The sequence below is a fragment of the Streptomyces sp. NPDC002619 genome (assembly GCF_042889305.1).
Taxonomy (GTDB): Bacteria; Actinomycetota; Actinomycetes; order Streptomycetales; family Streptomycetaceae; genus Streptomyces.
In genome coordinates this window covers 1-109,439 of the sequence record NZ_JBIAQV010000001.1, presented here as the reverse complement: position 1 = coordinate 109,439, position 109,439 = coordinate 1, and the positions used below count along the sequence as shown (strand labels likewise).

The following is a 109,439-nucleotide window of genomic DNA, read 5'->3' as shown; positions in this document are numbered from 1 at the left end:
TGCTGGGACTGCGGCTGCTGCTGAGCCTGGGGTGCGTGATGCGTCTGCTGGTGGGCCTGCTGCGCCTGTGCGGATACGGCCCAGGAGGCGCCGTACTGTTGGTAGAGGTCCGCGGTGACCTTGCGGGCCGAGCGGATGAGGAGCGACTTCTCCAGGCGCCCGCGCTTGCGCCCTGCCAACTGGTCGGCGCCGCTGGGGTCTTCGGCGATCGTGCCGACGACGCGGGCGCCGGTCTGGGCATGCACCAGCATGTCGTTGACCTGGCCCGCGAGCTTGCCCGCGCTGCTCGGGTCGGCGATCAGGACGACGCCGATGAGCGGGGTGGCGAGCGCGGCGGCGCCGCGCGGGCCGCCGTGCAGCTTGGCGGAGAGGGCGGCGGCGCGGTCCCGGACGCGGGCGATGGCCTCGGGTTCGGTGCGCGAGACGAGCAGCACGAGCGCGGCGTGCGGGAACAGTTCGACGGCCGGGGTGTCCCCGCTGATGCGTCCGCAGTCGGCGATGACGTCGGCGGGCGCGTTCGGGGAGTCGGCGAGGGAGGCGAAGGCGTGTCCGAGGGTGGGCCAGAGGCCGGCGAGCCCGGTAGCCTGCTCGGCGATCCCGAGCCCCACGAGAACTTCCAGCCCACCGCTCAACGGCTGGACGTGGTCCCAGAGTTGATCGGGAACCAGCCCGCGCCGGGCGGTGGAGGCGATGGACAGCATGCCGGTGTTGGGGTTGAGCGGCCCGCCGTGCGCGGCGGCACTGCGGTAGACCAGGTCACCGCCGGCGGGATCGGCCTCGGCGAGCAGCACACGCCGCGGCCAGACCGCCGCGAGGGCGACGGCCGCGGTGGTCACGCCGGGGGATCCCTTGTCGGCGGCGAGAGCGATGAGGGCCATGGGGTGGGGGCCGCCTTCTAGTTGCCGTTGCCGGGAACGTGCACGATGGCGACCGCACCGGCGGACGCGGCACGCGTCACGGCGGCGGCGTCGGCCTCGTCGACGAGCAGCGTGAGCGAGAGATTGCCGGTGCTGATGGTGGCGTCGCTGCTGTCGGACTTGGTGTTCACGCGCGCGTTGGCGACGATGAGCCCGTCGGAGGAGCTGGAGCCGGTCGAGCCGGTCTTTTCCGAACTCGAGCTGCTCGTATCGACGTTGTAGACGGCGACGGTGTCGCCGACCTTGATGTCGGCGGGGTACTGCCCCTCCTTGAGGGCGACGCCCACGGACGCCTTGCCGGCCGGGAGCGAGCTGCCCTCGGCGAACATCTGCCCCACGACCACCGTGCCCTCATAGATGGTGGATTTGGCCTTGAGGGACTTGAGGGTGGCGAGCTGGTCCCACTTGACGTAGTCGATGCTGTCGTCGGCGGCGACCATCACGGACGTCACGTTGCTGTCCTTGACGGACTCCCCGGCGTCGATCTGCGCCGTCACCTTGACGACCTCGATCCGGTCCCCGGCGCGCAGCACGAGCGTCGTGGCGCCGAGCGCGCCCACGAGGATCAACAGCACGGCCAGCGCGGCCAGTGCCGGTTTGCGCTCGCGAGGCGCGGTGGGAAGCCGGTCACCGACCCCCGGCTGAGCCGGAGCGGCGGAACGACCCGCGCCCGCCCCCGTACGCTCTTGGATCTTCACGCAACCGCTCCCCGTACGCCCCAGAAAATGTCTGCCAAGTTCTCTGCAAAAGCGGACACTTCACCCCCGGACGCCCGCGCGCGAGACGCGGAACGCGCTGGACGCACCGCCCGACCTGGTCAGTTACCCAGCGCCGAAGTGAGTGTCAAGCGATCGCACCGTATCAGCCGGGCATAGGGCCCTCAAGGCGCGTCCGCCCCTGCGATCCTCGCACGCACGGCCATTAAGCTCTGCAACTACCTTCGTGCGCAGTCCAGTTGAACACCGAGGGCCCACCACACCCGGAACCTGTGCGCCAGCGAACCCCTCACCATCGCACACCTCGGGTCACCACGAACGCACCCTCACGGACCACCCATGAAGCCTGCACGATTCACTCACCACATCGTTTCCCACTCACGAACGAGCAGGGATCAGGCGGAATTTCCATCGAACCAAGTCCAGGCAAAGACACTTCCAGGCGCCGCCCAAGCAACACCCATCCCTTCGTCACGCCCCTTCGATGCGCACTGGGGGCCACCGTACGATCTGCGAGCCGCCCCCTCGCCGAACTCTTCACTCGCGTGAAGTGAGCCACCACACCCGCTGACCAGCTGGAACGGAACGCACAGTGAGTGATCTACGGATCGAGGACACGATCTTCGAGGACCTGAAAAGGACGTTCTCGACGATCTCCGACCGCATGGACACCGCCCGCCGCACGCTGCGTCACACGGACGGTTCGGTCGTCGGCGCGCCCAAACTCGTCGACGAGGTCCACGACTTCGCCGACGACTGGGGCTACGGCATCAAGCAACTGGGCAAACACACCCAGAACGCGGTCAAGATGATCAACAAGATCGGGTCGACCTTCGACAAACTCGATCTGGAACTGGCGGAGTCCCTCAAGTCGGCCCGGGCCTCGAAGTCCGGCAAGTCGGCCAAGCGGAAGGGGCAGTGACCACACCATGGGACGCCCTTCCTTCCCCCACATAGGCTGGGACCCGACCCCTGGAGACGTCGAGCAGACGCGCGAGCTGGCGAAGCGGATCGGCGGCCTGGCGAGCGAACTGGGCACGGCCGTGCGGGAGCTGGAGCGGATCGAGTGCGGCGCCTGGAAGGGCAAGACCGCGATCGCGTTCAGCGAGCACATCTCCACGGACGTCACCCCGCTCATCAAGAAGAGCTACGAGTCCTTCGACAAGGCCTCCCGCGCCCTGCACCGCTGGGCCGGTGAACTCGCCGACTTCCAGGACGAGGCCGACCGCCTGGAGAAAGAGGCCGGGGAGAAGCTCGACGCCAAGGCGAAGGCGAAGACCAAGGCCGACGATAAGGGCGACGGCAAGGGCAGCGACGAACTGGGCAAGGCCTCCGGCGAGGTCGACGCGGTCATCAGCAAGGTCCACGACCTCGAGGACCGCTACAAGAAGGCCGCCGCCCACATAGGGAAAGACCTCGACAAGGCCGGCGACATCGCTCCCGACGAGCCAGGTTTCTGGGACAAGTTGGGGCACGGGATCGCGGACGCGTGGGACGCGACCGGCGACTGGTTCAAGGAGCACGCCGACCTCATCAAGACGATCGGCGACGTCCTGAGCCTGGCGAGCGGCGTCCTCGGCATGCTCGCCATCATCACCGCCCCCTTCGAACCGCTGGGCGCGATCTTCGCCGCCGGGGCGATGATCACGAGCGGTGCCGCGCTGCTGACGCACCTCGTCGCCAAGGCCTCTGGCGCGGATGTGAGTTGGACCGACGTCACCTTCGACGCGCTCGGCATCCTGCCGGGCGTCAAGGGCCTCACCGGCGGCGCCGAACTCGCCAAGGGCGCCAACGCGGTGGCGCGGGCCGCCGAACTCGGCGAGGGCTACCGCGGTGTCACCAGCATCAGCAAGTCCTTCGTGCTCTTCGGCCCGTTGAAGGCCGTACCCATGGTGAAACTCGGCGAGGGCGGCAGCCGGCTCACGCTCGCCGTGGAGAGCGGGCTGCAGAACTTCCGCAAGGGCCAGCTCCTCGGCACCCAGGGACTCAACTTCGCCTCCAAGCTCCCCTTCGTGAAGAGCGCCGAGATCATCGCCCCCATGAGCCGCGCGGGCCGCGCCCTCGACGCCACGATCAAGGGCGGTCTGGACGTGTTCAAGGTGCACACCATCGCTACGAACGACTTCGGAGGCTGAGGCGGGTCATGTCCGACACCGAGACGCCCGAGGGTCCGGCCGGCAAGTCGCGGGTCACGACCGGCAGTTCCACGGTCCTGACCGTGCAGAGCGCCACCCTGCCGCCCATGGCCTTCCGCCTCCCGCAGGGCATCCACGCGATCGAGGTCTCGCTCGACCCTGAGGAACGCGCCGAGGCCGCCCGCCGCCTGGTCCGGGACATCTACCCGCACGGCGAGGAGCCGCTGTGGAACACCATGGGATCCCTGTACGGCGCGATGGCCGACGAGATGCTGTCGGACGGGATCGCGTTCTTCGGGATCGGGCTGTACGCGATTGAGGACGGCGACGGAGCGACGCAAGGCGGAGTGGCACAGGGCGGAGTGGCGCACTGCTCAGTCACCATCGCGGCGTACGAGTCGGGAGACACGGACCCGGACATCGTCGCCCAGGGGATCCGGGCCGTGCTGCTGAGCGACCCCCTGTGCGAGGTGTCCTGGCTGGACCTGCCGTGCGGCCCTGCGGTCTCCGCGATCACGTTCCGGAAGCTGCTCGTGGACGGCGCATACACGGCGTCGGGCGAGGACACGGAGCTGATCATGGGCCAGATCCAGGTGCACATCCCGTTCCCGACGGGCCCCTACACCGCGGTGGTCACCCTCGACACGGCCTCCGTGGAACAGTGGGACGAGTTCTCGCAGGCAGTCGCGGGAATCGTGGGCTCGCTGGAGTTTCCGCCGCCCGGTGACGAACCGACCGACCCGACCGAGTCCCCCATGGACAAGTGACGTACTGGAAGTGAAGTACTGATGGACTGGTACCCGGACGCCGACGAAGATCTGCTGCTACGCACGGCGGCCAGGTTCGCCACCGGCATGTCGCCCGCCGTCGCCAAGTCGAGGTGGTTCCGCGACCCCGATCGCCGTGACATCCAGGACGACCTGCCAGGCTGGCCCGCGGGCCCCGTCTACACCCTCAACACCACGGGTGACCGCGCCGCACGACGCACCGGGCGCGCGTTCGTGGTCGGCATCCCCCTGATCGCGAACCTCATCGCGAACCTCGGAGGAGCCGCCGGAACCCCCTTCGGCGACGTCCCGGTCCGGGGCAACCCGGAGGACCGCGAGAACGAGGTCGACGACTTCCCGGTCCTTTGGGCGGCCCCCGGCACCCTGGCCCGCACGGTTCCCTGGCAGCTGGACCCGGCCCGTCGCCCCGAGGACTACACCACCGACCTGGCCCTGACCACCCGCCGCCTCCTCTTCCTGGGCACGCGCGCGGGCACCCTGGACAAGGCCGACGTACTCGCCGAGTTCCCGCGCGAGTCGATCGCCGGGGCGCGGCAGATGACGTACAGCGAGCTCGAGGCGGACGTACGGCTGACATTCACCGACGACTCCTGGGTCCGCCTGTTCACCGGCAATCCGGACAGCGCGAAACGCCTGTCGCAGATCCTCTCCGGCACGGTCCACCAGATCCCCGAGACCGAACTCTCCCCCGGCCAGCGCCACCGAGTGACCCGCTTCCTGGCCGACCTCCCGGCGAACGCCCAGCCGCCGACGTTCACGAAACTCCGGAGCGGGGTCGTCATGGTGGAGTCCCGAGTCCCGCTGAAGGCGGGCAAGGACCTCCACGAGACCCACGCGATCCTGATGGGGGCGAACGGAGAGGCGGCTAAGGCGCAGCCGGGAGACCTTTAGGACGTGTCTCAACCGGTGCCGACCCCGGAAGACCGAGAGCAGCAGGCCGCCGTCACCCGCTTGCTGCTGTACTACCTGAATGCGCCCATCGCCGAAGGCTGCCAACTGCGCGAAGTCCTGCCCGCCCCTGGCAGCATACGGATCCGCCACCTCGGCGTGGGAAACCCGACGCCGACTCTGCGTTTTGCTCTCCTGCGCGGCGGCGAGGTCCCGCTCGTCTTCGAGGTGCTGGAAGTAGTCGAGCAGCTCTATCTGGATGACAGCCGCTACCGGAGTCCCGTGGTCGGTGATCTCCTGTAGGTCACCTGCGTCAGGCGATCTTCGCGACCTCGGCCTACTCCCGGTCGTCACCGTCCGCGGGTGCGTCAGCCTGTGGGTACGCGACTCCGTACTCCGCACCCAGATCCCGCTCACCTGGCAGCCGCACCCCGGGCTCAGCTCGCCCGAAGTGATACGGGCAGCGATGTGGTCGGCCACCTGCATATAGACGTACGCGATCTCGAAGCGGAAGTCGCCCCCGCATGTGGGTTTCACACTTCCACACAGGCCACCAGTGCTGAAGGCAGCGTGCTGGCAGGTGGGGAAAGTAGGCTGAATCCAGCGGGATCGGGCCCGCCGCGCAGTGTCCGGGAGGTGCTTCATGACGGCCGAGATGGTGGCCCCGGCGTGGATGCATGAGCAGATCACGGCGGAGGAGTACGAGTCCTGGTCCGACGAGCAGTGCGCCGGGATCGAGATCGTGGACGGGATGGTCGTCGTGAGTCCGAGCGCGTCCAAGCGGCACAACCGGCTGGCCCGGATTCCGGCGAATGCCCTGGACGCCGCCGCAGGCCCGGACTGGAACGCGGATACGGACTTCGACGTCCGGCTTCAGGACGTCCCGCTCACCAATCGGCACCCGGACGTCGTCGTGTACCGCGCGGACACGATCGACATCACCCCCACCCGCCCTGAGCACGTGCTGCTGGTCGCGGAGGTGGTCTCACCAGGCTCCGAGACCACCGACCGGATCGTGAAGGTCGACCAGTACGCCAAGGCGGGTATCGGCTTCTACTGGCGGATCGAGCAGGCCGCGACGGGCGTTCCTCTCGTGTACACCTACGTCCTCGACCCCGCGACGAAGACCTACCGGCAGGGCGACGTGTTCACCGCTGTCCTCAAGGTCGCGGCCCCCTTCCCATTGGAGACCGACCTCGGCCAGATCTGACCCACGCGCTGCTCAGTGGCCCTCAGCGCGTGAGTGGACGGTCCGGTAGCGACGTCACATAGCGACTGTGCGCCCCGGACGCAGCAGGACGAGGCGTCCGGGGCCGCCGCGTATGAAGGCGTCACCTGGCCCCGACATGAGAACACCTGGCCCGGTCAGCGGTTCACGGCCTGGATCTCCCGCACGGCTACCGCCTGCTCGAACGTCGACAATCCGTCCGGCAGCCCGGGCTGCCGCGCCGGCCCGTCCGGGTCGGCCGAGTCGGTCCAGGTGACCTTCCAGGTGATCGACGCCTTGAACGGGTACGTGCCGTCGCCGGAGGAGCGACGGTAGGTGACGTTGCACCCCGAGTCCGTGCTGTCGACCGAGTAGCCGTCGGGTCCCTTGATCAAGTCGTACGAACAGGTCTGCGGGTCGGCATCGGCGGTTCCGGCCTCCACCTTGAGGGCGACGGGTGTCGCGACCGTGGTCGCTGCCATCTGGACGCCCTTGTAGTCGATGCTGGCGGTCGTCCCGGGGCATGGCCAACGCTTCAAAGGAGCGCCGACATGTGGACCTTACTCTCCGACTCCTGGCACGGATGCTGAGTATCTGGACGCCAAGCCCCCGCGGTCGACACCGCCTCGGCGCACCGCCGCCCCTCCGCTTCACCCGATCCCCCAGCCCCGATTCACGGAACTCCTCGACGGCAACGCCTCCTGTCTCGTACGCCCCTACGTTCTGGGCCCCGACACACGCCACAGCCAAAGCGTCGTGGACCCGAGGCGCATCCACGGTGTACGCGTACCGGCAGCGACGCGATGACGCGCCCGGCCCTGCGGATGTGTGCCCGCTGTCAGCGCACGACGAGCGAACCGGTCCTGGTCCACGAGGTCCACGCCCCGACCGGACCCGGCTTCAACGTCTACGCGTGCCCGGGGTGCGCGCCGCATTACCCGCCCCTCGGCGACGCACTCGAACTCCTAGAGCAAACGAGCCACCGCTCCCGCCTCACGCTCCGCGTCTACAAGGTCGACGCGGAAGGCACCATGACCGAGGACCAGTACCGGACCGAGATCCTGGCCGACGAGCACGCCGGCCCGGTGCCGTGCACGTCGGCATACCCGCCTGCGCATGCGCGCGATGCGGAACACCCGAATAGCGAAACGGAATCCTGAGGCGACAGCGGCCCTGGACGCATCATGACAAGGCGTCCGGGGCCGTCGCACATTTGGGTACGATCCTCGGGCAGCGCCCAGCCGGAGAAGGCCAATACGCCCGGAATCGCCTGCCTCTTGGCGGAGTTCGCTCTGGCGAAGCGGGAACCTCACCGGTACCGTCGGCGCTCTTGGATGAACTTCTGTACCTCACGGGGAGCCCACTGTGAAGCGCCGCGCTGTGCCCGTTGCTGCCGTTTTCGCCGCAACGGCGACCCTCTTGTTGACGGCTTGTGGTGGCGGAGGTGACACCTCCAAACCCAACGGCAAGATCGCGGGGGCCGATACGGGCAAGGCAACCGGATCAGCAACACCGAGCACGTCACCCGACGCCGTCCAGCGCCCCAAGGTGTCCTTGTCTGCGGACGTGAAACACGTCTACGAGGGCTGGAGTTCGAGCGACTCGGCGGAGACTGCCGCGCTGGAGGACGCCAAGCGCCGCATCGAAGCCACGGACGCGGCCATCACGAGCAACGACGTCAACTCGAAGGCGATCCCGTTCTACTACACGGGCTCCGCCCTCCTCGGTGCCGCCGACTGGATCAAGGGCTACACCGACGACCACTACACCATCACGGGTACGACGCGCTTCTACCACGCGCAGCTCACGAAGTTCGACAAGGGCTCCGTGGGCCTCACGTACTGCGCTGACGAGAGCAAGGCGTACGACAAGGACCGAAAGACGGGCAAGGTCGACAAGACACCCGTGACCAGCAAGTCCTACGTCTTCTACAACACCCGCATGGACTTGGACTCGCATGGTGTCTGGCAGACCAGCCAGCTGGCGTCCGAGCGAGGGAGCGCGAAGTGCACACCGTGAAGGCACAGGCCAAGTGGCTCCTCGTGTGCGGAACGGCCACTGCACTCGCTCTGTCTCCCGCCACAGCATTCGCGGACAGAAGGCACGGCGGTACCTCGCAGGGCAATTACGAATCAACCGGCAAGCAGTCGGGCGGGGCTCTGGAGTCGCGCATCACATACTCCGGCTCCACACGCGGCAGCGGCACAACGGCCAAAGCCGTCACGCCCGTCGGCAACTGGACCCCGCCTGCCTGCTGGTACGAACCGATCTCCGCCGAAGAGTTCGCAAAACGGACCGAAACCGGCTACGACGACGTGGTGAACGACCCGGCGCAGCCGAATTACGCCAAGACCGCCACGGCCCAGTACCGCGACATCTACAAGGACGGCGAGTACAAGAACTACAACATCGACAAGAAGGACGAGGGCAACTGGTGGGTGGCGGTCCAGGACGACAGCCGCCTCGACGAACCAGGGGCCTGGGACTGCAGCGACCTCCCCTTCTGGGTCGAAAACGGTGACACCCCGCAGGGCAAGAACGCCGTCACTCCGCAGATCCTCGCCGAACTCGCCTACAACCGCATCCAGTTGCCGACCACCGACGTGACCCTGGCCCCGGCAGGCACGACCAAGGTCAACCTCCCCACGTGGGCCTGGCTCGACAAGGCCGACTTCAAAGAGGTCTCCGTGACCGCCGCGCTCAACGTGAACGGCGTCAACATCCAGGCCACCACGACCGCCAAACCGGTCTCACTCAGACTTGAGCCCGGCACACCCGACGCTGCGACCTACCCAGCCTCGGGTACCTGCGCCATGAACAACGACGACTCCATCGGCGAGCCGTACGCCAAGGGCAAGGCGGACAGGACCCCGCCCTGCGGCCTCAGATACCTCCGCTCGTCCGGCAACAGCCCCTTCAAGCTGCAGGCCACCGTGACGTGGGAGATCCGCTGGACGGGCACAGGCAATCCCAAACCGACCCAGCTCCCCGAGGGCACTTTCGGCAATGCGCAGGACGTCACCGTGCAAGAGATCCAGTCCGTCAACAGGTAACGCCGACGGCCCGAAAGCGAGGCCTCGCTACGGGCCGCCGGCAATCGCCCGCTGGATCGCACCGCCTCGCGGGATGCCCAGGCATTGGGCCCAGGAAGTGCACACTCTGAGGTCCCCAGCCCCCTCGACGGCGACCTCTGGCGCTGTGGTACGCCAACTTCCCACCTCTACCGACAACTTCCGACTGACACGTTTGCGACACCAACGCTAACGTCAATACCCTTGGTTGAACTTTTGTCACACGGGGAGTCGATCATGAAGCATTCTTTGCCCGCCGTTGCCGCATCACGCCCAGTTCATATGCAGGAGGGCTGAGCGGCCCGATGGCAGATGACTCAGACCTCATCGTCAATGTCGATCTCCTTGTCGAATCGGAGGCACACCTAAAGAGCATCCAGAAGGAGCTCAAGGGCCTCAATCACCGGAAGGACGACATGCGCCCCTACTGGGGCAGCGGGGGAATTGCGGACAAGATGGGTGACTTCGTGGACAACTGGGACGACTACCGAACCAAGATGCTGGAGAGCATCAAAACGGTTGGAGAACTGGTCAAGTCGACCATCGACGGTTTCACTGGCCTGGATGCCCAGCTCGCGAACGAGCTGCGGAAGGCAAGGAAGAACAAGAAGTGAGCGCAACGTCGAAGCCGCGCCCCCGCGACTGGCATCCGCTCGCCGACTCCGATCCCGTTCCCGGTGATCCCGAGGAGATCCGCGATGAAGTGAAACACATGGTCTCGGTAGCAGAGAAGCTCCGAGCGCAGGCCAAGTTGCTTTGCGGCATCAAGAGCGACAACGAGCTCAAGGGGAAGTACGCCGGCAAGCTCCGCGAAGAGTCGGAAGTCCTGGAGAAGCACCTGCGCGAGGTAGCGGAACGCTACGAACACGTGCACGGCCACCTCACCAACTGGGCCAACGAACTAGAAGACTTCCAGGCCGACGCCGACAAGGTTCTCGCCAACGCCAAGAAGGAGCAGGAGGAACTGGAGGCCGACAAGGCCAAGAAGGAGTCCGGTGACAAGGGCACGGCGCAACCTTCGGAGGGCGCCGCGGAAGCCGACCCGCTGCAGAAATTCCGCACCCAATTGGATCGCATCACGGGAGATCGTGATGAGCGTGCAGCGCATTATGCTCGCAAGATCGGCGGACAACTGAACGACGTGATCAAGGACAGTTGGTGGGACAACACCAAGGGCTGGTTCCATGACCACGCGAAGGGTATCAAACAAATCCTCGACGGGCTGGGCTGGGTGGCGACCATCGCCGGCATTGTCGCCATCTGGATTCCGGGTCTGAACTTCCTCGTTCTGGGGATCGCGATCCTGACCATCCTCACGAGGTCCATGCTGGTCACCACAGGTGACGCGTCATGGACCGATCTGGCGTTTGACGTCGGCGGACTGCTCCTCATGGGAATCGGCCGAGGTGGACTTGCCGCTCTGAAAGGGGCCAACAAGGTCACGAGCGCCGCCGCGCAGACATCCCGAACCGCCGGCCTGAAAGCAGGACTGAGGGCGCACAAGGGAATGCTGGACGATCTGGGCAAGGCGATGGCGAATTCCCAGGACGATGTGTCCCGGAAGTTCTTCTCCGACCTGCGCAACTACACCCTGAAGAAGATCTCCAGAGACACTGGTCTGGTCGCCAAGGGGCCGACCGAGGTGTCCACCGTGTCCAAGTGGCTGCACTTGGGCGACGACGAGGCAGCGAGCCTGTTCGGCCAACTCCGCGCGAACAAGGGCGCCTTCCCGAACGCCGTGGCTGGCGGAGCCTCGTCACTCGGACACGCGGGGTATGCGGCATCGATGGCCGCCGCGTACGGCGGCATGGGCGTCGACGTCATGGACAAGGCGTTGAGTCAGAGCGATTCCATCGGCTGGCTGGCCGAGAAAGGTCTGCTGCCTGGAGACAAACCGTACAACGAGGATTACAACACGTGGAAGGGCAGTGGTTGGATGCCCGCTCCGGACACTCATTGGTGAACAAAGTGGGCACGCGTCGGGAATCACGAAAAACGCAAGGAAAGAACAGGAGATATGGCTGAGTCCCTCAAGATGCAGTTGGGCACCGGCGCGAATTTCAGGGTGCGCGTGACCATCATCGGAGCACTGGTGTCAGTCGTACCGTTGATCGTGATCTCGCTCCTGCTCCCGGAGTCCGGCCGTCAGATCCTCTTCTGGATCTATTGGATCCTGCTCTCCGGGTGTCTGCTCCACGTCCTGTGGATCCTGGTCAAGAACCCCACGCCCAGCAAGCGGCCACCCTTGCTCACACGCGACCTCGCCATGGGCTGGGCCATTCTGCTGCCGAGCCTCATCAGCTCCTTCTGGCCAGGCATTATCGGGGCTCCGTTGCTCACAGCACTGGTCGGCACAACTTGGGTCGCAGAAAAGATTCGGAACCGCAGTGTCACTTCCTGAGAACTCCATAGAATACACCCGTGTGCCTACGGGATTCAATGTCGTTCCGCCGCCCGGATGGGACATCATTCCCCTCAAGGACGGGACGAATGAGGCGATCCATCGAATCGTAGGGAAATCCGTTTCCCAACTCCCGGTCGGCTTCCCGAAGGACGACCTACCGAAGGCCCGCATGCGGCTCATCAAGGAGTTGAAGGAAACCATTCGGCAGGCACGCACATCCCATGGCCTGACGCTCTATCTACCGGTCGAGCGCATCCACGGAATGATCATCCCGGCCTCCTTCATCGCCTCCGAGCCGATCGGCACTTCCTCGGGGGAGGTGGATCCCAAGGCCATGCTCGCTGATCTCGCTCGCGACTCCGATGACGCCTCGACTCGAGAACTCGACGGTGTGGCGGCCGTGCGCACCGTGCAGAAACTTCCCGCCGCCCCCGACAGGGGCGTCGATGTGCCGTCCTGGCGGGTGCAGTACACCGTGCCGATTCCGAAGAGCGACCCCACACAGTACTTGACATTCACTTTCAGCACATTGATCGCTGCTGACATGGACATCGAATTCACTGAGACCCTGGTCGAACTGTTCGATGCCGTGATGACCACCTTCCGTTGGAGCTACGCATGATGATCGTTGAGACCGACTCCGATCCGGGCCTGTGGTTCCACATGCCGCTGGGCGGAAGCAAGTCGGAGTTCACCGAGTGGCTGGATCTGCAACTCGACGCGAGTGCAATGCTGCACAACCGCAAGCTCACCTGGCGTGAGAAGCGGCAGATGAAGAAGTTTCTAGAGGGCTCGGCTTCAATGCTGCGAAACCGCATCGAAGCCGATCAGGCGTTCCTCTTCGGTCCCATTCCACCTGAGGCCGCGCCATTGGTCCTGTTCACCAAGCAGTTCGCCTGCGATGAGGAGCACAGCGCCCTGCACTTGAGCATGTTGGCTGAGCCTGATCCCACGACTGCCGCTGCGAGCCAGCGCGTGGAAACTGTCCCGTTCGTCTCGCCCCACTTCGGCGAGGGCTTGCGGTGCCTGCGCAGCTGGACGGGACCCGACGGCGGCCTGATGCTCTCGGTGGCCTATGCCTGGAACGACCCGGACCGAAACATCGATCTGCTGCTCAAAGGCCACTACGACGATCCTGCCCTCCTCGAGGCTTCCTTTGACGCCATCGACGCCTTCGCGCGCAGCCTGCGTCTGAGTGACGGCAGATGAGAAGGAGTTGTCGTACGCCCATGCCTTGACGACTGATCGACACGCGTGACGCATGAAGGCGGCGCAGCGGGCCAGGAGCCCGCTGCGCCGCCCTCAAACCCCCGTCGGCCAACCCCTACTTGCTCTTGGCCGCCTTAGCCAGCTCCTCGTCGATCTGCTCGAACTTGTCGGCAGCATTGGTCAGGTAGTCGCCCATCCCGTCCAACCCGTCCAGCGTGTCCTTCGTGCCGCGGACGAACTCGTCGAAGTTCTCGTCGAAGGCCTTGGACGAGCTCTTGGTGACGTAGCCGGACTCGACCAGGTTCGCAATGTACTTGCGCAAGCCGTCGAGCTTCTCCTGGAGCTTTTCCTTCTCCTTCACGACATGCTTGGCAGCATCCCGCATGTCCTGGTATGTGACATCAAGGTCCTTGGCCATGAAGCTGCTCCCTCTTCAACACGCCGCAGGGCCAACCCCCGTGGCTCCCTGTCTGCGGACGAGACGGATGGGCCGCTTGGTTCCACCGGTGTGATCGTCCGCTCCTGACCGAGCAGCTTAAGGCCGTTGTGCGTGTCGTTGCCATCGGGAACCCTGCTGCGGTCTTCCTATTGCGCCACCGTGACATCGAGCGGATATCGTCGCTTCCGACTGTGACCTGCTGGAGGGAAGCGGCCACAGCGGCTTGGGGAGGACAAGCGTGCGCCTGACTCTGACCGTCGTCGACCCGTTCGGCGGGGGCTCTGCCGACGTCGTCCTTGATGCCGATCCCGAGTCCACCGTCGGGGATATCGCCCAGGAGCTGGCCAAACAGGTCGGGATCGGCGGGGCTCAGGTCATTCCCATCGGGCAGCACCACCAGGCTCCCGCCGGCGGTGCGCCCCTCGTGTACGTCGACGGGTACGCCGTCGATCCCTCGGCGACCGTCGTCGGGTCGCCCCTGCGCGAAGGCGCCGTCGTCAGCCTTCAGGATCCCGCCGGGTGTCTGCCCGGCGAACCCACCGGGCTCGTCGAACTGCGTGTCGTCGGCGGGCCCGTCGCCGGGTTCGTGCACCGGCTAGGGGTCGGGCGGTACGACATCGGCAGCGGGCCGGCCTCGTACATCCGTATCGACGATCCCGAACTCGACGCCCGTGCCCTCACATTGTCAGTTGCAACCGATGGCACCTGCCAAGTAGCGGTGCACCAGGACGAGGAGGGCGTCACCCTCGACGGTGAGAAGATCGACGGCAGCGACTGGCCGCTCGGCGGCCAGATCGCCGTCGGCAACACCCTTCTCGAACTCGGCCGGTACACCCCTCCCAACGCCGCCCTGAAGTGGTCGGAGGACGGTGTCGGCCTCGACTACAACCGGCCGCCCCGGCTGCGTCCCCCGGACCGGCAGACCAAGTTCCGGCTGCCGAGCCCACCGCGCGAGTTCGAGGCCCGGCCGCTGCCCTGGCTGATGGCGCTCACGCCGCTCGTCGGGTCGGTGGTGGCCGTGCTGGTCTTCCACCGCTGGTACTACCTGATCATGGCGGGGCTCAGCCCCATCATGCTGTTCGCCAACTACTTCATGGACAAGAAGCACGGGCGCAAGTCCCATGCGAAGCAGGTCAAGGAGTACAAGGAGCAGAAGGAGCGGATCGAGAAGGATGCTCAGGACGCCTTGACGGCCGAGCGGCTCGATCGGCGCAACGCCATTCCCGATCCCGCGGCCGTCCTCTCCCTCGGGACCGGGCCCCGTACTCGCCTCTGGGAGCGGCGGCGTACCGACCGCGACCACCTCCTTGTCCGCGTCGGGACCGGGCAGTTGCCGTCCGAGGTCGTCCTCGACGACCCCGAGCAGGACGATCACCGGCGTCAGGTGACGTGGAGGATCGAGGATGCGCCCGTCGCGCTCTCGCTGCGTTCCCTCGGTGTCATCGGCATGGCCGGCCCGGGTGACTCCGCCCGTGCGCTGGGGCGTTGGGCCGTCGCGCAGACCGCCGCGCTGCACAGCCCGATGGACGTGCAGTTCTACGTGCTCAGCGAGAACAGCGCCCAGGACGGCTGGGACTGGGTGCGCTGGCTGCCGCACGCCAGGCCCTTGGGCGGCCAGGACGTCAACGTTCTCATCGGCACCGACGCGGAGACCGTGGGCGCCCGTATCGGCGAGCTGACGCAGCTCCTGGACGCCCGCAAGAAGGCCGCCGAGCAGAACCGCGGCCAGGGCGTCAACTTCAGCGAGCCCGACATCGTGGTCGTCTGGGACGGTTCGCGGCGGCTGCGGTCGCTGCCGGGTGTCGTACGGCTGCTGCGCGAGGGCCCTGCCGTCGCGATGTACGCCATCTGCCTGGACGCCGAGGAGCGGTTCCTGCCGGGCGAGTGCCAGGCGTACGTCGTCGCCGAGCCCAAGGCCCAGGAGTACGACAGCCAGACGCAGCAGGCGGTCCAGCCGCAGCATGTCGCCGGGGGGTTCCCTTCCTTCCAGGCCTGGCACGCGGCAGGAGCCACCGAGCCCGAACGCGCCGCCCAGACACCGGAGTTGCGGCTGCGCGTCGAGGAGGCGGGCGCCGAGCGCATCAAGGACGTACGGCCCGACTTCGTCTCCGCCCCCTGGTGCCTGCGGCTCGCTCGCTCCCTGTCCGCCCTGCGCGACATCAGCGGTGAGACCGAGGACTCGGCGCTGCCCGGCGCGAGCCGGCTCCTTGACGTGCTTCAGCTTGAGCCGCCGACCCGTGACGCGATCGTCGCGCGCTGGCGGATGGGCGGGCAGTCGACGCTCGCGGTGATCGGTGAGTCGTACGACGGCCCGTTCGGCATCGACATGCGCAAGGACGGCCCGCACGGTCTGATCGCCGGTACGACCGGTTCGGGTAAGTCGGAGCTGCTGCAGACCATCGTCGCCTCGCTGGCCGTGGCCAACACGCCCGAGAACATGACCTTTGTGCTCGTCGACTACAAGGGCGGCTCGGCGTTCAAGGACTGTGTGAAGCTGCCGCACACCGTCGGCATGGTCACCGACCTCGATGCCCACCTCGTCGAACGCGCCCTGGAGTCGCTGGGCGCCGAGCTGAAGCGGCGCGAGCACATCCTGGCCGCCGCCGACGCCAAGGACATCGAGGACTATCAGGACCTGGTGCGCCGCGATGCCTCGCACGGGCCCGTGCCCCGACTCCTCATCGTCATCGACGAGTTCGCGTCCATGGTGCGCGACCTGCCCGACTTCGTGACGGGGCTCGTGAACATCGCCCAGCGTGGGCGGTCGCTCGGCATCCATCTGCTGCTGGCCACGCAGCGGCCGTCCGGTGTCGTGTCTCCCGAGATCCGGGCCAACACCAACCTTCGTATAGCCCTGCGCGTGACGGACAGCGGCGAGTCGTCCGACGTCATCGACGCGCCCGAGGCCGGGCACATCTCCAAGAACACGCCGGGCCGGGCCTACGTTCGCCTCGGGCACGCCTCCCTCGTCCCCTTCCAGTCGGGCCGCGTCGGCGGCCGTCGCCCCGGTGCCGCCGACCCCACCGCCCTCGCGCCCTGGGTCGGCGAGCTGACCTGGGAGGACCTGGGCCGGGCCGCACTGGTGAAGCCCAAGAGCGAGGCGCGCGAGGACGAGGAGATCACCGACCTCAAGGTGCTCGTCGACGCCGTACGGGAGGCCGACCGGGCGCTCGGCATCCCGGCCCAGCACAAGCCGTGGCTGGACGCACTCTCCGAGACGCTGCTCCTCGATGAGATCGAGACGCCGGTCCCGGCGCTCGCGCCCGGCAAGCTGCCCCCCGCGCCGTACGGCGTCGAGGACCTGCCCGCCGACCAGGCGCGCCGCCCGGTCGTGGTGGACTTCTCGACCTTCGGCCATCTGATGATCGGCGGCGCCCCGCGCAGCGGCCGCTCCCAGGTGCTGCGCACGATCGCGGGCTCCCTCGCCCGCACGCACTCGGTCGCCGACATGCACATGTACGGCATCGACTGCGGCAACGGCGCGCTGAACGCCCTGACCCGGCTGCCGCACTGCGGCGCTGTCGTGGGCCGTAACCAGACCGAGCGCGTGATCCGGCTGGTCAACCGGCTCAAGGGTGAACTCGGGCGCCGCCAGGACCTGTTGGCGGAGAAAGGGTTCGCGGACATCGGCGAGCAGCGGGCCGCGGCCGGCGAGGACGAGCGGCTGCCGCACATCGTCGTCCTGCTCGACCGCTGGGAGGGCTGGGTGCCGACCCTCGGCGAGATCGACCACGGGTCGCTGACGGACGAGTTGACGACGATGATGCGCGAGGGCGCGAGCGTCGGCATCCACCTCGTCCTGACCGGTGACCGCACGCTCCTCGTCGGCCGCATCGCCACGCTCACCGAGGACAAGTACGGTCTCAGGCTCGCCGACCGCAGCGACTTCTCCACGCTGGGCATCCCCACGCGCAAGGTGCCGGAGGAGATCCCGCCGGGCCGCGCGTTCCGCAACGAGTCCGGTACGGAGACGCAGTTCGCGCTTCTCGCCGAGGACACCACGGGTCAGGGCCAGGCCGCGGCGATCGCGGCGATCGGCGAGGCGGCGACAGCGCGGGACGCCGGAGTCCCGCGCTCCCGGCGCCCGTTCCGCGTGGACAGCCTGCCGAGCCGTATCTCCTTCCCCGAGGCGTGGGAGATGCGCGACCCGGAGGCTTCCCGCTCCCGGCTGTGGGGGCTGGTGGGCATCGGCGGCGACGAGATCGTCGGCTTCGGGCCCGATCTCGCCGAGGGCGTACCGGCGTTCGTCATCGCGGGCCCGGCGAAGTCCGGCCGCTCGACGGTCCTGATGAACTTCGCCCAGTCCTTCCTCTCCCAGGGCATACGGCTCGTGATCGCCGCCCCCCGCCAGTCGCCGCTGCGCCGACTCGACGGCACCGAGGGCGTGTTGAAGGTCTTCACCGGCGACGACATCGACGAGGACGAGTTCGAGGAGGTCATCGACTCGGCGTCCCTGGAGGAGCCGATCGCGGTCCTCGTCGACGACGGGGAGATCCTCGAAGACCTCGACGCCGCATCCCACATGAAGCGCATCGTCTCCCGCGGCGCCGAACGCGGCCTCGCGCTCGTCATCGCCGGTGACGAGGAGGACGTCTGCAGCGGCTTCTCCGGCTGGCAGGTCGACGCCAAGAAGGCCCGCCGCGGCATCCTGCTCTCCCCCCAGGAGTCGTCCAGCGGCGACCTCATCGGCGTACGGCTGTCCCGCAGCATGGTCGGCGGACAGATCGCCCCCGGAAAGGGCATGCTGCATCTGGGCGACGGGGAGCTGCGGACGGTGGTCGTACCGGGATGAGCGGAGGGTCGGCCAAGCCGAAGCGGGGGAAGGCGGCACCGGCCTCGCTGCAGTACGAGCACGGGCGGCGGGCCGAAGCTCAGCGGAAGAAGCGGGAGTTCGCCTGCCTGGGCGCCATGGTGATTATGCTCAGCGCCCTCGCTTTCATCGTGCCGATGGCCCTGGCCGACGAGACGTGGGGCGACACGGTGTGGGGCGACCTGGCCCCCGCCTGGCCGGGCGGCGCCTACGCCTTCGCCGGCACCGTGGGAGCCCTCGTACCGGTCTCCCTGGCCGCGCTGATCGCGCCGTTGTCCCGGATGAACTGGAAGAAGAACAAGGTGCGTTCGGCGGCGTGGGCGGCCGCGGGCGTACCGGGGTTCGCCCTGGGTTGGGTCGCGACCGTCACGATCTTCGCCACCTTCCGGCCCAAGCACACGCGGGACTGGGACGCCGACTGCTACAGCGAGGGCAAAGCCTGCTGGGTCCACGTGCACTACCCGTGGCTGTGGGCGGTGGGCCTGCTGGGGACGCTGGTGACGGCCGCGCGGATGATCGCCGTCGCGGCCAGGCTCGCGAACCGGACAGAAGCGCCCGCTACTTGACCTTCGACATCCGCGCCGTCGGATGGCCCTCCGCCGAGCTGTCCGACGTGTATCGGAGGTCGTCGCCGATCGGTGTGAGCCGGACCGTGTGGGGGGTCGGGTTGCAACCCTCATGGTTGGTCTTCGCGCCCACGGATGTCGCCACGAGCTGGCTCTTCGTCACCTTCTCCACTGTCAGTACGTCGGTGCACGTGCCGCCCAGCTGATCGGTCTGCACGAGGCGCCCCAACTCCTCGCCGGCGCCCACTCCGTGGACCGTGAGCCGGAAGGTGCCGATGGGCAGGGTGCCGTCGAGGGCGGTGCCCTGGCCCTCCCAGGTGCCGAGGTAGCGGGCGGGGAGCGCGGCGGGCGTGGCGCCGTCCGCGGATCTGGATGCAGCGGTGGCCGCGGGGGGCGTGACGGCGCTGCCGTCCGCCAAGTCGTGGCCGCTTCCGTCGAGCCACGGGCGGAGCAGGAAACCCATGCCCACCGTCACCGCGGCCAGCGCACCCGCAACGGCGAGCGCCACCGTGCAGCTCACCCGGCGCCGCCCTCCCTCATCGGGAGTGGACGTGGCCGCGACGCTGACCGACACCTTGCCGGGCGCGTGCTCGGCCGGTGGCGCGTCCCTGGGCTCGGGAACGACAGTCGGCGCATTCGAAGGCTTCGACCCGACCCCCGTCATGTCCGGCGCCGGCCCGAACTCCCCCATCGCCGGACTACTGAAGCCCACCGGTCCGGACGGCGCCGTATCCGTCGACTCCAGGTTGAGCAGCTGTACGGCACTCCGGCTCACCTGCTCCACCAGCGCCCCCGGCAGCCACCCACCCGTCACCAGCCGCGCCGCCCCCTCGGGAGCGAGCCGTCGGCCCACCTCGCCGGGCGCGGGCCGCGCATCCGGCGACTTCGCCAGGCAGGCCTCCGCCACCTCCCGCAACTCCCCGGTCAGGGCGCCGAGTTCCGGCTCCTCGTGCACGACCTTGTAGAGCAGGGCGGCCGACGAGTCGCCTGGGAACGGAGGTTCGCCCGTAGCCGCGTACACCAGCACCGCACCCAGTGAGAAGACGTCCGCCGCCCCCGTGGCCCCCTTGCCCAGGATCTGCTCGGGGGACATGTAGCCGGGTGAGCCGATGGACACGCCGGACGACGTCAGGGATGCCGTGCCGTCCGTGGCGCGGGCGATGCCGAAGTCGATCAGGAGGGGGCCGTCGAGGGTGAGCAGCACGTTGGAGGGCTTCACGTCCCGGTGGACGAGGCCCAGTTCGTGTACGGCCGTGAGCGCTTCGGCGAGGCCCGCGCCCAGCACCCGTACGGTGTGCGGGGGCAGCGGGCCGCCGGAGGTGACCGCGGCGGTCAGTGACGGGCCCGCCGCATACGCCGTGGCGACCCAGGGCACGGGAGCCCCGGGGTCCGCGTCCAGGACCGGTGCCGTCCAGGCGCCGCCGACCCGGCGGGCGGCCTCGACCTCGCGCCGGAAGCGGGCGCGGAACTCCTCGTCGAGCGCGTAGTGCGGGTGCACGATCTTCACCGCGACCGTGCGCCCGCCTGCGCTCCGGCCCAGGTAGACCCGTCCCATACCGCCGGAACCGAGCCGGCCGAGAAGCCGGTAGGGACCGACGGCGGTCGGTTCGTCGGCCGCGAGCGGCTGCATGGCCGCCCCCCTCTCCCCCATCACGCCATCACGCCATCACGCCATCACGCCATCACGCCATCACGCCATCACGAGCAGGGTAGTGCCGAGCGGCGGCCGTGGGATTACGGCTCCAGAAGATCCACCTTCACGTCCGCCGGGAAGCCGGTCGACGGGCCGATGCGTCGGGCGAACTCGGCGACCGCCGCGAGCTGCGGTGCTCCGAAGCGGAAGTCGAGGGTCGTGAAGTACTGCTCCAGGACCCGCTCGTCGAACGCCTCCCAGCGGGCCGCCTGCTCGGCGACCTTGCCGACCTCCTCCAGGGAGAGATTGCGGGAGGACAGGAACGCCTCATGGACCTGGCGGGTGATCATCGGCTCGCGCTCCAGGTAGTCCCGGCGGGCCGCCCAGATCGCGAAGACGAACGGCAGGCCCGTCCACTCCTTCCACAGCGTGCCCAGGTCGTGCACGGCGAGCCCGAAGCGCGGGCCGTCATGCAGGTTGGCGCGCAGGGCCGCGTCGCCGATGAGTACGGCCGCGTCCGCCTCCTGCATCATCAGGCTGAGGTCGGGCGGGCAGGTGTAGTAGTCGGGCCGCACGCCGTAGCGCTCGGCCAGCAGGAGCTGGGCGAGGCGGACCGAGGTGCGCGAGGTCGAGCCCAGGGCGACCCGGGCGCCGTCCAGCTGATCGAGGGGGACCTGCGAGACGATCACGCAGGACATCACCGGACCGTCGCAGCCGACCGCGATGTCGGGGAAGGCGACCAGGTCGTCGGCGTTCTTGAGGAACTCGACGAGGGTGATGGGCCCGATGTCGAGGTCGCCACGCACCAGCTGCTCGCTGAGCTTCTCCGGGGTGTCCTTGGTCAGCTCGAAGTCGAGGAGGGTGCCGGTTCTCGCGAGCCCCCAGTAGAGGGGCAGGCAGTTCAGGAACTGGATGTGGCCGACGCGCGGCCGGGTGCGAGAATTGTCCACATCGCGAGACTAGACCCCGTGGGGTTCGTGCTGAGACCGACCCCACCGTCAACCCGTCCGACGGAAGTTTCAAACGTCCGAGTGACGTGATCTTGACCCCTATTGCTTTCGGGTGCCTGCGTGCTAGGCTCGCCGCAAGTTGCAGTTTGGTTTCCCTTGCAGTACAGAGCCTGCGGAGCATGTGACCGCGGGCTCTCGTCGTTTTCAGACATATGCACTTGTGCGGCTGTTTCACACTTGCAGGTTCTGGAGCAGGGCAACCCTTTTGGGCCCAAGGAGGGCTTATGGCTACCGGAACCGTTAAGTGGTTCAACGCCGAAAAGGGCTTTGGCTTCATCGCCCAGGAAGGCGGCGGCCCCGACGTCTTCGTTCACTACTCCGCGATCAACGCCTCTGGCTTCCGCTCCCTCGAGGAGAACCAGCAGGTGAGCTTCGACGTCACGCAGGGCCCGAAGGGTCCGCAGGCGGAGAACGTCACCCCCGTCTGAGCCGCGGTCTGATCGCAGCCCGAGTGCATTACCCAAGGAGCCCCGCGCCTTCCGGCGACGGGGCTCCTGCCCTTTTCCCGCCCTCTTCGTTTCCCCTTAGGTAATCCCCCGGGATTGAGTTCGAAAGTCTCGCCGCGTGGGCCGACCTTCACCCTGACCGCTTTTTCGATCAGGTGTTCGACAGTTTCGGCGCCAGGCCTTTCTGATCGCCCGCAAGCGCCGCGTCAGCGAGGTGCCCGCAGCACGCTGAGGCAGTCCCGCCAGGCCGGTTCGCTCAGGAGGGGGCGGAAGCGGGTGAAGAGGACGAGCAGGTCGGGTCCGTACCGCTCCCGGAAGGCAGGGCTCTCGCAGACGAGGTCGAGTTCGTTGGCGGCGGTGAGTTCGGCGAAGTCGCGGAGCAGGTGGGGTGCGGGGGACCGGGCGGGCTCGCCCGTGAAGCGGTCGTGGAAGGGGGAGCCGGCGTCCGCGAGGGTCGGGTACGTGGCCTTGCGGTCGCAGCTCGCGTAGAAGTGCACGATCGCTTCCGCCTCCGTCCCGATCACGGCGGTGAGTTCAGGGCGGCGGTCCAGCGTGAGCAGGCCGGTCGGGAAGCCGTCGGTGCCGTGTGCGGCGTGGCAGAGGCCGGCGAGCTGGAGGGCGGGCCGAGCGCCCCAGTCGGCGAGCCGTGTGCGCACACGCAGCAGGTGCGCGAGGAGAGTGCCGCCCGGATGGGGAACCGCATCGGCACCGAACTGCCGTAGAAGCGCCTCGGCCTGGGCGATCGGGGCTGCTGACACTGCGATGCGTCCTCCTGACAGCGGGGTGCAATGTGCGGCGGGGTTGCCTGCCGACACGAAAACGCCTACTCGGTCGGCAACGCCTCCCGCAAGGCCTTCGCCGTGACCGCGGGGTCATACCCCTCGGGGACGCCCCCCACGAGGATGATGTCGCCCTCGATGTGGCGGGAGCGGAGGGGAGCGATCGCCTGGTACGCGGGTGAGTCCCACCAGGCGCGTGCCTCGGCGATCGAAGGAAACCCGATCACCACGACGTGGCCGGGCCAGCTGCCCTCCTTCACCTCGTGCTGCGTGCCGTGGACCAGGAACCGGCCGCCGTAGGGCTCGAAAGTGGCGGTGATGCGCTCGATGTACTCGGCGATCTCCGGGTGGGGGGCGGCCTCCCGGAGGTGGGCGATGGCGTAGGCGGTCATGGCGGCTTCTCCTCGTTCGACGACCGGCGCTCGGGCTCGCTACGGGACGACCCTCACGCGCGCGGGCGCCGGAAGCGATTACCCCGGAGGTAGCGCTCGCTATCCGCCGTACAGCTCCTCCACCACGTCCGCGAAGTCCCTCATGACCTCTGCCCTGCGCAGCTTCATCGACGGGGTCAGATGGCCCGCCTCCTCGGTGAAGTCCACCGGGAGGACCGCGAACTTTCTGATCGACTCCGGGCGGGAGACATGGCGGTTGGCCTCGTCCACGGCTCGTTGCAGGATGGCGGTCAGCTCCGGGTCGTCCGCGACGAGTTCCGGCGGGACCGGGTGCTTGCCGTTCATCTGGCGCCAGTGGGTGATGCCGTCGGGGTCGAGGGTGAACAGGGCCGTGACGAAGGGGCGTCCTTCGCCGACGAGCATGCACTGGGAGATCAGGGGGTGCGAGCGCAGCCAGTTCTCCATCGGGGCCGGGGCCACCGACTTGCCGCCGGAGGTGATGAACAGTTCCTTCTTACGGCCGGTGATCGTGAGGTAACCCTCGTCGTCGAGTTCGCCGATGTCACCCGTCGACAGCCAGCCGTCCCTGGTCGCGGGGACCACGCCGCCCGCCTGCGGATCCCAGTAGCCGCGCAGGACGTGTTCGCCGCCGACGAGGATCTCGCCGTCCGACGCGATGCGGACCTTCGTACCCGGCAGGGGCCAACCGACGGTTCCCAGACGGGGCTTGAGGGGTGGGGTGACCGTGGAGGCGCCGGTCGTCTCGGTGAGTCCGTAGCCCTCGAAGATCTCGATGCCGGCTCCGGCGTAGAACGCGGCCAGCCGGCGGCCGAGCGGTGAGCCGCCGCAGATCGCGTACTTGACCCGGCCGCCCATGGCATTGCGGATACGGCGGTAGACCAGGGGGTCGTAGAAGGCGCGGGCCGTCTTCAGGGCGCGGCTCGGGCCGTGGCCGGTGCCGGTCTGGCGGGCCTCCAGCGCCTCGCCGTAGCGGATGGCCGTCGACGCCGCGCGGTCGAAGGACGAGACGCGGCCGCCCCTCTCCGCCTTGGCGCGCGCGGAGTTGAAGACCTTCTCCAGCATGTAGGGGATGGTCAGCAGGCACGTCGGCTTGAAGGCGGCCAGGTCCGGGAGCAGGTCCTCGGCCTTGAGACTGGGGGCGTGGCCGAGCCGTACCCGGGCCCGGATGCAGGCGATCGCCACCATGCGGCCGAAGACATGGGACATCGGCAGGAAGAGGAGGACCGAGGGTTCCTCGTTCGACTTTGCCTTGAAGATCGGGTAGAGGAGCTCGATCGCGTTGTCGACCTCGGCGAAGAAGTTGCCGTGAGAGAGCACACAGCCCTTGGGGCGGCCGGTCGTGCCCGAGGTGTAGATGACGGTGGCGAGGGTGCCGGGGCCCAGCATGCCCCGGCGTACGGTCACTTCGGCCTCCGGCACATGGGCCGTGCCGAGTTCGGCCAGCCGCTCCACGTGCCCCTTCTCCATGACCCACATGTGCCGCAGGTCGGCGAGGTGTTCGAGTTCGGGGCCGACCGCGGCCGCCTGGCCGGCCGTCTCGGTCACCAGGGCCACCGCGCCCGAGTCCTGGAGGATCCAGCGGGTCTGGAAGACGGAGGAGGTGGGGTAGATGGGCACGGTGACCAAACCGGCCGCCCATGCCGCGAAGTCCAGCAGCGTCCACTCGTAGGTGGTGCGGGCCATGATGGCGATCCGGTCGCCCGGGACGAGCCCCTCGGCGATCAGGCCCTCGGCGACCGCCAGCACCTCGTCGGCGAACCGGCCGGCCGTCACGTCCTCCCAACGGCCGTCCACCGTACGGCGGCTGAGGACGACCGCCCCGGGATCCTTCTCCGCGTTGTCGAACGGCAGGTCGGCCAGCGACCCGTGCTTCACGGGCGGCGCGAACGGCGGTACGGACACCTCCCGCACGACGCCGCCCAGCCGCTGTATCCCGGGTTCCACGAGGATCGGAAGTCCGTCGTAGTCGACGGCCGAGACCGTGGGGGCCGAGGAGACGTGGGCGGTCGGATACGGGCTGGACACGGGCGGCTCCTCGAGCGTGCAGCGGCGAACTGCTGGCTGCATGACGTACGTGCCTCGCACACCGAGGCGTTCACCGGAAGCGGCCCGAGATACGGGTTACCGGCGGTCAGACAGGAGATCGTACGGTGCCGCCGTGGTGGGTCTGTGCGGTTTCGGGGAGGGTCCGGCGCCGGGCCTGTGCAACTACGGCGGTTACGTGAGGACCCTGCACGTTCGCTCCAGGATCGCCGTCACGCCCTGGCCGCCCGCCGGCCTGGAGGCCGGTGCCGCAGGCCTGCTGGATGTCGTACGCCGGGGTGCGCTTCCAGCTTCGAGCCGAGGGCGGTCTCGCGGGCGAGGTTGAGGTCCCGGCTGTGCTTGAGGACGGCGCCGGCCACGAACTCGCCCACGGCGCCCGGGGTTTCGAGCCCGTACCGCTCCACCAGGCCGTCCAGGACGGTGGTCGGCATCTCGGGGACTCATCTCGACCTGCTCCTCACGCCCACATAGGCTTACCTCCGGTAACATTACTCCAGAGTAAGCAAGATTCGGCAACCGTACGCAAGAACAGCCAAGCCGCCCGAGCCCCCTGGGAGTTCCCGACATGGCCGACCGCTATCTGAGCCTTACCGGCACCGCACCCGGCCGAGGTCGTACGGGTCTGCGGCCAGAGCCTGCTGGGGGCCTGATGACCGCCGTCACCCTCGCCACCTCCCCCGCGCTCGCGCCGCTTCTCGCCCGGGGTGCCCTGCGCTCCCCCTTCAAACGGCCCGGCTCGGACGCCGACTTCCCGCGCACCCGGCTGGTACTGCCCGGCGTCCGCGCCGACCTGCCCCGGCTCGCCGCCTACGAGCGCGTGTGCGGCTTCGCCTGCGGGGACGACGCGCTTCCCGTCACCTATCCGCACATCCTGGGCTTCCCGCTGGCCATGCGGCTGATGAGCGGCCGGGACTTCCCGCTGCCGCTGCTCGGCCTGGTCCACACGTCGATCGGGATCACCCGGCACACGGCCCTGCCTGCCGCCGCGGATTACGAACTCGGCGTCCACGTCGCCGGGTTGGCGCCGCACCGGCGTGGGACCGAGGCCACGGTCGTCACCGAGCTGAGGTCGGGCGAGGATGTCGTATGGCAGTCGACGAGCACGTACCTCGCGCGGCACCGCACGAACACCCCGGCCGCCGAGACGCCCCGTACGGCCCCGGAGCCGCTGCCTGTCGTCGAGGAGTGGCGGCTCGCCGGGGACGTGGGCCGGCGCTACAGTGCCGCGTCCGGAGACCGCAACCCCATCCATCTGCACCCGCTCACGGCCCGACTCTTCGGCTTCCCCCGCGCCATCGCCCACGGCATGTGGACGGTGGCCCGCTGCCTCGCCGCGCACGGGGTGCCCGAACGCGCCCGCGTGGAGGCGGAGTTCAGGGCGCCGGTGCTGCTGCCCGGCGCGGTGGCGTACGCGGCGGACGGGAACGGGCGGTTCGAGCTGCGGAGCGCGATGGGGGTCCCCCCGCTCGAGCGAAGCCGAGAGTGGGGGAGGGTGCACGTCGAGGGACAGGTGCACCCTCTCGCCGTCTGAGGCGTCAGGCCACCCAGCCGAGGAGGAGTCCGCTCAGCAGGGCGGCGGCCCCGGCGAACCACAGCGGCCGGTCGTGCTCGGATCTCCAGCGGTCTATCGCGACGGTGGCGAACACGGCGACGCACAACCTGAAGAAGGTGTCAGCCAGTCCGACGTCCCGCGCGGTGAGGATCTGGCTCACGCCGAACCCCACGGCGGTCCACACCGCCAGAGGCCTCGCGGCGGGTCTGCCGTCGGAGAGGAGCAGAGCCACGACGAACACGGCCTGCAGGATCTGAATGACCAACATGAGTGCCTCTGGTGGGTCGGGCTGGTGTCCACCGGATACTCCCAGGGGCTCACGAAAACCGCATAGATCCTTTACGAAGCAATGATCGGCGGCGCCCAGGGCCGCCCCTCCATCAGGTTGCCCAGCCCCGCCCAGGCGAAGTTCATCAGGGTCGCCGCCGCCTGTCGGGCCGTGACGCCCGGGGTGGCGTTGGCCCAGGCGGCGAGGGACTCGGCCGCTCCCACCAGGGCCTCGGCGAGCCCGGCGACCTCGCGCGCGGGAAGGTCGGGGTCGTGGTGCGCCTCGCGCGCGGCGACCAGGATCAACTCGGTCACGAACGCCACGATCTCCTCGCGCATCGCGGCCACTTCGGCGGCGAAGGGCTCGCCGTGGGTGCGAGCCTGGAGGTGCAGCACGGACCAGCCGTCGGGGTGCTCGGCGGTGTGCTCGAAGAACGCCTGGAGCCCGTCCCAGAGTTGGCGGTCGGCCGGCAGACCGGGCCCCACTCCGGCGCGGACCGCGTCCGTCAGCGCCTTGGCCTCACGGCGGATGCACGCGGTGAAGAGGTCTTCCTTCGAGTTCAGATACAGGTACACCAACGGCTTGGACACACCCGCCAGTTCGGCGATCTCGTCCATCGACGCGGCCATGTACCCGCGCCGGCCGAAGGTCCGTACGGCGGCGTCCAGCATCTGCTGTTCCCGGACCGCCCGCGGCATCCGCTTGGTCTTCACGGCACCCATGGGGCAAGACTAGTTGGGCCCCGGGGCACCCGGCCCCGCGGCAGCGGTCAGGAAGCCTGGCCCTGCGCCCGCGCCGCGTCGTCGGCCACGTCCTCCTGGCCGCGGTTGGCGTCCAGGTTGGCCTTCGCGCGGTCGACCCGCTGCACGATCTGCACGGACGCCCGGTCCCGCTCCTTGCGCAGCACGATGAAGCTGATCGGCGCGGAGATCACCATGGCGAGCAGCAGGACCCACAGGAAGTTGGAGTCGCCGAAGCCGCGCGGGAACGCGCCGGCGTAGACGAGGCCCCAGACGACGAGGAGGCAGCCCGCGAAGATCCCGAGGCGCATCAGCGTGTAGCGGAGCATCTCAATCCACTCTTCCGTATCGATCCATGCCGAAAGGTCCGAACCCCCAGTGAAGCACGGCCGGCCCGCGATCTTGGAGGGGGGTGGGGACGCTCACGCCAGCGGCAGCAGCATCGTGATGTCGTCGCGGTCGTCCCCCGGGGCGACCCGTATGGCGCCGGGCACCCGGCCGACCTCCTTGTAGCCGCAGGAGCCGTAGAAGTGCTCCAGGCCCGTCCCGCCCCGGCAGGTGAGCCGTATCGCGTCGATTCCGTCCCAGCCGGAGACGGCGTCCGCCGCCGCGGCCAGCAGGTCGCGCCCGTAGCCGCGGCCCTGGTGGCGGGGGTGCACCATCACCGTGTAGAGCCACACCCAGTGCCGCATCAGCCGGTGCGTGTTGTGCGTGATGAACGCCGTCGCCGCGACCGCCCCGGCCGCGTCCCGGCCCACCAGCAGCCGGGTGCGGCCCTCGGCCATCGCGGCGAGATGCCTCACCAGTTCGGGCCGTATGTCGTCCTCGGTCACCGGCGGCACGAACCCGACGGAGCCGCCCGCGTTCGACACGTCGGCCCACAGCGTGAGCACGCCGTCCCGCAGGGCGGGCGTGACCGCCGGGTCCAGCTCGAAGGTCAGGGACACCGCGTCACACCCGCATGGGCTGCGGCGACTCCCGACGCAGCGGGTCCGGGCCGTCGTACTCGCGGATGATCTCGTAGCGCGTGTTGCGCTCCACAGGCCGGAAGCCCGCGTCACGGATGAGGTCCAGCAGGTCCTCGCGGGTGAGCTTGTTCGGCGTGCCGTAGTTGTCGGCGTCGTGGGTGATCTTGTATTCGACGACCGAGCCGTCCATGTCGTCCGCACCGTGCTGGAGGGCGAGCTGGGCGGTCTGCACGCCGTGCATCACCCAGAAGACCTTGACGTGCGGAACGTTGTCGAACAGCAGCCGCGATACCGCGAAGGTCTTCAGGGCCTCGGCGCCGGTCGCCATCTGGGTGCGGGCCTGGAGGCGGTTCCTGACCTTGCCGTCCTTCATGTCGACGAAGTCGTGCTGGTAGCGCAGCGGGATGAAGACCTGGAAGCCGCCGGTCTCGTCCTGGAGTTCGCGCAGCCGAAGGACGTGGTCGACCCGGTGCCGCGGCTCCTCGATGTGGCCGTACAGCATGGTGGACGGGGTCTTGAGACCCTTCTCGTGCGCCAGGCGGTGGATGCGCGACCAGTCCTCCCAGTGGGTGCGGTGGTCGACGATGTGCTGGCGGACCTCCCAGTCGAAGATCTCCGCGCCGCCACCGGTGAGCGATTCGAGCCCCGCGTCGATCAACTCGTCGAGGATCTCGCTCGCACTCAGCCCCGAGATGGTCTCGAAGTGGTGGATCTCCGTCGCCGTGAAGGCCTTCAGGGAGACGTTCGGGAGAGCGGCCTTCAGCTCCCGCAGCGAGCGCGGGTAGTAGCGCCACGGCAGGTTGGGGTGCAGGCCGTTGACGATGTGCAGCTCGGTGAGGTTCTCCGACTCCATCGCCGTGGCGAGCTTCACCGCCTCCTCGATGCGCATCGTGTACGCGTCCTTCTCGCCCGGCTTGCGCTGGAACGAGCAGTACGCGCAGGACGCGGTGCACACGTTCGTCATGTTGAGGTGCCGGTTGACGTTGAAGTGGACGACGTCGCCGTTCTTCCGCGTCCGCACCTCGTGCGCGAGTCCGCCCAGCCAGGCCAGGTCGTCCGACTCGTACAGCGCGATGCCGTCCTCACGGGTCAGCCGCTCACCGGCCCTGACCTTGTCCTCCAGCTCGCGCTTGAGCCCGACATCCATGCCTACACCTTTCTCCGACGACTCCCCAACCGTACGGCTAGACCTCTTCCGGCAGTTCGCCGACCCGGTTCTCCCACTTCGTGGACAGCACGATCGTGGTACGGGTGCGGGAGACGCCCTTGGTCCCGCTGAGCCGCCGGATGATCCGCTCCAGGCCGTCGACGTCGGTGGCCCGGACCTTGAGCATGAAGGAGTCGTCGCCCGCGATGAACCAGCAGTCCTCGATCTCCCGCAGGTCCTTCAGCCTGCGCGCCACGTCCTCGTGGTCGGCGGCGTCGGAGAGCGAGATGCCGATCAGGGCGGTGACGCCGAGGCCGAGGGAGGGGGCGTTCACGGTGGCACGGTAGCCGGTGATGACGCCGGCCGCCTCGAGCCGGTTGATGCGGTCGGTGACGCTGGGTCCCGACAGGCCGACGAGGCGTCCCAGCTCCGCGTATGAGGCCCGGCCGTTCTCCCTCAGGGCCTGGATGAGCTGCCTGTCCACCGCGTCCATGCGATCGAAGCCTTCCGATGAGAGGTCTGCAGAGTTCCTGAAGTGATGAGTACTAACTGCGCCGTGTGATGCTCACTCGGTCCGCGCACCGCCGCCGAGCTCGCCCTCCCAGCGGCGGTAGAGCCCGTGCGTCACCCCCGCCGCGTCGAGGACCCGTCCCGCGACGAAGTCCACCAGGTCCTGGATGTGGGTCGCGCCCGCGTAGAAGGCCGGCGAGGCGGGCACCACGCTCGCGCCCGCGTCGTCCAGGGTCACCAGGTGCCGCAGCGTCTGACCGTTGAGCGGGGTCTCCCGTACGGCCACCACCAACGTGCGGCGCTCCTTGAGGGTCACGCTCGCCGCCCGCTGGAGCAGGTCCTTCGACAGCCCGAGGGCGACACCGGCCACGGCGGCGGTGGAGGCGGGCACGATGAGCATGCCCTTCGCCGGGTACGACCCCGAGGACGGGCCGGCGGCGAGATCCCCCGCGTTCCAGTACCGCACCCCCGTGACGTCCACCGTGAAGGTGCCGGGCTTCCCGTCGGCGCCGCGCGACAGCCATTCCCGCAGGTCGTCCTGCCAGTGGGCGTCCCGGAAGGCGATGCCGGTCTCGTCGAGCAGCGTGAGCCGCGAGGCCCGGCTGACCACCAGGTCGACGCGCTCACCGGCGGCCAGGAGCGCGCGCAGCACGGCGGCGGCGTAGGGCGTGCCGGAGGCGCCGGACACCCCTACGATCCAAGGCGTGCGCTGCATTTCTCCTGCGTTCACACCTTGAGCGTACCGGTGGGGTGGGGTGTGCTCAGGACTGGCTGGGGGCCTTGGGGCCGATGGGAAGGCGGCTGGTGTCGACAGTGAGGCGTCCGAGCTTGGTCTCCACGGTGACCTTGCCCCCGTACGGAAGCGTGTCCCGTCCGAGATAGCCGTCGGGGCCGGGATTCCACAGCGTGACGACGTGCCCCCTCTGCGGATCGAAGATCAGGTAGTTCGGAATGCCCCGGGCCGCGTACTGCTTGTTCTTGACTTCGTAGTCGTTGCGGACGCTGCTCGGGGAAACGACCTCGATGGCGAGTTCGATGAGCTCGGGCGCGTAGGCACTCAGATTCCGGTCTCTCTCGGCCGCCGGGATGAGGGCGAGATCGGGACAGAACTCGAAGTCGTCGCTGAACGGGATCGCCACATCGCTGATGAATCCCCACTCCGGGCCCAGTTGAGCCTCGAACCGTGTCCAGAGACGCATGATGGTCTCGTTGTGGAACGGCCTGAGCGGACTCATCACGATATTGCCCTCGACAACCTCCATCCGGTACCCGCGGAACATGTCCTCGTACCGGGCGAGTTGCGAGTGCAGGCGGTCGCTGTCCGAGATGGTCACGTCGGCCTTCCTCTCTCTGCACTCGATGGTAGGCCGGACCGTACTCACACGGTCAGACCACGCACGAGGAGATCGAGCAGCGCACACACGAACAGGGCAATCCCGATGAACCCGTTGACGCTGAAGAACGCCCTGTTCAGCCGGGACAGGTCGTGCGGGCGCACGATCGTGTGCTCGTAGGCGAACGCGGCCGCGACGATGACGAGGCCCAGCCAGAAGAACGCGCCCGCGTCGGTGGCCAGGCCGTACCAGACGAACAGGGCCGTCGTGATCGCGTGGCAGACCCGCGCGCCCCAGATCGCCGCCGGGATGCCGAAGCGCGCCGGGACCGACATCACGCCGATCGCTCGGTCGGTCTCGATGTCCTGGCACGCGTAGATCAGGTCGAAGCCGCCGATCCAGACGCCGACGGCCAGGCCCAGGATCCCCGCGGTCCAGGACCACTCACCGCTGATCGCCAGCCAGCCGCCGACCGGGCCCATCGCCTGGGCGAGGGCGAGGAGGGCCTGGGGGAAGTTCGTGAAGCGTTTCCCGTACGGGTACACCACCATCGGAATCACCGCGATGGGGGCGAGGGCCAGGCACAGGGGGTTCAGCGCGGCCGCCGCGCCGAGGAAGATCACCAGGGCGATCAGCGCGCCCGTCCAGGCGTGCCGCACGGACATCGCGCCGGTCACCAGCTCGCGGTGCGCGGTGCGCGGATTGCGGGCGTCGATCTCGCGGTCGATGATCCGGTTCACGGCCATCGCGAAGGTGCGCAGCCCGACCATGCAGATGGTGACCAGGAGCAGCCTGCCCCAGTGGATGTTCCTGTCCCACTCGAACATCGCGGTCAGCGAGGCGATGTACGCGAAGGGGAGCGCGAAGACCGAGTGCTCGATCATCACCAGCCGCAGGAACGCCTTGGTGCGTCCTGGCTGCGGAATCGCGGCGGAGGCGCTGCTCACAGGCCGTACTCCTTCCACCGGCGGTCGACCTTCGCCGCCGTCTGCGGGTCGGACAGCACCATCTCGGGCCAGCCCCCGTCCCGCGTGTAGCCCTCCTCGGGCCACTTCCTCGTCGCGTCGATCCCGGCCTTGCCGCCCCAGAACTGCTGGTAGGAGGCGTGGTCGAGATGGTCGACGGGACCTTCCACGACCGTGAGGTCACGGGCGTAGTCCGTGTTGCCGAGGGCCCGCCAGGCGACCTCGTGCAGATCGTGCACGTCGCAGTCGGCGTCGACGACCACGATCAGCTTGGTCAGGGACATCATGTGCGCGCCCCAGACCGCGTGCATCACCTTCTGGGCGTGCTTGGGGTACCTCTTGTCGATCGAGACGATCGCGCAGTTGTGGAAGCCGCCGGCCTCGGGCAGGTGGTAGTCCACGATGTCCGGCACGATGATCTTCAGCAGCGGGAGGAAGAACCGCTCCGTCGCACGGCCGAGGGGTCCGTCCTCCGTCGGGGGGCGGCCTACGACGATCGACTGCAGCAGCGGCCGGCGCCGCATCGTCACACAGTCGATCCGCAGCGCCGGGAAGGGCTCCTGCGGGGTGTAGAAGCCGGTGTGGTCGCCGAAGGGTCCCTCCGGCAGCATCTCGCCGGGCTCCAGCCAGCCTTCCAGCACGACCTCGGCGTTCGCCGGCACCTGCAGCGGCACGGTCTTGCAGTCGACCATCTCGATCCGCTTGCCCGCGATGAACCCGGCGAAGAGGTACTCGTCGATGTCGCCGGGCAGCGGCGCGGTCGAGGCGTACGTCACGGCGGGCGGGCATCCGAAGGCGATGGCGACCGGCAGCCGCTCACCCCTCTTCGCCGCCACCTGGTAGTGGTTGCGGCTGTCCTTGTGGATCTGCCAGTGCATGCCGATGGTGCGGTTGTCGTGGCGCTGGAGGCGGTACAGCCCGAGGTTGCGGATGCCCGTCTCCGGGTCCTTGGTGTGGGTGAGCCCGAGGTTGAAGAAGGAGCCGCCGTCCTGGGGCCAGGTGAACAGCGCCGGGAGCCGCTCCAGGTCGACCTCGTCCCCGTGCAGCACGACCTCGTGCACGGGCGCGCTGTCGGACTTCACCTTCTTCGGCGGTACGTGCGCCATCGCGCCGAGCTTCCCGAAGGCCTCGCGGACGCCGACGAATCCGTGCGGCAGCTCGGGCCGCAGCAGGCCGCCGATCTTGTCGCTGATCTCGCCGTACGACTTCAGGCCGAGGGCCTTGAGCAGGCGCCGGTCGGTGCCGAAGACATTCATCGCGAGGGGCATGGCGGAGCCCTTCACGTTCTCGAAGAGCAGCGCCGGGCCGCCGGACTTCTGCACCCGGTCGACGATCTCCCCGACCTCCAGATACGGGTCGACCTCGGCCTTGATGCGCTTGAGGTCACCCTCGCGCTCCAGCGCCCGGAGCAGGGAGCGAAGATCGTCGTAAGCCATGGGGTCCAGTATCCCCGAGCGGCTACCCTGGCCCCGTCACGGGGCCGGGTGAGGGCCCCTCAACCACATTCCAGGGGGCTTTCCGCCATGCTCAGGCTGCTCATGTACCTCGTGCCGCTGGCGCTGACGATCTTCGCACTCATCGACTGCCTGAACACACCCGAGGACGAGGCGAGGCATCTGCCCAAGATCGCCTGGGTTTTCATCATCCTGCTGTTCTGGATCGTCGGCCCGATCGTCTGGCTCGCCGCGGGCAAGGTCCGCCAGCCCCCGGTGGGCGGCCGCACGCCCTCGGAGTGGCACCGCAACCACCGCTTCGACCAGGTCGCCCCGGACGACGACCCGGCGTTCCTGAGGTCCCTCGCCGACGAGAACAAGCGGGACGAGGCGCTCCTGAAGAACTGGGAGGCCGACCTGCGCCGCCGCGAGGAGGAACTGCGCCGCAAGGAGACCGGCGAGGAGTCGAAGGACATCTGAGGGGGCTGCACGGTCCCGGAGTCGGCGGAGGCCGATGCGTGCAGGTTGTACGCCGGTCAGCCTCCCGAAGCGGACAGTGCGCCCCTGGGCCCGGACCGGCGGGAACCGGAACCAGGAGAAGTACGTCGGCTTCGTGGTGGCGGCGGGGGTGTACGGGGTGCTGCGGCGGAAGGGTCAGCCGACGTCGGCATGAGCCTGCTCCACGTGCTCGACCCGGATGTACCGGGCGTTCTGCTCTCCGTACGCCTTCTCGATGATCGGCTCTGCCGTGTCGGGGTCGTCGACCCCGACACGGACGAACCCCCGCTCGTCCACGGCGACTTCACGCATCTCGAAGGTGCCGTCCCAGCGCTTGATGTCGGTCACGATGCGGTCGGAGAGGGCGTCGAGCGTCTTCCGGTTCACATCGGTGTCGTGCAGCCGGACGGTCACACCCCGGACGGCGAGGCCGCAGATCTCGGCGTCGAAGGCGTCGGAGGGGATGCGCCACACGTCGGCGGCCCGGTCGTCCTCGTCGACGCCGAGTCCGGTGAAGACGCCCGGGTAACGCCGGGGCGCCACTTGGTCGATGCGCAGGACGACGCGCAAGGTGGCGGACTCGCCGTGGAGGTCGGGGAGGCTGCCGGCGGGACGGGTGCCGACGCATTCCGTCCCGGCGTCACCCTTGCTCCGGACACCGGCACGTTCGTCGGCGCCCAGGTTCCGCAGTCCGTGCAGGGTCAGGGCGACCGCCACGGCGACGGCGACGACCGCGAGGGCCACGCCGACCCACATGTAGGACCGTACGCGCTTGTTCATGTCCCCTCCTTCGCTCCGGGTCCGTAACTGGGACGCCGGAGCGGGCGAGGACGTTCAGACGGCCGGATCGTCCCGCAGAACCAGCTCGAGCAGCCCCGGGAAACGGGCGTCGAACTCCGCCCTGCGCAGCCGGTTGACCCGCCGGGGCCCCTCGTCGCGCTGCTCCACGAGGCCCGCGCTCCGCAGTACGGCGAAGTGGTGGCTGAGCGCCGCCTTGCCAACCGGCACGTCGAAGCTGCCGCAGCTGCGCGACCACTCCGTGGAAGACGCCAACTCCCTGACGAGGCTGAGGCGTACGGGATCGGCCAGTGCCGCGAGGGCGGTCTGGACGGAGACGTCCTCGGGATGGGTGTGCTCGGGGGCGGCCCGATGACTGGTGGTGGCCATGCCGTCCTCCTCACCCTGTCACGGTTGCCGAGTGTTCGATGAAAACCATACACTCGCGAGTGTTCGCCTCTCATCGAACACTCAGTGAAGGGTGCTGGTGTGCCATGCGCGCGGTCGAGTTCCAGGAGTACGGCGGTCCCGAGGTCCTGAAGGTCGTGGAGACCGAGGTTCCCGAACCCGGGCCCGGTCAGGTGAGCGTCGACGTGGCGTACACCGGCGTGAACTTCGCGGATCTGAAGGCGCGTTCGGAGGGCTACCGGGTGCCGGGGCTGCCGTTCGTCCCGGGTCTGGAGGTCTCCGGCCGTGTGCGAGCCGTTGGCGACGGGGTCGAGGGCCTGACCGTCGGCCAGGAGGTGGTCGCCCTGACCGAAGGCGGCGCGTACGCCGACGTGGTCGTGGCCGACGCGACGACCGCCTTCCCGGTGCCCTCCGGCGTCGACCTGCGCACAGCCGCCACCCTGCCGACGGTGCTGCCGACGGCGTACGCCCTGGTCCACTCGGTGGGCCGCCTCCAGCCCGGCGAGACGCTCCTCGTCCAGGGCGCGGCGGGCGGAGTGGGCACCGTGGTCGGGCAGTTGGCGCGGGCCGCGGGCGCGGGCGCCGTGTACGGCGTGGTGTCCTCGGCACCCAAGGCGGCGTACGCGCGTGAGCACGGCTACGACGAGGTGTTCGTCGGCGCCTTCCAGGAACCGGTGCGGGAGGCGACCGGCGGCCGGGGCGTCGACCTCGCCCTCGACCCCGTGGGCGGCGAGACCCTGCGCGCGAGCCTGGCTTCACTGGCCGTCTTCGGCCGCCTGGTCTCCTTCGGCAACGCGAGTTCGGCGGCGCCGTGGAGCGTGGGCCAGCCGGAGCTGTATCCCCTCGGCATCTCGGTCGCCGGCTTCTCCATCCTGACCCTGGCGAAGACGGCGCCGGACCGGCTCCGCGCCCTGTCCGAACGCGCCTTCGCGACGGCGGTCGACGGCACGGTGTCCCTGCCGGTGACGGCGGAGTTCACCCTGGAGGAGGCGGCGGAGGCGCACCGGCTGATGGGGGCGCGGACGAGCACCGGGAAGTTGTTGATCCGGCTCTAGGAAACGGACGCCACGAACTCCGACCAGGCCTGGCGGGAGATCAACAGGGTGGGGCCGGTGGGGGTTTTGCTGTCACGGACGGGGACTACGGCGGGGAAATCGGGGGCGACTTCTATGCAGTCGCCGCCGTTTGAACCGCTGTAGCTGCTCTTGATACCAACTCGCCGCGCTCAGCTCGTGCCTGTCCATGATGCGCGTACCCTTCCATGAAGTCGCTGATCAGAGCGGCAGATTCAGGGCCCGACAGCACATCGGTCCTGAGCACATCATAGGTCCGGTCGTGGCGCGCGAAGACGGCCGGATCGTTGCTGAAATGGCCACGGTCCAGCGACTCCGAGTACACCCACGTGATGCTGCGTCCGGTGGGCGGCGGCCGGGAATGGGAGGCAGACCCGGGCCTGATCCGCCCGGCGACACAGGAGGAACGCGTGACCGCGGGCGTGCGGGCCGCCAACGCCCGCTCTTGGACGGGCCGTCGCCTCTTCCGCTACGTCCCGTACGTCATCGCCCAGGACCCCACGGCCCACCCGGAGTACGAGGCCCGCTGCGTCTCGGGCGACGAGTCCGACTGCGGCGCCATGTCAGGCCCCCACCCCGCCCCGGACCAGGTCGAGGAATGGCAGCGCCGCCACACCCAGGAGACCCGGCACCTGCGCTACCGCCGTACGTTCGCGGACTACGCGGTGCTCGAGAGGCTCAGCGCAGGCGCGACGACGACAGGATCGACAGCAGGTGGGCCGGGACCATCACCCAGGTGATCACGGCGAGGGCGCCGAGTGCCCACCGCGTCGGCTCGATCCCGCCGGAGACCGCGTCGGCGACAGCCGCGACCAGCAGCACCAGCGACGCCTCGATGCCGTTCGTCACGCGGTGGATCTTGAAGGCCGCCGCCAGTCGCCGTACGTTCGCCACGCCCTGGAAGCGCGGGCGCGTCGACTCGTCGTCGGCGACGCCGAGGCCGCGCCGCGCGCGGGCCACGTCCACCAGGTCCGTCGAGGCCTTCAGCAGGACCACGCCGAGGGCGGTGGCGATGCCGATCGACAGCCAGCCGCCGAAGCCGTTGTCCGCCGCCCGGAAGCCGGCGCCCGCCAGCAGCGCCGCGTCGGCCAAGTAGGCGCCCAGGCGGTCCACGTAGATGCCGGTTGCGCTGTTCTGGCCCTTCCAGCGGGCGACCTCGCCGTCCACGCAGTCGAAGAGGAGGAAGAGCTGCATCAGGATCACTGCGAGTACGGCACCTGGCAGGCCCGGGAGCAGGAGCGCTGCGCCCGCCGCCACCCCGCACACCACCATCGTCCAGGTCAGCTGATCCGGCGTGACCGGCGTGCGGACCAGTTGGCGGGTGAGGCGGAGGGAGAGCCTGCGCATGTAGAGGCGGCCCGCCCAGTGTTCGCCGTTGCGGCTCGCCAGCTTGGCCTGCGGCTGGCAGACCTCCCGCAACTCCTCCAGAACCGGAGCAGCAACCATGACCGTTCCTCCCACCCAACCGTGGCCCACCCGTGGCCCAACTGCCGCCCACCTGACGACGATCGGGCCAGGGTACAGATCAGGTTTCCCCTCGCTTTACCTGGCCCAGGACCGGGTCGCCGGGGCGGTGGTCCGGCAGCGCGAGCAGGGCCAGGACGTCCCCGGGGAACGCGGCCCGCAGCAGCCCCGCCCCGCCGAGCAGCCGTACGGCGCGGTCCAGGGCGCCGGTCTCGCGCGTGCCGTGCACCGACACTCCGACTCCCCGCCGACATCAAGGCCGCTTACGAGGCCAGGGTCGGCGGGCGGGGCTGGCTCGGGCCGCACACCGACTTCGGGACGGTCACCATCCTCGACCGGCAGGCGGGCAAGGGCGGGCTCCAGGTCTTCACCGACGAGGGCGGCTGGGAGGACGCGCCCTACGATCCCGCCGCCTTCACCATCAACATCGGTGATCTCATGGCCCGTTGGACCGGTGACCGGTGGCGGTCCGGGCGGCACCGGGTGCTGCCGCCGCCCACGGACGCGCCCGCCGAGGAGCTGATGTCGCTGGTCTACTTCGGCGAGTGCACCCCGGGCACCTGCGTCGAGTCCGTGCCCGCGCCGGTGAGCCGGGGGGCGTATCCGCCCGTCGACTCCCACACGTACCTGAGGGAGAAACTCGACTCGATCACCGTCGCCTGACGGGGAAGCCACCGGGGAAGGAGTGCCTGCCGTCGGCGTAGGCGCCCGGAGCTAGTCGGCGAGCTGTTCGATCAGCCGTTCGAACCGGCTCCGCCACCGCGTCTCCGCCTCCCCCTCGCCCCGGAACTCGTGCGTGAAGCGCAGAGTGCTCGCCGTGTCGCCGTCCCGCTCCAGGTGGAAGCGGATCCGGCCGCCCTCCACCGTGTACTCGGCGACCCGGTCCACGTCCCACGCGGTGACCCGCCCCGCACCCAGGCCCCGCAGGCTGACCGCGCCACCGAGCCGGGGTTCGAGGACATCGGCGGCCGTGAACCACCCCGCGAGCCCCTCCGGGCTGGCCAGCGCCGGCCAGACCTTCTCCATGGGCCGCGGGATCCGCACGAGGAAGTGCAACAGGTGCGTGTTCCCGTCGGTCCTGCTGGTGCCCTGTTGGATGGGTCCGATGGAACCGGTCATGACACCAGCGTGACCCGCCACGGAGGGTTCCGCACGCCTTACGGCCGCCGCCCCGGCCTCTGACGGGGACGGCTCACACGCCCGCGTAGGAGTGCTTGCCGCTCACGAAGATGTTGACGCCGTAGTAGTTGAACAGCCAGCAGCCGAACGCGATCATCGCGAGGTAGGCGGCCTTGCGGCCCTTCCAGCCGGCCGTGGCGCGGGCGTGCAGATAGCAGGCGTACGCGACCCACGTGATGAAGGACCAGGTTTCCTTCGGGTCCCAGTTCCAGTAGCGGCCCCAGGCATCGCCCGCCCAGATCGCGCCCGCGATGATCGTGAACGTCCACAGCGGGAAGACGGCCGCGTTGACGCGGTAGGCGAACTTGTCGAGCGAGGCGGAGGCGGGCAGCCGCTCCAGGACCGAGGTCGCGAAGGCGCCGGGCTTGCCGCCGGTCTGCAGCTTGTTCTCGTACGAGTCCTTGAACAGGTACAGGATCGTCGCGACCGCGCCCACATAGAAGACCGCGCCGCAGAAGATCGCCGTGGAGACGTGGATGTACAGCCAGTACGAGTGCAGCGCCGGGACCAGCTGGTCGCTCGCCGTGTACAGGACCGTGACCGCGAGGCCCAGGTCGAGCAGGACCGTGGTGATGAGGAACAGGCCCATCCAGCGGACGTTCTTCTTCAGGGCCAGCAGCGCGAGGTAGACGGCGACGGCGACCGTGGAGAACGTGATGTTGAACTCGTACATGTTGCCCCACGGCGCACGCTCCACCGAGGCCGCCCGGGCGACGACGCCCGCCAGCTCCACGAGGAACGCGAGCACGGTGAGAGACACGGCGATCCGGCCGTACATGTCGCCCTGCTCGTCACCGCCGTGCGCGCCTGGTCCGTCCGGTACGTCCCGGGCGCCGGCCGCGGTCCGGACGACGATCTTGGGCCGCTCCAGTACAGCGGTGCCGCCCGCCTTCTTGACGGTGACGGCGGGCCCGGCGGCCTTTTTCGTCGCGTCCGGGGTCAGCGCGGCGGCCGTACGGCCGACCTTGCTGCGGCTGCCGAGCAGCCACTCGGCGATGTAGGCGAAGAAGGCGAGCGTGTAGACGGCCATCGCGGAGTAGATCAGCGTGTTGCTGATGCTCGCGAGGTGTTCGTTGGTCGCGACGGCGAGTTCGGTTGCGGCGGCGGAAGTCACTGCTTCTCAGCCCCTTCGGCAGGTACGACGTGAGGGTCGGGGGATGGTGAAGGGTCGTCCTCGGGGTCGGGTGCCCCGGGCGCCTGGTCGTAGAGGGTTCCGGCGAGGTCGCCCAGTTCCTCGGGCACCTTGGATGACTCGCTGCGGCCGAGTCCGGCCATCTCGACGACGGTGACGCCGTCGGCGCCGCGCACGGCCCGCACCCAGACTCGGCGGCGCTGGATGAACAGGGAGGCGGCGAGGCCGAAGATCGCGGCGACGGCACCGCCCAGCGCCCAGCCGCTGCCGGGCTCCTGGACGATCTCGAAGCCGGCCCACTCCTTGATCTCCTTGTCGAAGGTGACCGAGCCGGCGCCGTTCGGGAGCTGCATGGTCTGCCCGGGCTTGAGCTGCTGCTTGAGCAGATTGCCCTGGGCGTCCTTGAACTCCTTCATGTGCTTCTTGTTGAGCTGGTACACGCTCTGCGGGATGCCCGAGTTGACGCCCAGGTCGCCGTGGTAGGCGTTCAGCGCGAGCATCGGGTTGAACAGCGCCGGGAACTGGGAAAGCATCGTAGATCCCTTGCCGCCGTAGGTCGGCAGGAAGAACGCCTGGAAGCCGAGCTGTTCGCTGACGCCCTGCGCGTTCTTGTAGCCGTCCATGACCTTGACGACGCCGGACGAGGTGACGTTGCCGTCGAGCGGCAGCAGCGGTACGGCGTCGCGGAAGACGATGTTCCCCTTGCCGTCGCGGACGGTGACGACGGGCGCGTAGCCGTGGCTGACCAGGTAGACCTTCGCGCCGTCGATCTCCAACGGCTCGTTGACCTTGATGGTGGTCGCGGTCTCCTTGCCGTACGCGCCCTTGCTGTAGGTGAGCTTCGCCTGGTAGGTGCGCGGAGTGCCGCGGTTGGGGCCGGTGAGTTCGTACGTCCCCGTGAAGTCCTTCAGGTCGAAACTGAACGGCACGAGGTCGTCGTTGGTGAAGAGGCTGCCGGACTTGAAGTCGTCGTACTGCAGCATCGAGTTGGAGAACCCGTCGCCCTCGACGACCAGCTTGGTGCCGTCCGACTTGTACATCTGCCCCCAGCCGAAGGCGATCAGCAGCACGATCAGGGCGACATGGAAGGCCAGGTTGCCCAGTTCGCGCACGTACCCCTTCTCGGCGGCGACGGCGTCCCCGACGAGGTGGGCGCGGAAGCGGCGCTTCTTCAGCAGGGCGAGCGCGGCCTCGCGGACCTGCTCGGGGTCGGCCTCGGTGCGCCAGGTGGTGTAGGCGGGCAGCCGGGTCAGCCGCTTCGGCGCACCCGGCGGACGGCCGCGCAGCTGGCCCACGAACTGCCAGGTGCGGGGCACGATGCAGCCGATGAGGGAGACGAACAGCAGGATGTAGATCGCGGAGAACCACACCGAGCTGTAGACGTGGAAGAGGCCGAGCTTGTCGTAGATCGGCGCGAGCGTCGTGTGGGTCCTGCGGAAGTCGTCGACCTTGGTGATGTCGATGCCGGTCTGCGGGATCAGCGAGCCGGGGATCGCGCCGAGGGACAGCAGCAGGAGCAGCAGCAGCGCGACCCGCATGGAGGTGAGCTGCCGCCAGAACCAGCGGACCCAGCCGATGACGCCCAGGCCGGGCAGGCTCACCGCCTCCTCCTGAGGCGCGGTGGACAACTGCGACCCGGCGGCGCCGAGGTCCTGGTCCTGGTCCTCGGCCCCGCTCGGGGAGGTGTCGGTGGTGGTGTTGCTCATCGCGTCAGATCCCCACAGTGAAGCCGTTGGACCAGGTCTGCATCTCCTGCACCAGGCGGTCCCAGGCCCCGGTCAGCAGCAGCACACCGGTCACGATCATCATCGTGCCGCCGATGCGCATCACCCAGGCATAGTGGCGCTTGACCCAGCCGAAGGCACCGAGAGCCTTGCGGAAGGCCACGGCGGCGAGCACGAACGGCACGCCGAGGCCCACACAGTAGGCGACGGTGAGCAGGGCGCCGCGCCCGGCACTGGCCTGGTTCATGGCGAGTCCCTGCACGGACGCCAGGGTCGGACCGATGCAGGGCGTCCAGCCGATCCCGAACAGCGCGCCGAGCAGCGGCGCCCCCACCAGTCCGGTCGCCGGACGGTTGTGGAAGCGGAACTCGCGCTGGGTGAGCCAGGGCATCAGGCCCATGAAGAACACGCCCATGGCGACCATGAGCGCGCCCAGCACCTGGGACAGCACTTCCTGGTGGTCCTGCAGTGTCGCCCCGAAGAAGCCGAACAGGGCGCCGCCCGAGACGAACACGACGGTGAAGCCGAGCACGAAGAGGGCGGCACCGCCGACCATACGTCCGCGCCGGGCCTCGGCCAGATCGGTGCCGGCGACTCCCGTGACGTAGGAGAGGTATCCGGGCACGAGCGGCAGGACGCACGGGGAGAAGAAGGAGACGAGCCCGCCGAGTACGGCGATCGGCAGGGCCACCAGCAGGGCGCCGTTGAGCACGGTCGCGTTCTGGCCCGTCTCCGCGGCGAGCGTCAGCACTGCACTCACGTCACTTCTCCGCGAGGACCGGCTTGATCATCTTGACCAGGGATTCCTCGCTGAGCGCCTGCAGCGCCCGCGCCGCGATCTTCCCGTCCCGGTCGATGACGAGCGTGGAGGGGATCAGCTGCGGGTTGAGCGTGCCCTTCTTGAAGCGGAGCATCAGCTTGCCCGTCGGGTCGTACAGACTCGGGTAGGTGATGCCCTGTTCCTTCTCGAAGGCGACCGCCGGGGTGGTGCTCGTGTCGCGGGTGTTGATGCCCACGAACTGGACGCCCTGGTCTGCGTACTCCTTGGAGACCTTGGCGAAGTACTGCCCCTCCGCGCGGCACGGGCCACACCACGAGCCCCAGACGTTGACGACGACGACCTTGCCCTTGTAGTCGGCGACGTCCAGGGTCTTGCCGTCGATCGTCTTGCCCGACAGGTCGGGCGCCGCGGCCCGGGAACCCTTCGCGGCCGTGTCGATGCCGTTGTTCCCGGTCACGAAGTTGGTGTTGCCACCGCCGCCCGAGGTGCCGCCGGAGCCGCACGCGGACACGGTCAGGGCCGATGCGGCGACCACGGCGCTGAGCAGGACGGCGCGGCTACGGGTACTCATGTGAAAAGTTTCGCATGTCCGATCCGGGGATCTTGCGCACCCCCCTTGCGGGTGGAAACCCGCATTTCAGGCGGCACTTCCGGAGGGTGCGGGGCTGTCGGACAAAAACTCCTTCCAGCCGCTCGCGGGCTGCTGCCCGACGTCCAGGGTGCGCAGCTTGTCGAGCACCTCGGGCCGCTGGGCGTCCAGCCAGTCGGTGAACTGCCGGAAGGAGACGAGCCGTACGTCCGCGCCCTTCTCCTTCTCGCGCGCGATGTACTTGAAGGCCTCCTCGACGGCGTCCATGTAGATGCCGCCGTTCCACTGCTCGAAGTGGTTGCCTATGAAGACGGGTGCACGATTTGTCTCGTATGCCCGCTTGAAACCAGAAATATAGGCCTGGGCGGATTGGGTGCGCCAGCCCGGGTAGTTGTAGGCGGGCGCCTTCGTCGAGTTGACCGACTGGTTGGCGAGGATGTTGTAGTCCATGGACAGCACCTCGAAGGACCGTCCGGGGAACGGGATCTGCTGCAACGGCAGGTCCCAGACCCCCTGCCTCTTCACCGGCCACACCTGACGCCCGCCCGGCGAGGAGGCGTCGTAGCGCCAGCCGAGCTCGCGGGCGGTGGGCAGCAGGTTGTCCTGGCCGAGGAGACAGGGCGTACGGCCGCCGACGAGCTCCTTGTCGTAGTCGAACGGCAACGACGGCAGGTCGCTCCAGCCGGTGTTGGTCCGCCACTCCTTCACGAACGACTTGGCCTGCTGGATCTCGCTGCGCCATTGCTGCGGGGTCCAGTGGCCGACCGTGCCGTAGCCGGCGCAGAAGTGCCCGTTGAAGTGGGTGCCGATCTCGTGGCCCTCGAGCCAGGCGCGGCGGACGTTCGTCAGCGTGGCCCTGATGTGCTCGTCGGTGAGGTAGCCGATGTCGGAGGCGCCGCGCGGGTTGTTCGGCGGGTCATAGAGCCGTTTCTTCGACTCGGGCAGCAGATAGAGCCCGGAGAGGAAGAAGGTCATGCTCGCGCCGTGCTCCCTGGCGAGGTCGAGGAAGCGCGGGAAGAGCCCGTTGCCGACCTCGCCGGCGCCGTCCCAGGAGAAGATCACGAACTGCGGCGGGGTCCGGCCGGGCTCCAACGGCTCGGGTCGCGCGGGCTGGTGGGGCTGCTTGCCGGTGAAGGACGTGGAGCCGTCGCCGATGGGCCGGACGGGATGAGCGGAGCCTCGCCCCTTGCCGGACCCCTCGCCGCTTCCGGAACCGGCGGCGGCGGTCGAACCGTCTGAGCCCTGGGTGGCGCGATGCGTGCCGCACCCCACGAGCCCGACTGCGGCCGTGGCACCGGCCCCGAGCCCGAGGGCTCCCCTGCGAGTGAGCGTGCGCATCGCATCCCCGTTCATCACGTCCTGCTGCTGGTCACCCAGTCAGAGGGCGGGACGAACGGGGAGGTTGCTCGTGATTATCGTGATTTCGCAACAAACACGACGAACGTGTCGTACGGCGTCCTACGCCCCGAAGGCCTTGCTCTTCCCCTTCACCGGCTTGGCGCCGGCGAGGAGATGGGCCGGGACGAGATCGCGCGCGGGCTCGGTGTAGCCGACGGACACGATCTTGTCGCCCCGGTAGGTGAAGGTCGTCAGCGAGGCGAGCGTGCACTGCCGCTTGCGCGGGTCGTGCCACAGGCGCCGCTTCTCGACGTAGGACCGCACGATCCAGATCGGCAGCTGATGGCTCACCAACACGGCCTCGTGGCCCCGGGCCCGGTCCTTGGCCGCGTCCAGCGCCTGCATCATCCGCACGACCTGGTCGACGTACGGCTCGCCCCAGGACGGCTTGAACGGGTTGACGAGGTACTTCCAGTTCTCGGGCTTGCGCAGCGCGCCGTCGCCCACGCCGAAGGTCTTGCCCTGGAAGACGTTGTCGGCCTCGATGAGCCGCTCGTCGGTGTCCAGGCCGAGCCCGTGCGCCTTGGCGATCGGGGTCGCGGTCTCCTGCGCCCGCTCCAGCGGCGAGGCGACGACGTACGTCACGTCGCGCGGGGCGAGGTGCTCAGCGACCCGGTCGGCCATCTGCCGCCCCAGCTCGGACAGGTGGTAGCCGGGCAGCCGCCCGTACAGGATCCCGTCCGGGTTGGCGACCTCGCCGTGGCGCATGAGATGGACGACGGTGATATCGCTCTCGGTGCTGCTGATGTCGCTCACGCGGTGGCCTCCGCGGCTGCTCGGGCCGCCGCCGGGAGGGCGTCGGCGATCTTCTGGATGGCCCGCTCGTCGTGGGCCGTGGACACGAACCAGGACTCGAAGGACGACGGCGGCAGATAGACGCCGTTCGCCAGCAGCGACTGGAAGAAGGCGGTGAAGCGGAAGGACTCCTGACGCCTGGCGTCCTCGTAGTCGCGCACGCGCCGGTCGGTGAAGAAGACGGAAAACATGTTGGAGGCGGTCTGCAGCTGGTGTGCGACGCCTTCCTTGGTCAGCGCCTCGGTGACGAGCGACTGGATCTGCGCGGATACGGAGTTCACCTTCTCGTACGCCGCGTCGTCGAGCAGCCGCAGCTGGGCGAGCCCGGCGGCGGTGGCGACGGGATTCCCGGACAGGGTGCCGGCCTGATAAACGGGCCCGGCCGGGGCCAGATGGGCCATGACGTCGGCGCGCCCCCCGAAGGCGGCGGCCGGGAACCCACCCCCCATGACCTTCCCGAAGGTCATGAGATCGGGCTTGACCCCATCGATCCCGTACCACCCGCTCCGACTGGTCCGGAAGCCGGTCATGACTTCGTCGGAGATGAAGAGGGCGCCGTTCTTCGAGCAGGCGTCCTTGAGCCCCTGGTTGAACCCGGGGCCCGGCGGCACGACGCCCATGTTGCCGGGCGAGGCCTCCGTGATGACGCAGGCGATCTCACCGGGGTGCCGGTGGAAGGCCTCCTGCACGGCCTCCAGATCGTTGTACGGCAACACGATCGTGTCGCCCGCCTGGGCACCGGTGACGCCGGGGGTGTCGGGCAGCGCGAACGTGGCGACGCCGGAGCCGGCGGCGGCGAGCAGCGAGTCGACGTGCCCGTGGTAGCACCCGGCGAACTTGATCACCTTGGCCCGCTGGGTGAACCCGCGCGCGAGCCGGATGGCGCTCATGGTCGCCTCGGTCCCGCTGGAGACGAGCCGGACCTCCTCGACGGGCTCGACCCGGGCGACGATCTCCTCGGCGAGGGCGACCTCGCCCTCGCCGGGCGTGCCGAAGGACGTACCGCGTGCGACGGCCTCCTGTACGGCGGCGATCACGTCGGGGTGCGCGTGCCCGAGGATCATGGGTCCCCAGGAGCAGACGAGATCGACATACTCGCGCCCGTCGGCGTCGGTCAGATACGGACCGCTGCCGGAGACCATGAACCGGGGCGTGCCGCCGACGGCACGGAAGGCGCGCACCGGGGAGTTCACGCCCCCGGGCGTGACGAGGGACGCACGGTCGAACAGGGCCTGCGACACGGGCGCTTCGTAGGGGTAGGGCGGGTGGGGCGCTCCTGTGGAGGGCGATTCACTCATGACCTGCGACTTCTCCGACCTTCTCGGGACCGTTTCCGGCCATCTCGACGTACCCGTACCCGGTACCCGGACTGCGGTTGCATAGTGACCTCCTCAGGGTAGGCCGACGCCGTCACCTGTCCGGCAAACACGTGGTCGATCCGCGGCCATCTGTAAGACTGCGAAGTGAAGTGAGAGGTGATACACACAGCTCATATGGCACAGCGTGTTCAGGGGCTGCGAAGATCCTGCGGACCGGTGTTTCGGCGCACGTTTCGGCGGGCGGCCGTGGGGGAGGTCACTGACACGATGATCGGGTTGCGCGGCCGGGGCCACGCGTCCTAGAAAAGCAGTCGGGTGGAGATATGCATCGCGGTGGCGGACTGGGCGAGGGGACTGATGACCTGGGTCCTCGACGTGCCCGGCAGGGAAGGCACCGACGCGAGGCGGAGGAAGCGGCCGAAGCACGTCAGACACATGGTGGACCGGGTGAGTCGGAGCGGGACGACCGACGTATGGACCGGCGGACAGAGCGGCTGAGGGCGGGGAGCAGGAATGGTGGTCGGGTGGGGGTGACGTACAAGTACTTCGGCGCGCCCGACGGCGCGACCGCGGCCCGCGTCCCGATCTCGATGCGCCCCGAGGAACTCGGCGGCGACGAGCTCGGCATGAACGGCATGTTCACCAAGATCAAGCCGGAGACGATGGCCGCGATGGTGCTGACCGGCATCGAGGGCGTACCCCTGCACAAGGTGCCACCCCTGGAACTGGTCGTCCTGCACCCCGACTACGCGGTGGTCAAACTTCCGATGACGGTGGTCGACCCCCTCCGCGGCATAGGCGAGGAGGCGGTGGGCGCGGCGGCGTTCATCTGGTCGACGGTCCCGGACCGGGGCGGGCCGCGGGATGCGTTCAATGTGTACCAGTTGCTGCACGAGTGGCAGGACTTCAGCCATCGGTTGCATGAGGCGGGGCATCAGCCTTATTGCCTTGTTTGGCCGTGAGCGGAGTTTCTTGCGGAGTGGGCGAGGCTTTCCCGCTTCGCCTCACCTGGCCCCCGGGCCCAGGCAGCAGGGCCAATATAGACATTCATCGAATTCAGGCGCCCATCCCTCCACCGGTTCGACATGTGTCAACATAGACGTATGTCGAATACCAAGGTGCTGCCCCTGCTGGAGCCCGAGGTCGTGGCGCCGTGTTGCCCGCCGCTCACCGAGCGGCCGCTGACCGCCGAGGAGGCGGAGAAGACCGCCCGGATGTTCAAGGCGCTCGGCGATCCGGTGCGGTTGAGGCTGTTCTCGCTGGTCGCTTCGCACGAGGGCGGCGAGGCGTGCGTGTGCGACATCTCCGACGTCGGCGTCTCCCAGCCGACCGTCTCCCATCACCTGAAGAAGCTCAAGGAAGCCGGGCTGCTCACCTCCGAGCGGCGAGGCACCTGGGTGTACTACCGGGTCGAGCCGCCAGTCGTCGCCGCGATGAGGCAGATGCTCGGCATGGCGTGAGCCGGCCGGTCCGGGACCGTATGCGTCACTCGGCGGATTTCCGGCCCGGTGTGAAGATGACCGCCACCAGCGCCAAACCGGCCACCGCGCCCACGAGTTGCATCCCGATGATCCCGGTGACCGACCCGGGGGCTATACCCGCGAACATGTCGGTGAAGGCTCGGCCTATCGCCACCGCCGGGTTGGTGAAGGACGTGGAGGACGTGAACCAGTACGCGGCGCCGATGTAGGACGCGACCGCGACGGGGGCGAAGCGGAGGCGGTCGGTGCGGGCCAGGCCGAAGATCAGGAGGATCAGGCCGGCCGTCGCTAAGACCTCGCCGAGCAGCAGGTCTCCGGCGGAGCGGTCATGGGTGGACCACTTGACCAGCGGTTCGCCGAACATCGCGTCGGCCAGGATCGCGCCCGCGATCGCGCCGACGATCTGCGCCGGGACGTACACCGCCGTCTCACGCAGGGTGACGCCGGCGCCACCCGGCGGGCCGTCCACCACTCGGCCAGCGTGACCGCCGGGTGACATCGGCCATACCGGCGTCCGGCAGGGTCCCTGTACCCTGGAGGCACAGCGAAGGGGAGTAGCCCCGCGAACCGGTCGTCGACATGCTGGAGCCCTCGGGCTCCCGGTGGCCGGGCCCGTACACATCGTGGTGCGGGTGGGCGAGACCTTCGGCCAGGCAGTGCTGTGCCCGTATGCCGCGGGCGCACCGTCATGCCGGGCCGACGGTCGTCCGTAGCCCCGCCGAGGGTGACTCGCGATGGTCCGGGGGCCCGGCCCGTACAGAAAGCCCCAGGAATGCACCTCGACCCCCTGGCGATCATCACCGCCTTCGGGCTGATCTTCCTCGCCGAGCTCCCCGACAAGACGATGTTCGCGTCGCTCGCCATGGGCACCCGTATGCGCCCGCTGTACGTGTGGTTCGGCACCTCTACGGCGTTCATCGTGCACGTCGCCATCGCCATCGGAGCCGGCAGCCTCATCGGTCTGCTGCCCGACTGGATCGTCAAGCTCATCTCCGCGTCCCTGTTCGCCTTCGGCGCGTTCATGCTCCTGCGCGGCGGGGGTGACGACGACGAAGAGGACGCGAGCGGCAAGGCCGTCACCGGGTTCTGGCCGGTCTACAGCACCGCCTTTATGGCCGTGTTCATCAGCGAATGGGGTGACCTCACCCAGATCACGACCGCCAACCTGGCTGCCACGAACGGCACTTGGTCGACGGCGATCGGTTCCGCGGCCGCTCTGATGTCCGTGTCCGCGCTCGCGCTGGTCGCCGGCCGCTTCATCGCGAAGCGCGTCCCGCTCAAGACGGTTCAGCGCGTCGGCGGCGTGTGCATGCTCGGCCTCGCCGTCTGGTCGGTCGTCGAGATCTTCGTCGGCTGACAAGCCGCAGCACACCAGCCCCCGCCCACGACCCCGGCACCCCGCACTCCATCCCCCTCCGGGAAGGACTGCAGGATGCCGGGGTCGTACCAGTTGCACCGCATGGTCCCCTTCTCGCCACCCTGAACACAGACGCTCATCAATGGCGTAATTCCAGCTTGTTGCCTTACTCGGCACATACGCCCTTTGTCTCGTACGCGCTCCCGCCGCCGACCTCGAACGCTCGGTAAAAAATCGTTTCGGCTGGCCAGGTGTCCCCTAACTGTCATGGAGTGATTACGTTCCCCAGGGGCGTTTGGCGTAGGGTGGCTGTCCGATTAACTGTCTGATTCCATACTGGAGTTGACGGTTGCATCGCGCTGCGCGCCGAGTGTCCCCAGTTGCTTGATCGAGAGGACCCCGATGCCCGAAACCCCGACTTATGCAGTGCGTTCGGAGCCCGGTCGGGTGACGGCGACACTGCCTGCACGGAACAGGCATGCCAGGCCCCCTACTCAGGACTCGCCGACGGATTCGGCCATACGTTCCCGTGCCGTGCGCCTCGCCGTGCTTCCCGCGGTGCTCATGGCGCTGCTGGCCACCGCCGTGGTCGTGTTCGTCCTGCTCTCCCAGGAGGGCGCCGCCCACGCGGGCACGTGGGCCGTCCTCACCGCCGCCGCCGTCCTCGGCTGCGGAGTGCTCGTCGGCGCGGTCCGCTCCGGCCGCGGCGAGGAACGTGCGGTGTCGCAGCGGTACGAGTTGCTGCGCCACAGCGTCGCCGCGGGGCAGGCCGACCTCCAGGACGTACTGCGCCGGGTGGAGCAGGGCGAGCAGGTCGAGCAGGTTCCGTTCACCCATCACGCGCCGCCGCCCGAGGACACGCTCGGCCGACTCGGGTACGAGATCAGCGTCGGCATGTGGCAGGCCCGGACGGTCGTGGCGCAGACCGCGCAGCTCGCCCGCGCCGGCGCGCCGGACAGCGAGGAGAAGGTCGAGGTCTTCGTCAACCTCGCCCGGCGTCTGCAGTCCCTCGTGCACCGGGCGATCAACATGCTCGACCAGCTCGAGAACGAGGTCGAGGACCCAGAGCTGCTCAAAGGCCTGTTCCACGTCGACCACCTGGCCACCCGCATCCGTCGCCACGCCGAGAACGTCGCCGTCCTCGGCGGCTCGGTCTCCCGCCGGCAGTGGACGCGCCCGGTGACCCTGACCGAAGTGCTGCGTTCGTCGATCGCCGAGGTCGAGCACTACTCGCGGGTCAAGCTGGTGCCGCCGATCGAGGGCACTCTGCGCGGCCACGCCGTCGCCGACGTCATCCACCTGCTCGCCGAGCTGGTGGAGAACGCGACGATCTTCTCCGACCCGCACACCCAGGTGCTGCTGCGCGCCCAGCGCGTGACGGCGGGGCTGGCCATCGAGGTCGAGGACCGCGGTCTGGGCATGCCGGTGCACGAGCAGGCCCGGATGAACGCGCTGCTGGCCGAGCCGGACCGCATCGACCTGAGCAAGCTGCTCGCCGACGGCCGCATCGGCCTGTACGTGGTGTCCGCGCTGGCCCGCCGGCACGGCATCGCGGTACGGCTGCAGAACAACATCTACGGCGGAACCCAGGCGATCCTGGTCGTCCCCAATGGGCTCATGGGCAGCGAACCGGCCGAGGCCGACGCCCGGGCGGTGGCCGAGGCCTCCCGGCCGGCGCAGGTTCCCCCGGCCCAGGTCGCTCCCGCCCAGGTCCCCCCGGCGCAGATCCCCGCGCCGCGTCAGGCGCAGGCCCCGGCCGCCGCCGTACCGGCCCCGCACATCCAGCCCGCCGGCCACACCGCCGTACAACCGGCCGTGCAGGCATCCGTCGGACACACCGTGCAGGCCGCCCTCGCCCAGTCGTCGGCGCCGCAGCTGCGGCAGCCGCTGCCGCCCGCCCGCTCGATGGGCGCGGCTTCGGCCCCGGCCCCGCCGTACACCCGGGAGCCGGAACCGATGGCCCCGGCAGACGGCGGGTCCGCGTACGGAAGCCCTCACAGCGACCGGCCGCAGCTGCCCCAGCGGCGCGCGCAGGAGAACCTCGTGCCGGAGCTGCGCGACGGGCCCCTCCCCCGCCGGGACGACGAGCAGCAGGTCGAGCACGATCCGGGACTGATGGCCAGCTTCCAGCGTGGAGTCAGCCTCGCCGACCACGAACCCGACGAGCCGCCCGCCGACAGCTCCCGCTGACCGCAGGCTGCGTACTTCTTACAAGGAGAAGGAACCCCTCGTGAGCGACATGCACGCCGGCCAGGCGAAGAACCTGGACTGGCTCCTGGCCGGTCTCGTCCAACGGGTCCCCTACACCCGCAGCGCCCTGTTGCTGTCCTCCGACGGACTGGCCAAGGCCTACGACGGGCTCGCGACGACCGCCGAAGCGGAACACCTGGCCGCCCTGGCCTCCGGACTCCACTCGCTGGCCCGCAGCGCGGGCATCCAGTTCGCGCAGGGCGCCGACGTACGCCAGGTCGTCGTCGAACTCGACACCGCCCTGCTGTTCGTGTGCGCGGCAGGCTCCGGCGCCTGCCTGGCCGTCCTCGCCGAGCGCGACGCCGACGCGGCCGTGCTCGGCTACGAGATGGCCATGCTGGTCAAGAGCGTCCGCCCGTACCTCGCCACACCCGCTCGGCAACAGCCGGTCGGGTCGTCGATGGATCCGGGGCGCTGAGGATGTCGGAGACAGAGGACGGGTCGTGGCTCGACGACGACGCAGGGCGCTTGGTACGGCCCTACACCGTCAGTAACGGTCGCACCCGTCCCTCGTCCCACTTCGACCTCCTCACCCTCGTGATGGCCACCGGCGTCCAGCCGTCGACGTATCTCGGCCCCGACTACGACACGGTCCTCGCGCTGTGCGACGCGCCCGTGTCGGTCGCCGAGGTCGCCGCCCATCTGCGGCTGCCCGCCGTCATCACCAAAGTCCTGCTCTCCGACCTCGAGACGCACCAGGCGCTCGCCAAGAGATCGCCCCGTGCCGTCGAGGCGGCCCTCCCGACCGACCGAACCCTCCTGGAGGCGGTGCTGCATGGCCTTCGCAAGCGGCTCTGATCCGTTCCCCACCGCCCTGAAGATCCTCATCGCGGGAGGCTTCGGGGTCGGCAAGACCACGTTCGTCGGAGCGGTCAGCGAGATCGAACCCCTGAGCACCGAGGAGCTGCTCACCTCGGTCAGCGCTCGCACCGACAGCCTGGTGGGCATCGAGGACAAGTCGACCACCACCGTGGCGATGGACTTCGGCCGTATCACCCTGGACCAGAACCACGTCCTGTATCTGTTCGGCACGCCCGGACAGGAGCGGTTCTGGTTCATGTGGGACGAGCTGTCCAACGGGGCACTGGGCGCCGTGGTCCTCGCCGACACCCGCCGGCTGGACCACTGCTTCGCCGCCGTCGACTTCTTCGAGCGGCGCGGCATCGCCTTCATCGTGGCCGTCAACGAGTTCGACGGCGCCTACCGCTACGACCCCGAAGAGATTCGCGCCGCGCTCGATCTCAAGCCCGATGTACCCGTGGTGATGTGCGATGCGCGGCAGTGCAACTCCTCGACCCGCGTGTTGATCTCACTCGTCCAGCATCTGCTCGCCTCGACTCCCGGCACCTCGCCCGTGGAGCTCAACCCGTCGCACTGAGCCACACTCGGCGCGACCGAATGGAGCCTGCATGTCAGCCCCGGTTCCCTACACCCAGAGCCAGTCCCAGTACGACCCGACCAGCCATCTGCTGCTGACCCCCGAGGACCGCGACGCGCCCGCCCGGGTGGCCCGGCTGCGTGAACTCGGCTTCGGGGACACCCCCGTTCCGGAGTTCGACGACTTCGCCCGCAATCTGGCGCAGGTCACCGGCGCGCCGTTCTCGATGGTCAACTTCATCGACGAGAACCGTCAGTACTTCGCCGGGCTGTACGCGGCCGGCCAGCCGGGAGTCGCCCTCGAGGCGGCCCCGCAGCAGGCGGTCGGCCGGACGATGACGCGCGACCAGGGGTACTGCCCGCACGTGGTCGTGCGCAAGAAGGCGCTGGTGCTCGAGGACGTCTGCGACTACCCGCGGTTCGCCGGGAACCGGGTCGTGGACGAGATCGGCATCCGCTCGTACATGGGCGCCCCGCTGATCGACTGGAAGACGGGCATGGCCCTGGGCACGATCTGTGTCGTGGACACGGACACCCACACGTGGGGGCGCGAGGGCCTGGCCACCATCAAGCAGATGGCGCAGCAACTGGTCGAGAAGATCCACGACATGGAGGAGCGCCGCGGGCACTGAACGGACCCGCACGCGCGTGGATGCACGGGAGCCGCGGACACGACACTGTGTCCGCGGCTCCCAGTGGTTCAGCCCGCTCAGCCCGGGTGACCGGCTGTCTCCAGCTGGCCCAGCCTGCGGTGCGGCTGCACGGTCCGGACGAGACCGGAGAGCCGTTCGGACCACTGGGACTTGGCCGTGCCGAGCGCGAATTCGCCCAGCCTCAGCAGCTGGATGTCGGAGGTGCCGGCGGGTGCGTAGATGTGGTGGGCGTCGCGCAGATAGCGCTCCACCGGACGGTCGGTGAACAGGCCGCTCGCGGCGTGGATCTCCATGGCCTCGGTCGCCGACTCGACGGCGGCCTCGTGGTTGAGGAACTTGGCGTTCATCAGCTCCGCGTCACACGGCAGCCCCTGGTCGAGCAGGTGTACGGCGTGATAGGCGGCCAAGCGGGCCGTCATCAGCCGGGATTTCATCCTGCCGAGCCTGAGCTTGATGCTGTTGAGCGCGCCGAGGGGTGCGCCGTACCGCTCGCGCTCGATGCACAGGGCGGCCGTCTCCTCGAAGGCGGCCTGGTGGATGCCGAGGGAGACGGCGGTGAGGTTGGGACGGCCGTACAGGATGCTGGACGAGTAGGCGACGGCGAGCCCCCCGCCCTCCTGGCCGAGCCGGTTGGCTGCCGGGATCCGGACGTTGTCGAAGATGAGTTCACCGAAGCTGAAGCCGTGCAGGCCCATGGCAGGCCGGTGTGGGCCCAGCGAGAAGCCGGGGCGGTCGGCTTCGACGAGGAAGGCCGACAGTCCCTTCGATCCCTCGCCGGTACGGACGACCACGCCGTGCACGTCGCCGACGTGGCTGTTGCCGACGAAGACCTTGCGGCCGTTGAGGATGTAGTCGTCGCCGTCACGGACGGCGGTGCTGCGCATGCCCAGGACGTGGCCGCCCGACTCGGGTTCGGTGACCGCGATCGTCGGCAGGCAGTGGCCCGCGGCGATGCGTGGCAGCCAGGTCCGCTTCTGGACCTCGTCGCCGAAGTGGATGATCTTGGCGACACCGAGCTGGGAGGCCTGCACCATGGCCCCCATCGCCCCGCTGACTCGGGCGAGTTCCTCGATGATGATGGTCTTGGCCAGGTGCCCGGCCCCCATCCCGCCGTACTCCCGGCCGATGGTGACGCCGATCCAGCCCTGCCGGGCGATGAGCCCGGACAGCTCGTGCGCCACGGTGCGTGACGCCTCCATCTGCGCTACCCGCGGACGTACCTCCCGCTCGGCGAACTCCCGTACGCGGAGCCGCAGGTTCTCGTGCCATCCGCTGGTGAAATAGCGTTCCACAACCCCTCCTGCACGCTGCCTCCGAGACCGGTCGGATCCGGAGGTCGTTCATCGGGCAGTGGTTCTTCGCCCAGACCGTTGCTTGAATGATTGTCTACTTATCGCTCCATCTCGGCCAAGATCGCATCGACATGTTGACTGAAATACGGCACCTTGCATTCCGCCTCAACTGTGCGATAAAGACGGTCACTTGGCCGCAACGATCCGAGTACGGAGAGAAACCGCCCAAGCTCGAACACGGTGCAACGCGTTCCGGATGCGGACCTGCCCACCAGGCAATTGCCAGGTGGGCAGGCCACGTTGCTCAAGGACAATCAGTCACGCTCTGTCTGGCCGATAAAGGGGCCGGCCTCCGGCGCTCCGGGGAGGCCGACCGACTGGGTTCAGCCACTGTTGCAGGTGCATGGACCCGTGGGAGCCGCCACAGCGGTCCCACGGGCCCCTCCAGACGACACGTTCACCAACAAAACGGGACCGTCCGGTCAGGCGTGGTCCGCGCAGCAGGGTGTGGGATTCGGCACTTCGAAGGGCGCCAGAGCGCCGCCCGCCGCCGGAACCAGGGCGAGAGTCAGCCGGCCGCGCTGCCACTCGGGGCGCACATGGTCGCGGGTGAGGACGGGCGTGGCGGGGTCGGGCCCGTCCGGCGACGCGGGTGCGCCGATCACGGTGAGGCGCTCGACGGCGGTGCGGTCGAGCAGGTCGGCCACCGTGACCGTGCCGGTGAGGTGCTCGGCTCCCGGAAAGACCACGGCCCGGCCGCCCTCGCGCCCGGCGTGCTCCGTGGCGACCCGTGCCGCCGAACGGGCGGCGGGCGCCGGGCCGTACACGAGCGCGCCCAGGGCCGCGCCCAGCCCCGGCATCTCCAGGCCGGCGATGCGCCGCCAGACCTCCGCGGCCGGCCCGGCGTCGGGCAGGGCCAGGGAGACGGCCGTACCCCGGCGTTCGTCGGTGCGGACGAGATGGGTGCAGGCGAGGGTGCCCGGCGGGAGGCCGAGGCGGGCCATCAGGTCGTGGACCAGATGGTCGGCCTCCCGCAGGCTCGCCGTGCCGGCGTCCACCCCGATCACGGTGTGGACGCCGGACGCGTCGTGAGGTGCGGTCATGCGGGCAGGACCCACATGGGGTTGGAGTAGAACCACAGGTCCTTCCACGGGTCGGCGTCGCCGAGCACGTCGATCGCCGGACCCGCCGGGTCCACGGCGGCGCCGTGCAGACCGACCGCGGAGCGGTTGCCGTCGGTGCCGCGCAGCCGGACGTAGACCGGCCCGTCCACCGGGCCGAGGCTGTACGTCAGCCGGACCGCACCGGTGGCCTTGTTCACCTCGAAGGACTTCACGACCTTGGTGGACGGGGTGGCGAAGACGTCCTTGTCGGCGACCGGGCCGGTGACGTCGCCCTGGATGACGTCCACGCGGGCCAGCGACGGCACGAACTGCGACCAGTTGGGGCCGTTGGCCAGGCTGATCTCGATGACCAGGTCGACCTGGCTGCCGCGGCGAACGTGCAGAGCGCCGCCGAGCGTCACCTCACGGCTGCCCGAGCGCAGCCGCGCGTCGAGGCCGCTGATCAGTCCGCCGTGGTCGACCCAGACGCGGCCGGCGCGGATGCCGTCCATGACCGCCTGGTACGAGAAGGAGGAGGAGCCGACGTGGGTGCGGCTGTACTGGCCCGGCCAGAAGTCGGTGTCCGTGAGGCTGATGCCGCCGTACACCGGGTCGTTGTAGCGGCCGTTGGCGTTGAAGTCGCTGTTCGGGCCGCGGACGGCGGTGTCGGCGTAGACGTTGTGGGAGTCGGAGTTGGCGGTGATCCACCAGGGCTTGCCCTCGGCGAGCAGGCTGTCCCACAGGCCGCCGACGGTGGCGGTCATCCAGTCGAAGCCGCCCCAGGTGCGGTAGCTCTCCAGCGGGTAGCCGGCGAAGGAGTCCGCGCTCGGGCTGTTGTCGTAGATACCGCGCGCGCCGCCCGGGCCCTTCGGGGCGGGCAGACCGCCGGCCTGGTGGCCGGGGGCGCCCTCGAACCCGACGGCGATGTCGGGCTGGGCGTCGCGCCAGGCGCGGATCTCGTGCGGGGAGTCGATGCCCTTGCGGGCCGGGTGGTTGGCCAGGAACAGGGCGTCCTTGACCTTACGGCGCTGCACCTGCTCGGCGAGGAAGTTGAAACCGGCGATGGCGAGGGCCTCGTTGGCCGGGGTGCTCGCGCCGGCGCCCTTCACGGAGCCGTCGAAGGAGTTCTCGAACTCCTTGAGTACGGCGACCTCGTTGCGGCCGGGGTGCACGAAGACCGTGCCGTGCTCGGCCGCCGGGATGTTCCACTCCAGGCCCTGGAAGACCAGCGTGTCGTCGATCTGGTCGCGCGCGGCAACGATGTCGGGGTTGACCTTCTCGACACCGATCTTGGCGTGCGCCTCGCTGCCGTGGTCGGTGATGACCATCCAGTCGAGGCCGTGCGCGTTCGCCTGCCGTACGTGGTCGATGACGCGGTACTTGGCGTCGGAGCTGTACTGGGTGTGAATGTGGTGGTCGCCGGCCAGCCAGAGGTACCCGCCGTCGCGCCGGCCCCCCTGCGAGGCCGCCGCCGCGGCCGCCTGACCGGCGCCGGCGAGCACACCGCCCGCGGCGAGGCCCGCCCCGAGGAGACCGGTGCGACGCAGCATGGACCGGCGCGAGAGCTGACCGGGGGTGAGCTCCTCGTCGGGGACCGACATGTCGAGGGCGGGCGGCAGAGACGTGGCGTCGCCGTCCGCGTGGTGGTGGTGATGGTGCCCGGGGCCGTGGCTGTGACCGTGGCTCATGTTCAACTCCCGCTACCAGCAAGGACATTCAGGACGTCAAGAGTCTGCAAAGGCACGGTGAACAAGGGGAGGCGGGGTGATGGTGGGGCGGAGAAGGCCGGATGTGCAGCACGGGCGCGGGCTGTCGGGGGCTGTGCGGCACGGTAGGGGGCCAACTGCGAGCGCCGCCGCCCACCCACCCGCGCGCCGCCGCACGAGGCCGCCCGCGGGCGCCGTCCGTCACCCGCCCGCGCGCCACCGCCGCACGAACCCGACCGCGAGCGCCGCGGCTCACCCGCCCATGCGCCGCACGAGGCCGACCACCGGCCCCACCGCCAACAGCACCGCGAGCACCGCAAAGCCGTACGTCAGCGTGGCCGGCGTGGCCACCCCGGCGACCAGCAACGGGCCGGCCACGTCACCCAGTTCGGCCGTCCAGCGCGGGCGCCACCCGTCACCCGCCCGCGCGCCGCCGCACGAGGCCGACCACCGGCCCCACCGCCAACAGCACCGCGAGCACCGCAAAGCCGTACGTCAGCGTGGCCAGCGTGGCCACCCCGGCGACCAGCAACGGGCCGCCCGCGTCACCCAGTTCGCGGCCGAGTTCCGCTGCGCCCATGGTCTGGCCGAGCCGTTCCTGGGGGGTCGAGGCGGCGAGGGCGGCGAAGCCTAGCGGGGTGATCAGGCCCGTGCCGGCGCCGGTGAGGGTCGCGGCGGTCAGCACGCCGGTGAGGCCGGGCAGCGTCGCGCAGGCCAGGCCCGCGGAGGTGAGGAGCAGGCCCGCCGTGATACCGCCGCGGGTGGTGAGGCGACCCGCGTCCAGGGCGCGCCCGGCCTTCGGCTGGACGATCGCGGCGCAGGCGGCGAGCACGGACACGGCGGCACCGGTGGCGACCGTGCCGAGGCCGGCGGCCCGCCCGGAGACGGGCAGGAAGCCGACGCCGACGGAGAGGGCGGCGGTCGCCGCGGCCAGGGCGGCGGTCGGGGCGAGGAAGGCCGGGTCGGCCAGGCGGCGGGCCAGGTCGAGCACGGTCTGGCGGGCCTTGGGCAGCGGGGGTACGGCGGGTACAGCGAGCGCGGCCCAGCAGGCGACCGCTGCGCCGAGCACGGCGAGCACGGTGAACAGCAGCCGCAGACCACCGGCCCACACCAGGACACCGCCGAGCAGCGGGCCGAGGGTGTAGCCGACGGACTTGTAGAAGCCGTAACTACCGAACGCGCGGCCGTGCCCCGCCGCCGGATTGAGCCGGGCGACCAGCGCGGACGCGGACGGGGAGAAGGCGGAGGCCGCGGCGCCCTGGCCCAGGCGGGCGGCCCACAGCCAGCCGGGGCTGTCGGCGACGACGTACAGCGCGGAGGCCACGGCGAAGGCCACGAGCCCGCCGAGCAACACCGGCCGGGCCCCGATCCGGTCGGCGAGCGTGCCGAACACCGGCTTGAGCAGCACCTCGGCCCCGTCGTACAGGGCGAGCAGCCCACCGAGGACGAGCAGCGAGGTGACGGCGTCGGAGGAGAACCCACCAAGATTGGCGGCGATACCGTGCGCCCCGAAAGCGGTGGTGAACCCGGCGGCGTACAAGGGCCACATCTGCCGAGCGGACGCGGGCTGGACCACGGCGTTCCCTCCGATGTCGGGTGCGGGACGGCTCACAACGCCTCACCCTGTGCCTCGTGCAGCGCCGCGAACACCTGGTTTGCGTAGTCCTCGCAGGCCGTCGTGCACTCCTTCAGGCGGCGGGCGGCCTCTTTCGCCTCGGGGGCGCCGAAGACGTCGCGGACCGTCAGGTCGCGGTGCCAGCGGCGCAGGCGTTCCAGTGACTGCTCCTCTTCCTCCAGTTCGGCGAGGGTGAACTTGGCGATGCGGATCTCCTTCGCCAGCTCCTGCTCGAACTTGCCGCAGTCGGCGAGGAATTCGGTCCAGTCCGCCGACCGCTCGGCCGTGAACAGGGCCTGGAAGCGGGCGGCGTCCTCGGGACCGCGCCCGGCCGCGTTGAGGGTGACGGCCTGTCCGCCGGCCTGCTCGGCCAGGGCGATGGCGCGGGCGACACCGTCGGCGAAGACCGGCACGTCCGGTACGGCCCACACGCCCTGCCCGAGGGACAGCGCACCGATCTTGCGCAGCTCGCGCCAGATCGCCACGCGGTGCCGGGTCGGTTCGGCCGGCACCTTGATCACGAGGACGAGCCAGCGGCTCACCGGTTCCTTGTTCGCCACAGTGGTGAATGTATCAGGCGTTACATCCATCGCCGTACGTACATCGGCGTCAGGCGTTCAGGACCCCGGTACCCAGCAGCCCCAGCAACAGCACGCCGATGACGATCCGGTAGACCACGAACGCGTTGAAGGAGTGCTTCGCGACGAACTTCAGCAGCCAGGCGATCGACGCGTACGCCACCACGAACGACACGGCGGTCCCCACGGCCAGCGGCGCCGCCCCGACGCCGGCACCGACCGCGTCCTTGAGCTCGTAGAGCCCCGCGCCGGTCAGCGCCGGGATGCCGAGGAAGAAGGAGAGACGCGTCGCCGCCACCCGGTCCAGGTCCAGGATCAGCGCCGTGGACATGGTGGCGCCGGAGCGGGAGAAGCCGGGGAAGAGCAACGCGAGTATCTGGGAGCTGCCGACCAGCATCGCGTCCTTGAGCGTGGTGTCGTCCTCCCCGCGCTTGTGCCGGCCCATCTGGTCCGCCGCCCACATGACACCGGAGCCGATGATCAGCGAAACGGCCACCACCCACAGCGAGCCCAGCGGCCCCTCGACGAGCTTCTTGGCGGCCAGGCCGACGACGACGATCGGGATCGTGGCGTAGATCACCCACCAGGCGAACTTGTAGTCGTGGTGGTAGCGCTCCTCACGGTGCACGATGCCGCGACCCCAGGCGGAGACGATCCGCACGATGTCCTTGAAGAAGTAGAACAGGACGGCGGCGATGGCCCCGACCTGGATGACGGCGGTGAAGCCGACCACGGCGGTGTCGTCGACCGGGATGCCCATCAGCCCTTCCGTGATCTTCAGATGGCCGGTGGAGGAGACGGGCAGGAACTCGGTCACCCCCTCGACGACTCCGAGGACGACGGCCTGACCGATGCTGATAGCGCTCATGGGCATTCCAATGGCACACTCGGGGAAGGGAGAACTTTTACACGTGAGTAAAAGTTCGACACGACTGTAGAAGACGACCGGGAGAACGACAAACCCCATGGGAGCCGACGCACAGGAGCGAGGCCCGAAGCGGGCGAACGGCGTCCGCGAGAACCAGCTCCTCGAACTCCTCCAGCGGGCCGGCACCGCGCTGACCCCGGGCGAGGTCACCGAGCACCTCGCTGACGGGCTGACGTACAGCAGCGTGGTGACGATCCTCACTCGTATGCACACCAAGGGCCTGCTCACCCGCACCGCGCGCGGGCGGGCGTACGCCTACGCCCCCGTCACCGACGACGCCGGTTTCGCCGCCCGGCGTATGCGCACGGTCCTGGAGAGCCGCCCCGACCGCGAGGCCGTACTGGCCCGTTTCGCCGACGAGCTCTCCGGCGCCGACGCCGACCTGCTGCGCAACCTGCTGGGCCCCGAACAGGACCTCGGTCCCGAACAGGGCCTGGGTGCCGACCGGGGCTCCGACCGACAGACCGACGGATAGAGGGCCCCGCCGATGCGCATAGCCGTCTACGTGCCGCTGCTCCTGTCGCTACTGGCCCCGCTCGGCGCCCGCCCGCTGTCCGAGCGCTGCGAGCCCCGGCTGGCCACCTGGCTGCTCACCGCATCGTCGCTGATCCTGGGCACGGCGAGCACGATCTCGCTGGGCCTGCTGGCCATCACCGGCCTGATCCGGCTCCCGTTTCTCGCCGGTCTCGGCCACTGGTCGGCGAGCGGCGCGCGCAGCGCCGACCCCGCCGAGCTCTCCATCGCCCTCGTCGCCGGTCTGCTGCTCGGCGGCGCGCTGCTCACCGCCGCCCGGATGCTCTGGCGCCGCGCCCGCACGCTGGCCGCGGCCGCGCTGGACGCCGCCTGCATGCCCACGCGCGACGGCCTGGTCGTGGTGGCCGACGAGGCGGCCGACGCCTATGCGCTGCCCGGGCTGCCGGGCCGGATCGTGGTCTCCACCGGGATGCTCGACGCGCTGCACGAGAGCGAGCACGAGATCCTGCTCGCGCACGAGCGCGCCCATCTGACGGCCCACCACTACGCGTTCGTCGCGCTGGCCCAACTGGGCGCCGCCGCCAACCCGTTGCTGCGCCCGTTCGCCACCGCCGTCACGTACACCATCGAGCGCTGGGCGGACGAGAGCGCGGCCGCCGGCACCGGCGACCGGAAGCGGGTCGCGCGCGCCGTCGGCAGGGCGGCCCTCGCCGCGCACCACCGTCCGGCCCTCGCCCGTGTCACGGACGCCGCCCTCGGCATCCTCGGCCGACGCGGTCCGCTGGGGCTCCGCGCGCTCGGGCGCCGGGGTCCGTTGGCCACGGCGGGTCCGGTCCCGCGCCGCGTGGCCGCTCTCCTGGCTCCACCGCTGGGCCGGCACCCGGTGCTCACGGCCGTGACCGCGGCGGTCCTGGCGGCGGCGACGCTCGCCAGCGCCGAGGCCGCTCATGATCTGCACGTCCTGCTGGAGGCGGTCGGAGCCTGGTGAGGGTGGCCCACGGACACATGTCCGTACGACGTCGAGCCCCGGATCGGCAGTCCTTCGCCCTCGACCCTACGTATTGTAGGTTCCCAACCGTCCACCGCCACACGTCTGCTCTACGGGGGAATCATGCACAGCATGGATGCGCAAAGCGCGCGACAGCCCGGCGCCGACGTGCCGCTGCGGGGCTCGGGGCTCATGCCCACGGTCGCCCTGCTGGTCGTGAGCCTCGCCGTCGCCGCGTTCGGGGTGTACGAACTGTGCGGCTTCGGGCTGCACAGCCTGGACCGGCGTCCGCACCTGTTCAGCGACGGACTGGCCACCGGGGGCGTGATCGTCGCCACGGTGGCGGCGGGCGCGGCCCTGGGCAACCTCGCCTGGCATCTGGCGGCGGCCCGGCGCGGCAGGGGCCGGGCGGAGTGCCGTACCGAACGCGCGGAGTACCGGTCGGAGGGAGCCGACTAGGCTCCGGCGGACGGCCACACCCTTCTCACAGCTCACACAAATCCCCGTTACCCTACAAGTCGTAGGGTCGACGGCCAGGGCGCACGACGGACCGTGCGCCCGGCCGACCGTCCAGTCCCCTTCGCCGCTCCTCCCCGCACCTTCCCGCACCTTCCCGTCCCCTCCCCTCCAGTCCCCAAGGTGACCAGGCAGCATGTCCTCACCGCAGTCGACGCTCATCGCCCCCCGCATCCCCGATCAGCGCAGCCCCCGCCGCTTCCCCACGGCCCCCTCCCCCCGGCTCAGGGCCCGCGCCGCCACGGCCACCGTCTGGTATCTACGGCTGCTCGCGGCGGTCAACATCGTCGCCGTCCTGTCGCTGTCCTTCCGCCAGGAGGTGCACGAACACAACGCGGGCCAGTTCTTCACGCCGTACCTGTGCACCGCCGGCCTGATCTCGGCGGCGCTCGCGCTGTTCCTCGCCGTGGTCATGCGGCGCCGCAAACGGGCCGCGTGGGTCTTCAACCTGATCCTCGCCGGGTCCCTCTTCTGCCTCTACGCCCTCGCACTCACCCGCGACCCCTACCGCGAGCACCTCTTCAACTGGTTCTCCGCCCTGCTCACCGGCCTGTTCGTGGCCGCGCTGCTGCTCGGCCGCCGCGAGTTCGACGCCATCGGCGACCGCTCCAACCCGCGGCTCGCCCTGGCCGTCGGTGCGGGCGGCCTCCTGGTCAGCGGCACCCTCGGCACGCTGCTCGTCGGCGCGACCAACAAGGTGACCGGCGCGAGCCTCGCGGACAAGATTGCGTACACGCTGCTGCGCGGTGTCAGCGTCGGCCCGCTCGCCGACCGCATCGACACCGTGGACGCGCCCCGCTGGGCCGACGTGATCATCAACGTCCTGATGGCCGCGACCTTCCTGCTCGTCCTGTACGCCTGCTTCCGCGCCCCGCGCGGCCAGGCGCTGCTCGGCGAGGCGGACGAGGAAAAGTTGCGGGCGCTGCTGGAGCGGCACGGGGAGCGCGACTCCCTCGGCTACTTCGCGCTGCGCCGCGACAAGGCCGTCATCTTCTCCCCCACCGGCAAGGCCGCCATCGGCTACCGCGTGGTCAGCGGCGTCAGCCTGGCCTCCGGCGACCCCATCGGCGACCCGGAGGCGTGGCCCGGCGCCATCGACGCCTGGCTCGCCGAGGCCCGCCGGCACGCCTGGACGCCCGCCGTGATGGGCGCGAGCGAGGAGGCCGGCACGATCTACGCCCGGCACGGCCTCGACGCTCTGGAGTTGGGCGACGAGGCGATCGTGGACCTCACCGACTTCACCCTCGACGGACGCGCCATGCGGGTCGTACGGCAGGCGCACAACCGGGTCCGCCGCGCCGGGTACACCGTGCGGGTCCGGCGCCACGAGGACATCCCAGACGACGAGATGGCGCTGCTCGTGGACCGCGCGGACCACTGGCGCGACGGCGCCACCGAGCGTGGCTTCTCGATGGCCCTGGGCCGCCTCGGCGACCCGGGCGACGGGCGCTGCGTGATGCTGGAGTGCCGGGACACGGACGGCGAGCCGCGCGCGCTGCTCAGCTTCGTCCCCTGGGGCGAGCACGGCCTCTCCCTGGATCTGATGCGCCGCGACCGCGACTGCGAGAACGGCCTGATGGAGTTCATGGCCGTCGAACTGCTGCTGCGCGCGGGCGAGTTGGGCGTACGGCGGATCTCGCTCAACTTCGCCATGTTCCGCTCGGTGTTCGAGCGCGGCTCACGCCTGGGCGCCGGGCCGGTGTTGCGCCTGTGGCGGTCGATCCTCACCTTCTTCTCCCGCTGGTGGCAGATCGAGTCCCTGTACCGGGCCAACGCCAAGTACCGGCCGCTGTGGGAGCCCCGCTATCTGCTCTTCGCCAAGAGCAGCGACATCCCGCGCATCGGCCTGGCCAGCGCCCGCGCCGAGGGCTTCCTCACCTCGCCCGCGCTGCCGTCCTTCACGCGCCGCGCCCCGAAGTGACCGTCCCGGCGGTCCGCAGCACCGTGAGTACCAACGTCCGTGCCACCTCCGCCACTTCACGCACGGACACCTGCTCCCGCGCGCTGTGCGCCACCCGCACGTCGCCCGGCCCGTACTGCAGCGTGGGGATCCCCTCCCCGGCGTAGAGCCTGAGATCGCTGCCGTACGGCGCCCCGCGCTCCCGGGGCCGGGCGGCCCAGCCGTTCGCGTCGGCGCAGGCGTCGCGCACCTCGGCCCGCAGCGGGTGACCCTCGGGCAGCCGCCCGCTCGCGAACTGCCCGCCCGGCCAGGTCACCGTCGCCGGATGCTCCCGCAGCCACGGGTCGGCGGCGCACACCTCGGCCACACGGCGCTCCAACTCGGCGCGCGCGTCGGCCGGTTCCTCCCCGAGCCGGACACCGAGCCGCCCCTCGGCGACCAGCAGGTCGGGCACGCTGCTCGCCCAGTCGCCGGAGCGCAGGGTGCCGACGGAGAGGGCGTACGGGATCGGGTACTCGGCCATCAGCGGATCGGGGCCGGTGTTGCGCACGCTCTCCAGGTCGGCCAGCGCCCGGTGCAGCGGCACATAGGCGTCGATCGCGCTGACCCCGGCGTCCCGGGAACTGGCGTGCGCCGCCTTGCCGGGGACAGTGATCCGGAAGGTCAGCGCGCCCGCATTGGCGGTGATCAGCGTGCCGGAGGTCGGCTCGGTGATCACGCAGGCATCACCGCCGTACCCCCGCTTCAGCGTGCCGAAGGCGCCGATCCCGCCGTCCTCCTCGCCGACGACGAAGTGCACGGCGACCTTGCCGCGCAGCCGCACCCCGGCCGCCCGTACGGCGGCGAGCGCGGCGAGATGCGCCACCAGCCCGGCCTTCATGTCACAGGCCCCGCGTCCGTGCACGACGTCCCCGGTCACCCTCGGCACGAACGGGTCACCGTCCCACGCGGCGAGGTCCCCGGGCGGTACGACGTCCACGTGCCCCTGCAGGATGAGAGTCGGCCCGCCCCCACCGCCCATGGTGTGCCCGACCAGCCCCCACGCCTCCTCGCGCGGCACCTCCATGCCGGGGAATCCGGGGTCGGCGAGCAGCGCGGGCAGATCCATGGACCACAGATCGACGTCGAGCCCCAACCGCTCCAGCCGCCGGGCCAGTCGATGCTGAAGCTCCGACTCGGCGGCGCTCCCGGTCACGCTGGGGACCGCCATCAACTCCAGCAGTGTCCGACCGATGTCCGCCTCGTCGATGTGCGCGAGAGCGGCGGCCTCTTCGTCGGTCAGCATGCCCGGGGCTCCTTCACGGCGGAGGGCGACATCAGCGAGCCATCGTGGCCACCCCGATCATCGCCCCACCCCGCCGCCCCGAACAGCCGTCCGCGCATCCCGGCCCGTTCGTGCACCGCGATCGCGGCCGTGTTGGTCGCGTCCACCATCAACGCGGCCCGCCCGTGCCGTCGTACGAGTGCGTCGAGGACGAAGCGGGAGACGGCCGCGCCCAGACCGCGTCCGCGGGCGTGCGGATGCGTCACGACTCCGGCCATGAATCCGCAGTCGGCCGCTGACCAGGCGTCGGCCGCGACGGCGAGGGCCCCGCCGTCCGCACCGGCCCAGCGGCGCACCCCCGGCAGGCCGGGCTGGGCGTAGGAGTCGGGAAAGCACAGATCGAAGAGCGCCCGAGCCCGGCGTTCGCCGTCCCGGTCCAGCCACTCCACGCCGGTCACCGGGCCCGGCGGCTCGGCCGTCTCCATCCACAGGAAGGCACCGGGGCCGGGCACCAGCCCCGGAATCCCGCGTACGAGCGCATCGATCAGCGCCGCGTCGCCGAAGGGCCGGTACGTCGGACCGGTCTCCGCCAGCACGTCCTGGACGAGGGACAGCGCGTCCTCGGTCCGCCCGGACACCGCGATCCGGTCCCGTCCGGAGAGACCGGGGGCGGCCACGGCGACGGCCGACCCGGACCGGAAGACCCGCACACCGGGTCCTGGCCGCCCGTCGGCCCCTGTCTGCCGGGCCCACACGAGATGCCCCGCCCCACCCACGTCCACGTCACCCCTCCCCCCGGGAACCCCCCGGTATCACCCCACCGACAGTGAACCCGATCACCGACCCGCCGCCCTCCCGCCGGAGCGCGAACGGCGCCCCGCCATGGGCCATGGCGACCTCCCGCACGATGGACAGGCCGAGGCCGGAGCCGGGCTGGGAGCGGGCGTCGGCCGCGCGGTAGAAGCGGTCGAAGATACGGATCAGGTCGCCTTCGGCGATACCGGGCCCGCGGTCGAGGACCTCGACGCGCACGGTCCCGGGACGGACGGGTCCCGTGACGGCGACCTCGATCGGCGACTTGCCGCCCCGGTCGAACTTGGCGGCGTTCTCGACCAGGTTGGAGATCGCCCGCTGGAGCATCCCGGGCCGCCCGTCCGTGCTGGTGTCCCCGCTCGCCCGCAGCACGATCTCCCGCCCGGTGCGGCGCCGGGCGAGGCCCGCGACGTCCTCGGCGAGGTCGGCGAGGTCCACCTGCTGCGGGGGCTCCTGGTCCGACTGCCCGGCGGCGAGATCGACCAACTCGTTGACCAGGTCGGTCAGTTCGCGGGCCTCCTGAGTGAGGTCGGCGACGAGGTCGTCCCGGGTCTCGGGCGGCAGCTCGTCGATGCGGCGGAGCAGGGAGATGTTCGTACGCAGCGAGGTCAGCGGGGTGCGCAGTTCGTGTCCGGCGTCCTGGACGAGCCGCCGCTGGTCCTCCTCCGACTGGGCGAGACGGCCCAGCATCCGGTCGAAGGCGCGGCCCAGGCGTCCCACCTCGTCCAGGCCCGCGACGGGCACCTCGATGCCGAGGCGGCGGGTCCGGGCGACGTCCTCCGCGGCCGTGGTCAGCACGACCAGCCGCCGGGTGATGCGGCGGGCCAGCCACCAGCCGAACAGCCCGGCGGCGACCACGACCACGGCCATCAGCGCCAGCGTCCGCTGCTGGAGCGCCCGCAGCAGATCCTCCGTGTCGCTGAACTCCTGCGCAACCTGCACCGCGCCCCGCCCGTCGCCGAGTGCGACGGTGGCGATCCGGAACAGGTCATCACCGACCCGGACGTCCATGTACTGGGCGGTCTTCCCGGCCGCCGGCGCGCCGGCCACGGCCCGGTCCTCGGCGGTGACGGGCAGCACCGGGCTGCCGTGGTCGACCATCTGCCCCTGGGCACCCAGCACCTGCACGTCGGTGCGGCTGGGCCGGACGACATCGTGGCCGGGCCGGGAGGAGCTGAAGTCCTCCGGCACCATCTCGTGCGTCCGTACCTCGTCCTGCACGTCCTGCACGACCTGCGTGAACACGGACTGCTGGTCGACACGGACCAGCCGGGCGGCCGCGTTGTAGGACAGGATGCCGACGACGACGGTGACCACGGCGGTGACGGCCGCGAAGGACACCGCGAAGGTGGTCCGCAGGGAGACGAGCTTGGGCCGGCGCCGGGCGAGCGTCCGCCGCAGGCGGCCCACTCAGTCCTCCCGCAGCACGTAACCCACGCCCCGCACGGTGTGGATCAGCTGCGGCGCGCCGGGCTCGTCGAGCTTGCGGCGCAGGTAGCCGACGTAGACGGCGAGGTTCTTGGAGCCCGGGCCGAAGTCGTAGCCCCAAATGCGGTCGTAGATCGTGGAGTGGTCCAGCACGATGCCGGCGTTGCGGACGAGCAGTTCAAGGAGTTCGAACTCGGTGCGGGTCAGCTCCAGCTCGCGCCCGCCGCGCCAGGCCCGGCGCGCCTGGAGATCCATGCGCATCCCGGCCGCCTCGATCTGCCGGTCGGAGACCGTCGGGTCCTTGGCGGGCTCGGCGCCACCGCCGTTCGTGCCGGCGGTCACCGGGGTGGTGCGGCGGAGCAGGGCGCGCAGGCGGGCGAAGACCTCCTCGACGTCGAAGGGCTTGACGACGTAGTCGTCGGCGCCCGCGTCCAGGCCCGCGATCCGGTCGGCGGTCTCCACCAGAGCGGTGAGCATCAGGATCGGCGTACGGTCGCCCTCGGCGCGCAGCACCCGGCAGACCTGGAGTCCGTCGATCCCGGGCATCATCACGTCGAGGACGAGGACGTCCGGCGCCGTGCGGTGGGCGTGCGCGAGCGCTTCCACACCGTCGGCGACCGCCGTCACCTGGTAGCCCTCCAGGGTCAGGGCCCGTTCCAGGGCGTGACGGATGGCGCGGTCGTCTTCGGCGAGGAGCAGAGTCTGGGACACGAAACCCAGTCTGCCAAGGCGGCCGCCTGTTCGGCCGTGACCAGTGGGTCTACGATCACCCTTTTTACCGGGCTCTCACCGTCACGGGCGCAACCCCGGGCGCGCGCCTACCGTCTTCTCACCTTCACGCGCTCAGCCGGGCCAGCTGCTCCGCGAACGGTACGACCGTGAGGTCGTCCTTGGCCGGCCGGGCCGCCGACAGTCCCTGCATCAGGGCCGACAGCTCCCCCGCCGCCCGCTCGATCCGCTCGGGCAGCCCCTCCGCGCCCCAGTCCTCCGACGCGGCGTACACGGCGGTGGGTACGACCACGGCCCGGAGGTAGGCGAACAGCGGACGCAGCGCGTGCTCGAGCACCAGCGAGTGCCGTGCCGTACCGCCGGTCGCGGCGATCAGCACCGGCTTGCCGGCCAGCGCGTCCTTGTCCAGCACGTCGAAGAAGGACTTGAACAGCCCACTGTACGACGCGGTGAACACCGGGGTGACCACGATCAGCCCGTCGGCCCGCGTCACCGCGTCCAGCGCGTCGGCGAGCGCCTTGCCCGCGAACCCGTTGGTGAAGTTGTGCGCGATCTCCACGGCGAGCTCGCGCAGCTCGACGACCTGGATCTCGACCGGGGTCTGCCGGTCGACGGCGGCGGCGAGCCGGTCGGCGAGCAGCCGGGTCGAGGACGGCACGCTCAGTCCCGCCGAGACGACGACGAGCTTCATGCGTTCACCTCTTCCGAAGCGGCGTCGGCGGCCGCGTTGTCCTTGGCGGCCAGCAGGGACTGGTGGGTCGGCGCGTCCGGCACGTCGGCCGGGCGGCCCTTGGCGAACTCCTCGCGCAGCACCGGGACGACCTCCTCGCCGAGGATGTCGAGCTGCTCGAGCACCATCTTCAGCGGCAGGCCGGCGTGGTCCATCAGGAACAGCTGGCGCTGGTAGTCACCGGCCCACTCGCGGAAGCCGAGCGTCCGCTCGATCACCTGCTGCGGGGAGCCGACGGTCAGCGGGGTCTGCTCGGTGAATTCCTCGAGGGAGGGCCCGTGGCCGTACACCGGCGCGTTGTCGAAGTAGGGCCGGAACTCGCGCACGGCGTCCTGCGAGTTCTTCCGCATGAACACCTGACCGCCCAGGCCGACGATGGCCTGCTCCGGAGTGCCGTGCCCGTAGTGGGCGTAGCGGGTCCGGTACAGCTCGATCATGCGCTTGGTGTGCTCGGCCGGCCAGAAGATGTTGTTGTGGAAGAAGCCGTCGCCGTAGTACGCGGCCTGTTCGGCGATCTCCGGGGAGCGGATGGAGCCGTGCCAGACGAACGGCGGCACGTCGTCCATCGGGCGGGGCGTGGACGTGAAGCCCTGGAGGGGCGTACGGAACTTGCCCTCCCAGTCGACGACGTCCTCGCGCCACAGCCGGTGGAGCAGGGCGTAGTTCTCTATCGCCAGGTTGATGCCCTGACGGATGTCCTGCCCGAACCAGGGATAGACCGGTCCGGTGTTGCCGCGGCCCATCATCAGGTCCACCCGGCCGTCGGCCAGGTGCTGGAGCATCGCGTAGTCCTCCGCGATCTTCACCGGGTCGTTGGTGGTGATCAGGGTGGTGGAGGTGGAGAGGATCAGCTTCTCCGTCTTCGCGGCGATATAGCCGAGCATCGTCGTCGGGGACGACGGGACGAACGGCGGGTTGTGGTGCTCACCGGTCGCGAAGACGTCCAGGCCGACCTCCTCGGCCTTCAGCGCGATGGCGACCATGGCCTTGATGCGCTCGCGCTCCGTCGGCGTACGGCCCGTCGTCGGGTCCGGCGTGACGTCGCCGACGCTGAAGATCCCGAACTGCATGGTCGCTCAACCTCCAAGTTGTTGACGCTTCAACTATACCCCTCCAACGGCCACCCCCTCCCCTCTATTCCGCCGACTGTCAGTGGTCCGCCCTACGATCCCGACATGGCCGCCGCACGCCGTGACACCCGAGGCATAGTCGACACCGCGGAACTCTTCGCGCGGGTCGACTTCCGCCTCCACGAGCCCGTGGAGCCCCTCCGCCCTCACATCGAGCACTACTGGCTGATCGACTGGAACCTCACCGAGCCGTACGTCTCCCAGGTGGTCCCCCACCCCGCGGTCCACATCGTCTTCCAGCAGCTCCCGGACCAGGACCCCTTCGTCGAGATCGCGGGCGTCCAGCTGGGTCTGTTCACCCAGCGGCTGGAGCGCCGGGGCAGAGTGTGCGGCATCAAGTTCAGACCGGGCAGCTTCCGCCCCTACGTCCCGGGGCACCCGGTGACGACCTGGACGGGCCGCCGCATCAGACCCCCCGAGGTCTTTGCGGCCTTCCCTCGGACGGACCTCGCCGCCACCCTCACCACCGTCCTGTCCCCAGACGACGAGGAGGTCCGCATCGCCGCCCTCGACACGTTCCTCCTCACCCTCACCCCCCGCCCCGACCCCCAGGCCGACCTCGCCACGACCCTGGTCGACCGCATCCGCACCGACCGCACGATCCGCCGCGTCACGGACTTCGCCCGCGCCGAGGGCCTGTCCGTACGACTGCTGCAGCGCCTGTTCGCCGCGTACGTCGGGGTCGGCCCGAAGTGGGTCATCCTGCGCTACCGCATCCACGAGGCCCTGGAACGCGCCGAGACCGACCGAGCGGTGGACTGGGCGAGTCTGGCCGCCGACCTCGGCTACGCGGACCAGGCCCATCTGGTGCGGGACTTCACGGCGACGGTGGGTGTGCCACCGGCGGCGTACGCACAGGCGGTGCACTAGGGCCTGTTGCGAAAGTCCCGTCGTCCGCCCGGAGGGCGGGCCCGGCGGCGTCGTGGGGGTCCCCCCGCTCGAGCGAAGCCGAGAGTGGGGGAGCGTGCTCTCGGCGTGCCGGGTGCAGGCCCTCGTACTGGACGTACTTGGGTCTGTGCCCGGTGCGGCGAGTGGGGGCACCTCCCACGCCCTTCAGGCAGTGGGGGAGCGTGCATGGCGTCGCGGGGCAGGCGGGACTTTCGCAACAGGCCCTAGGGGCCGACCGCTCTCAGGGAACAAGCACCAGCCGCCCGCGCACCCCACCCTCAGCGAGACGGGCATGTGCCTTCGCCGCCTCCTCCAGGGGATACGTTTCGGCCACCCGGAGCGTCAGCACGCCCGAGTCCACCAGCCGCACCAGGTCGGCCAGCCGTGCCCCGTCCGCGGCCACGGCGACGGACGTGGTCCGCACGCCGCGCTCGGACGCCGGGTGAGCCTGCGGGATCACGCCGACGTACGCACCGCCGTCCCGCACCCACGCCAGGGCCGGCTCACCGAGGACGGCGGCGTCCAGTACGGCGTCGAAGCCCGCCGCCTCCCCTTCGGCCACGAAGCGGTCGGCGCCCAGGGACCGTACGAGCTCCTCGTCGCCCTGCCGGGCCAGCGCGGTCACCGCGATCCCCCGGTGGGCGGCGAGTTGGACGGCGTACCCGCCGACCGCACCGGCCGCACCCGTCACCAGCAGCGACTGCCCCGGCGCCAACTCCAGTAGATCCAGGGCCTGTACGGCGGTCAGCGCGTTCAGCGGCAGCGTGGCCGCGTGGGCCGCGTCCGCCGTCACCGGCGCCTTGGCCACCGCGTCCGCGTCCACGACGACGTACTCGGCGTGCGCGCCCAGCGGCTTCACCATGCCGTGGTCCAGCGCCACCACCTGGTCGCCCACGCTCCACGCGGCGGCCGGCCCCACCGCGTCGACCGTCCCCGCGACGTCCCAGCCGAGCCCGACCTGCTTGCCCGCCCCGCCGAAGACGCCCTCTCGCACCCCGGCGTCCACCGGATTCAGCGCCGACGCCGCCACCTTGATCCGCACCTGCCGCGCGCCCGGCTCGGGGACCGCGCTCTCCACGATCTCCACGGCCTCGGGCCCACCGAACTCCGTCACCACAACAGCACGCATGACCAGCAACTCCTTCGTCCGGCCGTTCGCCTCGGTCTCTCTTCAGCTGGCGACAACCCTAGGAAGAGCTACTATCCATCGGTAAGTAGTTATCTCAGAGTGCGTAGGTTCCCCGGAGGTATGCGATGCCGACCATGACCGCGTCCCAGCGCCGCGAGCAGGCGCGCGCGGAGTACGACGCGTTCATCCGCGGCTGCCCCACCAACCAGCTCCTCGACCGCCTCAGCGACAAATGGGTCAGCCTGGTCGTCGCCGCCCTCTCCCAGGGCCCCATGCGCTACAGCGACCTCAGCCGCAGGATCGCGGGCGTCAGCCCCAAGATGCTCACCCAGACCCTGCGCGCCCTGGAGCGAGACGGCATCCTGACCCGCACGGTCACCCCGTCGGTCCCGGTCCGCGTCGACTACGAACTCACCCACCTCGGCGCCGGCCTCGCCCACCTCCTCACAGCGGTGAAGGACTGGGCGGAAGCCCACATCGAGGAGGTCCACGCGGCACGGGAGCGGTACGACGCCGAGAGCTAGAGCTCCGGCACCGGCTCCAGCAGCCTCGTGCGGAGGCTCCGCGAGAGTTCCCCGGCGTCCATCCCCAACTCCCGGTCCACATAGGACTCGACCGAGCCGTACCGCGCCCTCATCGCGGCGAGGTACAGCCGCATCCCCGACTCCGGGGCGCGTCCGAAGGCCGGCCAGACCGGGGTGCGGCCGCCGTTGCGCGCCCGCCAGTCCGCCAGGAGGGCGGGGGCCGCGCGTTCCGTGAGCGTGAAGTCCTCAATGACCGTGGCCTCGGGGATGCCGAGCAACGTGAGGACCAGGGCGGCCAGTTGGCCCGTGCGGTCCTTGCCCGAGGCGCAGTGGAAGACCAGCGGGGCGTCGGTGCCGGCGACCAGTTCCAGCGCCGCCGCGATCTCCTTCCTACCGTCCTGCGCGACCTCCATATAGCGTTCGGCCAGATAGGGGCCGGGCTCGACATCGGGGGTCAGGGACGGCTGGTCGTACGGGCGGTGCTCGATGCTGAGGTTGTGGTACGTGAAGGAAGGGTGCGCCGGGACACGGCCCCTGGACTCGGCCTCCCACGGGTGCCGCAGGTCCAGCACCGTGCCGATCCCCAGGGACAGGAAGCGGTCCCAGTCCGCTGTGCCCTCGGTCAATTTGCCCAGCGAGTCCGCGCGGTAGAGGCGGCCGGGGCGGGTGCGGTGGCGGCCGTCCGGGGTCGAAAGGCCGCCCAGGTCACGGACGTTGTGCAGGGCGTCGAAGCGTATGTGTCTGTCCACGCCCCGAGTCTGGCCTGCGTGGCTCAGTGGCCGTGCCGTACCGCGTAGATCATGACGAACGCCACTATGTGGATGCCGAAGAGGAAGTACGCGAGGAAGTACCAGACCTGGCGCTCGTTCTTGGCCTCCTGGGCCAGGCGGCGCTTCTCGGCCGAGACCTCGGGGGCGAGCTCCGGGGTGGCCCCGGCAGTCCCCGCCTCTCGTTCCGTCATCACAGCTCCCTGTACACCTTCGTGTTCGACGCCTGGGCGCGCGGGCGCAGCACCAGGAGGTCGACGTTGACGTGGCTCGGGCGGGTCACCGCCCAGGTGATCGTGTCCGCCACGTCGTCGGCGGTGAGCGGTTCGGCGACGCCCGCGTAGACCTTCGACGCCTTCTCCTCGTCGCCGCCGAAGCGGGTCAGCGCGAACTCGTCCGTCTTGACCATGCCGGGCGCGATCTCGATCACCCGCACCGGCCGGCCGACGATCTCCAGACGCAGCGTCTCGGCGAGAACATGGGCACCGTGCTTGGCGGCGACATAGCCCGCGCCGCCCTCGTACGTGCCGAGACCTGCGGTGGAGGAGACCACGACCACCGTGCCGTCGCCGCTCGCGTCCAGCTTCGGGAGCAGGGCCTGGGTGAGGTTCAGGGTGCCGATGACGTTCGTCTCGTACATCGTGCGCCATTCCGCGGGGTCGCCGGTGGCCACCGGGTCGGCGCCGAGCGCGCCACCCGCGTTGTTGACCAACACGCCGATGGTCTTGAAGGCGGTGGCGAACTCGTCGACCGCGACGCGATCGGTGACGTCGAGCTGGTACGCCGTCGCCGCGTGCCCTGCCGCGTTGATCTCCTCGGCCAGCGCCTCGATACGGTCCTTGCGGCGGGCGGTGAGGACGACCCGGTACCCGGCCTCGGCGAGCCCGCGGGCCGTGGCGGCGCCGATTCCGCTGCTCGCACCCGTGACGACGGCGATGCGGGAGGCTGCGGGCGGTGTTGCGGCGGCCATGGCTGCTCCTCGGGCGTGCGTACGACGGTCTCTGCCCAGGGTAGGCGACGGTGACCGCGGTCCGAGGCTCCGGCCACCGTGCCGGCGGGGGTCAGCCGCCGCTCCGCGGAGCCCACATGATCACGGACATCCCGGCGAGGCAGATCAGCGCGCCGGTGACGTCCCAGCGGTCGGGACGAAAGCCGTCGGCGACCACGCCCCACAGGATCGAGCCGGCGACGAAGATCCCGCCGTACGCGGCGAGGATGCGGCCGAAGTGCGCGTCGGGCTGGAAGGTGGCGACGAAACCGTACGCGCCGAGGGCGAGGACCCCGCCCGTGATCCACAACCAGCCGCGGTGCTCGCGCACGCCCTGCCACACCAGCCAGGCGCCGCCGATCTCGAACAGCGCGGCGACGACGAAGAGAGCGGCGGAGCGGAGGATCAGCATGGGGGCACCTTGGCACGGGCGCTGTCACCTGATGGACGGCGCCTGTCACCGGCTGCGCGTGGGATAGATCCGTACGACCATCGGATTACAGGGCTGGGAGTACACAATGGGTGGCATGCGCAGAATGAAAGCACTGGCCGTGAGCGGTGCCGCGCTGGTGGCGGTGGCCGCGGCCGGTCCCGCCCGGGCCGGCGGTGCGCCGGAGGCCGACCTGGTCTACCACGGGTCGGCGGTGATGTACGGCAAGCGGGTCGAGGTCCGGCTCACCCCGCGCAACGAGGGGCCGGCCAGGGTCCCGGGCGCGAGCGTGCGGCTGCGCTGGTCGGTGCCGCTCGCGGACCGGCAGACACTGCCCGCCGGGTGCGTCCGTGCCGACCAGCGGACGGTGGTCTGCGGGACGGGACCGCTGGACGCGGACGGGCTGGGCGAACAGATCGCCCTCGGCGTGACACTGCGGAGCAAGGCGTCCGAGGCGACGCTGGAGCTCGACACGGTGTGGAGCGGCGGCACGGTGGACCGCGATCGGACCAACGACCGGACACGGGTGCTGATCCTCGACACCGGGGACGATTACTCGTTCTGACTGGTCGGCTCACCTGTGCGTCGTGCGATCCATGCACGACCGATATCTGCATGACGCAGACGAACGCAGATGAAAGCGAGCGGGGGCATGGCCGGGAACGGGAGCGTGCGGTCGCGGCTGCTGGACGAACTGTCCGAGCAGACAGCCTCTGACTCGCTCGCCGAGTGGACACGGCCTGCGGGCATGAGGGCGGCCTGCACAAAGCGCCGTTGGAGTGAGCACGAGGACCGGGTGCTGCCGGCCCTCAACAGCCCGACGGCGGCGGCAGATGTCCTCGGCCGGACCACGCGGAGCTGCAATCTCCGGCTCTGGCGCCCACGTACCGGCCAAGCGCCCAGGCCGAGTGGCCAATGACCACATGCGCGAGCCCTCGGTTTCCGACCGAGGGCTCGCGCCTCAGCCCTTCACGCACACCACCTGCTTGAGCTTCGCCACCACCTCGACGAGGTCCCGCTGCTGGTCGATGACCTGCTCGATGGGCTTGTAGGCACCCGGGATCTCGTCGACGACGCCGGAGTCCTTGCGGCACTCCACACCCCGCGTCTGCTCCTCCAGGTCCTTCGTCGAGAAGCGCCGCTTCGCCGCGTTGCGGCTCATGCGCCGACCGGCGCCGTGCGAGGCCGAGTTGAAGGCCTTCTCGTTGCCGAGGCCCTTCACGATGTACGACCCCGTGCCCATCGAGCCGGGGATGATCCCGTACTCGCCCGAGCCCGCGCGGATCGCGCCCTTGCGGGTGACGAGCAGGTCCATGCCGTCGTAGCGCTCGCGGCTCACATAGTTGTGGTGGCAACTCACCTCGGGTTCGAACGTCACCTTGGCCTTCTTGAACTCCTTTCGGATCACGTCCTTGAGGAGCGCCATCATGATCGACCGGTTGTACTTCGCGTACTCCTGAGCCCAGTAGAGATCGTGCTCGTACGCCGCCATCTGCGGAGTGTCCGAGACGAAGACCGCGAGGTCACGGTCGACCAGGCCCTGGTTGTGCGGCAGCTTCTGCGCGACACCGATGTGGTGCTCGGCGAGTTCCTTGCCGATGTTCCGCGAACCGGAGTGAAGCATCAGCCAGACCGAACCAACCGAATCCGTGCAAACTTCGACGAAGTGGTTGCCGCTTCCGAGCGTTCCCATCTGCTTTCCGGCACGTTCCTGACGGAATTTGACCGCTTCGGCCACTCCGTCGAACCGCCCCCAGAACTCGTCCCACCCACCAGTGGCCAGCCCATGGAACCGCCCCGGCTCCACCGGACTGTCATGCATCCCCCGCCCCACCGGAATCGCCTGCTCGATCTTCGACCGCAGCCGCGACAGATCGCCCGGCAGGTCGTTCACCGTCAGGGACGTCTTCACCGCCGACATGCCGCAGCCGATGTCGACGCCCACCGCCGCGGGGCAGACGGCGCCGCTCATCGCGATGACCGAGCCGACCGTCGCGCCCTTCCCGTAGTGCACGTCCGGCATGACCGCCAGGCCCTTGATCCAGGGCAGTGTCGCGACGTTGCGGAGCTGCTGCAGTGCGACGTCCTCGATCGTCGCGGGGTCGGTCCACATACGGATGGGGACCTTGGCACCCGCCATTTCCACGTACGACATATATTCCTCATTCCCCCGGAGAATTAAATAAACGGCATAACGCAAAAGCAGCGCCAAGGTCGGTGAAATAGGACAACGGACCGGCGTCCACGGCAGTGCGTGCGATACACATTGTCTCCAGGGGGCGCCCCGCTGCGGCAAGCGAATAACCAGCGGGGACACTGGAGAACCCGAGAGCGCAGAGCCCGTCGAGAGGAGCCCGACCGTGCAGCGGAAGGCGTACGTAACCGGCACCGTCGCACTCCTCGCGGCGCTGCTGGCCGGGTGCACCGGCGGGTCCGACGCGGGCGGGCAGACGGACAACTCCAACCCGGGCCACGCCGGTACGGCGACCGTGGAGGCCCAGCCCGGCAAGTACCGCACGCTCCCCGAGCCCTGCGGCGCGGTCGGCCATGGCACTCTCGACTCGCTCCTGCCGGGCATCCGGCAGATCCCCGACCAGACCCAGCAGGACCGGGCCTACGCGGGTGAGGCGACGCTGACGTACGACACCGACCGGAAGGTAGCGTGCCGCTGGAAGGTCGAGTCCGCCGCGGCCACTGACCACCTCCTCGTCGACTTCGAGCGGGTCGTGTCGTACGACAGCGCCGTCAGCGACGACAGCGAGGCGCAGAACCTCTTCGGGACCAAGGAGACGGCGGCCGATCTGCCCGAGCCCAGCGTGTCCCCGACCGCCTCGGCGCCCGCCACCGGCCCATCCTCGGCGTCCTCGTCCCCCTCCTCGTCCGCATCGGAGTCCGCCTCCGAGTCCGCGTCCACCGGTGGCGCCCCGTCCGATCTCCAGCCCCGCGCGCTCACCGGTCTCGGCGACGAGGCGTTCCTCGACGACCAGCTCAGCAGCTCCGGTTCGACGGCCGAACAGCGGACGGTGACTGTGGTGTTCCGCACGTCCAACGTCATTGTGACCATCGAGTACGCGGAGCAGCCGACGGCCGGCCAAGCCGTCCCGGACAGCAAGGAAATGCAGGACAGGGTGCGAAATCTGGCCGCGCAGCTGGCCGGTTCACTGGGTGGCTGACCGCCCTCGCGGCCCCCTCCGCGGCCGTGCGCAAAGCCCGTGAACGAGAACCGCACAGCTTCTTCACCGCGTACCGTGGCCCCTCGGACCCGATCCCGACCGCAGGAAATCCGAGCGTCATGAGTGAAGGAACCATGCAGCGAGCAGCCCAGCGAGACGACCGTCGAGACCAGCGTGACCAGCGGGCCGGGAGGCTGCGCCGTGTCCTTGTCTGTGCGGCCGCCGTTCCGGCGGTGCTCGTGGCCGCCGGCTGCTCCTCGGGCTCCGACGGCGCCGGCGCCAAGCCGACCGCGAGCAGCAGTTCGGGCTCCGGCTCGGGCTCGAGTTCCGCGAGCCCGTCGCCGACCGTTCAGGCTGCCCCCTACCGCAGGTTGCCGGAGGCGTGCGCGGTGCTGTCGAAGAAGACTCTGGGTGAACTCGTACCGAAGGGCACGAAGTCGGCCAAGAAGGGCACTTCGGATGACACTTCGTCCCGTGCCAGCTGCTCCTGGAGCAGCCTGGACAACAACGGTGTGAAGGGCTCGCAGTTCCGCTGGCTCAACGTCTCCCTCCTCCGCTTCGACTCGGACGCGAACCGGGGCTCGGGCGACAAGCAGGCGGAGGGCTACTACGCCAAGCAGGTCCAGGACGCCCAGTCCGTGTCCGGTGCCAAGAACACCAAGGCCACGCCGGTCGCCGGGACGGGCGACCAGGCGACGGCGGTGCGCTACGACCTGAAGAAGAAGGAAGGCTCCTTCAAGCAGCAGACGATCGTGGCACGCGTCGAGAACGTCGTCGTCACCGTGGACTACAACGGTGCGGGCCTGGCCGGCGAGAAGACGCCGGACGCCGCCGACCTGGCGAAGGCCGCGCAGCACGCCGCCAAGGAGGTCGTGGCCGCGGTGACGTCGGCGAACGCGAAGGACAGCGCCTCCGGCACGGCGAAGCCCTCGCCGTCCAAGTCCGCGTCGAGGAAGGCGAGCCCCGCCACCTCCTGACGTACCGGCAACACGCGCGCCGCACTGATGTGCCACCCTGTTGCGCGCAACGACAGGCAAGGGGAGGGGAGTAGGGGTGGCCACGCGCATACAGCTGACCCGAACGCACCGCATTCTCATCGGTGTGGTGGTGTCGGGCGCCGTGATCATCGCCGGCATCGGCTTCGCCGGTTCCTACGCGGCCGTCCGTGAGCTGGCCCTCAAGAAGGGCTTCGGGAACTTCTCGTACGTGTTCCCGATCGGAATCGACGCGGGCATCTGTGTCCTGCTCGCCCTGGACCTGCTCCTGACGTGGATCCGCATCCCGTTCCCGCTGCTGCGGCAGACGGCGTGGCTGCTGACGGCGGCGACGATCGCCTTCAACGGCGCCGCCGCCTGGCCGGACCCGCTGGGCGTGGGCATGCACGCGGTGATCCCGATCCTGTTCGTGGTCTCGGTCGAGGCGGCCCGGCACGCGATCGGCCGCATCGCGGACATCACGGCCGACAAGCACATGGAGGGTGTCCGCATCACCCGCTGGCTGCTCTCGCCGATCCCGACGTTCCTGTTGTGGCGCCGGATGAAGCTGTGGGAGCTGCGCTCCTACGAGCAGGTCATCAAGCTGGAGCAGGAGCGCCTCGTCTACCAGGCCCGCCTGCGCTCCCGTTTCGGCCGCGCCTGGCGTCGCAAGGCCCCGGTGGAGTCCCTGATGCCGCTGCGCCTGGCGAAGTACGGCGTCCCGCTCGCGGAGACGGCCCCGTCGGGCCTGGCGGCGGCGGGAATCGAGCCGGCACTGCTGCCTGCGGCGCCGCAGCAACCGGAATTGCCCGCTCCCGCCGGCTCCGCGGCTGCGGGCAGTCGTGCCGCTGGGGCGGCGCCCGTCCCCCAGCAAGCGGCACCTCAGAGCGAGCAGCGCCCGGACTTCGCCGACCAGAACCCCGGGCAACCGGAAATCCCCGACGAGCAGAGCCCTTGGTTCCAGGGAACCCCTCCCCAGATCAACTACCAGGGCAACTACGACCCCACCTTCGAACCCCCGTACATCCCGGAGGAGCAGTACCAGCAGTGGTACGCGGAGCAGCAGCGGCTCTACCAGGAGCAGCAGCAGTACGCCGAGCAGCTGCAGTACCAGGAGCAGCTCCCCGCCGAGCCGCCCTCGATGGAGGACACCGGCAGCTTCCCCATCCCGGTCTCCCCGGGCCGCACCCGTGAGCTGGGTGAGGGTGGTGGCGTTCCGGAACCCCCGGAACCGGGCGAGGAGGAGTTCTACACGGTCTTCAAGAAGTCGATAGGCGGCAGCGGTTACCCGACCCCGCGTGAGTTCATCGGCAACGTGGAGGCCGAGTTCGGCATCGCCCTCTCCGGGGAGGACGCCAAGCGCATGGTCAACCGCTTCACGAACCGCCACACCGCCGAGCTGGAAGAGGACCACATCGCGTAACCACGACGCGGTACGACGAGGGGGGGGGGCCGGGGGGGCCCGGCGCCCCCCCCCCGGGGGGCCCCCGCGGGGCGACCCCGCGCGCACCCCCCCCCGCGGCCCCCCCCCCCCCCCCCCCCCCGTTGTATGAGCCCCCCTGCCGTAACCCACGCGGGGTACCCCGGTGGGGGGCGCGGGTGTAACAGCGGGCCCCCCCCTCGTCGTAGGACCGCGTCGTAGAACCGGCGCTACTCCCCGAGCAGGGCCCGCACCCTCTCCTGCCCCACCGCGAGCAGCAGCGTGGGCAGGCGCGGGCCGGTGTCGCGGCCGACGAGCAGGTGGTAGAGCAGCGCGAAGAACGTCCGCTGGGCGGTCTTGATCTCCGGCGGCAGTTCCTTGGGCGTCGCGTCGGCGGAGAACCCGGCCTGGACCTTGGGCACGCCGTAGACGAGGTGGGTCAGTCCGTCGAGGGACCAGTTGTCGGCGAGTCCGTCCAGCAGCAGCCGCAGGGACTGCTGGGAGGCCTCGTCGAGGGACTTCAGCAGTTCGGCGTCGGGCTCGTCGCGGACGATGGTGCGCTGGTCGGCGGGGACGTGGGTGTTGATCCACGCCTCGGCCTTGTCATAGCGCGGCCGGGCCTGGTCGAGCGAGCCGAGCGGGTTGGCCGGGTCGAGGTCGGACAGGATGCGCAGGGCCTGGTCCTGATGGCCGGCGGTGATGTCGGCGACCGAGGCGAGCGTGCGGTACGGCAGCGGGCGCGCGGTCTTCGGCAGCTCACCGGCGGCGGTGCCGACCGCGCGCGAGTACGCGGCGACGTCGCCCGGCAGGGAGGAACCGTCGGCGACCTTGGCCGCCAGCTTGTCCCACTCGTCGTACAACCGCTGGATCTCCTGGTCGAAGGCGATCTTGAAGGACTGGTTGGGCCGGCGGCGGGCGTACAGCCAGCGCAGGAGCTGCGGCTCCATGATCTTCAGCGCGTCGGCCGGGGTGGGGACGCCACCGCGCGACGACGACATCTTGGCCATCCCGCTGATGCCCACGAAGGCGTACATCGGGCCGATGGGCTGCTCGCCGCCGAAGATGCCGACGATCTGGCCGCCGACCTGGAAGCTGGAGCCGGGGGACGAGTGGTCCACACCGCTCGGCTCGAAGATCACGCCCTCGTACGCCCACCGCATCGGCCAGTCGACCTTCCAGACCAGCTTGCCGCGGTTGAACTCGCTCAGCCGGACGGTCTCCGTGGAGCCGCAGGCGTCGCAGGTGTACGACAGCTCGGTGGTGTCGTCGTCGTACGAGGTGACGGTGGTGAGGTCCTTGCCGCAGTTGCCGCAGTACGGCTTGTACGGGAAGTAGCCGGCGGAGCCGGAGCTGCCGTCGTCCTCGCTCGCCGCGCCCGAGCCCTCCTCGGCCTCCAGCTCGGCCTCGTCGACCGCCTTCTGCTGCTGCTTCTTGGCGGGGGCCTTCTTCGTGCGGTACTGCGCCAGGATCGCGTCGATGTCGGCGCGGTGCTTCATGGCGTGCAGGATCTGCTCGCGGTAGACACCGGAGGTGTACTGCGCCGTCTGGCTGATCCCGTCGAACTCCACGCCCATCTCGGCCAGCGACTCGACCATGGCGGCCTTGAAGTGCTCGGCCCAGTTCGGGTACGGCGAGCCCTCCGGCGCCGGGACGGAGGTCAGCGGCTTGCCGATGTGCTCGGCCCAGGACTCGTCGATGCCCGCGATGCCGGCCGGGACCTTGCGGTAGCGGTCGTAGTCGTCCCAGGAGATGAGGTGGCGGACCTCGCGGCCGCGGCGGCGGATCTCGTCGGCGACGAGGTGCGGGGTCATGACCTCACGGAGGTTGCCCAGATGGATGGGCCCGGAGGGGGAGAGGCCGGAGGCGACGACAACAGGTTTGCCGGGGGCTCGACGCTCCGACTCCTCGATGACCTCATCCGCGAAACGGGAGACCCAGTCGATGGTCTCGGTGCTCTGAGCCACGATCGGCACGTCCTTCTTCCTGAACGGGTGACACCTCATTGTCACAGACGGGCATGCGACCGGGAAAACCGCTTTACCCCCCATGGGATACTGGCTGTGTCTATCGATCCCCACGAGGAGAAGGCACCCCTTCCTATGGCCTCGGTCACGTCCCTCAGCGATTCCGTCCAGCAGCGCCTCGCGTCCGCCCTCTCGGCCACCCTGCCGGAGGCCGCCGACGCCGACCCGCTGCTGCGACGTAGCGACCGGGCGGACTTCCAGGCCAACGGCATCCTCGCGCTGGCGAAGAAGAGCAAGGCCAACCCGCGGGAGCTGGCGACCCAGGTCGTCGCGGCGGTCGAGTCGGGTGACGTGATCAAGGACATCGAGGTCTCCGGCCCCGGCTTCCTGAACATCACGATCTCCGACCGGGCGATCACGGAGAACCTGGCGGCGCGGTACGCGGACGAGGCGGGCCGCCTCGGCGTGCCGTACGCGGAGAACCCGGGCACGACGGTCATCGACTACGCCCAGCCGAACGTGGCGAAGGAGATGCACGTCGGCCATCTGCGTTCCGCTGTGATCGGCGACGCGGTGGTCCAACTCCTGGAGTTCACCGGCGAGACCGTGATCCGCAGGCATCACATCGGCGACTGGGGTACCCAGTTCGGCATGCTCATCCAGTATCTGGACGAGCACCCGCACGAACTGGACCACAAGGCCGCCCAGGTGTCCGGCGAGGAGGCGATGTCCAACCTGGACCGCCTCTACAAGGCCGCGCGCAGGCTCTTCGACTCCGACGAGGAGTTCAAGACGCGGGCCCGGCGCAGGGTGGTCGACCTCCAGGCCGGGGACCCCAAGACCCTCGCCATGTGGCAGAAGTTCGTCGACGAGTCGAAGATCTACTTCTTCTCCGTCTTCGAGAAGCTGGACATGGAGGTCCGGGACGCGGACATCGTCGGCGAGTCGGGCTACAACGACATGCTGGCCGAGACCTGCCGCCTCCTGGAGGAGTCGGGGGTGGCCGTCCGCTCGGAGGGCGCCCTCTGCGTGTTCTTCGACGACATCAAGGGCCCGGACGGCAACCTGGTCCCGCTGATCGTGCAGAAGTCGGACGGCGGCTACGGCTATGCGGCGACCGACCTCTCCGCGATCCGCGACCGCGTGTTCAACCTCAAGGCGAACTCGATCATCTACGTCGTGGACGCCCGTCAGTCGCTGCACTTCAAGATGGTCTTCGAGACTGCGCGGCGGGCCGGCTGGCTGAACGACGACGTGAAGGCGTATCAGCTGGCCTTCGGCACGGTCCTCGGCAAGGACGGCAAGCCGTTCAAGACGCGTGAGGGCGAGACCGTACGGCTGGTCGACCTGCTGGACGAGGCGATCGACCGGGCCTCCGCGGTCGTACGGGAGAAGGCGCAGGACCTGTCGGAGGAGGAGATCGCCGAGCGGGGCGCCCAGGTGGGCATCGGCGCGGTGAAGTACGCGGACCTGTCGACGTCGGCGAGCCGCGACTACAAGTTCGACCTGGACCAGATGGTCTCGCTCAACGGCGACACGTCGGTGTACCTCCAGTACGCGTACGCCCGTATCCGGTCGATCCTGCGCAAGGCCGGGGACATCCGGCCGGCCGCGCACCCGGAACTGGCGCTGCACGAGGCCGAGCGTGCGCTGGGCCTGCACATCGACGCCTTCGCGGAGACGGTCGCGGAGACGGCGGCGGAGTACGCCCCGCACAAGCTGGCCGCGTATCTGTACCAACTGGCGTCTCTCTTCACGTCCTTCTACGACAAGTGTCCGGTGATCAAGCCGCAGCCGCCGAGGGACATCGCCGAGAACCGTCTGCTCCTGTGCGACGTGACGGCCCGGACGCTGCACCAGGGCATGGCCCTGCTGGGCATCCGGACGCCCGAACGGCTCTGATCCTCGCCGGATTCAACACGGGTGGCGCGACGGCCGGTTGTACGGTCGCCGCGCCACTGTCGTACGCACGGCCACGGCGGTCAGCTCGGGGAACAGCACACCGTGGGCCAGGTGGTGCTTCCGTTCTTCTGGATGGTCACGCCCCAGTTGTTGCCGCTGCCGTTGGGTCTGGCGACGAGGACCTTCTCCGGGGGCGGCACGTTCATCGGCACCGTCACCGCCCAATGGTTCGGTAGTTGTTTCGAAACATTCGGATAATGGTGGTTCACATTTTGGCTGGTGAACGCCTATAGCCGGGCACGATACTCAGGTTCGATGACTACTGCGAGGTTTCGAGATCGGAATCATGGGGGGAGGCTTCGAAATTTTCGAGTACGGTGTCCAACTTCAGGTAACCGCGGGGCCACCCCACGACCCACCCCTGTCAGTCCCTCCGCCTACAGTCACCCGCATGGCGACTCTTCCCAATCCGCTGCCCAAGCTGGCCGGCGACCCAAGTGGGCGTTCTCTCGGGCTTCGGCTTCCGCCCGGGCGGCTGATCGACGCTACCGATGACGGGCCCTGGCCGGAGCCCCTGCTGTGGTGTGCCGAGAAGTCGGCCTCGTCCGGGAACTGGGCCGCACTGGGCGTGCCCGCCGGGCGGGCCGGCCTGCTGCCCGTCCTGGTCGACGCCGGTGACTCCCAAGGCGGGCCGGAGCACTGGGAGTTGATGCCCGGCGACGTCTCGTACCCCGGCGACCACGACGTCGAGGACGTACTCGCCGAGTACTGGGAGTACTGGGAGGACGAGGAAGCCGAGGAGGAGGTCGGCGAAGGCGGTGACTCCTTCGCCGCCGACTTCGAGCTCGCCGAGCTTCTCGCGCCGTACGGACCCGAGTGGCCGGGACTCGCCCCCGCCGCCGCCCTCTCCGTCGACCCCGACACCTGCGCCGCCCAGCTCGCCGACTCGCTCGCCGAGGGTCACTCGGGGTTCAAGGACCTGCGCCTGGCTCTCGTCCCCGCTCGTCGCTCCGCCGACATACCCGCCGCGATCGGCTGGTCGGGTCCGGTCAACCACGACAACGACGTGGCCCGGCTGTGCGCGGTCATGCGGTCGTGGGAGGACCGGTTCGGCATGCGCGTCGTCGCCCTGGGCTTCGACGTCCTGGTCGTCTCCGTGGCCGCCCCGCCCACCACTCTCGCCGACGCCGAGGCCCTGGCGGCGGAGCACTTCGCGTTCTGCCCGGACAACGTCACCCAGAACGGCTCCGGCAAGCTGCGCGACTACGCCAAGGAACTCGTCGGCGAGCGCGTCTGGCAGTTCTGGTGGGACTGAGGCCCATCCACCCCGGTCAGCCCCTGAGGCCCCTGCCCAGTCTGCGCAGCCCCTCCCCGATCTCCTCCGGGGTCTGCGTCACGAAGCACAGGCGCAGGGTCGAGCGGTCGGGCTCGCCCGCATAGAAGGGCGCGCCGGGGACGTACGCCACGTCCTGCTCCACCACCCTCGGGAGCAGGGCCGTGGTGTCGTACGTCTCCGGCAGCCTGGCCCACAGGAACATGCCGCCCTCGGGACGGTTCCAGGTCGAGCCCGGCGGGAGGGAGCCGGGCAGCGCGGCGAGCATCGCGTCCCGCCGCTCGCCGTAGACCGCGCGCACCTTCGCCACGTGCGCGTCCAACACGTCCAGGTACCGTGCCGCCGCAAGCTGGTTCAGCGTCGGTGTGTGCAGGTCCGCCGCCTGCTTGGCCACCGCGCACCCGCGCCGCAGCCCGGTCGGCGCGCGCAGCCAGCCGAGGCGCAGGCCGGGGGCCATGACCTTGGAGAAGGAGCCGAGCAGGACGGTACGGTCCTCGGCCCCCGGGTGCGCGGCGATCCACGGGACGCGCTCGCCCTCGTAGCGGAGTTCGCCGTACGGGTCGTCCTCGACGAGCCAGACGCCGGTGCGCGCCGCCACCGACGCCACGGCCGCGCGGCGGGTGGACGGCATCGTGCGGCCGGTGGGGTTCTGGAAGGTGGGGACCAGGTAGAGGAGTTTCGGGCGTTCCCGCGTGACCAGGTCCTCCAGGGCCTGCGGGTCCACGCCGTCCGCGTCACCCGGCACGGGCAGTACGCGTGCGCCCGCGAGGCCGAAGACCTGAAGTGCCGCCAGATAGCAGGGGTCTTCGACGAGGACGGTGTCCCCGGAGTCGAGCAGTGCGGTGGCGAGGAGGGACAGGGCCTGCTGCGAGCCGGTGGTGATCAGCAGGTCGTCGGCGTCGGTCGGCAGACCCTGTGCCGTGATGCGTGCGGCCAGGCCCGTCCGCAGCGTCGGCTCGCCCTCCGTCGTGGAGTACTGGAGTGCTCGCGCCGATTCCCGCTCCAGCACCTCACGGAACGCGGCCGCGATGCCCTCCCGGTCGAACAGCTCCGGCGCCGGCAGACCGCCCGCGAAGTTGATCACCTCGGGGCGGGCGGTGACCGCCAGGATGTCCCGTACGGGCGAGCCGCCGACCGTACGTGCCCGTGCCGCTAGCGGCGGGACGGGGGCGACGGGTGGCGCGGGCTCGGTGACGGTCATGGCAACGGCTCCTTCGGCTGCGGCTCGTCTGCTGTCCGCAGACTAGGGAGGTACGTGCCGGGTACAGCCGTAATTCCGCGATCCGGACGGGGATCGGGGGGCCCGGCGCGCTTACGCCTTTACGCCCACTGCGTCCCGGGACGCGTTCCAGCCGCGGAAACGCCGCCGAACAACCGCAGTTCAGAGCCGTGGACCGGCTTCCGGTGTCCCGAATCGCCCGTGCGGGCTGGCGGGTCGCGTGGGCCGTCTCGCACGCTGGGGTCACGTCGAGCGGATGATCAGGAGACGCCCATGTCCGAACGCCCCGCCCCCACCCGCCTGTTCGCCGCCCTGGCCCTCGCTCTGGTCGCCACACTCGCCCTCTCGGCGTGCGACGACGGTGAGGGCGTACGGGACGAAGGGCCCTCCTCCGCGCACACCACGGTCTTGCCCTGAACGGCCGAGGGGCCGCCCGGACGTCGGTCCGGGCAGCCCCTTGAGAAAGGCGCGGGATCAGGCGAACGCCGGGGTCTCCTTCGGGTTCGCGCCGTACTTGTTCGCACCGGGCACGCTGTCCGAGCAGTAGAAGACCAGCAGCACGATGCCGCCGACGAGCGGGATGAGCCCGATCAGGAGCCACCAGCCGCTGCGGCCCGTGTCGTGCAGACGGCGCACCGCCACACCCCAGGCCGGCAGCAGGAGCCCGACCGCGACGACGGCGACGATGGCCGGGACCTTGATCGCGGCGCCCACGCCCAGGAACACGACGTACAGCAGGGCGTAGAAGAGTACGAACATCCAGTACTCCTTGCGGCGCGCGCGCCCGCTGAACACCGCGTACTTCTTGAGCGCCTCGATGAACCAGTTCATTGCGTCCCCCCAGGGATCGACGTACTTGTGAAGACCCCTCCGGAACGGATCAGGCCAGGCGCAGAGGATAGATACGTCGACGAGAACTCGTCATCCCCCTTGCATGGCTCCAATCGGCCCCAGCCATCCGGCCTCTGACGCCTTCAAACGTCGTTTTCCGGACAGACCCACCGATGATCACCGACGCTTCCCGGAGACGTGCCCGGTCGTTCCCGGAACCGAGTTCGTTCCGTTGCCGAAACGAAGGCGCATCGATGCCGTACCGCCACCGTGCCGGTACCGGAACGATCTCTGTCCGTGACCAACCGCCCATCGACAAAGGCCTGTCGGCCGGGACCCGTCACAGGAGCCGCTGCGCGACCTCGGTGGCCCAGTAGGTGAGGATGTTGCGCGCGCCGGCCCGCTTGATGCCGGTCAGGGTCTCGAGGATCGCGCGGTCGCGGTCGACCCAGCCCTTCTCGGCGGCGGCCTCGATCATCGAGTACTCGCCGGAGATCTGGTAGGCGGCGACCGGCACGTCCACGGCGTCGGCGACGCGGGCGAGGATGTCGAGGTAGGGCCCGGCGGGCTTCACCATCACCATGTCGGCGCCCTCCTCCAGGTCGAGGGCCAACTCACGCATGGACTCGCGCCAGTTGGCCGGATCCTGCTGGTACGTCTTCCGGTCGCCCTTGAGGGAGGAGGCGATGGCCTCGCGGAAGGGGCCGTAGAAGGCGGAGGAGTACTTCGCGGTGTAGGCGAGGACGGCGACGTCCTCCCGGCCGATCTGGTCCAGTGCGTCGCGGATGACGCCGATCTGGCCGTCCATCATCCCGCTGGGCCCGACCACATGGGCGCCTGCGTCGGCCTGCACCTGGGCCATCTCGGCGTACCGCTCGAGGGTGGCGTCGTTGTCGACACGGCCGTGCTCATCGAGGACGCCGCAGTGCCCGTGGTCGGTCGCCTCGTCGAGGCACACGTCGGACATGACGAGCAACTCGTCCCCGACCTCGGCCCGTACGTCACGGAGGGCGACCTGGAGGATCCCGTCCGGATCGGTGCCCGGTGTCCCGACGGCGTCCTTCTTGGACTCCTCGGGCACCCCGAAGAGCATGATCCCGGAGATCCCGGCCGCGACGGCCTCCGCGGCCGCCTTCTTCAGGCTGTCCCGCGTGTGCTGTACGACGCCGGGCATGGCGGCGATCGGCACGGGCTCGCTCACACCCTCGCGGACGAACGCCGGAAGGATGAGGTCGGCGGGGTGCAGCCGCGTCTCGGCGACCATGCGGCGCATGACTGGGGACGTACGCAGCCGCCGGGGACGCGTACCGGGAAAAGATCCGTACTTCGTCATGGTTTCTACGCTACGCCCGCGCGGCCCCCGCCTTTGCCGACGCCCTGTCGGGCCCTGAAGGACCCCAAGAACGGCATGGCGGAACCCACATACGAAGTTTTTGCGCCCTCCTGGCCGTCTCTGGAATCGCACGCCTCCTCAGCGTTCTACGCGCGTGGTGTCATGCACCCGCCACCACCCCCCACGCACTCACGCACCCTCCCCCACCAGGAGTCACGCATGATGTGGAAGGTCCTCGCCCGCGCCGGCGTCGCTCTCGCGGCCGGTACCGCCGTCGTCGCCACCGCCGTCCCCGCGAACGCCGCGAGCTACACCGCGTTCGCCTTCTCCCGAAGCGGCAGCCAGCCCACCATCTACGACTTCGTCAACTCGGCCACCAGCACGCTCGACATGACGATGTACGAGCTGGAGGACACCACCGCCGTCAACGACCTCATAGCCCTGAAGAACAAGGGCGTCACGGTCCGGGTCATCCTCGACCGCCAGCACCAGAGCGCCAACAACTCGGCGTACACGGCCCTGAAGAACGCGGGCGTGGGCGTCGTATGGTCCTCGTCCGCCTTCGTCTACACCCACCAGAAGACCATCACGGTGGACGCCACCAAGTCGCTGATCCTGACCGGGAATCTGACGTCCCAGTACTACACGACCAGCCGTGACTACGGAGTGTTCGACGACGACACCCGGGACGTCGCCTCCATCGAGAAGGTCTTCAACGCCGACTACACGGCCACCTCGATCACCCCGACCGACGGCGACCACCTCCTGTGGTCCCCGACCGACTCCCGCAACCGCCTGGTGTCCTTCATCAACTCCGCCACCAAGACGCTCGACGTCGAGGAACTGGAGCTGAGCGACAGCACGGTGGTCAACGCCATCGTGGCGCGGGCGAAGGCGGGCGTCCGGGTACGGGTGGTCCTGGAGGACCCGGCCGGCTATGCGAGCCAGGTCTCGGCCATCAAGGCCGCGGGCGGCACGGTCGTCGGCTACTCCGACCCCAACGGCTTCTACATCCACGCCAAGGCGATGGTCGGCGACTACGGCCTGTCCACGCAGGAGGTGGAGGCGGGCTCGATGAACATCAGCAGCAACTCGCTGAGCAACAACCGCGAGCTGGGCCTGATCCTCACCGGAACGGGCGTGGCCCAGTCGGTGACCTCGACCATCGAGACGACGTTCAGCAGCGACTACGCGGGCGGCACGCCCGCGTAGTCACCGGATGATCCGTCGGTCGGGCGCGCGGACTACGGCGTCGTACGCCGCCTCCGCGCCCCCGGCCGCCGTTCGCTCGGCCGGGTCACCGCGTCACCGGATTCCAGCGCCAAGGCCCGCCGCTTCAGGCCGAAGTCGGCCAGCGCCTCCGCCAGCTTGAGCACGGACGGCTCGGGAGCCATCACGTCCACCCGCAGCCCGTGCTCCTCGGCCGTCTTGGCCGTGGCCGGACCGATGCACGCGATCACCGTCACGTTGTGCGGCTTCCCGGCGATGCCCACCAGGTTCCGCACGGTCGACGAGGACGTGAAGAGCACGGCGTCGAAGCCACCGCCCTTGATCGCCTCCCGCGTCTCGGCCGGCGGCGGCGAGGCGCGCACCGTCCGGTAGGCGGTGACGTCGTCGACCTCCCAGCCCAGCTCGATCAGCCCGGCGACCAACGTCTCCGTGGCGATGTCGGCGCGCGGCAGGAAGACGCGGTCGATCGGGTCGAAGACCGGGTCGTACGGCGGCCAGTCATCGAGGAGGCCCGCGGCGGACTGCTCCCCGCTCGGCACCAGGTCCGGCTTCACCCCGAAGGCGATCAGGGCCTTCGCCGTCTGCTCGCCCACCGCAGCCACCTTGATACCCGCAAAAGCCCGAGCGTCAAGGCCGTACTCCTCGAACTTCTCCCGGACCGCCTTGACGGCGTTGACCGAGGTGAAGGCGATCCACTCGTAGCGGCCCGTCACCAGGCCCTTGACCGCGCGCTCCATCTGCTGGGGCGTGCGCGGCGGTTCGACGGCGATCGTCGGGACCTCGTACGGCACGGCCCCGTACGACCGCAGCTGGTCGGAGAGCGACACCGCCTGCTCCTTCGTCCGCGGCACGAGCACCTTCCAGCCGAACAGCGGCTTGGACTCGAACCAGGACAGCTGGTCGCGCTGGGCGGCGGAGGAACGCTCACCGACCACGGCTATCACCGGGCGGCCGCCATCCGGGGACGGCAGGACCTTGGCCTGCTTCAGGGTCTGCGCGATGGTGCCGAGGGTGGCGGTCCAGGTGCGCTGCCGGGTCGTCGTACCGGCGACCGTGACGGTCATCGGGGTGTCCGGCTTGCGGCCCGCGGCCACCAGCTCACCGGCGGCCGCCGCGACGGAGTCCAGCGTCGTCGAGACGACGACCGTGCCGTCCGAGACGCCCACCTCCGTCCAGCACCGCTCGGACGCCGTACGGGCGTCGACGAACCGGACGTCCGCGCCCCGTGCGTCCCGCAGGGGAACGCCCGCGTAGGCGGGCACGCCGACCGCGGTCGCGATGCCGGGGACCACCTCGAAGGGCACCCCGGCGGCGGCGCACGCCAGCATCTCCTCGGCGGCGTACCCGTCGAGCCCGGGGTCCCCGGTCACCGCACGGACGACCCGCCTGCCGCCCCGCGCGGCCTCCATGACAAGATGAGCCGCATCCCGCACGGACGGGACAGCAGCGGTTGTTGACGCGCCGTCAACAACCGTGAGTTGAGGCGTGCCCGTGCCCGGATACGTGTCCGAGGAAGGATCCGCGTCCGTACGCAGGACGGCGACGCCCTGTCTGGCATGTGCGCGGATCACGTCGAGCACGTCGTGCTCGGCGACGAGAACGTCCGCGTTCGCCAGCGCCTCCACGGCGCGCAGAGTCAGCAGTCCCGGATCCCCGGGTCCGGCACCCAGGAAGGTGACGTGCCCGTGTTCGAGGCCGGCGGGAAGAGTGGTGGGGCTCACTGTGCTCGCTCCCCCATCAGACCGGCCGCGCCCTGGGCAAGCATCTCGGTGGCGAGTTCGCGACCGAGCGCCATTGCCCCGTCGTACGTCTCGGGCACGGGACCGGTGGTGGACAGCTGCACCATGCGGGAACCGTCGGTCGTGCCGACGACGCCCCGCAGGCGCATTTCCTTGACAATCTGCCCGTCGGCCAGCAGGTCGGCCAGCGCCCCCACGGGGGCGCTGCAACCGGCCTCCAGGGCGGCGAGCAGGGACCGCTCGGCGGTCACGGCGGCCCGGGTGAACGGGTCGTCGAGTTCGCCGAGCGCGGCGATGAGGGCTGCGTTGTCCGCGGCGCACTCGATCGCCAGTGCCCCCTGGCCGGGGGCGGGCAGAACGGTGTCGACCGACAGGAAGTCGGTCACTTCGTCGATGCGGCCGATCCGGTTGAGTCCGGCGGCGGCCAGTGCGACCGCGTCGAGCTCGCCGTCGCGGACGTACCCGATGCGGGTGTCGACGTTGCCCCGGATCGGGACGGTCTCCATGTCCAGCCCGTGGGTGCGGGCGTACGCGTTCAGCTGCGCCATGCGACGCGGCGAACCCGTGCCTATGCGCGCCCCGCGGGGCAGGTCGGTGAACTTCAGCGCGTCGCGGGCCACGATGACGTCGCGCGGGTCCTCGCGCACCGGGAAGGCGGCCAGCACCAGGTCAGCGGGCTGCGCGGTCGGCAGGTCCTTGAGCGAATGAACCGCGAAGTCGACCTCGCCCCGAAGCAGCGCGTCGCGCAGCGCCGTGACGAACACACCGGTGCCGCCGATCTGCGCGAGGTGCTCGCGGGAGGTGTCGCCGTACGTGGTGATCTCGACGAGCTCGACGGGCCGTCCGGTCACCTGGCTCACGGCGTCCGCCACTTGCCCGGACTGGGCCATGGCGAGTCTGCTCCGCCTGGTCCCCAGTCTCAGTGCCTTGTTACTCATGCCGGTCGGTCCTTGTCGTCTGTGCTGTTCTCGGCGCGGGAGACGGCGGCCACCGTCTCCTGGTCGAGGTCGAACAGGGTGCGCAGCGCGTCCGCGTACCCGGCGCCGCCGGGCTCGGCCGCGAGCTGCTTGACCCGTACGGTCGGCGCATGCAGCAGCTTGTCGACGACGCGGTGCACGGCCTGCCGGATCTCGCCGCGCTGGCGTTCGTCGAGGTCGGGCAGGCGTCCGTCGAGCCGGGAGATCTCGTTCGCGACGACGTCGGCGGCCATGGTGCGCAGAGCGACCACGGTCGGCGTGATGTGCGCCGCCCGCTGTGCCGCCCCGAAGGCCGCGACCTCGTCAGAGACGATACGCCGGACCTGGTCGACGTCGGACGCCATCGGAGCGTCGGCGGAGGCCTGGGCGAGCGACTCGATGTCCACCAGGCGCACCCCGGCCAGCCGGTGCACGGCCGCGTCGATGTCGCGGGGCATGGCCAGGTCGAGCAGGAAGAGCGCGGGGGCCGGGCGCGGGATCCCGGCGACCGGTTCGGGCCTGCGGCGCTCGGGGATGCGGCCGACCAGTGCGACGGTGGCAGCCAGCGCGGCGATGGCGTCGGCGTCCTCGGCCGGGTCGAGCACGGTCGCGGCGCCGGTCGTACGCCGGTCGCGGCCGGTGGCATCGCCCTTGTCCACCCACGCCGCGTGCTGCTCCAGCTCGGCGGCGCCCATCCCGGCGACGGCGGCCTCGCCGTGCACGGAGAATCCGGCGGTGCCCTGCACGGCGGAGAGGTCGAGCGGGCAGCCGTCCTCGGTGCCGATGCTGGTGGGCCGCAGCTGCGCCTGACGTGCGTCCGGCTGTACGGCCGTGATCTCGGCGCCGGCGGCCCCGGTACGGCCCTCGACGGCCTGCGCGACCGCGTCCGCCGTGAGGACCAGACCCGTCGCCCCGGTGCAGGAGACGGCGATGTCGGCACGTGTCAGCTCGAACGGCACCGCATCCATCGGTACCGCGCGGGCCACCACGTGCGTCTCGCCGCCCTCGGTGAGGTTCTGCGCGAGCCGCTCGGCGCGCTCGTAGGTGCGGTTGGCGACGACGATCTCGGCGACGCCCGCGCGCGCGAGCGTGGCCGCGGCCAGCGAGGACATCGAGCCGGCGCCGATGACCAGCGCCTTCTTGCCCGTGGCCCAGGTCTGTACGTCGGCGCCCGCGGCCAGCTGCTCCAAGCCGAAGGTGACCAGGGACTGTCCGGCGCGGTCGATGCCGGTCTCGGAGTGGGCGCGCTTGCCGACCCGCAGGGCCTGCTGGAACAGGTCGTTCGTGAGACGTCCGGCCGTGTGCAGGTCCTGCGCCTTGGCCAGGGAGTCCTTGATCTGGCCGAGGATCTGGCCCTCGCCGACGACCATCGAGTCCAGCCCGCAGGCCACCGAGAAGAGGTGGTGGACGGCCCGGTCCTCGTAGTGCACGTACAGATAGGGGGTGAGCTCGTCCAGGCCGACACCGCTGTGCTGGGCGAGCAGCGTGGACAGCTCGGCGACGCCGGCGTGGAACTTGTCCACGTCCGCGTACAGCTCGATGCGGTTGCAGGTGGCGAGCACCGAGGCCTCGGCGGCCGGTTCGGCGGCGACCGTGTCCTGGAGCAGCTTGATCTGTGCGTCCGTGGCCAGAGCGGCCCGCTCGAGGACGCTGACCGGGGCGCTGCGGTGGCTCAGCCCGACGACGAGGAGACTCATGCCGGCATCACGGCGGGTACGTCCCCGTCGGGCCCCTGGTCGGTGGACTCCTTGCGGGCGGCGGCGGCCGGGGCGGCCCCGTCGGGAGTGCCCTCCTCGCCGGCCTTGCGCTGCTCGTGGAAGGCGAGGATCTGCAGCTCGATGGAGAGGTCGACCTTGCGCACGTCGACGCCGTCCGGGACGGACAGCACGGTCGGCGCGAAGTTCAGGATGGAGGTCACCCCGGCGGCCACAAGGCGTTCGCAGACCTGCTGGGCGGCACCGGCAGGGGTGGCGATCACGCCGATGGACACGCCGTTGTCCTCGATGATCTTCTCGAGGTGGTCGGCGTGCTGGACGGGGATGCCGGCGACGGGCTTGCCCGCCATCGCCGGGTCGGCGTCGATGAGCGCGGCCACCCGGAAGCCACGGGAGGCGAACCCTCCGTAATTGGCCAGCGCGGCGCCGAGGTTACCGATACCGACGATCACGACCGGCCAGTCCTGGGTGAGCCCCAGTTCGCGGGAGATCTGGTACACGAGATACTCGACGTCGTACCCCACGCCCCGTGTTCCGTAGGAGCCGAGGTAGGAGAAGTCTTTGCGCAGCTTCGCGGAGTTGACCCCCGCGGCGGCGGCCAGCTCTTCCGAGGAGACCGTCGGTACCGAGCGCTCCGACAGTGCGGTCAGCGCTCGAAGGTACAGCGGAAGCCTGGCGACGGTGGCCTCGGGAATCCCTCGGCTACGGGTCGCCGGTCGGTGAGTTCGGCCAGTTGCCACGGTGCTCCTGCGGGTAGAGCGGGGCTGCGGGCGGTCACACGTACCCAGACCGCCCCGTCGAATGCAGGTTATGTCTTTGTGAACGCGTGCACAAAGATGGTGTCCGTTTTGCCCGGCCAAAGTGACCGGGGTCACGCCCTGTTCTCCTGGGGGCAAAACCGCTCACACTCCTAGTGAATCTCGCCCCCAAGACCAAGCCGCCGCCGATCCTAAGCGACTTTCCGATCGCTTTGGACTAGTCGGTCAGCGCCTTGCGCAGCCGCTGTTCGTTCACACGCCAGAAGGTGTGCTGTTCACCATCGACCAGTACGACCGGAATCTGTTCCCAGTACTGGTCGTGCAGTTGCCGGTCCTGAGTGATGTCCTTCGACTCCCAGGGCACACCGAGATCACCGCACACCTGCTCCACCACGAGCTGTGCGTCATCACACAGATGACAGCCGGGCTTGCGGACGAGCGTGACGAGCCGGTCCCGGGGGGCCGCTGCGTTCCGTCGGAAGAGGGGACTCATGTCGGCCATTCTCCCCCTTGTTTAACGGGCCGGTCGCGGAGAGTTCACGGCGTTCAAACCTCACGACTCCGGAAGCGCTGAACAGACTGGCTATGCTCCAGCCATGGCCGCTCTCGGATGGCTCACTCCCCGTAGGCGCTCCGCCACGGCGCGGAGCGTGTTGGCAGGCGAGGCCTCGGCGGAGGCCGCGCGCAAGTCCTCGCAGGAGGTCGCGCCGGACTCCCCGGACCACGAACCGGAGTTCCCGGTGCTCGGCGACGACAAGGCCGCCGCCTTCTTCGACCTCGACAACACCGTGATGCAGGGCGCGGCCATCTTCCACTTCGGCCGGGGCCTGTACAAACGGAAGTTCTTCGAGACCCGCGACCTGGCCAGGTTCGCCTGGCAGCAGGCCTGGTTCCGGCTGGCCGGGGTAGAGGATCCCGACCACATGCAGGACGTACGGGACTCCGCCCTGTCCATCGTGAAGGGTCACCGCGTCGCCGAACTGGAGACGATCGGCGAGGAGATCTACGACGAGTACATGGCCGACCGCATGTGGCCGGGCACCCGGGCACTGGCCCAGGCCCACCTGGACGCCGGCCAGAAGGTCTGGCTGGTCACGGCGGCGCCGGTGGAGATCGCCCAGGTCATCGCCCGCCGCCTGGGCCTGACCGGCGCGCTGGGCACGGTCGCCGAGTCCGTCGATGGCATCTACACGGGCAAACTGGTCGGCGAGCCGCTGCACGGCCCGGCCAAGGCGGAGGCGGTACGCGCACTGGCCGCGGCGGAGGGCCTGGACCTCTCCCGCTGCGCCGCGTACAGCGACTCCCACAACGACATCCCGATGCTGTCGCTGGTCGGCCACCCCTACGCGATCAATCCCGACACGAAACTCCGCAAACACGCCCGAGAAAAAGACTGGCGCCTGCGCGACTACCGCACGGGCCGCAAGGCAGCGAAGGTCGGCATCCCGGCAGCGGCGGGCGTAGGAGCGGTAGCGGGCGGCACGGCAGCGGCAATCGCCCTGCACAGACGCCGCCGCTGACTACTCAGGCAGTCGTGCCGCTGGGGCGCCCATCCGTGCCGCCCCAGCGGCAGCCGCCGCACCCGCCGCAGAAACCAAGCCGCACCCACACGGCCCCTCCGCCCAACACACCCCCCTTTCAAACGGAACCCGCACCGTTCCGATCAACAACCGGTCACCCACCGACACTTGATGAGGCGTCAATCGGTTACGGAAGCGACGTAATCGATGATTTGAGCAACTGGGCGTAGCAGTGCCTGCACGAAGCGTTATTCTCCTCAGACGCAAACCGGTACCCCTCCGTCGTCACGACGGGTGAAAGGTCCCGCACTGCACGTGATGGAAGCTCTGCCTCTGGGAGTCCCGTGTACCCACACGTCGGGGTTGACGCCTCGGGCCTGGCTACGCTCCGCGCAACGGTCCAAAGCCTGTTGCGCGGCTTCGTCCCCACCGCGTACGCCGTCCCTGCCTTCGCCACCACTACCCCCGTAGGCCCGTGCTATGCGCTCGCCGACGGCATCGATCAGGGCCCGGCGCGCAGCGCCGTCGTCGAGGGGCGGCGATCGGTCGACGGCCGGGTGGCCGGCAGACGCGGACGCGCGACGGGCACCGGCACGACCACCACCCGCCGCCCCGCCGCGGACAGCGACAGCGCCCGGATGATGGACCTCGTCGAGCGCGCCCAGGCCGGCGAGGCCGAGGCCTTCGGCCGCCTGTACGACCAGTACAGCGACACCGTGTACCGCTACATCTACTACCGCGTGGGCGGCAAGGCGACCGCCGAGGACCTCACCAGCGAGACGTTCCTGCGCGCCCTGCGCCGCATCGGCACCTTCACCTGGCAGGGCCGCGACTTCGGCGCCTGGCTGGTCACCATCGCCCGCAACCTCGTCGCCGACCACTTCAAGTCGAGCCGCTTCCGGCTGGAAGTCACCACCGGCGAGATGCTCGACGCCAACGAGGTCGAGCGCTCCCCGGAGGACTCCGTCCTCGAGTCCCTCTCCAACGCCGCCCTCCTCGATGCCGTACGACGACTCAACCCCCAGCAGCAGGAGTGCGTCACGCTCCGCTTCCTGCAGGGTCTGTCCGTCGCGGAGACGGCCCGGGTGATGGGCAAGAACGAGGGCGCCATCAAGACCTTGCAGTACCGGGCCGTGCGCACGCTCGCCCGGCTCCTGCCCGACGACGCGCGCTGAAGCCGCCACTGTCAGCTACATCCAACTCACGCTCCGTGAAGGGTTGTTGACTTTCCGGTCCGGCCATCGGGCGTCCGTAACCCAAGTGCCGCACCAGTCGTTGTGCGGGATACAGGCTCCCTGTGGTCACGTCCTGGCCGACCCTGATCGCTCGATCGTGTGGAAGTGCTCGTGGGCGTGCAACCCTCAGGACCCCCTGGGGAGTCGACCGTCATGACGAGAGGAGGTGCCGCCAGTGATCGCGAACGTATCGGCACACCGGCGGGCGAACGCCTTCGCCCAGGCCCTGGAGGAGCAATCCGACCGGGACACGGCGGCCCAGCAGCCGGAGGAATCACCCCCGGCCGGCGCGGAACGGACCGAGCGAGGCGAGCTGTTGGCCCTGACCGAGAGCCTCCGCGCGCTGCCCAGACCAGGCCTCGACCCGGAGGTCAAGGTCGTCCAGCGGGCCCAGCTCGTGGCCGCGATGGAGGCCATGCTGCTGGAGGGCACGTTGGGTGGGGCGGCGAACGCGTCGGTGCCCGAGCAGCGTTCCCACCGGGCCAAAGGAGCGCACCGGGCGAGCCCGCTGGGGAAGTTGAGACCGCGGTCCCGGCTGACCAAGGGCCTCGCCGCCGGCGGGCTCAGTGTCGGCGTGGCCGCCAGTGCCTTCGGAGGTGTGGCCGCGGCGAGTTCCGACGCCCTGCCCGGCGACTCGCTGTACGGCCTCAAGCGCGGCATCGAGGACTTCAAGCTCAACTACCTGAGCGACGGCGACGACGAACGCGGCCAGACCTATCTCGACCAGGCCTCGACCCGGCTGAGCGAGGCGCGGCGGCTGTTGGAGCGCGGGCGCGGCGGCGGGCTCGACCACGAGTCCATCGGCGAGATCCGCCGCACCCTGTCCGGCATGCAGCACGATGTCGCGGAGGGCCACCGCCTGCTGCACGAGGCGTACGAGCACGACCCCGGGTCCCTGGGCCCCATCCAGGCCCTGTCCACGTTCTCGCAGTCCCACCGCGAGGTGTGGGGCCAGCTGCGCGACAAGCTGCCGGTCCAGCTCGGTGACGTGAGCGACCAGGTCTCGTCCGTCTTCGACGCCATAGACCAGGAGGTCGCCCCGCTCCAGTCGCTGCTCCCGCAGACCCCGGCCCAGACCGACGGCGGCGCACGGCAGGGCTCCGGCTCGGCGCCCACCGGCACGTCCGGCACCCACCGGTCGACGGCGCCCAGCAGCACCAGCGCCTCCCCCGGCCAGTCGAACAGCGGCAGCCCCAGCGGCTCGGCCACGGGCAGCGCGGGCGACGGCCTGCTCGGCGGCAACACGGGCGGTCTGTTCGACCCGCCGAAGAGCAGCGACACGGCGTCCCCGTCCGCGGGCAAGACCCCGACCACCGAACCCGACGTCACCCTCCCACCGCTCCTCCCCGGCCTCCTGCCGGGCCTGGGCATCGACACCGACCACGCGAACTAGTCGGTACGGCTACGGCTGTGGGGGCGCCCTTCCTGCGAAGGGCGCCCCCACAGCCGTACAGCCACTAGAAGAACACCGACCGCCGCTGCACCGGCAAGATGGCCCCTCCTGCCTGCTGCTCTCGCACTGCTTCGCAGGCTTCGATCAGCTGCGCCGGACTCCGTCCGGCGGCCCCGAGCGGCCGGGGCCCAGCGCCCTCCGGGCGGCCCGCCTCGGAAAGCACGTCCTCCTCAGAAGAACACCGACCGCCGCTGCACCAACAGCTTGTAGAGCGTGTGCTGGATCTGCTCCCGTACCTGGTCCGTCAGGTTGAACATCAGCATCGGGTCCTCCGCCGCCTCCGGCGGATAGCCGTCCGTCGGGATCGGCTCGCCGAACTGGATCGTCCACTTCGTGGGCAGCGGGACCGCGCCCAGCGGGCCCAGCCACGGGAAGGTCGGCGTCAGCGGGAAGTACGGGAAGCCCAGCACCCGGGCCAGCGTCTTCGCGTTGCCGATCATCGGGTAGATCTCCTCCGCCCCGACGATCGAGCACGGGATGATCGGCGTGCCCTTGCGCAGCGCCGTCGAGACGAAGCCGCCCCTGCCGAAACGTTGCAGCTTGTAGCGCTCGCCGAACGGCTTCCCGATGCCCTTGAAGCCCTCAGGCATCACCCCGACGAGCTCACCCGCCCCGAGCAGCCGCTCGGCGTCCTCCGCGCACGCCAGGGTGTGTCCCAGCTTCCGCGCGAGCTCGTTGACCACGGGCAGCACGAAGACCAGGTCGGCCGCGAGCAGCCGCAGATGCCGACCCGCGGGGTGGTGGTCGTGCACCGCGACCTGCATCATCAGGCCGTCCAGCGGCAGCGTCCCGGAGTGGTTGGCGACGATCAGTGCTCCGCCCTCGGCCGGGATGTTCTCGATGCCCTTCACCTCGACCCGGAAGTACTTCTCGTACACCGGTCGCAGCAGGGACATCAGGACCTGGTCGGTGAGCTCCTGGTCGTAGCCGAAGTCGTCGACGTCGTAGTCCCCGGTCAGCCGCCGCCGCAGGAAGGCGAGACCGCTCGCGACGCGCCGCTCCAGGCCGCCGTCCTGCGGCCGCCGCGGCGACTGTTCCTCACGGTCCTCACGGGTCACGGAAACATCATCCTGCGTCGGGAACCGCCCCGGGAGGGGCTGGACCTCTCCGGCCTCACGGACTTCGCGCACCGCCGCGGGCTCGCTCCCGCGCCGGCTCCCCGCGCTCCGGCGCCGCGCGGGCCGCTGCACGGCGGCCGAGCGGGACCGGTCGTCGTCGAACGGAATGACCTTGGCGTCCGCCATCGTTGCTGCGCTCCTCAGTTGGCGCTCTGCGTCGGGTGGTGGCCGCTGCCCCGCAGGGACACCGCGGCGATCCGGTCGACGGCCCCCGCGAGGGCCTCCGGCGGCAGCAGCCCGGGGCCGCGGCTGCGCGCGAACTCCGCGAACGTCTCCGCGGTCGTGAACTTCGGCTTGAATCCAAGGGTCTCGCGCATCTGGTCCGTCGACACCACCCGGCCGTGGGTCAGCAGCCGGATCTGCTCGGGCGAGAAGTCCGACACTCCCAGCGTACGGACCAGAGAACCGGCCCAGGTGACCGCCGGCAGCAGCAGCGGCACCGTGGGGCGACCCAGGCGCCGGGAACACTGCGAGAGCAGCAGGACACCGTCACCGGCGATGTTGAAGGTGCCGCTGTTGAGGGTGCCTCGCTCCGGCTCGTGCGAGGCGATCCGCAGCACCTCGATGACGTCGTCCTCGTGCACGAACTGCAGCCGAGGGTCGTAGCCGAACACGGTCGGCAGGACCGGCAGCGAGAAGTACGAGGCCAGCGGCGTCTCCGCGGTCGGCCCCAGGATGTTCGCGAACCGCAGCACGCACACGGCGACGTCGGGGCGCCGCCGCGCGAAGCCGCGCACATACCCCTCGACCTCCACCGCGTCCTTCGCGAAGCCGCCGCTGGGCAGCGACTTGGGCGGAGTGGTCTCGGTGAACACGGCGGGATCGCGCGGCGCGGACCCGTACACGTTCGTACTGGACTTCACCACCAGCCGCTTCACCGTCGGCGACTTCTGGCAGGCGCCCAGCAGCTGCATGGTGCCGATGACGTTGGTCTCCTTGACCGTGGTCCGGCTGCCGCTGCCCAGCGCCATGCCGGTCACGTCCATGTGGACGACCGTGTCGACGGCGTTCTCGGCAAGCACACGCGCGATGGTGGGCTGCCGGATGTCGGCCTGGATGAAGTCGGCCCCGCCCAGATGGTGCTCGGGCCGCACGGCGTCCACCGCGACGACCCGGTCCACCTGTGGGTCGCGCTGGATCCGCCGGACGAACCGGCCTCCCAGTTGACGGGCCACACCGGTCACGAGCACGACCTTGCCCAAGATCAGCGCCTTCCTTCCGATCCCCCTGTGCGGGCCAACTTAGCGAATTGATGTTGCGCTGTGATGACCGCCCGATGCACGGAGTGCCGGAAACAGCCCTATTGGAATATGCGCGTGGCCCCCCACCGCAGGGGTGGGGGGCCACGGACAAGCTCCGCTTCGTCGCGTCGTACTACTTCTTGTTACGACGCTGAACGCGCGTGCGCTTGAGCAGCTTGCGGTGCTTCTTCTTGGCCATCCGCTTGCGCCGCTTCTTGATTACAGAGCCCACGACTACCCTCGCTCACTTCTCATCACTCGGTGCTGGGCGCCATGGGCCCATACGACCTACGAGGGGCTAGCCTACCCGCCCGAGCGCTGAGGTCGTAATCGAGGTGCTCCGGGTGAATTCCCGGAGCAACCGTCAGGCCGTCTCCACCCCCACATAGCTCTCGCGGAGGTACTCGTGTACCGCTTGCTCGGGGACGCGGAAGGACCGCCCCACCCGGATCGCGGGCAGATGACCGCTGTGCACCAGCCGGTACACGGTCATCTTCGACACTCGCATCACCGAGGCGACTTCCGCCACGGTAAGGAACTGAACCTCGTTCAGAGGCCTCTCGCCAGCTGCAGCCATGACACACCTGAACCTTCCGCACTCGACGGCCACCGGCTTCCCCTTCCGGTGACTCTTCGTCGCTGCGTGCTCACTCCCCAATGTAGGGGCGGGTGATGCGAGTGGGGAAGAGGTGCACCCATCGGCGGCCTACTGTGACAGACATGCTCGATTGAGTACGTAGTGGGTAAGCGGGCGGTAGCAATCGGACCGCACGGCGTCATCAATCGGAACGGCGACGGACACCACTCCCTCCGCCTCCCCCACGAAGAGCGCGGGGTCATCCGTATCGGCCAGCCCAATGGCCTCGAACCCCAGCTGACCTGCTCCGCAGACCCAGCCGTGATCCCCGATGACAAGCTCGGGCAACAGCCCGCCGGCCTCGGCGGCCGCGGCGAGCACGGTACGAACCGGCAGCGGTGAGTGCGTGTGTGCGCCGGGCTCACAACCGGGGCGTTCACCTCCCGGTTCACGGACCAGCGCGACCCGTCGTACGTAATCAATGTTGTACGTGCGTAGACCGAACCGGGTCGTTATGTCGACACAGCGACCCTGCGCCGGGGTGAGAACCTCACACCCCGCCGCCGACAGGGCGTCGGCCAACGCGGCGTAGAACCCGAGCAGCCGCTGGGGGTGCCCGGTGCCGAAAAGCACGGGGGCGCCGCGACGGACAGCGGCACCGATCCGCTCGGCGAAGGCGTCCAGAGCGGCCAGCGTCCGCTCCGGATCGATCACATCATGCCCGGAGGTCTCCGCGGGATCGGCCGAAACCCCACACTTGTCCGCCATCAACTCGATCAAATCCCGCTGCCGCCAGGTCCATTCAGGATCGATCCCGATCAACACGCGAGGATCACGAGCGGCGAAAAGCCGATAACTCCGCAGACTCTCCTCCCGAGAGGTGGCCACAACCCCAGCAAGCCGAGCACCGATCAAATGCGCCCGAAGCGCCCCAACGCTCAACACAGGTGCGATGGTGACGGACGGCGGGTGGGGCTGGGAGCGGAACCGGACGAAGTTGGCACGGTTGGCGTAACACCCATCCGCTTCAGCTGCGGGCAGTCGTGCCTCCCCCGCTCGAGCGAAGCCGAGAGTGGGGGAGGCACCCCGCAAGCGCTGGCAAGCGAAACCCGCCCTCGCCCAGCCCCAGCCCGCCAAAAACTCCCTACGCGAGCAACCCCCGCAACGGAAACACCGCCCGCCGCGTAGCCAAAATCGCCTGGTCCAAGCGATCAGCCGGGTCGTACCCCGCCTCCCACTCCGCCCAGCCCACCGGCCACCGCCCATCCGTCATCCGCCCAGGCCCCAACTGCCGCGTACGAGCGAACACCTCCTGCTTCCACCCCTCGGGAATCACAGTCTCCGGCGCCACCGGCGCCCCCGCAGCGATCCCCACCAGATGCGTCCACGACCGAGGCACGACATCCACCACCGCGTACCCACCCCCACCCAACGCGACCCACTTCCCCCCGGCGTACTCATGCGCGAACGCATGACACGCCACCTGCACCGCCCGCTGCGCATCGAGCGACACCGCGAGATGCGCCAGCGGATCCTCGAAGTGCGTATCGGCCCCGTGCTGCGTCACCAGCACATCCGGACGAAACTCCGCGAGCAGCTCCGGCACCACCGCATGAAACGCCCGCACCCACCCCGAGTCCCCGGTCCCGGCCGGCAACGCCAGATTCACGGCCGACCCCTCCGCGGACTCGGCCCCGGTCTCCTCCGGCCACCCGGTCTGCGGGAACAGCGTACGAGGATGCTCGTGCAGCGAGATCGTCAGCACCCGCGGATCCTCCCAGAACGCCGCCTGCACCCCGTCCCCGTGATGCACGTCGACGTCCACATAGGCGACCCGCTCGGCCCCCAGCTCAAGGAGCCGCGCGATGGCCAGCGCCGCGTCGTTGTAGATGCAGAACCCCGACGCGCCCCCGGGCATCGCATGGTGCAGACCGCCCGCGAAGTTCACCGCGTGCAGAGCGTCCCCGTGCCACACGGCCTCCGCCGCCCCCACCGACTGCCCCGCGATCAGCGCGGACACCTCGTGCATCCCGGCGAACGCCGGATCGTCCAGCGTGCCGAGTCCGTACGTCCCGTGCGCCGACCTCGGATCCGCCGACGCGGCCTTGACCGCCTCGATGTAGTCCTCCCGGTGGACCAGCCGCAGCGTCGAGTCCCCGGCCGGCTTCGCCGCGACGACCTCCACCTCACGGTCGAGCCCGAAGGCCGCGACCAGACTCCGGGTCAGCGCCAGCCGGACCGGATCCATCGGATGGTCCGGACCGAAGTCATAGCCCGTTACTGCCTCGTCCCACATCAGCTGTGCGCGGCCGCTCATGCCCGCCACCGTACCGGTCCGGTTGAGCGGCGAACGACCGGGCGTACACCAACGTCACCAGCACCAACACCATCGGCACAAGCATCGCCCACCGATAACTCCAGGCGTCCCCGAGCGCCCCCACCAACGGCGAACCGATCAGAAAACCCACATAGTTGAAGATGTTGAGCCGCGCGATCGCCGCGTCCGACGCCCCCGGGAACAACCGCCCCGCGGCCGCGAAAGTCTGCGGTACGAGCACGCACAGCCCCAGCCCCAGCAGGGTGAACCCGAGCATCCCCACCCAGGCCCCGGGCGCCAGCGCCACCACCGCGAACCCGGCCGCCGCCACCAGCGCCCCCAGCCGCACGACCGCCGCGGCCCCGAACCGCCGCACCCCGAAGTCCCCCATCCCCCGCCCTACCAGCGTGGTCACCATGTACACGTTGTACGGCACGGTCGCCAGCTGCTCGGAACTCCCCAGCACGTCCTTCAGATACTTCGCGCTCCAGTTGGAGACGGTCGAGTCCCCGATGTACGCGAACGTCATCACCAGACATAGCGGCAGCAGCAGCTTGAAGACGACGCCCGACCCCTCGTTCCGTTGCTGCTCCTCCACGGGCGCGGGTTTCCCGTCGACATACCACCGGCTCCCCACCAGCGCCGCCGGCAGCAGCACCGCCATCACGGGCAGATACGACACCCACAGTGCGAGCTGCCAGTGCGCGCCCACCCAGGCCAGCGAGGCCCCGACGATCCCGCCCAGGCTGTACGCGGCGTGGAAACTGAGCATGATGCTGCGCCCGTACGACCGCTGCAGGCTCACCCCGAGCATGTTCATCGAGGCGTCCAGCGCGCCGACGGCCAGCCCGAAGGCGGCGAGTGCCACGCCGAGTTCGGCCAGGCCGTCGCCCGCTCCCACGCCGAGCAGCGCGAGCAGCACCACGGGCTGGGACCAGCGCAGCAGCCGGCTGGGCCGTATTCGCTTCACCAGCTGTTCCGTCGTCACGCTGCCGACACCGGCGAGGATCGGTACGGCGGCGAGGAAGACCGGCAACAGCGCGTCAGAGACGCCGTACCGGTCCTGGATGGCCGGGATGCGCGTCACGAGCAGGGCGAAGGCGGCGCCTTGGGCGAAGAAGCTGAACGCCAACGAGGCCCTACCGCGCCGCAGCACATCAGTCATGGCGGCGAGCGTAGGGCCCCGGGGTACTCGTGGGTAGATCCGGACAAAGATGAATCTCCCTCAACTTTGGTCGATGCCGGGATCACCCGACGACGGCGACCACCGGGGTCCCGGCAGGCTCGACGAGTTCCGTTTCCACGGACTTGGTCTCGGCGATCAGCATCCGGGCCATGGGCCCGGCGGCCAGCGCCCCGCTGACCAGGAAGCCCAGCCCCATCGCGACGGCCATGATCACCGAGCCGAGCCACACCATCGTGTCCACGGACAGGGTGTACGCGCCCACGACCCGCACCACGCACTCGCCGAGCAGCACCACGCCCCACACGACGGAGAAGACCCGCTCGGCCCGCCGGAACGCCGCCGACCCGTTCACCAGCCGCGCCCAGGCGGCCTCCCGCTCCACGATGCCCTTCACCAGCCACGCCTTCATTCCGGCCGTCATCATCGGCCGGCCCAGCACGACGGAGGCCAGGATGCCGATCCCGATGACACTGCTGACCCCGCTGTCCTTGGCGAGCATCAACCGCGGGTCGCCCGAGACGAAACTCAGCAGCAGCGACACGACGTTCACGAGAAGAATGAGCGCGGCGAGCCCGTTGGCGCTCCGCTCCTTGACCACGCTCCACAGGGTCCGCACGGCCGGTACGACACTGCTCCAGGCGAGCGCCACGAAGGTGCTCGTCCCGAAGCCGTCCTTGAACAGGTAGTACGACCCGAGAGGCACCGCCACGTCCACGATCAGCGGGCCGAAGGTGTTCTTCTTGCTGGTCCTGGGCTTGCTCGTCTGCGTCGTCATGCCCTCAGCTTCGCCGAGGGGTCGGGCACGGCAGTAGAAACGATCGTCCAGGGCTCGGCATGACAATTGTCAGCACGCCCGCGGTGCCCGAGGTCATACCAGCAGGTCAGCCAACTCCCCCATGTCGGAGAAGAGTCGGGTGGCCCGGCCCAGCTTCCCGGCGGGCGTCATGGCGGTGAACCCGTACACGTCCATCCCGGCGGTCACGGCCGCCTGCACGCCCAGCGGACTGTCCTCGACGACGACACAGCGCTCCGGGGCGACGCCCATCCGCTCGGCCGCGTACAGGAAGAGATCCGGCGCCGGCTTCCCACGCCCCACGTCCTGCGAACTGAAGATCCGCGACTCCTCGAACCACCGGTCGAGCCCCGTCGTCCGATGCCCCACCCGGATCCGCTCATGGCTCCCGGAAGACGCCACGCAGTACGGCACCCCGTCCGCGACCAGCTTCTCCAGCACGCCGACGACACCGCTCACGGGCTTCAACTCCCGCTCGAACGCGGCGAACACGCGCGCGTGGAAGACGTCGTCGAAGTCGTCCGGCAACCGCTGCCCCGTCCGCTCCTGGACGAGGTCATGGACGCGGTGCATGGCGGACCCCATGTAGTCCCGGATGGAGTCCTCGTACGACGTCGGATGCCCGAGCTCGGTCAGATAGCCGGCCAGGAGCCGGTTGGAAATCGGCTCGCTGTCGACGAGAACACCGTCATTGTCGAAGATGACAAGGTCATAGCGCATGTCACCGACCCTAAACGCAGAAAACCCCCGTGCCCAATGGCACGGGGGTTTTCTCAATTTTTGTTCGGCGGTGTCCTACTCTCCCACAGGGTCCCCCCTGCAGTACCATCGGCGCTGTAAGGCTTAGCTTCCGGGTTCGAAATGTAACCGGGCGTTTCCCTCACGC

The 109,439-nt window shown here is 69.7% G+C and carries 116 protein-coding genes, 1 rRNA gene and 4 pseudogenes (1 of these 121 running past the window's edge); 47 read left to right on the top strand and 74 right to left on the bottom strand.

Going from position 1 to position 109,439, the window contains the following annotated elements; all coding sequences use genetic code 11:
- On the bottom strand, positions 1-878 hold the 5' portion of the coding sequence (locus ACFYXB_RS00605) for a hypothetical protein (protein WP_389576471.1). It extends 52 nt beyond the left edge of the window; 878 of the gene's 930 nt are visible here — the first part of the coding sequence; it begins with the start codon at positions 876-878; its stop codon lies off the left edge, out of view.
- A 17-nt stretch (positions 879-895) separates the two neighbouring features.
- The gene (locus ACFYXB_RS00600; RefSeq protein ID WP_389576469.1) at positions 896-1,615 is read right to left on the bottom strand and encodes a hypothetical protein; all 720 of its coding nucleotides are present in this window, start codon (positions 1,613-1,615) and stop codon (positions 896-898) included.
- 610 nt (positions 1,616-2,225) lie between these two features.
- Between ACFYXB_RS00600 and ACFYXB_RS00595 the strand changes: the two genes are divergently transcribed.
- The 6 genes from ACFYXB_RS00595 (at position 2,226) to ACFYXB_RS00570 (ending at position 6,654) form a co-directional block, all read left to right on the top strand.
- On the top strand, positions 2,226-2,555 hold the full coding sequence (locus ACFYXB_RS00595; protein WP_351348616.1) for a hypothetical protein: 330 nt from the start codon (positions 2,226-2,228) through the stop codon (positions 2,553-2,555).
- Between the two features lie 7 nt (positions 2,556-2,562).
- Entirely contained in the window at positions 2,563-3,768 is a 1,206-nt protein-coding gene (locus ACFYXB_RS00590; RefSeq protein ID WP_389576467.1) for an enoyl-CoA hydratase/isomerase family protein, read from the top strand.
- Between the two features lie 8 nt (positions 3,769-3,776).
- Complete coding sequence (locus ACFYXB_RS00585; protein WP_389576465.1) at positions 3,777-4,535, top strand: hypothetical protein; 759 nt, start codon at positions 3,777-3,779, stop codon at positions 4,533-4,535.
- 21 nt (positions 4,536-4,556) lie between these two features.
- Positions 4,557-5,447 (top strand): hypothetical protein, encoded by an 891-nt coding sequence (locus tag ACFYXB_RS00580; protein WP_389576463.1) that lies wholly within the window; start codon positions 4,557-4,559, stop codon positions 5,445-5,447.
- Between the two features lie 3 nt (positions 5,448-5,450).
- Complete coding sequence (locus tag ACFYXB_RS00575) at positions 5,451-5,747, top strand: hypothetical protein (RefSeq protein ID WP_389576461.1); 297 nt, start codon at positions 5,451-5,453, stop codon at positions 5,745-5,747.
- 340 nt (positions 5,748-6,087) lie between these two features.
- Entirely contained in the window at positions 6,088-6,654 is a 567-nt protein-coding gene (locus ACFYXB_RS00570) for a Uma2 family endonuclease (protein ID WP_389576460.1), read from the top strand.
- 155 nt (positions 6,655-6,809) lie between these two features.
- Here the strand turns inward: ACFYXB_RS00570 and ACFYXB_RS00565 are convergent, their stop codons facing one another.
- The gene (locus tag ACFYXB_RS00565) at positions 6,810-7,133 is read right to left on the bottom strand and encodes a hypothetical protein (protein WP_389576458.1); all 324 of its coding nucleotides are present in this window, start codon (positions 7,131-7,133) and stop codon (positions 6,810-6,812) included.
- Positions 7,134-7,454: 321 nt separating this feature from the next.
- Between ACFYXB_RS00565 and ACFYXB_RS00560 the strand changes: the two genes are divergently transcribed.
- The 8 genes from ACFYXB_RS00560 (at position 7,455) to ACFYXB_RS00525 (ending at position 13,335) form a co-directional block, all read left to right on the top strand.
- Positions 7,455-7,811, top strand: a complete 357-nt coding sequence (locus ACFYXB_RS00560; RefSeq protein ID WP_389576456.1) for a hypothetical protein — start codon at positions 7,455-7,457, stop codon at positions 7,809-7,811.
- 394 nt (positions 7,812-8,205) lie between these two features.
- Complete coding sequence (locus ACFYXB_RS00555) at positions 8,206-8,670, top strand: hypothetical protein (RefSeq protein WP_389576455.1); 465 nt, start codon at positions 8,206-8,208, stop codon at positions 8,668-8,670.
- The gene (locus tag ACFYXB_RS00550; protein ID WP_389577408.1) at positions 8,667-9,704 is read left to right on the top strand and encodes a hypothetical protein; all 1,038 of its coding nucleotides are present in this window, start codon (positions 8,667-8,669) and stop codon (positions 9,702-9,704) included. Before ACFYXB_RS00555 ends, ACFYXB_RS00550 begins: the two co-directional genes overlap by 4 nt.
- Before the next feature lie 323 nt (positions 9,705-10,027).
- The gene (locus ACFYXB_RS00545; protein ID WP_389576453.1) at positions 10,028-10,336 is read left to right on the top strand and encodes a hypothetical protein; all 309 of its coding nucleotides are present in this window, start codon (positions 10,028-10,030) and stop codon (positions 10,334-10,336) included.
- On the top strand, positions 10,333-11,685 hold the full coding sequence (locus tag ACFYXB_RS00540; protein WP_389576451.1) for a hypothetical protein: 1,353 nt from the start codon (positions 10,333-10,335) through the stop codon (positions 11,683-11,685). Before ACFYXB_RS00545 ends, ACFYXB_RS00540 begins: the two co-directional genes overlap by 4 nt.
- A 54-nt stretch (positions 11,686-11,739) precedes the next feature.
- Positions 11,740-12,123 carry a hypothetical protein gene (locus ACFYXB_RS00535; RefSeq protein WP_389576449.1) on the top strand — a complete coding sequence of 128 codons (384 nt, stop codon included), beginning with the start codon at positions 11,740-11,742 and terminating at the stop codon, positions 12,121-12,123.
- Between the two features lie 22 nt (positions 12,124-12,145).
- Entirely contained in the window at positions 12,146-12,748 is a 603-nt protein-coding gene (locus ACFYXB_RS00530; RefSeq protein ID WP_389576447.1) for a hypothetical protein, read from the top strand.
- Complete coding sequence (locus ACFYXB_RS00525) at positions 12,745-13,335, top strand: hypothetical protein (protein ID WP_389576445.1); 591 nt, start codon at positions 12,745-12,747, stop codon at positions 13,333-13,335. Before ACFYXB_RS00530 ends, ACFYXB_RS00525 begins: the two co-directional genes overlap by 4 nt.
- Positions 13,336-13,450: 115 nt before the next feature.
- On the opposite strand, the gene ACFYXB_RS00520 is transcribed toward ACFYXB_RS00525, so the two are convergent.
- Entirely contained in the window at positions 13,451-13,753 is a 303-nt protein-coding gene (locus tag ACFYXB_RS00520) for a WXG100 family type VII secretion target (RefSeq protein WP_389576443.1), read from the bottom strand.
- Between the two features lie 259 nt (positions 13,754-14,012).
- On the opposite strand from ACFYXB_RS00520, the gene ACFYXB_RS00515 reads away from it, so the two are divergent.
- Positions 14,013-18,566, top strand: coding sequence for an FtsK/SpoIIIE domain-containing protein (locus ACFYXB_RS00515; RefSeq protein ID WP_389576441.1), 4,554 nt, complete (start codon positions 14,013-14,015; stop codon positions 18,564-18,566).
- Complete coding sequence (locus ACFYXB_RS00510) at positions 18,563-19,150, top strand: hypothetical protein (protein WP_389576439.1); 588 nt, start codon at positions 18,563-18,565, stop codon at positions 19,148-19,150. The genes ACFYXB_RS00515 and ACFYXB_RS00510 overlap by 4 nt, the downstream gene beginning before the upstream one ends.
- Here the strand turns inward: ACFYXB_RS00510 and ACFYXB_RS00505 are convergent.
- Both ACFYXB_RS00505 and ACFYXB_RS00500 read right to left on the bottom strand, forming a co-directional pair.
- A complete protein-coding gene (locus ACFYXB_RS00505; protein WP_389576437.1) occupies positions 19,143-20,780 on the bottom strand; it encodes a protein kinase in 1,638 nt (545 codons plus the stop codon). The genes ACFYXB_RS00510 and ACFYXB_RS00505 overlap by 8 nt on opposite strands.
- A gap of 104 nt (positions 20,781-20,884) precedes the next feature.
- On the bottom strand, positions 20,885-21,733 hold the full coding sequence (locus ACFYXB_RS00500; protein WP_389576435.1) for a menaquinone biosynthetic enzyme MqnA/MqnD family protein: 849 nt from the start codon (positions 21,731-21,733) through the stop codon (positions 20,885-20,887).
- Positions 21,734-22,017: 284 nt separating this feature from the next.
- Here ACFYXB_RS00500 and ACFYXB_RS00495 point away from each other — a divergent pair, with 284 nt between their 5' ends.
- The gene (locus ACFYXB_RS00495) at positions 22,018-22,221 is read left to right on the top strand and encodes a cold-shock protein (protein WP_003992177.1); all 204 of its coding nucleotides are present in this window, start codon (positions 22,018-22,020) and stop codon (positions 22,219-22,221) included.
- Positions 22,222-22,445: 224 nt separating this feature from the next.
- Here the strand turns inward: ACFYXB_RS00495 and ACFYXB_RS00490 are convergent, their stop codons facing one another.
- From ACFYXB_RS00490 to ACFYXB_RS00475, 4 genes and pseudogenes are all read right to left on the bottom strand, one after another.
- Positions 22,446-22,997 carry a DUF6817 domain-containing protein gene (locus ACFYXB_RS00490; protein WP_389576433.1) on the bottom strand — a complete coding sequence of 184 codons (552 nt, stop codon included), beginning with the start codon at positions 22,995-22,997 and terminating at the stop codon, positions 22,446-22,448.
- A 65-nt stretch (positions 22,998-23,062) separates the two neighbouring features.
- The gene (locus tag ACFYXB_RS00485) at positions 23,063-23,410 is read right to left on the bottom strand and encodes a DUF1330 domain-containing protein (protein ID WP_389576432.1); all 348 of its coding nucleotides are present in this window, start codon (positions 23,408-23,410) and stop codon (positions 23,063-23,065) included.
- 99 nt (positions 23,411-23,509) lie between these two features.
- A complete protein-coding gene (locus ACFYXB_RS00480; protein WP_389576431.1) occupies positions 23,510-25,456 on the bottom strand; it encodes an AMP-dependent synthetase/ligase in 1,947 nt (648 codons plus the stop codon).
- A 250-nt stretch (positions 25,457-25,706) separates the two neighbouring features.
- Positions 25,707-25,908, bottom strand: a pseudogene (locus tag ACFYXB_RS00475) (acetyl-CoA C-acyltransferase); the annotation flags it as partial.
- Positions 25,909-26,123: 215 nt separating this feature from the next.
- Between ACFYXB_RS00475 and ACFYXB_RS00470 the strand changes: the two are divergent.
- Positions 26,124-27,005, top strand: coding sequence for a MaoC family dehydratase (locus ACFYXB_RS00470; RefSeq protein WP_389576430.1), 882 nt, complete (start codon positions 26,124-26,126; stop codon positions 27,003-27,005).
- A 4-nt stretch (positions 27,006-27,009) separates the two neighbouring features.
- On the opposite strand, the gene ACFYXB_RS00465 is transcribed toward ACFYXB_RS00470, so the two are convergent.
- The 10 genes from ACFYXB_RS00465 to ACFYXB_RS00420 all read right to left on the bottom strand — a co-directional run bounded on the left by ACFYXB_RS00465 (position 27,010) and on the right by ACFYXB_RS00420 (position 34,394).
- Entirely contained in the window at positions 27,010-27,294 is a 285-nt protein-coding gene (locus ACFYXB_RS00465; RefSeq protein WP_351354669.1) for a hypothetical protein, read from the bottom strand.
- Between the two features lie 71 nt (positions 27,295-27,365).
- Positions 27,366-28,016 carry a TetR/AcrR family transcriptional regulator gene (locus ACFYXB_RS00460; protein ID WP_389576429.1) on the bottom strand — a complete coding sequence of 217 codons (651 nt, stop codon included), beginning with the start codon at positions 28,014-28,016 and terminating at the stop codon, positions 27,366-27,368.
- A 47-nt stretch (positions 28,017-28,063) separates the two neighbouring features.
- Positions 28,064-28,363, bottom strand: coding sequence for a DUF4229 domain-containing protein (locus ACFYXB_RS00455; RefSeq protein WP_389576428.1), 300 nt, complete (start codon positions 28,361-28,363; stop codon positions 28,064-28,066).
- A 93-nt stretch (positions 28,364-28,456) separates the two neighbouring features.
- Entirely contained in the window at positions 28,457-28,981 is a 525-nt protein-coding gene (locus ACFYXB_RS00450) for a GNAT family N-acetyltransferase (protein WP_389576427.1), read from the bottom strand.
- A gap of 4 nt (positions 28,982-28,985) precedes the next feature.
- Positions 28,986-30,149, bottom strand: coding sequence for an aminofutalosine synthase MqnE (gene mqnE / locus ACFYXB_RS00445; RefSeq protein WP_351354681.1), 1,164 nt, complete (start codon positions 30,147-30,149; stop codon positions 28,986-28,988).
- A 37-nt stretch (positions 30,150-30,186) separates the two neighbouring features.
- Positions 30,187-30,642 (bottom strand): Lrp/AsnC family transcriptional regulator, encoded by a 456-nt coding sequence (locus tag ACFYXB_RS00440; RefSeq protein ID WP_389576426.1) that lies wholly within the window; start codon positions 30,640-30,642, stop codon positions 30,187-30,189.
- A gap of 72 nt (positions 30,643-30,714) precedes the next feature.
- On the bottom strand, positions 30,715-31,374 hold the full coding sequence (locus tag ACFYXB_RS00435) for a UbiX family flavin prenyltransferase (RefSeq protein WP_351354762.1): 660 nt from the start codon (positions 31,372-31,374) through the stop codon (positions 30,715-30,717).
- Positions 31,375-31,420: 46 nt separating this feature from the next.
- A complete protein-coding gene (locus ACFYXB_RS00430) occupies positions 31,421-31,993 on the bottom strand; it encodes a Uma2 family endonuclease (protein ID WP_389576425.1) in 573 nt (190 codons plus the stop codon).
- A gap of 44 nt (positions 31,994-32,037) precedes the next feature.
- Entirely contained in the window at positions 32,038-32,940 is a 903-nt protein-coding gene (mqnP, locus tag ACFYXB_RS00425) for a menaquinone biosynthesis prenyltransferase MqnP (RefSeq protein WP_388505912.1), read from the bottom strand.
- Positions 32,937-34,394: a menaquinone biosynthesis decarboxylase gene (locus ACFYXB_RS00420; RefSeq protein ID WP_389576424.1), complete on the bottom strand. Its 1,458-nt coding sequence runs from the start codon at positions 34,392-34,394 to the stop codon at positions 32,937-32,939. The genes mqnP and ACFYXB_RS00420 overlap by 4 nt, the downstream gene beginning before the upstream one ends.
- 87 nt (positions 34,395-34,481) lie before the next feature.
- Between ACFYXB_RS00420 and ACFYXB_RS00415 the strand changes: the two genes are divergently transcribed.
- Positions 34,482-34,871, top strand: a complete 390-nt coding sequence (locus ACFYXB_RS00415; RefSeq protein ID WP_351354696.1) for a PLD nuclease N-terminal domain-containing protein — start codon at positions 34,482-34,484, stop codon at positions 34,869-34,871.
- Between the two features lie 174 nt (positions 34,872-35,045).
- On the opposite strand, the gene ACFYXB_RS00410 is transcribed toward ACFYXB_RS00415, so the two are convergent.
- Together ACFYXB_RS00410 and ACFYXB_RS00405 are read right to left on the bottom strand one after the other, a co-directional pair.
- Positions 35,046-35,669, bottom strand: coding sequence for a hypothetical protein (locus ACFYXB_RS00410; RefSeq protein WP_389576423.1), 624 nt, complete (start codon positions 35,667-35,669; stop codon positions 35,046-35,048).
- Between the two features lie 54 nt (positions 35,670-35,723).
- Positions 35,724-36,056, bottom strand: a complete 333-nt coding sequence (locus ACFYXB_RS00405) for an ArsR/SmtB family transcription factor (RefSeq protein WP_389576422.1) — start codon at positions 36,054-36,056, stop codon at positions 35,724-35,726.
- 104 nt (positions 36,057-36,160) lie between these two features.
- Between ACFYXB_RS00405 and ACFYXB_RS00400 the strand changes: the two genes are divergently transcribed.
- A complete protein-coding gene (locus ACFYXB_RS00400) occupies positions 36,161-37,129 on the top strand; it encodes a zinc-binding alcohol dehydrogenase family protein (protein ID WP_389576421.1) in 969 nt (322 codons plus the stop codon).
- Here the strand turns inward: ACFYXB_RS00400 and ACFYXB_RS00395 are convergent.
- Positions 37,126-37,245, bottom strand: a complete 120-nt coding sequence (locus ACFYXB_RS00395) for a DUF397 domain-containing protein (protein ID WP_389577406.1) — start codon at positions 37,243-37,245, stop codon at positions 37,126-37,128. The two genes, ACFYXB_RS00400 and ACFYXB_RS00395, sit on opposite strands and share 4 nt — an antisense overlap.
- A pseudogene (locus ACFYXB_RS00390) lies at positions 37,202-37,475 on the bottom strand (transcriptional regulator); the annotation flags it as partial. The gene ACFYXB_RS00395 and the pseudogene ACFYXB_RS00390, both read right to left, overlap by 44 nt.
- 4 nt (positions 37,476-37,479) lie before the next feature.
- Here ACFYXB_RS00390 and ACFYXB_RS00385 point away from each other — a divergent pair.
- Positions 37,480-37,887, top strand: coding sequence for a hypothetical protein (locus tag ACFYXB_RS00385; protein ID WP_389576420.1), 408 nt, complete (start codon positions 37,480-37,482; stop codon positions 37,885-37,887).
- On the opposite strand, the gene ACFYXB_RS00380 is transcribed toward ACFYXB_RS00385, so the two are convergent.
- Together ACFYXB_RS00380 and ACFYXB_RS00375 are read right to left on the bottom strand one after the other, a co-directional pair.
- Positions 37,826-38,593, bottom strand: coding sequence for a CDP-alcohol phosphatidyltransferase family protein (locus ACFYXB_RS00380; RefSeq protein ID WP_389576419.1), 768 nt, complete (start codon positions 38,591-38,593; stop codon positions 37,826-37,828). The two genes, ACFYXB_RS00385 and ACFYXB_RS00380, sit on opposite strands and share 62 nt — an antisense overlap.
- A 79-nt stretch (positions 38,594-38,672) precedes the next feature.
- Entirely contained in the window at positions 38,673-38,846 is a 174-nt protein-coding gene (locus ACFYXB_RS00375; protein ID WP_389577462.1) for a hypothetical protein, read from the bottom strand.
- 47 nt (positions 38,847-38,893) lie between these two features.
- Here ACFYXB_RS00375 and ACFYXB_RS00370 point away from each other — a divergent pair.
- Positions 38,894-39,274 (top strand): annotated as a pseudogene (locus ACFYXB_RS00370) (2OG-Fe(II) oxygenase family protein); the annotation flags it as partial.
- 51 nt (positions 39,275-39,325) lie between these two features.
- Here ACFYXB_RS00370 and ACFYXB_RS00365 read toward each other — a convergent pair.
- The 8 genes from ACFYXB_RS00365 to hemL form a co-directional block, all read right to left on the bottom strand.
- Positions 39,326-39,730, bottom strand: coding sequence for an SRPBCC family protein (locus ACFYXB_RS00365; protein WP_389576418.1), 405 nt, complete (start codon positions 39,728-39,730; stop codon positions 39,326-39,328).
- Positions 39,731-39,803: 73 nt separating this feature from the next.
- On the bottom strand, positions 39,804-40,904 hold the full coding sequence (gene ccsB / locus ACFYXB_RS00360; RefSeq protein ID WP_389576417.1) for a c-type cytochrome biogenesis protein CcsB: 1,101 nt from the start codon (positions 40,902-40,904) through the stop codon (positions 39,804-39,806).
- Positions 40,901-42,628: a cytochrome c biogenesis protein ResB gene (locus tag ACFYXB_RS00355; protein WP_389576416.1), complete on the bottom strand. Its 1,728-nt coding sequence runs from the start codon at positions 42,626-42,628 to the stop codon at positions 40,901-40,903. Before ACFYXB_RS00355 ends, ccsB begins: the two co-directional genes overlap by 4 nt.
- Before the next feature lie 4 nt (positions 42,629-42,632).
- Positions 42,633-43,406 carry a cytochrome c biogenesis CcdA family protein gene (locus ACFYXB_RS00350; RefSeq protein ID WP_389576415.1) on the bottom strand — a complete coding sequence of 258 codons (774 nt, stop codon included), beginning with the start codon at positions 43,404-43,406 and terminating at the stop codon, positions 42,633-42,635.
- Position 43,407: 1 nt separating this feature from the next.
- Complete coding sequence (locus tag ACFYXB_RS00345; protein WP_388502643.1) at positions 43,408-43,998, bottom strand: TlpA family protein disulfide reductase; 591 nt, start codon at positions 43,996-43,998, stop codon at positions 43,408-43,410.
- Positions 43,999-44,064: 66 nt separating this feature from the next.
- Positions 44,065-45,354 carry a hypothetical protein gene (locus ACFYXB_RS00340; protein WP_389576414.1) on the bottom strand — a complete coding sequence of 430 codons (1,290 nt, stop codon included), beginning with the start codon at positions 45,352-45,354 and terminating at the stop codon, positions 44,065-44,067.
- 120 nt (positions 45,355-45,474) lie between these two features.
- A complete protein-coding gene (locus tag ACFYXB_RS00335) occupies positions 45,475-46,122 on the bottom strand; it encodes a histidine phosphatase family protein (protein ID WP_388502667.1) in 648 nt (215 codons plus the stop codon).
- 44 nt (positions 46,123-46,166) lie between these two features.
- Entirely contained in the window at positions 46,167-47,507 is a 1,341-nt protein-coding gene (hemL, locus tag ACFYXB_RS00330) for a glutamate-1-semialdehyde 2,1-aminomutase (protein WP_389576413.1), read from the bottom strand.
- A 344-nt stretch (positions 47,508-47,851) separates the two neighbouring features.
- Here hemL and ACFYXB_RS00325 point away from each other — a divergent pair, with 344 nt between their 5' ends.
- Positions 47,852-48,490: a hypothetical protein gene (locus ACFYXB_RS00325; RefSeq protein ID WP_351354747.1), complete on the top strand. Its 639-nt coding sequence runs from the start codon at positions 47,852-47,854 to the stop codon at positions 48,488-48,490.
- Between the two features lie 141 nt (positions 48,491-48,631).
- Positions 48,632-48,988, top strand: coding sequence for an ArsR/SmtB family transcription factor (locus ACFYXB_RS00320; protein WP_389576412.1), 357 nt, complete (start codon positions 48,632-48,634; stop codon positions 48,986-48,988).
- Positions 48,989-49,013: 25 nt separating this feature from the next.
- Here ACFYXB_RS00320 and ACFYXB_RS00315 read toward each other — a convergent pair.
- Positions 49,014-49,504: pseudogene (locus ACFYXB_RS00315) on the bottom strand (aquaporin); the annotation flags it as partial.
- 277 nt (positions 49,505-49,781) lie between these two features.
- Here ACFYXB_RS00315 and ACFYXB_RS00310 point away from each other — a divergent pair.
- The 6 genes from ACFYXB_RS00310 to ACFYXB_RS00285 all read left to right on the top strand — a co-directional run bounded on the left by ACFYXB_RS00310 (position 49,782) and on the right by ACFYXB_RS00285 (position 54,625).
- Positions 49,782-50,366, top strand: a complete 585-nt coding sequence (locus tag ACFYXB_RS00310) for a TMEM165/GDT1 family protein (RefSeq protein ID WP_389576411.1) — start codon at positions 49,782-49,784, stop codon at positions 50,364-50,366.
- A gap of 534 nt (positions 50,367-50,900) precedes the next feature.
- Entirely contained in the window at positions 50,901-52,556 is a 1,656-nt protein-coding gene (locus ACFYXB_RS00305) for an ATP-binding protein (protein WP_389576410.1), read from the top strand.
- 49 nt (positions 52,557-52,605) lie between these two features.
- Positions 52,606-53,034, top strand: coding sequence for a roadblock/LC7 domain-containing protein (locus tag ACFYXB_RS00300; RefSeq protein ID WP_351361854.1), 429 nt, complete (start codon positions 52,606-52,608; stop codon positions 53,032-53,034).
- 2 nt (positions 53,035-53,036) lie between these two features.
- The gene (locus ACFYXB_RS00295; protein WP_351361807.1) at positions 53,037-53,414 is read left to right on the top strand and encodes a DUF742 domain-containing protein; all 378 of its coding nucleotides are present in this window, start codon (positions 53,037-53,039) and stop codon (positions 53,412-53,414) included.
- Positions 53,392-53,994 carry an ATP/GTP-binding protein gene (locus tag ACFYXB_RS00290; protein WP_351361809.1) on the top strand — a complete coding sequence of 201 codons (603 nt, stop codon included), beginning with the start codon at positions 53,392-53,394 and terminating at the stop codon, positions 53,992-53,994. Before ACFYXB_RS00295 ends, ACFYXB_RS00290 begins: the two co-directional genes overlap by 23 nt.
- A gap of 31 nt (positions 53,995-54,025) precedes the next feature.
- Entirely contained in the window at positions 54,026-54,625 is a 600-nt protein-coding gene (locus ACFYXB_RS00285) for a GAF domain-containing protein (protein ID WP_351361812.1), read from the top strand.
- A 77-nt stretch (positions 54,626-54,702) separates the two neighbouring features.
- Here ACFYXB_RS00285 and ACFYXB_RS00280 read toward each other — a convergent pair whose 3' ends face one another.
- The 7 genes from ACFYXB_RS00280 to ACFYXB_RS00250 form a co-directional block, all read right to left on the bottom strand.
- Complete coding sequence (locus ACFYXB_RS00280) at positions 54,703-55,938, bottom strand: acyl-CoA dehydrogenase family protein (RefSeq protein WP_389576409.1); 1,236 nt, start codon at positions 55,936-55,938, stop codon at positions 54,703-54,705.
- A gap of 482 nt (positions 55,939-56,420) precedes the next feature.
- Positions 56,421-57,041: a hypothetical protein gene (locus ACFYXB_RS00275; RefSeq protein ID WP_389576408.1), complete on the bottom strand. Its 621-nt coding sequence runs from the start codon at positions 57,039-57,041 to the stop codon at positions 56,421-56,423.
- On the bottom strand, positions 57,038-58,729 hold the full coding sequence (locus ACFYXB_RS00270) for a PHP domain-containing protein (protein ID WP_389576406.1): 1,692 nt from the start codon (positions 58,727-58,729) through the stop codon (positions 57,038-57,040). Before ACFYXB_RS00270 ends, ACFYXB_RS00275 begins: the two co-directional genes overlap by 4 nt.
- A gap of 270 nt (positions 58,730-58,999) precedes the next feature.
- Positions 59,000-59,125 carry a hypothetical protein gene (locus tag ACFYXB_RS00265; RefSeq protein ID WP_389576404.1) on the bottom strand — a complete coding sequence of 42 codons (126 nt, stop codon included), beginning with the start codon at positions 59,123-59,125 and terminating at the stop codon, positions 59,000-59,002.
- A gap of 37 nt (positions 59,126-59,162) precedes the next feature.
- Positions 59,163-60,296, bottom strand: a complete 1,134-nt coding sequence (locus ACFYXB_RS00260) for an MFS transporter (RefSeq protein WP_389577404.1) — start codon at positions 60,294-60,296, stop codon at positions 59,163-59,165.
- Between the two features lie 59 nt (positions 60,297-60,355).
- Positions 60,356-60,952, bottom strand: coding sequence for a Chromate resistance protein ChrB (locus tag ACFYXB_RS00255; protein ID WP_389576402.1), 597 nt, complete (start codon positions 60,950-60,952; stop codon positions 60,356-60,358).
- Between the two features lie 19 nt (positions 60,953-60,971).
- Positions 60,972-61,808 (bottom strand): undecaprenyl-diphosphate phosphatase, encoded by an 837-nt coding sequence (locus tag ACFYXB_RS00250; RefSeq protein ID WP_389576400.1) that lies wholly within the window; start codon positions 61,806-61,808, stop codon positions 60,972-60,974.
- 97 nt (positions 61,809-61,905) lie between these two features.
- Here ACFYXB_RS00250 and ACFYXB_RS00245 point away from each other — a divergent pair, with 97 nt between their 5' ends.
- From ACFYXB_RS00245 to ACFYXB_RS00230, 4 genes are all read left to right on the top strand, one after another.
- Positions 61,906-62,343: a BlaI/MecI/CopY family transcriptional regulator gene (locus ACFYXB_RS00245; protein WP_389576398.1), complete on the top strand. Its 438-nt coding sequence runs from the start codon at positions 61,906-61,908 to the stop codon at positions 62,341-62,343.
- A gap of 12 nt (positions 62,344-62,355) precedes the next feature.
- Positions 62,356-63,330, top strand: a complete 975-nt coding sequence (locus ACFYXB_RS00240; protein ID WP_389576396.1) for a M56 family metallopeptidase — start codon at positions 62,356-62,358, stop codon at positions 63,328-63,330.
- A 132-nt stretch (positions 63,331-63,462) separates the two neighbouring features.
- On the top strand, positions 63,463-63,789 hold the full coding sequence (locus ACFYXB_RS00235; RefSeq protein ID WP_389576394.1) for a hypothetical protein: 327 nt from the start codon (positions 63,463-63,465) through the stop codon (positions 63,787-63,789).
- Between the two features lie 193 nt (positions 63,790-63,982).
- The gene (locus ACFYXB_RS00230) at positions 63,983-65,767 is read left to right on the top strand and encodes a phosphatidylglycerol lysyltransferase domain-containing protein (protein WP_389576392.1); all 1,785 of its coding nucleotides are present in this window, start codon (positions 63,983-63,985) and stop codon (positions 65,765-65,767) included.
- Here ACFYXB_RS00230 and ACFYXB_RS00225 read toward each other — a convergent pair.
- From ACFYXB_RS00225 to ACFYXB_RS00200, 6 genes are all read right to left on the bottom strand, one after another.
- Positions 65,745-67,031, bottom strand: coding sequence for an ArgE/DapE family deacylase (locus ACFYXB_RS00225; protein WP_389576390.1), 1,287 nt, complete (start codon positions 67,029-67,031; stop codon positions 65,745-65,747). The two genes, ACFYXB_RS00230 and ACFYXB_RS00225, sit on opposite strands and share 23 nt — an antisense overlap.
- Positions 67,025-67,792 (bottom strand): GNAT family N-acetyltransferase, encoded by a 768-nt coding sequence (locus ACFYXB_RS00220; RefSeq protein ID WP_389576388.1) that lies wholly within the window; start codon positions 67,790-67,792, stop codon positions 67,025-67,027. The genes ACFYXB_RS00225 and ACFYXB_RS00220 overlap by 7 nt, the downstream gene beginning before the upstream one ends.
- Position 67,793: 1 nt before the next feature.
- Positions 67,794-69,233, bottom strand: coding sequence for an ATP-binding protein (locus tag ACFYXB_RS00215; protein WP_389576386.1), 1,440 nt, complete (start codon positions 69,231-69,233; stop codon positions 67,794-67,796).
- Positions 69,234-69,950, bottom strand: coding sequence for a response regulator transcription factor (locus ACFYXB_RS00210; RefSeq protein WP_389577402.1), 717 nt, complete (start codon positions 69,948-69,950; stop codon positions 69,234-69,236). It abuts the gene before it with no gap.
- A 136-nt stretch (positions 69,951-70,086) separates the two neighbouring features.
- A complete protein-coding gene (locus ACFYXB_RS00205) occupies positions 70,087-70,671 on the bottom strand; it encodes an FMN reductase (RefSeq protein ID WP_351361851.1) in 585 nt (194 codons plus the stop codon).
- Positions 70,668-71,780, bottom strand: a complete 1,113-nt coding sequence (locus tag ACFYXB_RS00200) for an LLM class flavin-dependent oxidoreductase (RefSeq protein WP_389576383.1) — start codon at positions 71,778-71,780, stop codon at positions 70,668-70,670. Before ACFYXB_RS00200 ends, ACFYXB_RS00205 begins: the two co-directional genes overlap by 4 nt.
- A 105-nt stretch (positions 71,781-71,885) precedes the next feature.
- Between ACFYXB_RS00200 and ACFYXB_RS00195 the strand changes: the two genes are divergently transcribed.
- The gene (locus tag ACFYXB_RS00195; protein ID WP_389576381.1) at positions 71,886-72,710 is read left to right on the top strand and encodes a DUF6597 domain-containing transcriptional factor; all 825 of its coding nucleotides are present in this window, start codon (positions 71,886-71,888) and stop codon (positions 72,708-72,710) included.
- A 259-nt stretch (positions 72,711-72,969) separates the two neighbouring features.
- Here the strand turns inward: ACFYXB_RS00195 and ACFYXB_RS00190 are convergent, their stop codons facing one another.
- The gene (locus ACFYXB_RS00190) at positions 72,970-73,857 is read right to left on the bottom strand and encodes an NADP-dependent oxidoreductase (RefSeq protein ID WP_389576379.1); all 888 of its coding nucleotides are present in this window, start codon (positions 73,855-73,857) and stop codon (positions 72,970-72,972) included.
- A 125-nt stretch (positions 73,858-73,982) separates the two neighbouring features.
- Between ACFYXB_RS00190 and ACFYXB_RS00185 the strand changes: the two genes are divergently transcribed.
- Positions 73,983-74,381 carry a helix-turn-helix domain-containing protein gene (locus ACFYXB_RS00185; RefSeq protein ID WP_351364711.1) on the top strand — a complete coding sequence of 133 codons (399 nt, stop codon included), beginning with the start codon at positions 73,983-73,985 and terminating at the stop codon, positions 74,379-74,381.
- Here the strand turns inward: ACFYXB_RS00185 and ACFYXB_RS00180 are convergent.
- The 4 genes from ACFYXB_RS00180 to ACFYXB_RS00165 form a co-directional block, all read right to left on the bottom strand.
- Positions 74,378-75,130: a tyrosine-protein phosphatase gene (locus tag ACFYXB_RS00180; protein WP_389576376.1), complete on the bottom strand. Its 753-nt coding sequence runs from the start codon at positions 75,128-75,130 to the stop codon at positions 74,378-74,380. The two genes, ACFYXB_RS00185 and ACFYXB_RS00180, sit on opposite strands and share 4 nt — an antisense overlap.
- A 23-nt stretch (positions 75,131-75,153) precedes the next feature.
- Positions 75,154-75,342 carry a hypothetical protein gene (locus ACFYXB_RS00175; protein WP_389576374.1) on the bottom strand — a complete coding sequence of 63 codons (189 nt, stop codon included), beginning with the start codon at positions 75,340-75,342 and terminating at the stop codon, positions 75,154-75,156.
- Positions 75,342-76,118, bottom strand: a complete 777-nt coding sequence (locus ACFYXB_RS00170; RefSeq protein ID WP_351364702.1) for an SDR family NAD(P)-dependent oxidoreductase — start codon at positions 76,116-76,118, stop codon at positions 75,342-75,344. The genes ACFYXB_RS00175 and ACFYXB_RS00170 overlap by 1 nt, the downstream gene beginning before the upstream one ends.
- Positions 76,119-76,209: 91 nt before the next feature.
- Positions 76,210-76,548, bottom strand: coding sequence for a YnfA family protein (locus ACFYXB_RS00165; RefSeq protein ID WP_389576372.1), 339 nt, complete (start codon positions 76,546-76,548; stop codon positions 76,210-76,212).
- Between the two features lie 115 nt (positions 76,549-76,663).
- Here ACFYXB_RS00165 and ACFYXB_RS00160 point away from each other — a divergent pair, with 115 nt between their 5' ends.
- Positions 76,664-77,131 carry a hypothetical protein gene (locus ACFYXB_RS00160; protein WP_388502606.1) on the top strand — a complete coding sequence of 156 codons (468 nt, stop codon included), beginning with the start codon at positions 76,664-76,666 and terminating at the stop codon, positions 77,129-77,131.
- Between the two features lie 396 nt (positions 77,132-77,527).
- Here the strand turns inward: ACFYXB_RS00160 and ACFYXB_RS00155 are convergent, their stop codons facing one another.
- On the bottom strand, positions 77,528-78,721 hold the full coding sequence (locus tag ACFYXB_RS00155) for an RtcB family protein (RefSeq protein WP_389576370.1): 1,194 nt from the start codon (positions 78,719-78,721) through the stop codon (positions 77,528-77,530).
- Positions 78,722-78,926: 205 nt separating this feature from the next.
- Here ACFYXB_RS00155 and ACFYXB_RS00150 point away from each other — a divergent pair, with 205 nt between their 5' ends.
- The 3 genes from ACFYXB_RS00150 to ACFYXB_RS00140 all read left to right on the top strand — a co-directional run bounded on the left by ACFYXB_RS00150 (position 78,927) and on the right by ACFYXB_RS00140 (position 82,136).
- Positions 78,927-79,739 carry a DUF3558 domain-containing protein gene (locus tag ACFYXB_RS00150; protein WP_389576368.1) on the top strand — a complete coding sequence of 271 codons (813 nt, stop codon included), beginning with the start codon at positions 78,927-78,929 and terminating at the stop codon, positions 79,737-79,739.
- Between the two features lie 119 nt (positions 79,740-79,858).
- On the top strand, positions 79,859-80,716 hold the full coding sequence (locus ACFYXB_RS00145; RefSeq protein WP_389576366.1) for a DUF3558 family protein: 858 nt from the start codon (positions 79,859-79,861) through the stop codon (positions 80,714-80,716).
- Between the two features lie 76 nt (positions 80,717-80,792).
- Complete coding sequence (locus ACFYXB_RS00140; RefSeq protein WP_389576364.1) at positions 80,793-82,136, top strand: DUF2637 domain-containing protein; 1,344 nt, start codon at positions 80,793-80,795, stop codon at positions 82,134-82,136.
- 227 nt (positions 82,137-82,363) lie between these two features.
- On the opposite strand, the gene lysS is transcribed toward ACFYXB_RS00140, so the two are convergent.
- Positions 82,364-84,106: a lysine--tRNA ligase gene (gene lysS / locus ACFYXB_RS00135; protein WP_389576362.1), complete on the bottom strand. Its 1,743-nt coding sequence runs from the start codon at positions 84,104-84,106 to the stop codon at positions 82,364-82,366.
- A gap of 126 nt (positions 84,107-84,232) precedes the next feature.
- On the opposite strand from lysS, the gene argS reads away from it, so the two are divergent.
- Positions 84,233-85,999: an arginine--tRNA ligase gene (gene argS / locus ACFYXB_RS00130; RefSeq protein ID WP_389577400.1), complete on the top strand. Its 1,767-nt coding sequence runs from the start codon at positions 84,233-84,235 to the stop codon at positions 85,997-85,999.
- An 80-nt stretch (positions 86,000-86,079) separates the two neighbouring features.
- On the opposite strand, the gene ACFYXB_RS00125 is transcribed toward argS, so the two are convergent.
- Positions 86,080-86,217 carry a hypothetical protein gene (locus ACFYXB_RS00125; RefSeq protein ID WP_389577460.1) on the bottom strand — a complete coding sequence of 46 codons (138 nt, stop codon included), beginning with the start codon at positions 86,215-86,217 and terminating at the stop codon, positions 86,080-86,082.
- A 233-nt stretch (positions 86,218-86,450) separates the two neighbouring features.
- Between ACFYXB_RS00125 and ACFYXB_RS00120 the strand changes: the two genes are divergently transcribed.
- Entirely contained in the window at positions 86,451-87,314 is an 864-nt protein-coding gene (locus ACFYXB_RS00120) for a DUF4253 domain-containing protein (RefSeq protein ID WP_389576360.1), read from the top strand.
- A 16-nt stretch (positions 87,315-87,330) separates the two neighbouring features.
- On the opposite strand, the gene ACFYXB_RS00115 is transcribed toward ACFYXB_RS00120, so the two are convergent.
- Positions 87,331-88,533 (bottom strand): PLP-dependent aminotransferase family protein, encoded by a 1,203-nt coding sequence (locus ACFYXB_RS00115; protein ID WP_389576358.1) that lies wholly within the window; start codon positions 88,531-88,533, stop codon positions 87,331-87,333.
- A 291-nt stretch (positions 88,534-88,824) separates the two neighbouring features.
- Here ACFYXB_RS00115 and ACFYXB_RS00110 point away from each other — a divergent pair, with 291 nt between their 5' ends.
- The gene (locus ACFYXB_RS00110) at positions 88,825-88,968 is read left to right on the top strand and encodes a hypothetical protein (RefSeq protein ID WP_389576356.1); all 144 of its coding nucleotides are present in this window, start codon (positions 88,825-88,827) and stop codon (positions 88,966-88,968) included.
- 57 nt (positions 88,969-89,025) lie between these two features.
- On the opposite strand, the gene ACFYXB_RS00105 is transcribed toward ACFYXB_RS00110, so the two are convergent.
- Positions 89,026-89,382, bottom strand: a complete 357-nt coding sequence (locus ACFYXB_RS00105) for a DUF805 domain-containing protein (RefSeq protein ID WP_389576354.1) — start codon at positions 89,380-89,382, stop codon at positions 89,026-89,028.
- 340 nt (positions 89,383-89,722) lie between these two features.
- Positions 89,723-90,715 (bottom strand): porphobilinogen synthase, encoded by a 993-nt coding sequence (gene hemB / locus ACFYXB_RS00100; RefSeq protein WP_389576352.1) that lies wholly within the window; start codon positions 90,713-90,715, stop codon positions 89,723-89,725.
- 219 nt (positions 90,716-90,934) lie between these two features.
- Here hemB and ACFYXB_RS00095 point away from each other — a divergent pair, with 219 nt between their 5' ends.
- Entirely contained in the window at positions 90,935-91,927 is a 993-nt protein-coding gene (locus ACFYXB_RS00095; protein ID WP_389576350.1) for a phospholipase D-like domain-containing protein, read from the top strand.
- A gap of 32 nt (positions 91,928-91,959) precedes the next feature.
- On the opposite strand, the gene ACFYXB_RS00090 is transcribed toward ACFYXB_RS00095, so the two are convergent.
- From ACFYXB_RS00090 to ACFYXB_RS00070, 5 genes are all read right to left on the bottom strand, one after another.
- Complete coding sequence (locus ACFYXB_RS00090) at positions 91,960-93,666, bottom strand: uroporphyrinogen-III synthase (RefSeq protein ID WP_389576348.1); 1,707 nt, start codon at positions 93,664-93,666, stop codon at positions 91,960-91,962.
- Positions 93,663-94,622, bottom strand: a complete 960-nt coding sequence (hemC, locus tag ACFYXB_RS00085) for a hydroxymethylbilane synthase (protein WP_389576345.1) — start codon at positions 94,620-94,622, stop codon at positions 93,663-93,665. The genes ACFYXB_RS00090 and hemC overlap by 4 nt, the downstream gene beginning before the upstream one ends.
- Positions 94,619-96,337 (bottom strand): glutamyl-tRNA reductase, encoded by a 1,719-nt coding sequence (locus ACFYXB_RS00080; protein ID WP_389576343.1) that lies wholly within the window; start codon positions 96,335-96,337, stop codon positions 94,619-94,621. Before ACFYXB_RS00080 ends, hemC begins: the two co-directional genes overlap by 4 nt.
- A complete protein-coding gene (locus ACFYXB_RS00075) occupies positions 96,334-97,095 on the bottom strand; it encodes a redox-sensing transcriptional repressor Rex (protein WP_351360056.1) in 762 nt (253 codons plus the stop codon). The genes ACFYXB_RS00080 and ACFYXB_RS00075 overlap by 4 nt, the downstream gene beginning before the upstream one ends.
- 235 nt (positions 97,096-97,330) lie before the next feature.
- Positions 97,331-97,615, bottom strand: coding sequence for a glutaredoxin family protein (locus tag ACFYXB_RS00070; RefSeq protein ID WP_351360053.1), 285 nt, complete (start codon positions 97,613-97,615; stop codon positions 97,331-97,333).
- Between the two features lie 94 nt (positions 97,616-97,709).
- Here ACFYXB_RS00070 and ACFYXB_RS00065 point away from each other — a divergent pair, with 94 nt between their 5' ends.
- From ACFYXB_RS00065 to ACFYXB_RS00055, 3 genes are all read left to right on the top strand, one after another.
- The gene (locus tag ACFYXB_RS00065; protein WP_351360050.1) at positions 97,710-98,633 is read left to right on the top strand and encodes an HAD-IB family hydrolase; all 924 of its coding nucleotides are present in this window, start codon (positions 97,710-97,712) and stop codon (positions 98,631-98,633) included.
- A gap of 344 nt (positions 98,634-98,977) precedes the next feature.
- The gene (locus ACFYXB_RS00060) at positions 98,978-99,808 is read left to right on the top strand and encodes an ECF subfamily RNA polymerase sigma factor, BldN family (RefSeq protein ID WP_389576340.1); all 831 of its coding nucleotides are present in this window, start codon (positions 98,978-98,980) and stop codon (positions 99,806-99,808) included.
- Between the two features lie 235 nt (positions 99,809-100,043).
- Positions 100,044-101,261 carry a DUF5667 domain-containing protein gene (locus tag ACFYXB_RS00055; protein ID WP_389576337.1) on the top strand — a complete coding sequence of 406 codons (1,218 nt, stop codon included), beginning with the start codon at positions 100,044-100,046 and terminating at the stop codon, positions 101,259-101,261.
- Positions 101,262-101,491: 230 nt separating this feature from the next.
- Here ACFYXB_RS00055 and ACFYXB_RS00050 read toward each other — a convergent pair whose 3' ends face one another.
- The 10 genes from ACFYXB_RS00050 to rrf all read right to left on the bottom strand — a co-directional run.
- Positions 101,492-102,565, bottom strand: coding sequence for a lysophospholipid acyltransferase family protein (locus tag ACFYXB_RS00050; RefSeq protein ID WP_389576335.1), 1,074 nt, complete (start codon positions 102,563-102,565; stop codon positions 101,492-101,494).
- 14 nt (positions 102,566-102,579) lie between these two features.
- Complete coding sequence (locus tag ACFYXB_RS00045) at positions 102,580-103,641, bottom strand: NAD-dependent epimerase/dehydratase family protein (RefSeq protein ID WP_389576333.1); 1,062 nt, start codon at positions 103,639-103,641, stop codon at positions 102,580-102,582.
- A gap of 172 nt (positions 103,642-103,813) precedes the next feature.
- The gene (locus ACFYXB_RS00040; protein WP_003948845.1) at positions 103,814-103,912 is read right to left on the bottom strand and encodes a 30S ribosomal protein bS22; all 99 of its coding nucleotides are present in this window, start codon (positions 103,910-103,912) and stop codon (positions 103,814-103,816) included.
- A 132-nt stretch (positions 103,913-104,044) separates the two neighbouring features.
- The gene (locus ACFYXB_RS00035) at positions 104,045-104,257 is read right to left on the bottom strand and encodes a helix-turn-helix domain-containing protein (RefSeq protein ID WP_004984898.1); all 213 of its coding nucleotides are present in this window, start codon (positions 104,255-104,257) and stop codon (positions 104,045-104,047) included.
- A 129-nt stretch (positions 104,258-104,386) separates the two neighbouring features.
- Entirely contained in the window at positions 104,387-105,202 is an 816-nt protein-coding gene (locus ACFYXB_RS00030) for a phosphatase (protein ID WP_389576331.1), read from the bottom strand.
- A gap of 199 nt (positions 105,203-105,401) precedes the next feature.
- Positions 105,402-106,574, bottom strand: coding sequence for an acetoin utilization protein AcuC (locus ACFYXB_RS00025; RefSeq protein ID WP_389576329.1), 1,173 nt, complete (start codon positions 106,572-106,574; stop codon positions 105,402-105,404).
- Positions 106,525-107,739 carry an MFS transporter gene (locus ACFYXB_RS00020; RefSeq protein ID WP_389576327.1) on the bottom strand — a complete coding sequence of 405 codons (1,215 nt, stop codon included), beginning with the start codon at positions 107,737-107,739 and terminating at the stop codon, positions 106,525-106,527. Before ACFYXB_RS00020 ends, ACFYXB_RS00025 begins: the two co-directional genes overlap by 50 nt.
- Positions 107,740-107,821: 82 nt before the next feature.
- Positions 107,822-108,535, bottom strand: coding sequence for a VC0807 family protein (locus ACFYXB_RS00015; RefSeq protein WP_389576325.1), 714 nt, complete (start codon positions 108,533-108,535; stop codon positions 107,822-107,824).
- A gap of 93 nt (positions 108,536-108,628) precedes the next feature.
- Positions 108,629-109,273 (bottom strand): HAD family hydrolase, encoded by a 645-nt coding sequence (locus ACFYXB_RS00010; protein ID WP_389576323.1) that lies wholly within the window; start codon positions 109,271-109,273, stop codon positions 108,629-108,631.
- A 62-nt stretch (positions 109,274-109,335) separates the two neighbouring features.
- Positions 109,336-109,439: ribosomal RNA gene (gene rrf, locus ACFYXB_RS00005) — 5S ribosomal RNA — on the bottom strand; the annotation flags it as partial.

What these genes read in the sequence shown, in the direction of transcription:
- ACFYXB_RS00590 (WP_389576467.1), top strand. Translation starts at nt 2,563, where the DNA reads ATGGGACGCCCTTCCTTCCCCCACATAGGCTGGGACCCGACCCCTGGA.
- ACFYXB_RS00585 (WP_389576465.1), top strand. Translation starts at nt 3,777, where the DNA reads ATGTCCGACACCGAGACGCCCGAGGGTCCGGCCGGCAAGTCGCGGGTC.
- ACFYXB_RS00580 (WP_389576463.1), top strand. Translation starts at nt 4,557, where the DNA reads ATGGACTGGTACCCGGACGCCGACGAAGATCTGCTGCTACGCACGGCG.
- ACFYXB_RS00570 (WP_389576460.1), top strand. Translation starts at nt 6,088, where the DNA reads ATGACGGCCGAGATGGTGGCCCCGGCGTGGATGCATGAGCAGATCACG.
- ACFYXB_RS00565 (WP_389576458.1), bottom strand. Translation starts at nt 7,133, where the DNA reads ATGGCAGCGACCACGGTCGCGACACCCGTCGCCCTCAAGGTGGAGGCC.
- ACFYXB_RS00560 (WP_389576456.1), top strand. Translation starts at nt 7,455, where the DNA reads ATGACGCGCCCGGCCCTGCGGATGTGTGCCCGCTGTCAGCGCACGACG.
- ACFYXB_RS00545 (WP_389576453.1), top strand. Translation starts at nt 10,028, where the DNA reads ATGGCAGATGACTCAGACCTCATCGTCAATGTCGATCTCCTTGTCGAA.
- ACFYXB_RS00535 (WP_389576449.1), top strand. Translation starts at nt 11,740, where the DNA reads ATGGCTGAGTCCCTCAAGATGCAGTTGGGCACCGGCGCGAATTTCAGG.
- ACFYXB_RS00525 (WP_389576445.1), top strand. Translation starts at nt 12,745, where the DNA reads ATGATGATCGTTGAGACCGACTCCGATCCGGGCCTGTGGTTCCACATG.
- ACFYXB_RS00520 (WP_389576443.1), bottom strand. Translation starts at nt 13,753, where the DNA reads ATGGCCAAGGACCTTGATGTCACATACCAGGACATGCGGGATGCTGCC.
- ACFYXB_RS00510 (WP_389576439.1), top strand. Translation starts at nt 18,563, where the DNA reads ATGAGCGGAGGGTCGGCCAAGCCGAAGCGGGGGAAGGCGGCACCGGCC.
- ACFYXB_RS00505 (WP_389576437.1), bottom strand. Translation starts at nt 20,780, where the DNA reads ATGCAGCCGCTCGCGGCCGACGAACCGACCGCCGTCGGTCCCTACCGG.
- ACFYXB_RS00495 (WP_003992177.1), top strand. Translation starts at nt 22,018, where the DNA reads ATGGCTACCGGAACCGTTAAGTGGTTCAACGCCGAAAAGGGCTTTGGC.
- ACFYXB_RS00485 (WP_389576432.1), bottom strand. Translation starts at nt 23,410, where the DNA reads ATGACCGCCTACGCCATCGCCCACCTCCGGGAGGCCGCCCCCCACCCG.
- ACFYXB_RS00470 (WP_389576430.1), top strand. Translation starts at nt 26,124, where the DNA reads ATGACCGCCGTCACCCTCGCCACCTCCCCCGCGCTCGCGCCGCTTCTC.
- ACFYXB_RS00465 (WP_351354669.1), bottom strand. Translation starts at nt 27,294, where the DNA reads ATGTTGGTCATTCAGATCCTGCAGGCCGTGTTCGTCGTGGCTCTGCTC.
- ACFYXB_RS00460 (WP_389576429.1), bottom strand. Translation starts at nt 28,016, where the DNA reads ATGGGTGCCGTGAAGACCAAGCGGATGCCGCGGGCGGTCCGGGAACAG.
- ACFYXB_RS00455 (WP_389576428.1), bottom strand. Translation starts at nt 28,363, where the DNA reads ATGCTCCGCTACACGCTGATGCGCCTCGGGATCTTCGCGGGCTGCCTC.
- mqnE (WP_351354681.1), bottom strand. Translation starts at nt 30,149, where the DNA reads ATGGATGTCGGGCTCAAGCGCGAGCTGGAGGACAAGGTCAGGGCCGGT.
- ACFYXB_RS00440 (WP_389576426.1), bottom strand. Translation starts at nt 30,642, where the DNA reads ATGGACGCGGTGGACAGGCAGCTCATCCAGGCCCTGAGGGAGAACGGC.
- ACFYXB_RS00435 (WP_351354762.1), bottom strand. Translation starts at nt 31,374, where the DNA reads ATGCAGCGCACGCCTTGGATCGTAGGGGTGTCCGGCGCCTCCGGCACG.
- ACFYXB_RS00420 (WP_389576424.1), bottom strand. Translation starts at nt 34,394, where the DNA reads ATGGCTTACGACGATCTTCGCTCCCTGCTCCGGGCGCTGGAGCGCGAG.
- ACFYXB_RS00415 (WP_351354696.1), top strand. Translation starts at nt 34,482, where the DNA reads ATGCTCAGGCTGCTCATGTACCTCGTGCCGCTGGCGCTGACGATCTTC.
- ACFYXB_RS00410 (WP_389576423.1), bottom strand. Translation starts at nt 35,669, where the DNA reads ATGAACAAGCGCGTACGGTCCTACATGTGGGTCGGCGTGGCCCTCGCG.
- ACFYXB_RS00405 (WP_389576422.1), bottom strand. Translation starts at nt 36,056, where the DNA reads ATGGCCACCACCAGTCATCGGGCCGCCCCCGAGCACACCCATCCCGAG.
- ACFYXB_RS00400 (WP_389576421.1), top strand. Translation starts at nt 36,161, where the DNA reads ATGCGCGCGGTCGAGTTCCAGGAGTACGGCGGTCCCGAGGTCCTGAAG.
- ACFYXB_RS00385 (WP_389576420.1), top strand. Translation starts at nt 37,480, where the DNA reads ATGCTGCGTCCGGTGGGCGGCGGCCGGGAATGGGAGGCAGACCCGGGC.
- ACFYXB_RS00380 (WP_389576419.1), bottom strand. Translation starts at nt 38,593, where the DNA reads ATGGTTGCTGCTCCGGTTCTGGAGGAGTTGCGGGAGGTCTGCCAGCCG.
- ACFYXB_RS00365 (WP_389576418.1), bottom strand. Translation starts at nt 39,730, where the DNA reads ATGACCGGTTCCATCGGACCCATCCAACAGGGCACCAGCAGGACCGAC.
- ACFYXB_RS00355 (WP_389576416.1), bottom strand. Translation starts at nt 42,628, where the DNA reads ATGAGCAACACCACCACCGACACCTCCCCGAGCGGGGCCGAGGACCAG.
- ACFYXB_RS00345 (WP_388502643.1), bottom strand. Translation starts at nt 43,998, where the DNA reads ATGAGTACCCGTAGCCGCGCCGTCCTGCTCAGCGCCGTGGTCGCCGCA.
- ACFYXB_RS00340 (WP_389576414.1), bottom strand. Translation starts at nt 45,354, where the DNA reads ATGCGCACGCTCACTCGCAGGGGAGCCCTCGGGCTCGGGGCCGGTGCC.
- ACFYXB_RS00335 (WP_388502667.1), bottom strand. Translation starts at nt 46,122, where the DNA reads ATGCGCCACGGCGAGGTCGCCAACCCGGACGGGATCCTGTACGGGCGG.
- hemL (WP_389576413.1), bottom strand. Translation starts at nt 47,507, where the DNA reads ATGAGTGAATCGCCCTCCACAGGAGCGCCCCACCCGCCCTACCCCTAC.
- ACFYXB_RS00325 (WP_351354747.1), top strand. Translation starts at nt 47,852, where the DNA reads ATGCATCGCGGTGGCGGACTGGGCGAGGGGACTGATGACCTGGGTCCT.
- ACFYXB_RS00320 (WP_389576412.1), top strand. Translation starts at nt 48,632, where the DNA reads ATGTCGAATACCAAGGTGCTGCCCCTGCTGGAGCCCGAGGTCGTGGCG.
- ACFYXB_RS00310 (WP_389576411.1), top strand. Translation starts at nt 49,782, where the DNA reads ATGCACCTCGACCCCCTGGCGATCATCACCGCCTTCGGGCTGATCTTC.
- ACFYXB_RS00300 (WP_351361854.1), top strand. Translation starts at nt 52,606, where the DNA reads ATGCACGCCGGCCAGGCGAAGAACCTGGACTGGCTCCTGGCCGGTCTC.
- ACFYXB_RS00295 (WP_351361807.1), top strand. Translation starts at nt 53,037, where the DNA reads ATGTCGGAGACAGAGGACGGGTCGTGGCTCGACGACGACGCAGGGCGC.
- ACFYXB_RS00290 (WP_351361809.1), top strand. Translation starts at nt 53,392, where the DNA reads ATGGCCTTCGCAAGCGGCTCTGATCCGTTCCCCACCGCCCTGAAGATC.
- ACFYXB_RS00285 (WP_351361812.1), top strand. Translation starts at nt 54,026, where the DNA reads ATGTCAGCCCCGGTTCCCTACACCCAGAGCCAGTCCCAGTACGACCCG.
- ACFYXB_RS00275 (WP_389576408.1), bottom strand. Translation starts at nt 57,041, where the DNA reads ATGACCGCACCTCACGACGCGTCCGGCGTCCACACCGTGATCGGGGTG.
- ACFYXB_RS00270 (WP_389576406.1), bottom strand. Translation starts at nt 58,729, where the DNA reads ATGAGCCACGGTCACAGCCACGGCCCCGGGCACCATCACCACCACCAC.
- ACFYXB_RS00260 (WP_389577404.1), bottom strand. Translation starts at nt 60,296, where the DNA reads ATGTGGCCCTTGTACGCCGCCGGGTTCACCACCGCTTTCGGGGCGCAC.
- ACFYXB_RS00255 (WP_389576402.1), bottom strand. Translation starts at nt 60,952, where the DNA reads ATGGATGTAACGCCTGATACATTCACCACTGTGGCGAACAAGGAACCG.
- ACFYXB_RS00250 (WP_389576400.1), bottom strand. Translation starts at nt 61,808, where the DNA reads ATGAGCGCTATCAGCATCGGTCAGGCCGTCGTCCTCGGAGTCGTCGAG.
- ACFYXB_RS00245 (WP_389576398.1), top strand. Translation starts at nt 61,906, where the DNA reads ATGGGAGCCGACGCACAGGAGCGAGGCCCGAAGCGGGCGAACGGCGTC.
- ACFYXB_RS00240 (WP_389576396.1), top strand. Translation starts at nt 62,356, where the DNA reads ATGCGCATAGCCGTCTACGTGCCGCTGCTCCTGTCGCTACTGGCCCCG.
- ACFYXB_RS00235 (WP_389576394.1), top strand. Translation starts at nt 63,463, where the DNA reads ATGGATGCGCAAAGCGCGCGACAGCCCGGCGCCGACGTGCCGCTGCGG.
- ACFYXB_RS00230 (WP_389576392.1), top strand. Translation starts at nt 63,983, where the DNA reads ATGTCCTCACCGCAGTCGACGCTCATCGCCCCCCGCATCCCCGATCAG.
- ACFYXB_RS00225 (WP_389576390.1), bottom strand. Translation starts at nt 67,031, where the DNA reads ATGCTGACCGACGAAGAGGCCGCCGCTCTCGCGCACATCGACGAGGCG.
- ACFYXB_RS00205 (WP_351361851.1), bottom strand. Translation starts at nt 70,671, where the DNA reads ATGAAGCTCGTCGTCGTCTCGGCGGGACTGAGCGTGCCGTCCTCGACC.
- ACFYXB_RS00200 (WP_389576383.1), bottom strand. Translation starts at nt 71,780, where the DNA reads ATGCAGTTCGGGATCTTCAGCGTCGGCGACGTCACGCCGGACCCGACG.
- ACFYXB_RS00195 (WP_389576381.1), top strand. Translation starts at nt 71,886, where the DNA reads ATGGCCGCCGCACGCCGTGACACCCGAGGCATAGTCGACACCGCGGAA.
- ACFYXB_RS00190 (WP_389576379.1), bottom strand. Translation starts at nt 73,857, where the DNA reads ATGCGTGCTGTTGTGGTGACGGAGTTCGGTGGGCCCGAGGCCGTGGAG.
- ACFYXB_RS00185 (WP_351364711.1), top strand. Translation starts at nt 73,983, where the DNA reads ATGCCGACCATGACCGCGTCCCAGCGCCGCGAGCAGGCGCGCGCGGAG.
- ACFYXB_RS00175 (WP_389576374.1), bottom strand. Translation starts at nt 75,342, where the DNA reads ATGACGGAACGAGAGGCGGGGACTGCCGGGGCCACCCCGGAGCTCGCC.
- ACFYXB_RS00170 (WP_351364702.1), bottom strand. Translation starts at nt 76,118, where the DNA reads ATGGCCGCCGCAACACCGCCCGCAGCCTCCCGCATCGCCGTCGTCACG.
- ACFYXB_RS00165 (WP_389576372.1), bottom strand. Translation starts at nt 76,548, where the DNA reads ATGCTGATCCTCCGCTCCGCCGCTCTCTTCGTCGTCGCCGCGCTGTTC.
- ACFYXB_RS00160 (WP_388502606.1), top strand. Translation starts at nt 76,664, where the DNA reads ATGCGCAGAATGAAAGCACTGGCCGTGAGCGGTGCCGCGCTGGTGGCG.
- ACFYXB_RS00155 (WP_389576370.1), bottom strand. Translation starts at nt 78,721, where the DNA reads ATGTCGTACGTGGAAATGGCGGGTGCCAAGGTCCCCATCCGTATGTGG.
- ACFYXB_RS00145 (WP_389576366.1), top strand. Translation starts at nt 79,859, where the DNA reads ATGAGTGAAGGAACCATGCAGCGAGCAGCCCAGCGAGACGACCGTCGA.
- argS (WP_389577400.1), top strand. Translation starts at nt 84,233, where the DNA reads ATGGCCTCGGTCACGTCCCTCAGCGATTCCGTCCAGCAGCGCCTCGCG.
- ACFYXB_RS00120 (WP_389576360.1), top strand. Translation starts at nt 86,451, where the DNA reads ATGGCGACTCTTCCCAATCCGCTGCCCAAGCTGGCCGGCGACCCAAGT.
- ACFYXB_RS00115 (WP_389576358.1), bottom strand. Translation starts at nt 88,533, where the DNA reads ATGACCGTCACCGAGCCCGCGCCACCCGTCGCCCCCGTCCCGCCGCTA.
- ACFYXB_RS00110 (WP_389576356.1), top strand. Translation starts at nt 88,825, where the DNA reads ATGTCCGAACGCCCCGCCCCCACCCGCCTGTTCGCCGCCCTGGCCCTC.
- ACFYXB_RS00105 (WP_389576354.1), bottom strand. Translation starts at nt 89,382, where the DNA reads ATGAACTGGTTCATCGAGGCGCTCAAGAAGTACGCGGTGTTCAGCGGG.
- hemB (WP_389576352.1), bottom strand. Translation starts at nt 90,715, where the DNA reads ATGACGAAGTACGGATCTTTTCCCGGTACGCGTCCCCGGCGGCTGCGT.
- ACFYXB_RS00095 (WP_389576350.1), top strand. Translation starts at nt 90,935, where the DNA reads ATGATGTGGAAGGTCCTCGCCCGCGCCGGCGTCGCTCTCGCGGCCGGT.
- hemC (WP_389576345.1), bottom strand. Translation starts at nt 94,622, where the DNA reads ATGAGTAACAAGGCACTGAGACTGGGGACCAGGCGGAGCAGACTCGCC.
- ACFYXB_RS00080 (WP_389576343.1), bottom strand. Translation starts at nt 96,337, where the DNA reads ATGAGTCTCCTCGTCGTCGGGCTGAGCCACCGCAGCGCCCCGGTCAGC.
- ACFYXB_RS00070 (WP_351360053.1), bottom strand. Translation starts at nt 97,615, where the DNA reads ATGGCCGACATGAGTCCCCTCTTCCGACGGAACGCAGCGGCCCCCCGG.
- ACFYXB_RS00065 (WP_351360050.1), top strand. Translation starts at nt 97,710, where the DNA reads ATGGCCGCTCTCGGATGGCTCACTCCCCGTAGGCGCTCCGCCACGGCG.
- ACFYXB_RS00050 (WP_389576335.1), bottom strand. Translation starts at nt 102,565, where the DNA reads ATGGCGGACGCCAAGGTCATTCCGTTCGACGACGACCGGTCCCGCTCG.
- ACFYXB_RS00035 (WP_004984898.1), bottom strand. Translation starts at nt 104,257, where the DNA reads ATGGCTGCAGCTGGCGAGAGGCCTCTGAACGAGGTTCAGTTCCTTACC.
- ACFYXB_RS00025 (WP_389576329.1), bottom strand. Translation starts at nt 106,574, where the DNA reads ATGAGCGGCCGCGCACAGCTGATGTGGGACGAGGCAGTAACGGGCTAT.
- ACFYXB_RS00020 (WP_389576327.1), bottom strand. Translation starts at nt 107,739, where the DNA reads ATGACTGATGTGCTGCGGCGCGGTAGGGCCTCGTTGGCGTTCAGCTTC.
- ACFYXB_RS00015 (WP_389576325.1), bottom strand. Translation starts at nt 108,535, where the DNA reads ATGACGACGCAGACGAGCAAGCCCAGGACCAGCAAGAAGAACACCTTC.
- ACFYXB_RS00010 (WP_389576323.1), bottom strand. Translation starts at nt 109,273, where the DNA reads ATGCGCTATGACCTTGTCATCTTCGACAATGACGGTGTTCTCGTCGAC.